A 112193-nucleotide genomic window follows, 5' to 3' on the forward strand; every position below is an offset into this window, starting at 1 on the left:
CGAGCTGAAAAGCCAGCTTGCGGACTACCAGCAGGCGCTGGACGTACAGCAGACGCGTGCGATTCAGTACAACCAGGCGCTGCAGGCGCTACAGCGTGCGAAAGAGCTGTGTCATCTGCCGGATCTGACGCCGGAAAGTGCAGACGAGTGGCTGGACACCTTCCAGGCCAAAGAGCAGGAAGCCACCGAGAAACTGCTCTCGCTTGAACAGAAAATGAGCGTCGCGCAAACGGCGCACAGCCAGTTTGAACAGGCTTATCAGCTGGTAGTTGCGATTAACGGCCCGCTGGCGCGTAGCGAAGCCTGGGACGTTGCCCGTGAACTGCTGCGCGACGGCGTCAACCAGCGCCATCTGGCCGAGCAGGTGCAGCCGCTGCGTATGCGCCTGAACGAGCTGGAACAGCGCCTGCGCGAGCAGCAGGAAGCCGAACGTCTGCTGGCCGAGTTCTGCAAGCGTCAGGGTAAACATTACGATTTCGACGAGCTTGAGGCCCTGCATCAGGAGTTGGAAGCGCGTATTGCGGCCCTGTCCGATACCGTATCAAATGCCAGCGAACAGCGTATGACGCTGCGTCAGGAGCTGGAGCAGCTTCAGTCCCGTTCGAAGGCGCTTTTGCAGCGTGCGCCGGTCTGGCTGGCAGCGCAAAGCAGCCTGAACCAGCTCAGCGAACAGTGCGGCGAACAGTTCGAATCCAGCCAGCAGGTGACCGAATACCTGCAACAGCTGCTGGAGCGCGAGCGCGAAGCCATTGTTGAACGTGACGAAGTGGGTGCCCGCAAGCGTGACGTCGATGAAGAAATCGAGCGCTTAAGCCAGCCGGGCGGGTCAGAAGATCCGCGTCTGAACACGTTAGCCGAGCGTTTTGGCGGCGTACTGCTGTCTGAGATTTACGATGACGTTGGCCTGGACGATGCGCCGTACTTCTCCGCGCTGTACGGTCCATCCCGCAACGCAATTGTGGTGCCGGATCTGTCGCTGATTTCTGAGCAGCTCGCAGGGCTGGAAGATTGCCCGGAAGATCTCTACCTGATCGAAGGGGATCCGCAGTCGTTCGATGACAGCGTTTTCAGCGTTGACGAGCTGGAAAAAGCGGTGGTGGTGAAAATCGCCGATCGCCAGTGGCGTTACTCCCGCTTCCCGGAACTGCCGCTGTTTGGCCGCGCCGCGCGCGAAAGCCGCATCGAAAGCCTCCACGCCGAGCGTGAAACGCTGTCTGAACGCTTTGCCACTCTGTCGTTTGACGTACAGAAAACCCAGCGTCTGCACCAGGCGTTCAGCCGCTTTATCGGCAGCCATCTGGGCGTGGCGTTTGAAGCCGACCCGGAAGCGGAAATCCGCAAGCTCAACACCCGCCGTGGCGAGCTGGAGCGCGCGATTGCCAGTCATGAAAGTGACAACCAGCAGAGCCGCGTCCAGTTCGAACAGGCGAAAGAGGGCGTCGCTGCCCTTAACCGCATTCTGCCGCGCCTGAACCTGCTGGCTGATGACACGCTGGCCGACCGCGTGGATGAGATCCAGGAACGTCTGGATGAAGCCCAGGAAGCCGCGCGCTTCGTGCAGCAGCACGGCAACCAGCTGGCGAAGCTGGAGCCCGTCGTGTCTGTACTGCAGAGCGACCCGGAACAGTTCGAGCAGTTAAAAGAAGATTATGCCTGGTCGCAGCAGGTGCAGCGCGAAGCGCGTCAGCAGGCGTTTGCCCTGACGGAAGTGGTGCAGCGTCGTGCGCACTTCGGCTACTCCGATTCGGCTGAAATGCTGAGCGGTAACAGCGACCTGAATGAAAAACTGCGCCAGCGCCTTGAGCAGGCGGAAGCGGAACGTACCCGCGCTCGCGAAGCGATGCGCAGCCACTCCGCTCAGCTGAACCAGTACAACCAGGTACTGGCTTCGCTGAAAAGCTCCTTCGACACCAAGAAAGAGCTGTTAAACGACCTGCAGAAAGAGCTGCAAGACATTGGCGTTCGTGCCGACAGCGGGGCGGAAGAGCGCGCGCGCATTCGTCGTGATGAGCTGCATAGCCAGCTCAGCAATAACCGCGCGCGTCGTAATCAGCTGGAAAAAGCGCTCACCTTCTGCGAAGCGGAAATGGATAACCTGACCCGCCGCCTGCGCAAGCTGGAGCGCGACTATCATGAAATGCGCGAGCAGGTCGTGACGGCGAAAGCGGGCTGGTGCGCCGTGATGCGGATGGTGAAAGACAACAACGTTGAACGACGCCTGCACCGTCGCGAGCTGGCATACCTTTCTGCCGATGAGCTGCGTTCGATGTCGGATAAGGCGCTGGGTGCGCTGCGTCTGGCGGTGGCGGATAACGAACACCTGCGCGATGTGCTGCGCATGTCAGAGGATCCGAAACGTCCTGAACGTAAAATTCAGTTCTTCGTTGCGGTTTATCAGCACCTGCGCGAGCGTATTCGTCAGGACATTATCCGTACCGACGATCCGGTCGAAGCCATCGAACAGATGGAAATTGAGCTGGGCCGTCTGACGGAAGAGTTGACCTCCCGCGAGCAGAAGCTGGCGATCAGCTCCCGCAGCGTGGCGAATATCATTCGCAAAACCATTCAGCGCGAGCAGAACCGTATCCGCCAGCTGAACCAGGGGCTGCAGAGCGTCTCGTTTGGTCAGGTCAACAGCGTGCGTCTTAACGTCAACGTACGTGAAGCCCACGCGACGCTGCTGGACGTGCTCTCTGAGCAGCACGAGCAGCATCAGGATCTGTTCAACAGCAACCGTCTGACCTTCTCCGAAGCGCTGGCGAAGCTGTATCAGCGCCTGAATCCGCAGATTGATATGGGCCAGCGTACGCCGCAAACCATCGGTGAAGAGCTGCTGGACTATCGTAACTACCTGGAAATGGAAGTTGAGGTAAACCGTGGTTCAGACGGCTGGCTGCGTGCGGAATCCGGAGCGCTGTCGACCGGTGAAGCCATTGGTACCGGGATGTCGATTCTGGTGATGGTGGTGCAGAGCTGGGAAGATGAAGCGCGCCGCCTGCGCGGGAAAGACATCTCCCCATGCCGACTGCTGTTCCTCGATGAAGCGGCGCGTCTTGATGCCCGCTCGATTGCCACGCTGTTTGAGCTTTGCGAACGTCTCGATATGCAGCTCATCATTGCGGCACCGGAAAACATCAGCCCTGAAAAAGGCACCACCTATAAGCTGGTGCGTAAAGTGTTCCAGAACAGCGAACACGTGCACGTTGTCGGGCTGCGTGGCTTTGCGCCGCAGCCGCCGGAATCAATGCCGGAAACCACGGCAGACGCTTCCTGAGGCGTTTTGTTACAAAGAGCGGCGCAGAAGCGCCGCTTTTTTTATTCTCTTAACTTGTGTTCAGGGCTGCGTTATCTTTAAACTTCTTTACATAAGGTAAGGCAACAGAGTTGTCGTCTACCTATAATAAAAGAAAGCCCCACCGTGATGGGCATGTCGTGAAAACAGGGGGCAAGGGATGTTGCTAAAGAAAGAATGTGGTCGTCAGCTGCCAGCACTGAGTTTATGTCTGGCAGTGATGTTTGCTCCACTGTTAACCGCCCAGGCCGACGAGCCTGAAATTGTGCCGACTGACAGCACCGCAACGACAGGCGCGCAGCCGACGTCATTGTCTCAGCCGCTGGAACAGTCTACGGCAACGGCCATCATGGCCGGGATTAAGCCGCTGCCGGAAGGCATCGACGTTGAATCGCTCAGCCAGCAGCTCCAGACAGGCCTGCCTTCTGGCTACACGCCTGCCTATATCAATCAGCTCACGCTGCTTTATGCTGCCCGCGATATGAAACCCATGTGGGAAAATCGTGAAGCCGTGCGCGCCTTCCAGCAACAGCTAGCGGAAGTGGCGATTGCGGGATTCCAGCCGCAGTTTACGAAGTGGGTTGAGCTGTTAACCGATCCTGCCGTCACCGGTCAGGCGCGGGACGTGGTCCTTTCCGATGCCATGATGGGCTACCTGCAGTTTGTGGCGGGTATTCCGGTCAATGGCAACCGCTGGCTGTACAGCGATAGGCCCTATAAGCTGGCGACGCCAGCCCTGTCGGTGATTAACCAGTGGCAATTAGCGCTGGATAACGGCGACCTGCCGCGCTTCATTGCCAGCCTCGCGCCGGCGCATCCACAGTATGCCACGATGCACCAGTCGCTCCTCGCGCTGGTGGGGGACTCGCGTCCATGGCCGCAAATGCGGGGGACCGCAACGCTGCGTCCGGGGCAGTGGAGCAGCGATGTGCCAGCCCTGCGCGAGATCCTTAAACGCTCCGGTATTCTTGATGGCGGGCCGAAGATTGCCCTGCCGGGCGACGATCCGCAAAGCGCGGTGGTCAGCCCGTCAGCGCCCGTAAAAGAGAACAAGGCCACTACCCTGAGCAATAAGCCCGAGGCTTACGATCGCGAGCTGGTCGCCGCGGTTAAACAGTTCCAGGCCGCTCAGGGGCTGGGAGCCGATGGCGTCATTGGACCCTCAACGCGTGACTGGCTTAACGTATCGCCTGCGCAGCGGGCCGGGGTGCTGGCGCTTAATATTCAGCGTCTGCGTTTGCTGCCGGGCACGCTGTCTACCGGCATTATGGTCAATATCCCTGCCTATTCACTGGTTTATTATCAGGATGGTAGCGAGAAGCTGGCCTCGCGCGTGATTGTCGGGCGTCCGGATCGCAAAACGCCGATGATGAGCAGCGCGTTAAATAACGTGGTGGTTAACCCGCCGTGGAACGTGCCGCCGACGCTGGCGCGTAAGGACATTCTACCTAAGGTCTGGAACGATCCGGGTTATCTGGAACGTCACGGCTATACGGTCATGCGTGGCTGGAACAGTAAAGAGGCGATCGATCCTTACATGGTCGACTGGTCGACGATCACGGCCTCCAACCTGCCGTTCCGCTTCCAGCAGGCTCCCGGAGCGCATAACTCGCTGGGGCGCTACAAATTCAACATGCCAAGTTCAGATGCTATCTATCTGCACGATACGCCGAACCACAATCTGTTCCAGAAAGATACCCGGGCACTGAGTTCAGGCTGCGTGCGCGTGAATAAAGCCTCGGAGTTGGCCAACATGCTGCTGCAGGATGCGGGCTGGAACGATACGCGTATTTCTGACGCCCTGAAGCAGGGTGATACGCGCTACGTGAATATTCGCCACAACATTCCGGTTAATCTTTATTATCTGACAGCATTTGTGGGTGAAGACGGTCGCACTCAGTACCGTACAGATATTTACAATTATGATCTCACCGCGCGATCCGGCGCACAAATTTTGCCAAAAGCGGAACAATTAATCAGGTAAATGAAGTAGTTCGGGAAAAATGATTGTCGTAAGTTATGGTGAATCGGGGCCAATATCGCTGTAAGCCGCGTATTCACTGGGGTTGGGCGCCTTGACGTACCCTGTTTTGCCAGTTAAGGTGCCCTTCGTGCGCTAAGCATATTACGATTTCTTTGACCTGTAGACCTGATTATCATGGACAAATTTGACGCTAATCGCCGCAAGCTGCTGGCGTTAGGTGGTGTTGCGCTTGGCGCAGCGGCCATCTTACCGACGCCAGCATTTGCCACCCTCTCGACACCTCGTCCGCGCGTTTTAACGCTCAGCAATCTTCACACCGGTGAGTCGCTAAAAGCGGAGTTTTTCGATGGCAGAGGCTATATTCAGGATGAATTAGCAAGACTCAACCATTTTTTCCGTGATTTCCGCGCGAATAAAGTAAAAGCCATCGACCCAGGACTGTTTGATCAGCTTTTCCGCCTTCAGGGCCTGCTGGGCACCAGCAAGCCGGTGCAGCTTATTTCTGGTTATCGCTCAATTGATACCAACAATGAACTGCGCGCCCATAGCCGTGGGGTAGCGAAAAAAAGCTACCACACGAAGGGACAGGCAATGGATTTCCACATTGAAGGCGTTTCGTTAGCCAATATTCGCAAAGCCGCGTTATCTATGCGCGCGGGTGGTGTAGGATATTACCCACGTAGCAACTTTGTGCATATTGATACCGGGCCGGTTCGGCACTGGTAATAACGAAACACAGGAGCAGTATGAACTATCGTATTATTCCGGTTACCGCGTTCTCCCAGAACTGTTCATTAATCTGGTGCGAGCAAACCAAACTGGCCGCGCTTGTCGATCCCGGCGGTGACGCTGAGAAAATCAAGCAGGACGTTGCCGACAGCGGCGTGGCGCTGATGCAGATTTTACTGACGCATGGTCACCTCGACCACGTAGGCGCAGCGGCTGAACTGGCTAAACACTACGGTGTGCCGATTTTTGGCCCGGAAAAAGAAGATGAGTTCTGGCTGCAGGGGTTACCCGCCCAAAGCCGCATGTTTGGCCTTGATGAGTGTCTGCCATTGACGCCCGATCGCTGGCTGAACGAAGGAGAGCGCGTTAACGTAGGGAATGTGACTTTACAGGTGTTGCATTGTCCTGGGCATACGCCAGGCCATATCGTCTTCTTTGACGACCAGTCCCGTCTGCTGATTTCCGGCGATGTGATTTTCAAAGGTGGCGTAGGACGCAGCGATTTTCCGCGCGGCGATCACGGGCAGCTGATTCAGTCGATCAAACAGAAGTTATTGCCGCTGGGTGATGACGTAACGTTTATCCCTGGACACGGTCCGATGTCGACGCTGGGCTATGAACGGCTCCATAACCCGTTCCTTCAGGATGAAATGCCTGTCTGGTAACCGGCATAAAAAAAGCCTGCTTAACGCAGGCTTTTTTGTGGGCGCAAATTACAGGACGGCGACAATCGCTTCGCACAGTGGCGCCATGTTGTCAGGGGTCATGCCTGCAACGTTTACGCGGCCAGAGGCTACGGCGTATACGCCAAACTCTTCACGCAGACGCAGAACCTGCTCTTTGGTCAGGCCGCTGAACGAGAACATACCGTTCTGTTTGATGATGAAGCTGAAGTCGCGGTCAGCGCCTTTCTCCGCCAGGGTGTTCACAAACAGCAGGCGCATGCGCTGGATACGCTGACGCATATCGTTCAGCTCTTGTTCCCAAATCGCGCGCAGCGCATCGTTGCTCAGAATGGTCGCAACAACAGACGCACCGTGTGCCGGCGGGTTAGAGTAGTTAGCGCGGATAACGGATTTCATCTGGCTAAACGCGCGATCGACGGTCTCATCGTTAGCCGCAACCAGCGTACAGGCACCTACACGCTCATTGTACAGACCAAAGTTCTTGGAGTAGGAACTGGCAACGATCAGTTCCTGATGCATGGCTGCGAACGCGCGCAGGCCTTCGGCATCTTCTTCCAGACCGCGGGCGAAGCCCTGGTAAGCAAAGTCAAACAGCGGCAGCCAGCCTTTCTCAACGGAGAGCTTCGCCAGGTGTTCCCACTGCTCAAGCGTTGGATCGATACCGGTTGGGTTGTGGCAGCAGCCGTGGAACAGCACCACGTCACCCGCCTGCGCTTCGCTCAGGCTTGAGAGCAGGCCGTCAAAGTCGAGAGCGTGGTTTACCGCATCGTAGTAAGCATATTCGCGCACTTCCAGGCCCGCAGAGTTAAAGACGCTCTTGTGGTTCGGCCAGCTTGGATTGCTCACCCATACGCGCTTAACAGAGGTGTTTTTCGCAAGGAAATCCGCCGCCACGCGCAGCGCGCCGGTACCGCCAGGGGTCTGTGCTGTGCGGGCACGTTTGTCACTCACAATTGCGCTGCCTTTACCGAACAGCAGCTCCTGGGTGCAGCGACCAAATTCAGGGATACCATCAATACCGAGGTAGTTTTTGGTGGTTTCATTTTCCAGCAGATACTGCTCAGCTTTCTTAACGCTGGTCAGTACCGGAGTTTTGCCGGTTTCATCTTTATATACACCAATACCCAGGTTGATTTTGCCAGGGCGGTCGTCGGCACGAAACAGATCGGCCAGGCCCAGAATAGGGTCGGCAGGAGCGGCGGTAATGTTCTCAAACATGACGAAGTTCCATTGTGATTACAGAAGTGAAATCCGCTATCAGGTTAACGGGAGATTTACAAAATGCCAACCGTTTGCGACGAAAAGCGTGCGGCTTTTCAAAAGTCGCCATTATTTTCTCTCAGGCATAAAAAAACAGGGCCGAAGCCCTGTTCATTATGCATATAACAAAGTGGTGTTCTGATTAGAACTGGTAGGTTACACCCACAGCAGCCATATCGTCGTTGCCGTTCAGACCGCCAACAGCTTTCGCGTAGTCGGTGTCTTTATCCAGCAGGTTGATGTAGTAGTCAGCCCACACGTTGAAGTTTTTGTTGAAGTAGTAAGTGGTACCAACCTGGATGAATTTAGCCAGGTCTGCATCGCCACCGCTGAAGCCGCCGACGGCAGCCAGGTCTTTACCTTTGGTCTGCACGTAGGAGATTGCTGGACGCAGGCCGAAGTCGAACTGGTACTGAGCAACCACTTCGAAGTTCTGAGTTTTGTTAGCAAAACCTGCATCACCGCTAGAACCGGTACGGGTGGTGTTACGGGTTTCTGCATAGGTAGTTGCCAGGTAGAGGTTGTTAGCGTCGTATTTCAGACCCACGCCCCATGCTTCAGCTTTATCACCCTGGCCATCAGCTTTCTGGTTCAGAGTACGGTTAGCGTTGCTGTAAGATGCGATTGCACCGAAGCCTTCGCCGAAGTCGTAACCCAGGGAGTAACCTACGCCGTCACCGTTAGAGGTTTTAACGTCAGCACGGTCGTTTTTACCCTGGTACTGTACGCCCAGGCTCAGACCGTCAACCAGACCGAAGAAATCGCTGTTACGGTAGGTCAGCAGGCCGGTGCTGCGGCTGGTCATAAAGTTATCAACGTAGTTACCGCCCCAGGTCATACCGGAGAAGGACGGTGCCATATCGGTGTATGACTCAACGTCGTATACGATACCGTAGTTACGACCGTAGTCGATGCTGCCAGCGTCGCCCGCTTTCAGACCAGCAAAGGCCAGACGGTTTTTGTTAGCCTGAGCGGTGTTCTCAGCCTGGTTAGCCATGAAGCGGTATTCCCACTGGCCGTAACCGGTCAGCTGGTCGTTGATCTGAGTTTCGCCTTTGAAACCGATCTGCGCGTAGGTAGCGTCGTTATTGTTGGTGTCATCGCCGGAGGTCACGAAATCGTGCTCGGCGTTAACTTTACCGTAGAAGTCCAGTTTGTTGCCGTTCTTGTTATAGATTTCTGCAGCGTTAGCTGCACCGGCTACCAGCAGGGCAGGGATTACCACTGCCAGAATATTGCGCTTCATCATTATTTATTACCCTCATTGGTTTTTTTATGACACTCGCCACTGCCGTCAATAAATTCTGTCAATAAATATTTCCGGAACTATTGATGAGAGTTTGGTGTCTTTATGTATCTGACAGGCATCTTTCCATTCACCGAAGCGTTTCGCTAGCCTGAAAGTGCTACAATTCTCAAGATTGAGTTACAGAAAGAAAATATGTGTAACTAAATGTGTATTTTTGGGAACTTTGTGAACCATCTCAAATTTCAGAACCCCCTGGCGAATTAAGCATCGGTTTGTTTCCTATATATATGAATTCCTTATGTTTAATTTGGATAAAGGCAATTCCTATAAACGAATGTTAAACGACTCGTTTTTTCTTATGACCCAAAAAAGACTTCTGGATGGCTGAAAAATTGGTTGAAATTTGTGCTATTACTTCAGAATGTAATAATCGCAATAAGAATGAGGTTAATTTTTTGTGGCTGGATATGTCGCGGAAACAAAACGTAACAGGTAGCGGTTGTGACGGGGTAGAGGTTTAAAAACGCTGACTTTACGCTGACAAAAACTGACAGGGCAGAATAAAATAATGGCCAGCAAATGCTGGCCATTGTCTGTTGCGTTGCTTAGAAGCTGGCGTTGCGTGGTGTACGCGGGAACGGAATTACGTCACGCACGTTCTGAACACCAGTAACGTAGGCGATCAGACGCTCGAAGCCCAGACCGAACCCAGCGTGCGGAACGGTGCCATAACGGCGCAGATCGCGATACCAGCTGTAGTCCGCAGGGTTGAGCCCCATCTCTGCCATGCGCGCGTCAAGCACGTCCAGACGCTCTTCACGCTGAGAACCACCAATGATTTCACCGATGCCCGGCGCCAGTACGTCCATCGCTGCCACGGTTTTCCCGTCTTCGTTAAGGCGCATATAGAAGGCCTTAATGTCTTTCGGGTAGTTTTTAACGACAACCGGCGCTTTGAAATGTTTCTCGGCGAGATAGCGTTCGTGCTCAGACGCCAGATCGACGCCCCAGTAAACCGGGTTCTCAAACTTCTCACCGCATTTCTCAAGGATCGCTACCGCATCGGTATAGTCCACCTGCGCAAAGTCGGCAGAGACGAAACGCTCCAGACGCGCTACAGCATCGCTGTCTACGCGTTCGGCGAAGAACTTCATGTCGTCAGGACGCTCTTCCAGCACCGCTTTGAAGACGTATTTCAGCATCGCTTCTGCGAGACCTGCTACGTCATTCAGATCGGCAAACGCCACTTCCGGCTCCAGCATCCAGAACTCCGCCAGGTGGCGGCTGGTGTTGGAGTTTTCGGCGCGGAAGGTTGGGCCGAAGGTATAGATCTTAGACAGCGCACAGGCGTAGGTTTCGCCGTTGAGCTGGCCGGATACCGTCAGGAAGGCTTCTTTACCAAAGAAGTCTTTGTCGTAGTCGACTTTACCTTCCGGCGTGCGCGGCAGGTTTTCCATGTCCAGCGTCGAGACGCGGAACATTTCGCCTGCGCCTTCCGTATCGGACGCGGTGATCAGCGGGGTAGACACCCAGAAATACCCCTGCTCATCGAAGAAGCGATGCAGCGCCTGGGCCAGCGTATGGCGCACGCGAGCCACCGCACCAATCAGGTTGGTACGCGGACGCAGGTGTGCGACTTCACGCAGGTATTCAATGCTGTGACGTTTTGCCGCCATCGGGTAGGTGTCCGGATCTTCAACCCAGCCGGTCACTTCAATGGCAGAGGCCTGGATCTCGAAACTCTGGCCCTGGCCCGGGGATGCCACAACCACACCGGTGACGATAACGGAACAACCCGTCGTCAGGCGCAGAACGTCATCATTGTAATTGGGCAGAGAATTATTAATGACGGCCTGTACAGGATCAAAGCAGGAACCGTCATAGACGGCAAGGAAGGAGATGCCAGCTTTAGAATCTCGGCGAGTACGCACCCATCCGCGCACGGTGACCTCCTGGTCAACGGCGACACGGCCCTGGAGTACGTCGGCTACAGGCACAACGCTCATAATATTCTCTCTGTTAATAGTCGGAAAAAATAAACACTTGTCCACCCCAAGACGGGGGGATATCTATGTTACCTGCCAACCGCTATCAGACAAGTAAATTTCGCAGTCAAAAGAGAAGAATTGAGAAATAAATAAGGGAAGGGAGCCCTGAAGGCTCCCGTAAGCGCTTAACTGGCTTTTTTGATCTGGGGGAGATCGAACGCTTTGCGCAATGCGCGAACAAACGCTTTGTCATGGCAGATGGTTTTACCCGGGCTGTCGGAGAGCTTTGCCACCGGCTTGCCGTTACATTCCACCAGCTTTATCACGATATTCAGAGGTTTTACCTGAGGAATGTCGCAGGTCAACCGGGTACCGATCCCGAAGCCCAGATTAATTCTGGCATTGAAATGACGATACAGTTCGACGGCTTTTGCCAGGTCGAGATTATCGGAGAAGACCAGCACCTTGCTCATCGGGTCAATGCCGAGTTTTTGGTAATGAGCAATCGCCTTTTCGCCCCATTCAACCGGATCCCCTGAGTCGTGGCGTAACCCCTGGTAACGCTCAGCGAACTCGGGACCAAAGTCGCGCAGGAAGGCATCCATCGTAATACAGTCGGTCAGGGCGATCCCGAGTTGATTCGGGTACTCTTCAAGCCACGCAGCCAGCGCCGCACGCTGGCTGTTAGCCAGGTCCGGGCTAATTTGCTGATGCGCCTGGAACCACTCGTGCGCCTGAGTGCCCATTGGCGTCAGGTTGAGGCGACGCGCCAAATCGTAGTTGCTGGTACCCACGAACCACGGCTCCTGCTGCAGACGTTCAACGATAGCCTGCTGAACCTCGCGAGAGAAGCGGCGACGGGTGCCGAAATCCATCAGGCGGAAGCGCGACATATCCAGCCCTTCGGTCAGCGTTGAGAATGCCTCAAGTTTGTTCTCCAGCGAGGCGACCGCCTGTTCGACGCCCGTTTCAGGCGAACGGTAGCGGTGAGCCAGCTCGCTGATGACGGCCAGAAGCGGCACTTCCCACATGATCACTTCCCGCCACGGACCTTCAAGACGAATATCCAGCTTGCCGTTCTCGTTGGTCACGGTGACCTGTTCAGGCTTATAGCGGAAGTCGCGCAGCCAGTTCAGATAGTCCGCTTTAAAGAAAGGCAGGCCAGAAAGCCACTGATATTCGTCATCGGTGAGCGCCAGATGCTGCATCGCATCGACCTGTTCACGAATGGAGTCTGCGTAGATACCGAGCAAGTCGTCACCACGGCAGCGGAATTCCGCCGCGACGTGAACGTCATAGTAATGGTGGAAAACGGCTTGCTGCATATGCAGTTTATACGCGTCGGTATCCAGCAACGTATGCAGAACCGGAGAAGCGAATTGAGTCATAGGTGCGCTGTAGCATCCTCTCACGGGAGCGTTTAGTACAATAAACAACTCCGGAGTATACCTTGTTTAGTGATTTATTGAACCCCGATCACAACATAAGCACACTTTATGGTCGAGAGCATTTCGTGCCCCGTGTTATACAAATGTAGCGAAAAAGGTGTTTAAGCCTGAAAAGATGAACATTCTGCATAGCGCGTTTTACGCAACAGGAATATATTGAAACGTTACTCGACAAACGATGCATAAGGTTTTCTATGACACAACAGCCACAAGCCAAATACCGCCACGACTACCGTGCGCCGGAATACCTGATTAGCGATATCGACCTGACTTTTGACCTGGATGCCACAAAAACCGTTGTGACGGCGGTAAGCCAGGTGACGCGCCACAGCGCGACTGCCGTACCGCTGCGTCTGGATGGCGAAGACCTGACGCTGGTCTCCCTGCACATTAACGATGAAGCCTGGTCAGATTATAAAGAAGAAGGCAACCAGCTGGTCATCGACAACCTGCCGGAACGCTTTACGCTGCGCATCGTGAATGAAATCAGCCCTGCCGCCAACACGGCGCTGGAAGGGCTCTACCAGTCAGGCGTGGCCCTGTGTACCCAGTGTGAAGCCGAAGGTTTCCGCCACATTACCTGGTACCTGGACCGCCCGGACGTGCTGGCGCGCTTTACCACCAAAATCATTGCCGATAAAACCCTCTATCCGTTCCTGCTATCCAACGGTAACCGCGTGGGTGAGGGCGAGCTGGAAAATGGCCGTCACTGGGTTCAGTGGCAGGATCCGTTCCCGAAACCGTGCTACCTGTTTGCGCTGGTGGCGGGTGATTTCGACGTGCTGCGCGATACCTTCAAAACCCGCTCTGGCCGCGAAGTGGCGCTGGAGTTGTTCGTTGACCGCGGCAACCTTGACCGCGCGCCGTGGGCGATGACTTCACTCATTAACTCCATGAAGTGGGATGAAGAGCGTTTCGGCCTTGAATACGATCTCGACATCTATATGATCGTCGCCGTCGACTTCTTCAACATGGGCGCGATGGAGAATAAAGGCCTTAACATCTTTAACTCCAAGTACGTGCTGGCGCGTACCGATACCGCTACCGATAAAGACTACCTCGATATCGAACGCGTTATCGGCCACGAGTATTTCCATAACTGGACCGGTAACCGCGTCACCTGCCGCGACTGGTTCCAGCTGAGCCTGAAAGAGGGGCTGACCGTCTTCCGCGATCAGGAGTTCAGCTCCGATCTGGGCTCGCGGGCGGTCAACCGCATCAACAACGTGCGCACCATGCGCGGCCTGCAGTTTGCGGAAGATGCCAGCCCAATGGCGCACCCGATCCGTCCGGATAAAGTCATTGAGATGAATAACTTTTACACCCTGACGGTGTACGAGAAGGGCGCTGAAATTATCCGCATGATCCACACCCTGCTGGGTGAAGAGAATTTCCAGAAAGGGATGCAGCTTTACTTCGAACGTCACGACGGCAGCGCGGCTACCTGCGACGACTTCGTGCAGGCGATGGAAGACGCGTCCAACGTTGATCTTTCTCACTTCCGCCGCTGGTACAGCCAGGCCGGGACCCCGATTGTCACCGTTAAGGACGACTACAACCCGGAAACCGAGCAGTACACTCTGACCATCAGCCAGCGCACGCCGCCAACCGCCGAGCAGGAAGAAAAATATCCGCTGCACATTCCGTTCAGTATTGAGCTGTACGACAACGAAGGCAACGTCATCCCGCTGCAGAAGGGCGGCCACCCGGTGCACCACGTGCTGAACGTGACCCAGGCAGAGCAGACCTTTATCTTCGATAACGTCTACTTCCAGCCGGTGCCTGCGCTGCTGTGCGAGTTCTCCGCGCCGGTGAAGCTGGAGTACAAGTGGAGCGACCAGCAGCTGACGTTCCTGATGCGTCACGCCCGCAACGATTTCTCCCGCTGGGACGCGGCGCAGAGCCTGCTGGCAACCTACATCAAGCTTAACGTGAACCGCTACCAGCAGGGCCAGCCGCTGACGCTGCCGGTGCATGTGGCAGACGCGTTCCGCGCTATCCTGCTGGACGAGAAGATTGACCCGGCGCTGGCGGCTGAAATTCTGACGCTGCCGTCCGCGACTGAAATTGCGGAGCTGTTCGACATTATCGACCCGATTGCCATCGTGGCGGTGCGCGAAGCGCTGACCCGCACGCTGGCGACCGAACTGGCGGATGAATTCCTGGCGCTCTACAACGCTAACAAGCTTGACGCGTATCGCGTGGAGCATGCGGATATCGGCAAGCGTACCCTGCGCAATACCTGCCTGCGCTATCTTGCGTTTGGTGAGCCCGAACTGGCGAACGCGCTGGTGAGCAAGCAGTATCACGAAGCGGATAACATGACTGATGCGCTTGCGGCCCTGGCAGCAAGCGTTGCCGCTGAACTGCCGTGCCGCGATGCGCTGATGCAGGAGTATGACGACAAGTGGCACCAGGATGGTCTGGTGATGGACAAGTGGTTTATTCTGCAGGCGACCAGCCCGGCAGCCGATGCGCTTAGTAAGGTTCGCAGCCTGCTGAAGCACCGTTCGTTCACCATGAGCAACCCGAACCGCGTTCGCTCGCTGATTGGCGCATTTGCCAGCAGTAACCCGGCCGCGTTCCACGCCGAAGACGGCAGCGGATACCAGTTTATGGTGGAAATGCTGACCGAGCTGAACAGCCGTAACCCGCAGGTTGCATCACGTCTGATTGAGCCGCTGATCCGCCTGAAACGCTATGATGCGCAGCGTCAGGCGAAGATGCGTGCCGCGCTTGAGCAGCTGAAAGGGCTGGAAAATCTGTCTGGCGATCTGTACGAGAAGATAGCTAAGGCGCTGGCCTGATGTAAAAAAGCCTGGTGGCGCTACGCTAACCGGGCCTACGTGGGGGCGCGGGGCATTGGTTTTCTCCCTCTCCCTGTGGGAGAGGGCCGGGGTGAGGGCATCAGGCATTGGCCTTTATCCGCTGAATCTCCGCTTCCCCACGTTTCATCACCCGATCCAGCACTTCGGCTTCCAGCTCCGCCAGTCTCGCCGAGCCCACGCGACGAGGGCGCGGGATGTCCACCGTCAGATCCAAACCGATTTTCCCGTTTTCTATAAGCAATACCCGGTCCGCCATCGCCACGGCTTCGCTCACGTCATGCGTCACCAGCAGTACCGTAAAGCCGTGCGCCTGCCAGAGGGATTCAATCAGATCCTGCATTTCTATCCGCGTCAGGGCATCAAGAGCGCCGAGCGGCTCATCAAGCAGCAGCAGGCCGGGACGGTGAATCAACGCTCGCGCCAGCGCCACGCGCTGCTTCTGGCCGCCCGACAGCGCCGCAGGCCATTCACCTGCACGGTTTTCCAGCCCGACGGCGGCCAGCGCCTGACGGGCTTCATCCCGCCAGTTGCCTTTGAGCCCCAGCCCGACGTTATCAATCACCGTTTTCCACGGCAGCAGGCGCGCGTCCTGAAACATCATGCGCGTATCGTCCTGAATATTGGCCAGCGGCGTGGTTCCTGCCAGAATCTCTCCTCCGTTAGGGGCCTCCAGCCCGGCTAAAAGACGCAGGAGTGTGCTTTTTCCGCCGCCGCTGCGCCCGACTACAGCCACAAACTGGCCGGCGGGAATGTGCAGATCCAGCCCGTTAAGAATGGTGTTTTCGCCGTAGCGTTTGGTTACGCCGTTAAGCAGCAGCGGCGTGCCCTGATTTAGTCGTGCGGTATTCATGCTTTCGCCTCCTGAAGGGTATAGGCCGGGTTCCAGCGCAGCCAGCTGCGCTCCAGCCACTGTGCGCTGACGTCGGCGAGTTTGCCGAGCAGTGCATACAGAATGATGGCGACCACCACCACGTCCGTTTGCAGGAATTCGCGGGCGTTCATCGCCAGGTAGCCAATACCGGAGTTGGCTGAGATAGTTTCCGCCACAATCAGCGTCAGCCACATCAGGCCGAGCGCAAAGCGCACCCCGACCATAATGGAGGGCAGGGCGCCCGGCAGAATCACGTGAGCAAAGAGGGAAAAACCCGATAAGCCGTAGCTGCGCGCCATCTCCACCAGACCGCGATCGATATTGCGGATGCCGTGCCAGGTGTTGATGTATATCGGGAACAGCGTGCCCAGCGCCACGAGGAAGATTTTGGCGCTCTCATCGATCCCAAACCACAAAATGACCAGCGGGATCAGCGCCAGATGCGGCACGTTGCGCAGCATCTGGATGGAGGTATCCAGCAGCCTTTCCCCCCAGCGTGAAAGGCCGCTGATCAGACCCAGCACCAGACCGATGCTGCCGCCGATGGAAAATCCAATCACCGCGCGCCAGGAGCTGATCGCCAGATGTTGCCACAGCTCTCCGCTGACGCTCAGCGACCAGAACGCTTCGATAACGCCCTCCGGAGAGGGCAAAATGCGGCTCGACAGCCAGCCGGTGGTCGACGCGAGCTGCCAGAGCGCCACGATGCCGACGGGCAAAAACCACGGGGCGGCGCGCAGCAGCCATTTTTGTGAGGTGGCAGACATGGTCACTCCTTAGCTCTGTGCGGCTTTGCGCGGAATAAACTCGTTTGCCACGGCTTCGCCCTGCAGCTGGAGCCGCTGCGGCTGCGGAATTTCCGGAACGGCGACATCCAGATGCGGGAATAACAGCTCGCCCACCCTGTAGGCCTCTTCCAGGTGCGGATAGCCGGAGAGAATAAAGCTGTCGATGCCCAGGTCAGCGTATTCATTAATACGTGCAGCCACGGTTGGCCCGTCGCCGACCAGCGCCGTGCCCGCGCCGCCGCGTACCAGACCCACGCCCGCCCACAGGTTCGGGCTGATTTCCAGATTCTCGCGCTTGCCGTTGTGCAGAGAGGCCATGCGGTGCTGCCCGACGGAGTCGGTTTTGGCAAACGCAGCCTGCGCCTTCGCAATGGTCTCATCGTCCAGATGGGAGATCAGACGGTCTGCCGCCTGCCAGGCTTCTTCATTGGTTTCCCGCACAATCACGTGCAGGCGAATCCCGAAGCGCACCTTGCGGCCATGGGCGGCGGCTTTGACGCGGACCTGGGCAATTTTCTCTTTCACCAGCTCGGGCGGCTCGCCCCAGGTCAGATAGAGATCGACCTGCTCGGCGGCCAGATCCTGGGCCACATCCGACGACCCGCCAAAATAGAGCGGAGGGCGCGGCTGCTGCACCGGCGGGAAGTAGAGCTTCGCGTCGCGAACGTGAATATGCTTACCTTCAAAGGTGACGGTTTCGCCTTCCAGCAGGCGTCGCCAGACGCGGGTAAATTCGGCGGAGGCTTCATAGCGCTCGGTATGGTCGAGGAACACGCCGTCACCCGCCAGTTCCTGCGGATCGCTGCCCGTCACCAGGTTAAACAGAGCGCGGCCGTTGGAGAGCCTGTCCAGCGTTGCTGCCTGACGCGCCGCCACGGTGGGTGAAACGACGCTCGGGCGCAATGCAACCAGGAATTTAAGGCGCTGGGTGACCGGGATCATCGACGCGGCCACCAGCCAGGCATCCTCGCACGAGCGTCCGGTCGGGATCAGCACGCCGGTAAAACCGATTCGGTCCGCCGCCTGGGCAATCTGCTGAAGATAGCCATGGTCAACCGGGCGCGAGCCCTCTTCTGTACCAAGATAGTGTCCATCACCGTGGGTGGGTAAAAACCAGAAAAGATTCAGACTCATGATTTAGCTCCTTCTTTGCCAGCGGGCTGCCAGATGCGTTCGCGAATATCGACCTGTTTTGGTACCAGGCGGTTTTGATAGAAGAGGTCAGCAGTCTGTTGCTGAAGCGCGGCGACGTGTGCGTCGACAGGCGCAATGGTGGTGGGCGGACGGTGACTGAGGTAGCTCGCGATCACCGGCTCAGGTAAGCCCATGGTTTTTGCCAGCAGGGCGATGCTCGCCTGACGCTGGCTCTGGGTCAGGGCATCTGCCTGCGTAAAGGTATCCAGTACGCCCTGAATAAACGCGCCGTTTTTTTCGGCGTAAGGGCGTGAGGCGAGGTAGAACGAACCGGTTTGCTTCAGCGTGGTACCGTCTTTCAGCACCCGTACGCCACCCTGCAGTAATGCCGCAGAGTAGTACGGATCCCAGATAGCCCAGGCATCAACGTTCTTCTGCTGGAACGCGGCGCGCGCGTCAGCGGGCGTCAGGTAAACGGGCTGAATGTCGGTGAACTTGAGCCCGGCTTCCTGTAAGGCGCGCAGCAGCAGGTTGTGCGAACTGGAACCTTTCTGGAAAGCGACCTTACGCCCTTTAAGGTCGGAGACGCTTTTAATGTCACTTTTTTCAGGTACCAGGATGACTTCGGCTTTCGGCTTAGCGGGTTCTACACCGACGTATACCAGGTCTGCCCCGGCAGCCTGAGCGAAAATAGGCGGGATGTCGCCCGTACTGCCTAGATCGATACTGCCGACGTTCAGGGCTTCAAGCATCTGCGGCCCTGCCGGGAACTCCACCCATGAGAATTTGGTGTCCGGGAAGCGTTTTTCCAGCAGCTGGTGGCTTTTTGCCAGCACCATACTGACGCTGCCTTTTTGGTAGCCAATCCGTAAACTGTCCGGTGCGGTTTCTGCGGCATGTGCCAGCGCGGTAAACGCCATCAGGCCAGCCAGTCCGAGGCGGGTTAAGGTTTTAAACATGTGCGACTCCCTGCGGCGGATTAAAAGAAGGAACCTGGATATCCCGGCGATGCAGCGCGTGCCAGAAAGTTTCCAGCGAGGCATCAAGGCGCGTTTGCAGATTCGGCGTGAAGTGCGGCTTATGCTGGTAGTCAATGACCTGCGAATCATCCGCGAAAACGCCGTGAAGGATCTCCTGCGCCTTCAGGGCGTTCAGCACCGGCTTCAGGGCGTAATCTACCGCCAGTAAATGTGCCACCGTGCCGCCCGTTGCCAGCGGCAGAACCACTTTGCCGTCCAGTGCGCGCTCGGGGAGAAGATCGAGCAGCGTTTTCAGCGCGCCCGAAAAAGAGGCTTTATAAATCGGGGTCGCAACGATGAGGCCGTCCGCTTCCTTGAGCTGCTCAGTGAGGGTTTTCAACGCGGGGCTGTCGAAGCGGGCATACAGCAAATCTTCAGGTTCGAAGTTATGCAGATTCCAGTGGCACACTTCCACGTCCAGGGCATTGAGCTTGTCGCGGGCATATTCCAGCAGGGCGCTGGAACGCGAAGGGAATCGTGGACTTCCGGCCAGGGTAATGACGCGCATACTTCCTCCTTATAACTAATTGTTTGCTTTTATCTAACATTCATAACAATTTTCAGGAGTGTGACACTGCGCGGTTATTCCACTAAATGATTTATCCGCAATTAAACTGCGAAAAACTGCATAAGAAAGAGAGTGGGAGGTAAACGATTGCGTTTTACGCCGATTTTTTTGCCGCAGGTCAATTCCCTTTCGTGACGGGATCGCCCATAATCCCCTCCCGGTTTGCACACCGGGAATCCAGGAGAGTTCATGTACTACCCCTTCGTTCGTAAAGCCCTTTTCCAGCTCGACCCCGAGCGCGCTCATGAATTTACATTCCAGCAATTACGTCGTATTACAGGAACGCCTCTGGCGGCCTTGGTGCGTCAAAACGTGCCGGAAAAGCCTGTGCAGTGCATGGGGCTGACCTTTAAAAATCCATTGGGTCTGGCGGCCGGTCTGGACAAAAATGGCGAGTGCATTGATGCCCTGGGCGCGATGGGCTTTGGCTCCATCGAAATTGGTACCGTCACGCCGCGCCCGCAGCCGGGAAATGACAAGCCGCGCCTGTTCCGCCTGGTCGAAGCCGAAGGGTTGATCAACCGCATGGGCTTTAATAACCTCGGCGTTGATCATCTGGTAGAGAACGTGAAGAAAGCCCATTTTGATGGGGTGTTAGGCATCAATATTGGCAAAAATAAAGATACGCCGGTTGAGCAGGGTAAAGATGACTACCTGATTTGTATGGAAAAAGTCTACGCCTATGCCGGGTATATCGCGGTGAATATTTCCTCACCCAATACCCCGGGGCTGCGCTCCTTACAATATGGCGAAGCGCTGGACGATCTTCTGAGTGCCATTAAAAATAAACAAAATGAACTCCAGGCGATCCACCATAAATATGTTCCGGTCGCGGTGAAGATCGCGCCGGATCTTTCTGTCGAAGAATTGATCCAGGTTGCCGACAGTTTGGTTCGCCATAATATTGACGGGGTGATTGCAACGAATACCACGCTCGATCGTTCGCTCGTTCAGGGAATGAAAAACTGTGACGAAGCGGGTGGGTTAAGTGGCCGTCCGGTACAATTAAAAAGCACCGAAATTATTCGCGCGCTGTCTGCGGAATTAAAAGGCCGTTTACCGATTATTGGCGTCGGCGGTATCGATTCGGTGATTGCTGCACGCGAGAAGATGGCGGCCGGTGCGTCACTGGTACAAATCTATTCCGGCTTTATTTTTAAAGGCCCGCCTTTGATTAAAGAAATCGTTACGCATATCTAATCTTTTTTCTTAATCAGACAACCAGGGCTTTATTTCCAGCCCTGGTTGTTTTATATTCCGTCACTGTTGCTTATTTAGACATTATCGTCTTTTATTACTAGTGTTATAAACGAAGCGGCGAACAGGACATTTTTAGTACAGGACGTTTGGGGACGGGAGAGACACATGCGAATTAAACCTGACGATAACTGGCGCTGGTATTTTTGCGACGAGCATGACCGTATGATGCTCGATTTAGCCAATGGCATGTTGTTTCGTTCTCGTTTTGCCCGCCGAATGTTAACCCCGGACGCGTTTTCTCCATCGGGTTTTTGCGTTGACGATGCGGCGCTTTATTTCTCCTTTGAAGAAAAATGCCGCGACCTGATGCTCTCTAAAGAGCAGCGTGCCGAACTGGTATTAAATGCGCTGGTGGCCATCCGTTTCCTGAAACCGCAAATGCCGAAAAGCTGGCATTTCCTGCCTCACGGCATGGACTGGACGCCAGCAACGGGCGATGCGGCCAGCGTTAACCTGAGCGATACCGCCGAAGAGGTGAGTTTGTTAGTGGTTGAACCGGGCGAAAATGCCGCACTCTGTCTGCTGGCGCAGCCCGGCGTGACGATTGCCGGGCGCGTAATGCAGTTAGGTGATGCGATCAAAGTCATGAATGACAGGTTGAAGCCACAGCTGCGCGTCGATGCCTTCAGCCTCGAACAAGCGGTTTAAGCTTCCAGTTGTACCGACGTTTTCGGTACGCAGCTACAGCACAGGATTGTGCCGTCATTCCCAATTGCAGATTTTTTCAGCGCACTCACTTCTCCCTCCAGCAGCTTGATGCGGCAGCATCCGCAAATTCCCGCGCGGCAGGAATACGGTACGCGAATACCGGCTTGCTCCAGCTGCTCCAGTAAAACCTGCTGATTGTTGCCACGAATAACCTTGCCCTGCCAGTGAATATCCACCGCAGTGGCGACATTCGTCTCAACCTCGACCATTTCTTCTTCCTGGCCTGAGCCGTACACTCGCGCCGGCCCGCGAGCGAGAATTTCAACTTCATCACCTACGCGGATTGCGCCGCTGGATCGCGGGATCAGGTTCTGGCCGAAATCGACATCGCCGTTATCCTGCGCGGTACGGAACGATTGCAGCGTTTTCAGCGGCTCGCCGGAAGGATGTTTTTGGCCTTTCTCAGGGCTTACCGTGGTGAAAATGCAGCGGCTGCAGGGTTTGACGACATCAAAGATGACGCTGCCGATGCGGATGACTTTCCAGGTGTCTTCATCCCAGGCGTCCGCTCCGGTCACGACCAGATTCGGGCGGAACTGTTCCATCTGTACGCTGGCTTTACAGCGATTCTGTAAATCACGCAGAGACGCTTCGTTGGTGAGCAGGAACGGGAAGCCATCCGCGAAGGAGAGGGGAACGGCGTCGTGGCGCTTTACGCGACGCGTCAGTTCCGGCCCAACCCACCGCAGCTGCACGTCGCGAGAGAAGAAGCCGCTCAGCCAGCGGTTAATTTCATCCGGGGCGATGCGCGCGGTAAAATGGTTGCCCCATACTTCCGTTGGTGCGTCGACAGCCGCAAAATCCGCAAAGCGAATAACCGCGCTGGAACCGTCCGGCGCGGTCAGATGCAAACCGTCGTGAAGCGGGGAAGGGGTAAAGCGAACCATCTGAGGGAACTGGCGTGCGGTGATAAACGTTCCGTCAGGCTCGGTGACCATAAAAATTCGATCGAAGGCGAACCCGCTCATGTCTGCCAGCGCGTGAGTGACGCCGATGCCGCGCATGGATTTCACCGGATGAATAAAAAGCCTGGATAACGTCGCCACTGCACACTCCCTCGAATGAAAATAAGCCTTCAACTTTATGACATACACGCCATATTAGCTATAATGCGCGACAATTTTCTAAGAGTAAAAGTGACGATATGAATTCTCTGTTTGCCAGTACGGCCCGTGGGCTGGAAGAGCTGTTAAAAACTGAACTGGAAGCCCTGGGCGCGCAAGAGTGCCAGGTGGTTCAGGGTGGTGTCCATTTTGAGGGCGACACGCGGCTTATTTACCAGAGCCTGATGTGGAGCCGTCTGGCGTCGCGCATCATGCTGCCGATGAAAGAATGCAAGGTCTATAGCGACCTGGATCTCTACACCGGCGTACAGATGATCGACTGGACAGAGATCTTCACGCCTAACGCCACGTTCGCGGTGCATTTCAACGGCGTGAACGACGAGATCCGCAACAGCCAGTACGGCGCCCTGCGCGTAAAAGACGCCATTGTGGACTGCTTCACGCGTAAAAATAAGGAACGTCCGAACGTCGATCGCGAAAACCCGGACCTGCGTATCAACGTCTGGCTGAACGGCGACACGGCGAGCATCTCCCTCGATCTGAGCGGCGCGGGTCTGCACCTGCGCGGCTACCGCGATCGCACCGGTATGGCACCGATCAAAGAAACCCTGGCCGCCGCCATCGTGATGCGCTCCGGCTGGCAACCGGGCACGCCGCTGCTCGACCCAATGTGTGGCTCCGGTACGCTGCTGATTGAGGCCGCAATGCTGGCAACCGACCGTGCGCCGGGGCTACACCGCGGCCACTGGGGCTTCAAAGGCTGGGCGCAGCACGACGAAGCGCTCTGGAAAGAGGTTAAAGACGACGCGCAGACCCGCGCGCGTAAGGGCCTGGCGGAGTATACCTCTCACTTCTACGGTTCGGATAGCGACCCGCGCGTAATTGAACGCGCGCGCAGCAACGCCCGTCGCGCCGGTATCGGCGAGCTGGTCACCTTCGAGGTGAAAGACGTGGCGAACCTGACCAACCCGCTGCCGAAGGGCCCGTACGGGACCGTAATCAGCAACCCGCCATACGGTGAGCGTCTCGACAGCGAGCCTGCGCTGATTGCCCTGCACAGCCTGCTGGGCCGCAATATGAAGGACTACTTCGGCGGCTGGAACCTGTCTCTGTTCAGCGCCTCGCCGGAGCTGCTGAGCTGCCTGCAGCTGCGTGCCGATCGCCAGTTTAAAGCGAAAAACGGCCCGCTGGACTGCGTGCAGAAAAACTATCATCTGGCAGAGAAAGCGGCGGACAGCAAGCCAACCGGCGTGGCAGAGGATTACGCCAACCGCCTGCGCAAAAACCTGAAGAAATTTGAAAAATGGGCGAAGCAGGAAGGGATCGAGTGTTATCGCCTGTACGATGCCGACCTGCCGGAGTACAACGTGGCGGTTGACCGCTATGCGGACTGGGTGGTGATTCAGGAATATGCTCCACCGAAAACCATCGATGCGCAAAAAGCGCGCCAGCGCATGCTGGACGTCATTGCGGCCACCATTGCCGTGCTGGGGATTGCGCCGAACAAGCTGGTGCTGAAAACCCGCGAGCGTCAGAAGGGTAAAAACCAGTACCAGAAGATGGGCGAAAAGGGCGATTTTATCGAAGTGGGCGAATACAACGCTCGCCTGTGGGTGAACCTGACCGACTATCTTGATACCGGCCTGTTCCTCGACCACCGCATCGCCCGCCGTATGCTCGGCCAGATGAGCAAGGGCAAAGATTTCCTCAACCTGTTCTCCTACACCGGGAGCGCCAGCGTGCATGCCGGTCTCGGCGGCGCGCGCAGCACTACCACGGTGGATATGTCCCGCACCTATCTGGAGTGGGCCGAGCGTAACCTGCGTCTGAACGGCTTAACCGGACGTCAGCATCGCCTGATGCAGGCCGACGTGCTGGGCTGGCTGCGCGATACCGACGAGCAGTTCGACCTGATCTTTATCGATCCGCCGACCTTCTCTAACTCCAAGCGCATGGAGGATAGCTTTGACGTTCAACGCGATCACCTGCGCCTGATGACCGACCTGAAGCGCCTGCTGCGCAAAGGCGGCACCATTATGTTCTCGAACAACAAACGCGGCTTCCGTATGGATCATGACGGCCTGGCAGCCCTGGGACTGAAAGCACAAGAAATCAGTCAAAAAACGCTGTCTCAGGACTTCGCCCGTAACCGTCAAATTCATAACTGCTGGTTGATTACCGCGGTCTGAAAGGAAAAATAAATGTCATTAATTAGTATGCACGGCGCGTGGCTCTCTTTCAGCGACTCACCGCTTCTCGATAATGCAGAGCTGCATATCGAAGATAACGAGCGCGTCTGTCTGGTGGGCCGTAACGGCGCGGGTAAATCCACGCTGATGAAAATCCTCAACCGCGAGCAGGGGCTGGATGACGGCCGCATCGTATACGAGCAGGATCTGATCGTCTCCCGCCTCCAGCAGGATCCGCCGCGTCATGTGACCGGCAGCGTTTACGATTTCGTGGCGGAAGGCATCTCCGAGCAGGCGGAGTACCTGAAGCGCTATCACGAGATTTCGCATCTGGTGATGACCGACCCGAGCGACAAGAATCTTAACGAACTGGCGAAAGTGCAGGAGATGCTCGATCACCACGGTTTGTGGCAGCTGGAAAACCGCATTAACGAGGTGCTGGCGCAGCTCGGGCTGGAACCCGACATGGAGCTGTCGGCGCTCTCCGGCGGCTGGCTGCGTAAAGCGGCGCTGGGGCGCGCGCTGGTCAGCGGCCCTAAGGTACTGCTGCTGGACGAACCAACCAACCACCTGGATATCGAAGCGATTGACTGGCTGGAAGGTTTCCTGAAAACCTTCAGCGGCACCATCATCTTCATCTCGCACGACCGTTCGTTTATTCGCAATATGGCGACGCGCATTGTCGACCTCGACCGCGGCAAGCTGGTCACCTATCCCGGCGATTACGACACCTATCTGCTGGAGAAAGAAGAAAACCTGCGCGTGGAAGAGCTGCAGAACGCCGAGTTCGACCGCAAGCTGGCGCAGGAGGAAGTCTGGATCCGCCAGGGCATCAAAGCCCGCCGTACCCGTAACGAAGGCCGCGTGCGTGCCCTGAAGGCGATGCGTCGCGAGCGCAGCGAGCGCCGCGAAGTCATGGGCAGCGCCAAAATGCAGGTGGAAGAGGCGTCCCGCTCCGGCAAGATTGTCTTCGAAATGGAAAACGTTAACTACCAGGTTGACGGCAAGGTGCTGGTGAAAGATTTCTCTGCGCAGGTTCAGCGCGGGGACAAAATTGCGCTCATCGGCCCGAACGGCTGCGGCAAAACCACGCTGCTGAAGCTGATGCTGGGCCAGCTGCAGGCCGACAGCGGCCGCATTCACTGTGGCACCAAGCTGGAAGTGGCCTACTTCGACCAGCACCGCGCGGAGCTGGATCCGGACCGCACGGTGATGGACAACCTCGCCGAAGGTAAACAGGAAGTGATGGTAAACGGCAAGCCGCGTCACGTTCTGGGCTACCTGCAGGACTTCCTGTTCCACCCGAAACGCGCCATGACACCGGTGCGCGCGCTGTCCGGCGGGGAGCGTAACCGTCTTCTGCTGGCCCGTCTGTTCCTGAAGCCAAGTAATCTGTTGATCCTCGATGAACCGACGAACGATTTGGATGTCGAAACGCTGGAATTACTCGAAGAGCTGATCGATGGGTATCAGGGAACCGTGATGCTGGTTAGCCACGATCGTCAGTTCGTGGATAACACCGTGACCGAGTGCTGGATCTTCGAAGGTGAAGGGCGAATTGGTCAGTACGTGGGCGGTTATCACGACGCAAAAGGGCAGCAGTCGCAGTCTCTGGCGCAGAAACAGTCGAAGTCCAGAACAAGTTCTGAACCTGCTGTAACAAAAGCAGAAACTGTCAAGAAAACCTCGGCTAAACTAAGCTATAACCTGCAGCGCGAACTGGAGGGGCTACCTCAGCGTCTTGAAGAGCTGGAGGCCGCGCTTGAGGGGCTGCAAGTGCAGGTTGCTGATGCCTCATTCTTTACCCAATCGCATGACTATACTCAGAAAGTACTGGCTGAAATGTCCGCGGCTGAAAAAGCCCTGGAAGAAGCATTTGAGCGCTGGGAGTACCTTGAGTCTCTGAAAAACGGCGCATAACAGGGATTAAATATGTGTGACCAGCACCATGCCGACAGGCATATATTATGCTCGCAATGCGATATGCTCGTGGCGTTGCCAGAGCTTGGTCACGGACATAAAGCCCAGTGTCCACGCTGTGGCGCGACGTTGACAACCGAGTGGGACGCGCCGCGGCAGCGTCCCACCGCTTACGCGCTGGCAGCACTGTTCATGCTGCTGCTCTCCAATCTCTTCCCCTTCGTCTATATGAAGGTAGGCGGGATGACAAGCCAGGTGGATCTGCTTGAAATCCCGGGCGTGATGTTCTCGGAAGATTACGCCAGCCTCGGCACCTTTTTTCTGCTATTCGTCCAGATAGTCCCGGCGTTTTGCCTGGTCGTCATCCTGCTGCTGGTTAACCGCGTCAGGATGCCGTCATCGCTGAAAATCCGGCTCGCGCGCATCCTTTTTCAGCTCAAAAGCTGGGGGATGGCCGAGATCTTTCTCGCAGGGATACTGGTCAGTTTCGTGAAGCTGATGGCGTACGGCGACGTGGGGATAGGCAGCAGCTTTATTCCCTGGTGTCTGTACTGTGTCCTGCAGCTGCGTGCTTTTCAGTGCGTGGACAGGCGCTGGGCCTGGGACGATATCGCCCCGGCACCGACGCTCGCGCAGACGGTGAAGGTCGGCGTGCCGGGTATCCGCCAGGGGCTCCGTTCTTGTCCGTGCTGTACCGCCGTGCTGCCCGCCGATCTTGAGGTTTGTCCGCGCTGCGAAACGAAGGGCCATGTTCGCCGTAAAAATAGCCTGCAGTGGACGATGGCACTGCTGGTCACGTCCGTCATGCTGTATCTGCCCGCTAATATTCTGCCGATTATGATCACCGATTTGCTCGGCGATAAAATGCCCTCGACGATCCTCGCCGGGGTCATACTGCTGTGGAGCGAAGGATCCTATCCTGTCGCCGGCGTGATTTTCATCGCCAGTATCATGGTGCCCACTTTAAAAATGATCGCCATTGCCTGGCTCTGTTGGGATGCAAAAGGCCACGGAAAACGCGACAGCGAACGCATGCATCTGATTTACGAAGTGGTCGAATTTGTCGGTCGTTGGTCAATGATCGACGTGTTTGTGATTGCCGTTCTCTCTGCGCTGGTGCGGATGGGCGGTTTGATGAGTATTTATCCCGCGATGGGGGCTTTAATGTTTGCACTGGTGGTGATTATGACCATGTTTGCGGCCATGACCTTCGACCCTCGTTTATCGTGGGATCGTGAGCCTGAATCAAGCCATGAGGAAGAGTAAGAGCATGGAAAATAAGAGTGGAGAGGCGAAAGTGCAGAAGGTCAAAAACTGGTCGCCGGTGTGGATTTTCCCCATCGTGACCGCGCTGATCGGTGCATGGATCCTGTTTTATCACTACAGCCATCAGGGACCGGAAGTGACGCTGATTACCACCAATGCCGAAGGAATTGAGGGCGGTAAAACGACCATTAAAAGCCGCAGCGTGGATGTGGGCGTGGTGGAAAGCGCAACCCTGACCGACGATTTAACCCATGTGGAGATTAAGGCGCGTCTTAATGCCGGCATGGAAAAACTCCTGCACGGCGATTCTGTTTTCTGGGTGGTTAAACCGCAGGTGGGACGTGAAGGGATCAGCGGCTTAGGAACGCTGCTCTCAGGTGCCTACATCGAACTGCAGCCGGGTGCAAAAGGCAGCCAGCCGGCGCAGTACCAGCTTCTGGATTCACCGCCGTTAGCACCGCCTGATGCAAAAGGTATCCGCGTGATCCTCGACAGTAAAAAAGCGGGCCAGCTCACGGCGGGCGACCCGGTACTTTTCCGCGGCTATCGCGTGGGTTCGGTGGAGAAGAGCACCTTCGATCCTCAGAAAAGATCCATCAGCTATCAGCTGTTCATCAATGCGCCTAACGATCGTCTGGTTACCAGCAACGTCCGTTTCTGGAAAGACAGCGGCATCGCGGTGGATCTGACCTCGGCGGGCATGCGTGTAGAAATGGGCTCGCTGACAACACTGTTTGGCGGCGGCGTAAGTTTTGACGTACCCGAAGGTCTGGACCTGGGGCAGCCAGTTGCGGAGAACACCGCTTTCCGCCTGTTCGACGATCAAAAAAGCATTCAGGATGCACTCTATACCGATCACATCGACTACCTGATGTTCTTTAAGGATTCTGTTCGCGGCCTGCAGCCTGGGGCGCCCGTTGAGTTCCGCGGTATTCGTCTGGGGACGGTGGGACAAGTGCCTTACTTTGTTCCAGGCCTTAAGCAGATGCTTGATGATGATTACCGTATTCCGGTGCTGATCCGCATTGAGCCTGAGCGCCTGATCAACCAGATTGGTGAGAATCAGGATATCGGCGAGCACATCACCGACCTGATGAATCGCGGTCTGCGCGGCTCGTTGAAAACCGGTAACCTGGTGACCGGCGCACTGTATGTCGATATGGACTTCTATCCAAAAGCGCCGCCGATTACCGGTATGCGTGAATTTGGTGGTTACAAGATCATCCCAACGGTAAGCAGCGGTCTGGCCCAGATCCAGCAGCGTCTCATGGAAACGCTGGATAAAATTAACAATCTGCCTCTGAACCCAATGATTGAGGCGGCGACAGGTTCGTTACATCAAAGCCAGGCGACAATGCAGCGCCTGCAGACCACGCTGGATAACATCAACAAGATTACTGCAAACCAGAGTATGCAGCAGCTGCCGCAGGATATGCAGAAAACGCTGCGCGAGCTGAATCGCAGTATGCAGGGCTTCCAGCCTGGCTCGGCGGCGTACAACAAGATGGTGGCAGATATGCAGCGTCTCGATCAGGTCTTGCGTGAACTGCAGCCGGTTCTGAAAACGCTCAACGAGAAGAGCAACGCGCTGGTGTTCGAAGCGAAAGATAAAAAGGATCCTGAGCCGAAGAGGGCGAAACAATGAAAAAATGGCTAGCGATTGCAGGAGCGATGGTACTCACGGCCTGCAGCTCCGGGAGCGAAACGAAAAGCTACTACCAACTGCCTCTGGTGACGCAGGCGGTTACGCAAAGTTCCGCCTCGCAGGGCAACCGTCTGCTGTGGGTTGAGCAGGTCGCCGTGCCGGATTACCTGGCCGGCAACGGGGTGGTCTATCAGACCAGCGATGTACAGTACGTTATCGCTAACAACAACCTGTGGGCCAGCCCGCTGGACCAGCAGTTACGCAATACGCTGGTGGCGAATCTGGGCAGCCAGCTTCCGGGCTGGGTTGTTGCCTCCCAGCCTTTGGGAAGCGATCAGGACACACTGAACGTCACGGTAACGGGCTTCCACGGCCGTTATGACGGTGCCGTTGTCATCAGCGGCGAGTGGCTGTTGAATCATCAGGGACAGCTGATTAAGCGTCCTTTCCATCTGGAGCTGAAGCAGCAGAAGGATGGCTATGATGAAATGGTGAAAGTGCTGGCTCAGGGTTGGGCGCAGGAGTCAGCCAGTATCGCCAGGGAAATTTCCCGGCTGCCATAAGTAAAATTCATCGTCCAAAACCGCAATCGGCCTGGTGCTGATTGCGGTTTTTTTTCGTTTTTGCGTCAGGTTGTTACTTGTGCCGGGTCACATTTTTTGTACAAATGATCTTCTGGCTAGCTCACAAATATGACACCCGTATGAATTTTGAACGTTGACGCTGGGACTAATTCGGGGTATTCGTTATCTGTGCCTGCGCATCTGGCGCGGACACTGTTTTCTTTCCACCAGACAAAAGAATGAGGGAAACGAGGCATGAAGAGACAGAAACGAGATCGCCTGGAACGGGCTCATCAACGTGGTTATCAGGCCGGCATCGCTGGACGTTCGAAAGAAATGTGTCCTTATCAGACGATAAATCAAAGGTCACAATGGCTTGGAGGCTGGCGAGAAGCCATCGGCGACAGGGCACTTATAGCCTGATAACGTCTCTTTAAAAAAAGAAACCTCCGCACTGCGGAGGTTTCGCCTTTCCGGGGTCGCTTAAAGCGATATCAGAACGCGGAAGTGTCCTGGAACAGACCCACTTTCAGGTCGTTCGCGGTATAGATCAGACGACCGTCTACCAGCACTTCGCCATCCGCCAGGCCCATAATCAGGCGACGGTTAACGATGCGCTTGAAGTGAATACGATAGGTGACTTTCTTCGCCGTAGGCAGAACCTGACCAGTGAATTTCACTTCGCCCACGCCCAGCGCGCGGCCTTTACCTTCACCACCCAGCCAGCCCAGATAGAAGCCAACCAGCTGCCACATGGCATCCAGGCCCAGGCAGCCAGGCATTACCGGATCGCCAATAAAGTGGCAACCGAAGAACCACAGGTCCGGGTTGATATCGAGTTCTGCTTCTACGTAACCCTTATCGAAGTTGCCGCCGGTTTCGGTCATTTTCACGACACGGTCCATCATCAGCATGTTCGGGGCCGGTAACTGTGGGCCTTTCGCGCCAAACAGTTCTCCGCGACCAGAGGCAAGAAGATCTTCTTTTGTATAGGATTCGCGTTTATCTACCATGTTCTCAGTAAGCCTTATTTTAGTGAAGGACGCAGGATAGCTAACACGTGTACGCTGAACAAGTCCGATCAGTTCGAACTGAACCAGCCCAGCCAGCGTAACGGCCATGGATAACGATGGCGAGCATCCTGCTGCGTCGCCTGAGCAATGCGCTCCTGGATAGTCTGCATCAAAGTTGTCTGACCTTCGCCATCCCAAACCAGGTTTGTCAGTAAGGGTAGTGCATCCTCAATCCCTTCGATGGCCCAGATGGCGAATTGTTCCTGTTCAACCGCGTCCAGAATATCCTGGCACAGGCTGAGATGGCGTACGTTAGGCGCCGGAATAATCACACCCTGTTTGCCGTTTAAACCGCGCTGCTGACAGACAGAGAAGAAGCCTTCAATTTTTTCATTCAGACCGCCAACGGGCTGAGCACGACCAAATTGATCGACCGAACCGGTAATAGCAATGTTCTGGTTGATCGGCACGTCCGCCAGGGCACTGATTAAGGCGCACAGCTCCGCCATTGAGGCACTATCGCCATCCACTTCGCTGTAGGACTGCTCAAACGTCAGCGAGGCGGAGAAGGGGATTTGCTGCTCAAGCTGCAGCTCAGACATCAAAAATGCCTGCATGATCATCATGCCTTTGGCGTGAATGTTGCCGCCCAGTTCGGCCTTGCGTTCAATATCGGTAAACTCGCCGTCGCCAATATGCACAACGCAGCTGATTCGCGAGGGTTCACCGAACGCGCGCGGATGGCCAGGAAACTCGATCACTGAGAGGGCGTTGATCTGCCCAACGCGTTCGCCTTCTGTCTCGACCAGAATTTGTTCCAGCAGAATTTCATCCTGCATGCGGTCAGCAAGATAGCCTTCGCGCCACTCTCGCTGCGCCAGCATCTGCGTGAGCTGTTCGCCAGTAAACGCACCGTTACCGCTGATCGTACCGACTTCACGCAGCTGCTTGCCGATCCAGAGCGGGCAGAGCGGCAAGGTTTCCTGGTCACCGGTATAGCGAACGGCTTCGCGGATTAAACCCGGCCACGCGTCGGCGGCAGGCGCTGGCAATGCAAAACGTTCCGCCACGGCCATCACCCACTGACACCACTGCGCCATATCGTCCGCATCGGCAATCTGAATGTTGTCTTCGTATTCGCTGTAAACTGCCTGTTCGGCCAGTTCCGGCTCCATCTCCTGGAAGTCCGCCAGCGATTCGCGGTCACCCATCAGCACGACGGTCAGCGACAGCGGCATTGACGGCACGGAGACAGGAAGAGGACGAGACTCATCGTAACCGACCCAGTCAAAGCGCTGTTGGGTCACAACGGTTTTCAGACGCATCCACAGCAGCGGCTGCGAGAGCAAAGTGCGCAGAGAGATGATGAGCACGCCGCCGTTTGCGCGATGCACCAGCCCCGGCTGCAGGGAAAGCTCGCCGTTAAACTGGCGCAGACAGCCAAACAGCTGTTCAGCCTCGACCCAATTAGCGGTAATTACCTCGCCGTTAGCAGCAAAACGACCGTCGGCCTGGTCCGCCGGTCCGAAGGTAATATTATGCCCCGCGATACGATACTGGCCGCCAAATACCGCGGTGGTGTCTGGCCGCAGCTGGCGCGTGGCATCCCCAAGCAGCGACAGATATTCCGCTTCTTCCGGGGCTTTCAGCAGCATGAAGGGCGATGTCGCCCACGGGCTTAACGTCTGCTCCAGCGCATAATGTAAGCGTGGTTGCGTATCGCTAAGGATGAATTCGTGTTCTTTTGCGAGATCGGGCTGTGCAAACAGTTCCTGATAGCTCTCGGCATCCGGAACAAGGTCACGCCATGCTAGTTTCGTAATGGTCAAAGTTGATGTTTTTTAGTCAGATGTAAAAGCGTGGAGTATACCGTAAGCGGGGGGCTCTACCCAAGCAGGATTGGTGTTTCAGCAGGCGGATTGGCTGCAGTCACTCACAGGATATGATTTCTTTTCAGCAGATTGCTAAAAAACTGATATTCTGAACAGAGTTACGTGGTAACACTGAGATCGCAATGAAATATCAACAACTGGAAAATCTCGAAAGCGGCTGGAAATGGAAGTACCTGGTCAAAAAGCACCGTGAAGGGGAGCTGATCACCTGCTACATCGAAGCCAGCGCTGCGCAAGAAGCCGTGGATATTTTGCTGACCCTCGAAAATGAACCGGTACAGGTCAATGGCTGGATTGAGAAGCACATTAATCCTGCGTTGTTAAACCGGATGAAGCAAACTATCCGCGCGCGACGTAAACGGCATTTTAATGCTGAGCATCAGCATACCCGGAAAAAATCCATCGATCTGGAGTTCGTGGTCTGGCAGCGTCTGGCCGGGCTGGCACAACGGCGTGGTAAGACCCTGTCGGAAACCATCGTGCAGTTGATTGAGGATGCCGAACATAAAGAGAAGTACGCCAACCAGATGTCGTCGCTGAAAAACGACCTTCAGGCGTTGTTGGGCAAAAAATAGCTTTTAGTTTTCTTCAGACAATAAAAAACCCCGCATGGCGGGGTTTTTTTATAAGACGATAACTTATGCCGCTGGCTGAGTTACAACGTCTTTAACGCCTTTAACTTCGATCTCTACGCGACGATCTGGTGCCAGGCAGTCGATCAGTGCAGCGCGAGCTTTAACGTTGTCACAGGTGTTGCCAGTAACTGGGTTAGATTCGCCCATACCACGTGGGGAGATCTTGTTAGCTGGGATACCTTTAGAGATCAGGTAATCAACAACAGACTGAGCACGTTTCTCAGACAGTTTCTGGTTGTAAGCGTCAGAACCGATGCGGTCGGTGAAGCCCAGAACCACTACAGAACCGTCTTTAGGATCCAGGTTGCTCAGCTGGGTGTACAGCTGATCCAGTGCCTGCTGACCTTCTGGTTTCAGGGTCGCTTTGTTGAAGTTGAACAGAACGTCAGACTTCAGAGTGAAGTGCTTGGTCTGTACTTCTGGAGCTGGAGCCGGCGCTGGAGCAACAACTGGTGCTGCATCTTCCTGCTGGCCGAAACGGTAGGAAACACCTACGCTCAGCATGCCGTTGTCTGGACGAACGCCAACGGTAGCACCGTCACCGATGTTGTTAACCCACTGGTATTCCAGACGGGTAGCGATGTCACGGGTCATAGCCCACTCAACGCCACCAGCGAATACTGGGGAAACGCCAGTGTCATGGTCGTCGCCAGCGATGTTGTTGCTGGAGTCTGCACGCCATACCATGCCGCCCAGACGGGTGTACACGTCCAGATCGTCAGTTACTGGGTAACCCAGTTTAGCGGTCAGCTGAACGCCCTGAGCTTTGAAAGCGCCATTGATGGTGTCGCCTTTGTATGGCATACGACCTAACCAGTCGTAACCCATTTCAAAGCCAACATACGGGTTAACCTGATAGCCACCGAACGCACCTGCACCAAGCTGGCTCTCGTGAGTAGGGCCATCGTTGTTCAGGCTGCTGTTGTACCAGCCAGTGTCATGGAACTGAGACCAGCCCAGTTTACCACCTGCATACCAGGTATTATCTTTCGGAGCGGCCTGCGCTACGGTAGCGAAGCCAGCCAGTGCCACTGCAATCGCGATAGCTGTCTTTTTCATTTTTTGCGCCTCGTTATCATCCAAAATTCGCCATGAAGGTCTCAAGAGAGAATCACGGTTAAATCCTTCACCGGGGGGCGTGGTCAAATATAAATCTACCGATATCTTCGGCTTAGGCCGAGCACCCCTGGCGATGTAAAGTCTACAACGTAGCTGAAAACTTACAAGTGTGAAGTCTGTCAGGCATATGAAAAAAAAAGTTCCGTATACCTATTATTTAACATTTTTAGAACGAATTTTGTGCAATAAAATTAAGGAGAACCGCACCAGACAAGCCTTGCCGCAATTTTGAGGCCGGGAACTAAAACCGCATCCTGCGGTCAAAAAAAATTCCAGGAAAAATCTTAATTTCACTCAATGATACAAATTTGAGTGAATTTTTAGCCCAGAAAGTTGTCCTCTGCGATAAGAATCTGGACGAACCGGGCGCATGATAAACCCGATCGCATTCCCTTCTTCAGCCGCTTCGGTCAGACGAAAATGTTCCTCTTCCGTCAATTCTTCCGGTAACCACCCGATCACCACGCTGTAATTTCCGGTGCGTAACGCGCGAATCATCGATTCGACGGTATCGCAGGGAGAAAGCTGGTTGATCTGCATAACCTTTGCCAGCGGCAGGCCCGCAGACTGCACCCATTGGCGGCTCAGTTTTTGCTGTGGCGTCAGCCAGAGCTGCCAGCGTGATTGCTGACCAAGCTGCTGTAATAACGGAAGCAGCAAGAGTTGGGTCAACAGAGGCTGGTCTTCACGGTAAACCACTTCACTAATAAGCCCCGTCGAAGCACCCTCAACGGTGTTCTGCGCGACAGTGCCCGCGGTTGAGGAGAGAGAAGTTGAGCGATTTGCATAGCCTGAAGTGTACATATTCATTCCAGCCCTGTAGTTACTGTATGGATATACAGTAACCCCTGTATGCATAAAGATCAACCTCATTTTCGGAAAGCGACTCGCAAAATTCATTCAATGTTGATGCCCTTCGAAAAATCATCTTGCTCAACGACGCTAAGTTGCCTATTTTCCTGCTAACGGATCCGCTAGTAAGAAATTTCGTTGTTACTTTATGATTTTGAAGGGAAATATCATGAAAAAGATATCTTATGAACGGATTTATAAATCCCAGGAATACCTGTCACCACTGGGTGAAATTCATCATCGCGCGCTGTTCGGCGGCTATACCCTGGCAGTGGATGATGCGGTTTTTGCCATGGTGTCAGAAGGTGAGCTCTACCTCCGTGCCTGTGAAGAAAGTGCGAAATACTGTGTGAAAAATGCCGCGTCTTTTTTGACCCTGATGAAGCGGGGCCGTCCGGTGCTTCTCAACTATTACCGGGTGGATGACGGACTATGGCAGGACAGGGAGCGTCTGCTTCAGCTCTCCACTTTCGCACTTAATGCGGCAAGAAAAGAGCGTTACCAGCGGCATCAGCGCAATCGACTTAAGGACCTGCCAAACCTGACCTTTCAGCTGGAAGTGTTGCTCTTTGAAGCGGGCATCACCAACGAAGAAACACTGCGGGCGCTTGGCGCAAGGGAGAGCTGGCTGAAGATGCGGGCGAAAAATAAAGCGCTGAGTATCAAAGTGCTATTCGCGCTGGAAGGGGCGATCGAGGGGCTGCATGAGGCGGCACTCCCGGCCGGCATTCGCCGGGAGTTGACGGAGTGGTTTAATGCGCTGCCTGAGCCACAGGAGAATCACTCCTCCAGCTAGCGATTTGCTGTTGCAGCCGGCAAATTTCTGGCAGCAGGGCGATAAGCAGGCCAATCTGCTGCAACACCAGAGGCGCTTTGCTGTCGTTTCCAGGCTCAAGATGCGCAATACGTTGGGTAAGTTCATCCAGCGCCTGTCTCACGCGCGGTTCATCGGCTGGCCGGTGATGCAGTGCATCATCGACATAACAGACCGCGTCATCCAGCAGATTGAGGATGCCCGGGTTGGTGAGTTTTTCGCGGTGGGCGCCCAGCGTGGAAATATAGCTGGTGAAGGTATGGTTCAGGCAGAGCAGCCGGAAAGCCGTCTCACGAATCTCGGCCGTGGCGCGAGGCTCCGTTGACATGTTAGAGACCACCGAGGCCAGTTCCGCATCGCTGTTGTGCGCATCGCGGCGCGCTATCCGGTAAGCCAGGCGGTTATCGCGGCCCTGATGATACTGCTCCAGGATGGCATCCAGGTATCGGCAGTTGGCGTTCATAGCCCTGTCTAACACGCGCGGTAGATTACGGAAACGCCAGTCCGGCCAGATAAAGCTGACGGCGGCCCAGGCGATAGCGCAGCCAATCAGGGTATCGAGTACGCGGGGCAGGGCGACCTCGAACCCTTCACCCAGCAGGTTAAAGCAGAGCAGAACCAGCAGCGTGATGAACATTGTGGCATGGGCGTACTGCACGTTGCGAAACGCGAAGAACAACACGCCGGTGATCACGATCAGGATCAGCTGTCCTTCAATGGACGGCACGAAATAAAGCACCGGAAGGCCAATGGCGACGCCGACCAGGGTGCCGATAATACGCAATGCCAGGCGGTGTCGGGTGGCGTTATAGTTCGGCTGACAGACAAACAGGCTGGTCAGCAGGATCCAGTAGCCGTGGTGCAAACCGGTTATCTGGATAAAAGCATACCCCACGCATAAGACCAGGGACATCCGCACCGCGTGACGAAACAGCGCCGACTCCGGCGTGAAGTTGCGGCTCAGCCTTAGCCACATATCGCTGACGCTGTGCACGCTGTCATCTGCAAGCTGGTTATCCACCTCGCTGCCCGGCAGTGCCATCGCCTGCTCGGACTCAATCGTCGCCAACTGAGCATCAATCGCCCGCAGGTTGTTGAGCAGAAAACCCAGCGCTTTGATCTGTTCCGGTGACGTTCCGCTGGCCTGCACGCGGTCGAGCGCCGCATCAAGATGGCTAAACACGCGTTCGAAGCGGGAGTCGTGCTGATAGGGCGTGCGCAAAAGAATGGAGCGCGCGAGCTGCTGGCATGCCTGTGACTGCATGGACAGCAGGCGCTGAAAGCGGAACATGACGTCGCTGTAGCGGAACTTCTCGCGCAGGGCGGCATACTGAACGTGCGAGGAGCTGGCGCGCTCATGAATGTCCTGAGCGGCAAAATAGTAGTGCAAGGTTCTGCGCGTGCCGCGCTGGCCGCGATCCCCGCGCAGACGGGTAAGCAGCGAGGCTTTCGTCTGGTTAAGGGTGGCGACCAGCTGGCCGTTTGCCAGCGCCAGATCGTAAAGCGGCGCCTGGCTTTCTTCCTCAATATCCGGGTCGAACAGCCGGGATTTCAGTTCCAGATAATGGGCTAGCTGCTCATAGCTGCGGGCAAGGTTATCCTGCAGAGGACGAACCGGGAAGATTAGGTGGCCGGTTAACGTCAGCAGGTTATACCAGATGGCGCCCAACAGCAGCAGCACAGGCTGCTGATACCACTGGTCGTACAGGGAAACGCCCAGCATGGTGTAGATGGCGATCAGCAGGGCCCCAAAGGCGATAGTGGCATAGCGCTGCCCCAGACCGCCCAGCAAAATAAACCCGCTGGTGGAGAGTGTAAGGCCAAGGGCAAACAGCCACGGCCAGGGGAAAAGTAACTCAACGGACGCGGAGGCGATAAAAAAACAGACGAGCGTAATGACCAGATTCCGCAAACGCCCGGCCAGGCGATCGTCCAGATCCGCCAGCGCCCCGGCCACCACCCCCAGCGTGAGCGGGATGGTGAGCTTGACATCATTCAGCCACCACGGCAGGGCAGCCGTGCCGCAAAGCGCGATAAATATCCTGACGTTGTAGAGCCAGGCGCTGTTCCAGGTATAACGGCGAAGCAGTGGACTTAGCATAAACGCGGCCAGTCCTTATTTACTGAAAACGTCGACGTGCGTTCGCTTCACGCGCCGCCTGGGCCACTTCAACCGGAACCACCCTGCGCCCGACGGGCCAAAGGGCGATGGCGGCGATCTTAAAGTTCGCGAGCCCGACCGGAATACCAATTATTGAAATGCACTGCGCAATACCGGCAAAAATATGCATGATGCACAGCCACCAGCCGAAGAAAATCAGCCACAGAATGTTCAGCAAAGTTCCCCCCGTATTCATCAGGGCGCTTTTGCTCTCCGGGTTCAGCTCGTTAACGTGGATAGCTTCGTTACCGTAGGGGATGAACGAGAGTTTCGTGATTTCCCAGCAGGAACGGGTCAGGGGAAGGGTGAAAATCAGGACGATGCTCACCAGCGTGGCAAAAAGCCAGGAAAGGGTGGTGGCAAAACCGCCCAGCACAAAATTCAACACATTCAGAACGGTACGCATAAACCCTCACTTCCTTTCGATAAAATTAACGCCCAATGATTGTAACGTTTTTTTAGGCTGGAGCACCTTAAAACTGGCAGTTAAACTGTCAGGTAAATTATCTCTTCGTGGATTTGGCGGGACATGGAACTGAAAGCAACTTCTTTAGGCAAACGCCTGGCGCAACACCCCTATGACAGAGTTGTTCTGCTCAACGCCGGGGTTAAAGTCTCCGGAGAACGCCACGAATACCTTATTCCGTTTAATCAGCTTCTGGCTATTCACTGCAAGCGCGGGCTGGTGTGGGGCGAGCTCGAGTTCGTTCTGCCTGACGACAAAGTCGTGCGCCTTCACGGTACCGAGTGGGCGGAAACCCAGCGTTTCCACCATCACCTGAACGCGCTCTGGCAGCAGTGGAGCCACGACATGAGCGTGATTGCCGCTCAGGTGCTGCAGCAGGTGCTGGACGATATCGCGCAAAGCAACGCGCAGCAAACGTGGCTGACGCGCCAGCAGACCGCCGGTCTGCAGCAAAAGATTCGACAGGCACTTTCGGCGCTGCCGCTCTCCGTGACGCGTCTTGATGAGTTCGACAATTGTCGCGATGCCTGGCGTCAGTGCCAGGCCTGGCTGAACGATATGGATAAAAGCCGGCTGGCGCATAACCAGGCCTGGACGGACGCCATGCTCACCCAATACGCCGACTTTTTCAGTACGGTGGAGTCTTCACCGCTCAACCCTGCTCAGGCGCGCGCGGTGGTGAACGGCGAGCAGTCGCTGCTGGTGCTGGCGGGGGCCGGAAGCGGTAAAACGTCGGTGCTGGTGGCGCGTGCGGGCTGGCTTCTCACCACCGGAGAGGCCGTTGCCGATCAGATCCTGCTTCTGGCTTTTGGCCGTAAGGCGGCACAGGAGATGGACGAACGCATCCAGGAACGGCTGCACACCCGGGATATTACCGCCAGAACCTTCCATGCCCTCGCGCTGCATATCATTCAGCAGGGCAGTAAAAAAGTGCCTGCCATCAGTAAACTGGAAAACGACGCGCAGGCGCGACAGGCTTTGCTTATTAAAACGTGGCGTCAGCAGTGCAGTGAGAAAAAGGCGCAGGCGAAAGGGTGGCGTCAATGGCTGGAAGAGGAACTCAACTGGGAGGTGCCGGAGGGCAGCTTCTGGCAGGATGAAAAACTGGCGCGTCGGCTCGGCTCGCGTCTTGACCGTTGGGTCAGCCTGATGCGGATGCACGGCGGCTCGCAGGCAGAGATGATTGAAAGCGCGCCGGAGGCGATCCGCGATCTGTTTTCAAAACGGGTCAAGCTGATGGCTCCGCTATTGAAAGCCTGGAAAACCGCGCTGAAAGAGGAAAATGCCGTTGATTTCTCCGGTCTTATCCATCAGGCGATCGTCATTCTGGATAAGGGGCGCTTTGTCAGCCCGTGGAAGCATATTCTGGTGGATGAGTTCCAGGATATCTCACCCCAGCGTGCGGCACTGCTCTCGGCGCTGCGGGCGCAAAACAAACATACCTCGCTGTTCGCGGTGGGTGACGACTGGCAGGCCATCTACCGCTTCAGCGGGGCTCAGCTTTCACTGACGACCGCGTTCCACCACTATTTTGGTGAAGGCGACCGCAGCGATCTGGACACGACATACCGCTTCAATTCACGGATTGGTGAAATCGCCAACCGCTTTATCCAGCAGAATCCGCATCAGCTGGCCAAGCCGCTAAACAGCCTGCGGGCAGGGGATAAAAAAGCGGTCACCCTGCTGGCGGATGACCAGCTGGAGCCGCTGCTGGACAAGCTCAGCGGCTATGCGAAACCCGATGAACGTATCCTGGTGCTGGCGCGTTATCATCACCTTAAGCCTGCTGCGCTGGAAAAAGCCGCTACCCGCTGGCCGAAACTGCAGCTAGAATTTATGACCATTCACGCCAGCAAAGGGCAGCAGGCCGATTATGTGATTGTGGTGGGGCTGAAGGAGGGCAGCGACGGATTCCCGGCTCCGGCCCGCGAGTCGGTCATGGAAGAGGCCCTGCTGCCGGTGCCGGAAGACTTCCCGGATGCCGAAGAACGGCGTTTGCTGTACGTGGCCATCACCCGCGCGCGTCATCGCGTGTGGCTGCTGTTCAATAAAGAGGAGCCATCCGTGTTTGTCGATATTCTGAAGAGTATTGACGTGCCGGTGGCGAGAAAGCCATAACGGCGTCAGGCAAGATTTCCAGGCCGGGTAGACGTAGCCGCCACCCGGCAAAAAAGCTACTTCAGTCTCTCGGAAAGATAGCGCTGATAGTCCGGAATAAGGATCTCAACCGGCGAGTTAAACTGCGGTGATTCAATGATGAAATCCGCCGTTGACAGGTTCGTCGCCACCGGAATATTCCACACCGTTGCCAGACGCAGCAGCGCTTTGACATCCGGATCGTGCGGAACCGCATTCAGCGGATCCCAGAAGAAGATCAGCACATCAATTTTCCCTTCGGAAATCTGCGCCCCGACCTGCTGATCGCCGCCCATCGGGCCGCTCAGCATCGCATTCACCTCCAGACCCGTTTCGCGCTGGATCAGGTTACCGGTAGTGCCGGTCGCCGAGAGGGCATGCTTTTCCAGTAGCGGCTGATGGCGGCGAACCCAGTTAAGCAGCATTTGTTTACAGTGATCGTGCGCCACCAGCGCAATGTGTTTGCGTTCAGGCAGCGTGCGTGTTGTCAGTTCCATAATCATATCCATCAGGTTAACTGACTACACGATGACGGGAACCGTCTGACGCTGCAAGAGAAAGGCGTAAAAAATGTGGCTTAAGATGAAGGTTGTTGCTTTGCCCACTGTAAAAACCGGGCCCGCGTGTCGGGATCGGCCTGCTGGAACCAGAATTTAAGGCGCTGTTCCGTCAGGCTCTGGGACTGCGGCGGAATGACGTCCAGTTCCGAGACACCGGATAGCAGCGTACTGTCGTCCGCCATCATGGTAGCAAACTGCGGAAGGGAGGCGCGTTTGCCGGCTTTGTTATAGACCTGCGTTGCGGCCTCGTAGTCCGGGCTTTTTGTGGCGCTGGTCAACGCCAGAATATCCAGCTTGACCGGGATCGGCATTGCATTCCCGTCCAGCAGCTCAACGCGCGGCGAGGCGTCGAAGGCCGCTGATTCCTTCTCCGTTTCAAGGCGAGGCAGGGTAATGTTCACCTGGCTGATTTGCCGGGTATTAAAGCTGACAATCAGCGGCGGAGAGATGTACATCCGCTGCTCATGGTTAGTCAGGCCGATCGCTTTTTCGACCCGGAACACCAGCTGATGCGGCCCGTTATCTAACTCAATGCTGTCAGCCCCGCGCAATAACGAGCTGGAAACCTTTTTCCCGTCCAGAACCAGAAGATCAATGTCGCCAGAGAGCCGAAGCGTGGTGGCAAAAACGCAAACCGGCATCGCTAACGCAATCAGAGCAGTGGCAAAACCGGTTTTCATAGAAGGCTCCCGTCAGAGATACTGTCGCCGCATTAATGTATCTAAATCTTTCGATAATCACGTTTACTAACATATAGACATATTTTGCCGTTTTGCCCTCATACATCTGTATGGGATGGATGGTTGAGATGTGCGCTTTGGCGTACACTTTTAAAAAAGCCAGGAGAAAAACCATGAAAGAGAATGATATTGCCGAGATTCTGACATCCACGCGTACCATTGCGCTGGTGGGCGCGAGCGATAAACCCGACCGTCCCAGCTATCGGGTGATGAAATACCTTCTCGATCAGGGCTATCACGTCATCCCGGTGTCGCCAAAAGTGGCGGGTAAAACCTTACTGGGCCAACAGGGTTATGCCACGCTCGCTGACGTGCCGGAAAAAATTGATATGGTCGATGTCTTCCGTAATTCCGAGGCGGCGTGGGAAGTAGCGCAGGACGCGATTGCCGTCGGGGCGAAAACATTGTGGATGCAGCTGGGCGTGATTAACGAGCAGGCTGCCGTGCTGGCGCGGGATGCGGGATTGAAGGTGGTTATGGATCGCTGTCCGGCGATCGATATCCCCCGTCTGGGGCTGGCGAAGTAATAAAAAAAAGCCCGTTCATCGGGCTTTTTTTACACGCTTAGTTCCGCAGGCGCGGAGCCTGTAACTGTTTGCGGATAGTCTGAGCAAGTTCATCCATCGTGGGTTGTTCCGGATGCTCTTCCTGCAGCTCGCTACTCAGCTGCGCTTCGGCAAGGTAGGTATGTACGGGTTGTCCGTCGTCACCTTCCATCACCACATGGTACCAGGGTGCAGCGCGAAGCTCTGCGTTCACCGCCAGCTCGTCCGCTGACGGTTCATCAAGAGAATACTCCGGGTCGATATCCACGACCACACCCAAATACCCTAGCAAAGTGTGGCGGACCTGCTGGCCGATACCGAATTTGCTGGCAATCATAGTCACCTCCCGGGAAATACGACTTACACATTAAGTGCGGGCAATATTTCTCTTTTCAAGTTACATGACGCGACAGGCAAACCCTTTCAGATACAGTCCTTCCGGGTAGGTAGCAATCACGGGGTGATCGGCTGCCTGACGGAACTGCTCTATAAATTGTACATCACGACCAGCATCTATTGCGGCATCGGCGATGATTTTTTGGAATAAATCGGTGGTCATCAGCCCGGAGCAGGAGAAGGTGAGCAGCACCCCGCCCGGGTTCAGCAGCTGGATGGCCAGCATGTTGATATCCTTATACCCACGGCAGGCGCCCATCAGCTGGCTTTTGTTTTCCACAAACTTTGGCGGATCCATCACGATGACGTCGAACTTCTCGCCCTGATCGCGATATTTACGCAGCAGCTTGAAGACGTCGTCGCGTATAAATTCGGCTTTGCTCAAGTCCAGTTTGTTCAGCTCGACGTTCTGTTTTGCCACGTCCAGCGCTTCCTGCGAGGTATCCACGCTGACCACCTGGGCACAACCGCCCATCAGCGCCGAAACGGCAAAACCGCCGGTGTAGGAGAAGCAGTTCAGCACGCGTTTGTCGGCAACGTACTGACGCGTAGCCATGCGGCTGTCGCGCTGGTCAAGGTAGTAACCCGTTTTGTGCCCGCCCTGAATATCCACCAGCAGCTTCATACCGTGCTCTTCAATTGGCAGCAGGGCAGGCGGCAGCTCACCCGTGACCGGGCCCTGAGTCAGCTCCATGCCCTCTTTTTTGCGCACCGCCACGTCGCTGCGGTCGTAAATAGCGCATTCCGGGAACAGGGTTTGCAGGGCGCTAATCAGCGCGGCACGCTGGTATTCCGCCCCTGCGCTGAGGAGCTGCAGCACCAGGAAGTTGCCAAAGCGATCGATGGTCACGCCCGGCAGGCCGTCGGACTCACCGGCAATGAGGCGATAGCTGTCCAGCCCGTCGCGCTTTGCCAGCCACTCGCGCCACTGCTGCGCCTGCTGCAGGCGGCGGACGAAGAAGTCAATGTCGATGGTTTCGTCTTTATCGAAGGTCCAGACGCGTGCGCGGATCTGAGACGCTGGCGAGTAAGCGCCTCGCGCTAACCATTTCCCCTGATGGTCAACAATATCAATGGTTTCACCGAGGCTGGCTTTGCCTTCCATACGGGCAACCGCGCCGGAAAAGACCCAGGGATGACGGCGCAGTAATGACTTCTCGCGCCCTTTGGCTAACACTAAACGTACACTCATAATTTGCTGTTCTGTCGATTTCAGGGAAATGGCGCGTAGAGTAGCACATTCAGCCAGACGCAATCATCTGCGGATGTCGTTGAGCGTTTCGGCAGATCGTGGAGGAGGTGAGAATGGCCGTGGCGCTGTCACAGTTACACTCGACTCGCTTACCGATCGGTGAAATCGCATTACAATGTGGGTATCTTTCCAGCTCTCGTTTCACTGCCCGTTTCCGGCAGCACTATGGCTGTTTACCGAAAACGCTACGTTAAGGAGAAGAAAAATGTCAAAAGTCTGCACCATTGCCTGGGTCCACGGCGTTGTTCAGGGCGTCGGGTTCCGCTACAGCACCCAGCGCGAAGCGATGACGCTTGGGCTAACGGGATACGCGCGAAATATGGACGACGGCAGCGTTGAGGTGGTCGCCTGCGGCGACGCGGAGCAGGTTGAAAAACTGATGGCGTGGCTGAAAGCGGGCGGGCCGCGCAGCGCCCGGGTTGATAAGGTCTTAACGGAACCGCATCAACCCGGCAGGGAATATGTGAACTTCGGTATTCGGTATTAAATACACTTCACCGGTTTAGGCAGGCCGGCAATTTTGGTGGCCTGTTTTGCCGGGCCCTTCGGGAACAGGCGATACAGATAGCGGCTGTTGCCTTTTTCTTCGCCAAATTTGTTGGCCATCGCTTTAACCAGCATGCGGATCGCCGGAGAGGTGTTGAATTCGAGATAAAACTCGCGCACAAAACGGACCACCTCCCAGTGTTCGGGGGAGAGGGCGATACCTTCGTTTTCGGCGATTTTCTCCGCCAGCGGCTCGCTCCATAGCGTGGTGTCTTTCAGATAGCCTTCGCTATCGGTCTCAATTTCCTGGCCTGCAAAAATGAACATAGTGCTCTGTCGATAAAGTAAAAAACGCCCCTAGTCTAGCAAATAAGGGGCGGCGTGAGAAACCTCGACCTACAGAAGAAGCTGGAGCAGATTGTTGGCATTAAGCTTTTTTAGCGCGTTGCATTTATACGTCGATACCTGTTTTTCGCTCATCTGCGTCATATGCGCGACATGCCGTACCGATTGTCCGTTCACTAGCCTGTCGAGCACGTTGAACTCCATGCCTGTCAGACAACAATTCAGGGTGCGCACCCGGCGGGGCTCTCTGGCAAGCAGATACGCCGCATCCGCAACGGCAATCCGGTCATCAATGATATATAAGGTCAGCGTGGCAAACCGCTTTCGCAGATGGGTAGCCAGTGCCCAGCCTTTTTCATTGCATACCAGATACACCGTTCCTTCCCAGCGCCTGGCTTCCAGCTCCAGAAGAATGTCGACCAGCGCCAGATGCGTCCCCGCGACGGAAAAGCGGCAGCGAACAACGAGGGTGTCGCAGGCCAGCAGCGAACGGCACCACTTTACCGTACCGCTCTCAACCTGCGTCTGAGCGTTACGGCGCAGAAGGGCGTAGCGCAACCCTTCGGCATAAAAACGATTGTTGTCGAGGATGGCGTAACTCACAATGGCCTCTTTATAAGGTACTGGGCGTATAGATAACGCGTAGGGTGCCGGTGTAATCCCCGGCATTTTTGCTGCTGGCAGCAAACGCGGGCGTTTTCAGAATGATGGGGGCGGGGACACAAAGTACGCTCTCCCGTCCACCCGGCAGCACAACCTGACGCAGATATTGCGGGTCATTAGTGCCCTGCCAGATCAGCGTTTTGCCATTCGCCGCGGTTTCTGCTGCGCCCGTTACCGGGTTGATCACCGTAACCTGATAATCGAGCCGATCCCGTGCTTCGGTCTGGCTTCCACCGCGTCGTCTGACGGAAAACGCTCCCTCAGTACGGCCCGTGGCCGCTAAACCGTCATCCTCAAAGCGCAGATAGACACGCGTGCTGGCGCTGTTTTTACCGTCATACAGGCACATATCCAGCGCGCTCTCGCCCTGGATTTCGCTGCCGCCGGGCCGCCCCGGAAAATTGGTCAGATTGAGGTTAACCAGCGGGGTTGAGTGGGGGAACGCCGGCAGATAAATCTGCTGGTTACCCGGATCGACCACCTCAATGCGTATCGTCGCCTGCCAGCGGGCTATGGTGAGGTAGCCCGGACACCCGACGTTGACATCGTTAAAGTTGCCCCCGCAGTCGGCGCTTCCCCATTCGCGCAGGTTCTGCTTCAGCGTTGCGGTCCAGATGCCCGGCTGGGCGAGCTTATCCAGTTCGCCTTTAACGATGTAAAAATCAAAATAGGGTTCCCGGTTCCAGGCCGAGAGATCGGCGGTACCGCCGCTGACAAAGCTGGCAAAGGTGAAAACTTTGTTGTTGATAAACATATGTTTTTCCCCATAGACCTTCACATCTGCTGTTTTATTTGTCGACGTGTGGGTAAAACGCAGCGTAATGGCGTAGGGGGCGGCCGGGTTCGCGCTAAACCAGACCGGCGCTGTCATACACGCTCCGTTCGTCGGGTCGGTGCGGGACTCGCAGGTCAGGGTGTTGCGTCCCCACTTTTGCGGGTCGATAGTGTCGTAACCGCTCGGTTCATGGACCCAGATATCAAAACGCGCAGGCGGCGCCGCGCGATCGTAGCTAATCCCTACGCTGGAATTTCTTCCGGCAGGGACGCCCGCCAGCGTCTGACAGCTCCACAGCGTCAAAAAAAGTAAAACAAAGAGGTAGTTGTTCACATCATTTCCCTTTGGTGAGGTGCTCTGCATTCATGGCCGTTGGCCCCGTAGGCACGTTCCGCCCGGCGAGCATCAGTTGCGCCTGGTGCTGGACCGAATCCGGCAGGGCGGAGAAAGTGAGTTCCCGACACGGGATCGACCCAACGTAACGCACCACGTCGCGCATGCTTTTCACGCTCAGTTCACACTGATAAAACTGCTGCTGACGCACCAGATAAAGGTTGCGCAGCAGGGCGTCGCTCTGGGCGCTGAAACCGCCATTGCCGAGATCGTTCCAGCCGTTCACGTTCAGCGGTACGCCGCCCACGAACGGCGAATGATGTTCGTCAGTGAGCTGGCCGAGCCAGGTGTAGCGGGTGGTGGTTTGCACGTCCCGGCGAAGCATTTTGCCCGGCACCATAAAGAGCGTCCGGCTCCCGGAACCCTGCGTGATTTCACTGCTTGCGCCTGATGAGACGTTCAGCGACTCATTAACCGTCAGCGTTGTTGGCTGATAACCCGGCACCGCAAAAAGGGCACGGCTGTTGGCCGGGATATCCGCGGTGCCGCCGTTATCCAGCGAGACGGCGACGCGTGAATCCCGGGAATCCTCAGGCGTAGCCACGTTTACCGCAACGGCAGAAGCCGGGCGTCCATCGCCCCAGCGGCCAAGCCACAGCCCTGAGCGCGACAGGGCGAGGGTGGAGCTGTAGTTGCCGCTGCTGCTTAACGTATGGCGCCCATCCTGGCGGTCCCATGCGTCGCTCACCGTCAGGCTGGCGTTACCAAAACGTCCACCCTGGCGCGTATACGCCGAGGCATTGAGCGAATCGCTGTTAATCCCCGACGCGCTCAGCCCGTATTCATTCTCGCCGCGCGCGTCGGCATACCAGTTGTGCGCCACGTTGTAGCTCAGCTGGTTTTTCTGATGCTGCTGGTGCTGCCAGGTTGCACCAAGCGAGGTATAGCCTGACGCATCGCCCTGACGCTTATGCGCCAGTGAGAGGCTAACGCTCAGATAGCCGCCTTTGTCTTTCCCGTCGCGAGAGTGGTCGTTGCGCATAAACAGGTTAATGCTGCTGTTGATGTTCAGACCGCGCGCGCTAAAGGTATTACTCAGCCCGCCCTGCCAGGCCTGCGTGCGGGAGCGGGTCATATACACTGGCTCCCACGGCAGGCCGGCATCGTGACGATCGTCATGGTCAGGCAGTTCCCGGCGCGTAACGTAGCGCCCTTCGTTGCGGTTATCCGAATACCCCAGGTTGGCGTACCACGAGCCGACAGGCACGGAGAACATGATCGAGAGGCTACGATAACAGCCGTTGACGGCGTCAAAACCTGCGCTGCGGGTATCACAATTTTCTGCGGATAACGCGTTGCGGTAGAAGCTCAGCGAAAACCCGTCGTTATAGCTGATTTGCTGAATATTGCCGCGTTGGCCCTTGCTGCCGTAGAGGTAGCTAAAGCGTGTGCTTAATACCCCGTCGATCGGGCCCGCGTTAAAGCCGCGGCTCCAGTCGAGAGCATTTTCCAGGAAGTGCTGCCTTTTCATGACGGTTGCGCCGCTGGTCAGCGCCAGCGTCGGGGTGACGGGCAGGCGTATACCCGCCTGTGCGACCGGGCTGCGTTCATCATTGCGATCGTTATTAGCCGTTTCCCCTGCCTGCATAAACCACTCGACGCGGTCGAATGGCGTAATGCCCGTACGGGTAAACGGAACCTGCTCGGTACGCGTCAGTCGGTTGTTTTCGTAAACTGACAGCGTCACGGTATAGCTTCCATCCGGAAACGCGCGGGTATCCAGAGTTTGTGCCCCGGCATTGAGGTAAAAGCTGGCCAGCAGCTCCTTGCCGCGGCGCGCGTCGATACGCGCATCGTGCGAAAGCAGCACCGTAATGGGCGTGCCCTTCGATTGCTGAACCGGGTTGATCCATGCCCGGGTCGAACCCGTGCGCAGGCCACGAATTTTGCCCAGCGGCAGCTGGCTGAGGTTAATATTCCCCCCGGCGTTGCTGAACAGGTCGCGGGTATCCATCTCGCCTATCTGTAGATAATATTCACGCCATAAATCCTGGCGGAACCAGGCATTGTTAACGGTCATTTCCTGCTGCTGCTGATGACGCGAGCGTTGTCCCAGCCATGTCCAGTCGAGGTTAAGATAGCCGTCCTGGGTCAGCGCCAGCGCCCCGTTGCCCTGAACGGTGGCAGACTGATAATCCCTGTCGGCAACGAAATTGATATTTTGCTGATGAATCAACGCGTTTTCGCTGTCCTGGGTGGGCTGATACCACTGGTTTTCCTCCGAGGGCTTTGGCAAAAAGCGCTTATCAAAAAACAGGTTTATGCGAGCATTGTTTTCGTCATAGATGATGGCCGCACGGCGGGTTTCGAGATAATCACACCCCGTCGCGGAGCCGTTGCTGCTGCAGGCCAGGTTGCCGTTACGGGCAAGCGGAACGGCCAACGCTGCGGAAACGGAGCCGATAAGGGCAGGATCGTCGTTAAACTGACGTTTGATGGCCGCGACCACGGTTTCAGGCGCGACAAAACTGACCGTTTCAAGATTGATATCGGTTTCGAAAAGGCCAAGCGACTCGCCGTATAAGCTCACCTCTGTCCACATGCGCTGCGTTTTCGCCAGGTCCTCGAATCCGGCCGGGACGGCCATCTCAGCGCAGGCGAGGTGGACAGATGCGGGTAATAAAGCAACAAAAAGGAGAGTATTTCTGTGAAACGCCATGAACGAGCCTCGACATCATCCTGACGTCAGAGGGCGGGCGCCCTCTGACGTTATTCCTTAGGTGCTATGGTGTTACGCACCGCCTTCCGTGGTGGTCGCCTGAGTCAGCATCAGGCTTACAACGCCGCTGTACTGGCCGGTTTTCAGAATGCCTTTGGTGGTCTGGGAAATGGTCAGAGGCAGAACCGCAGAACCGTTTTCAATGCTGCCCGGGAACAGTTCGGTTCCGGTAAATTCGGCATCGGTGGTGGACAGAGTTTTATCACCCAGAAGAACCGTCATCGGTACAATCTGCTCCCCATCCGTGTTGGTGAGCTTAGCTGCGCTAACGAGGCGTACTTTGACGTTACTGGTAGCAGAGTTGGACCACACCTTGGTGTTCAGGCGGTAGCTTTCCAGGCCCCGACCCGGCAGATACTGCATGTCGATGCTGGCTGGCAGCGGCGTGTTATCGGCCTGGGTCATATCCAGCTGTGAATCAACGCTGGCGTTGACGGTAATATCTTTCTGGATCGCCAGCGCGCTGGCAGATGTGGTCATCGCGGCAACGATCATCAGAGGTTTAATAAATTTACGCATTGATATCTCCATATTTTACAAATGAGCACCCTGGCTCTTTAAACAAACCACAAGGGTTTTTACAGTGACGTCGTGTTATTGCACGACGGGTAAGTCAGCTTCTTCAGCGGTTTTTTTCATCCAGTTGAAGTAGCGGAATTTGTATTTCTTACCGTTTACCTGATTAAGCGTTTTTAATTTCCGCTCGGTATCCGGATAAATCGTGGCGTCTTCTTTAATCCATTTACAGACGTCGTCTGACTGACAAATACCGATCTCCCTGAGCGGCACGCGCAGGGTGCCGGCGTTGGTGACGGTCCCCCGTGCGGGATCGATATGCAGCGAAACGCGCTCCGTGGCAGGGGCCAGATGTACCAGCGCCCCCCAGATAACATTGACCCCAAGCTTTGCCGTCGCTGCCGTGCTTTCGGGCTGGCCGGGAATAATGCTGTCCGGCTGTTTCACCCCTTCAAAATAGACTCGCCAGGTGGTCTCTTTTTCCGGCGGCGTCAGTGAAACAAGGCGCACCACGCGCATTGCGCCTGCAGCCAGGGCAAATTTATCGGGCGTCACCACGACGCCGCCTTCTTTCCACGAAGCAACGTCAATCTCTTTTTCCTGGGCCGTTCCGGGGTTAAGAATTTTCTTTTGCCTCACCCGAATGAACTGAATATCATCCGTTTTCGATGCCACTTTTATTTGCGCTGCGCCGGCGCTATCCACGTTAAGTTCCATTGGATAGACGCTCATATTGGCCATTGTCATTTCTGAGAAAAATGACAGCGACAGCGCGGCGACATAAAACGCGGTTGTCATATTCACTTTTTGTTTCTGTTTCACATTCAGCCTGCCTGCTCTGAGTTCTTGTGCGGTTTTTAACACCAGGACACCGTCTGCTTTCGTATCGCTTCAGGGCAGGGAAACTTTAACCAGAACAGCAGGTTGTGAAAATTTGTATTAGTTAACCGCTGATATACAGTGATTTATCCTGATTTGCTGGGCTTAAAGTTGTATAGTTAAAAGAAAATGCCGCTACCCAGGATGGGAAGAAAATTCCTGTTGATGAAAAAAGAACCAGCTCAGGAAGCGATTTTCTTGCCGATGTCACAGGGATAAAAAAGCCTGCGGTAATAGCTGAGAGTGAAATATGTTTTTTATATGCAATAATTCGTTGTTATTTGATCCTGAAGCACATGCAATTAGTCTTGTTGGTCAACCGGAGTCTGTATTAACGCTCTCGGCGCCAGCCGTTCGCCTTTTACAGGAGTTTATTCGTCATAAAGGGCACGATCTGAGTCGGGAGGAATTAATTACGCGCGTCTGGGAGGAATATGGCTTTACGCCGTCTGGAAATAACCTCAACAAAGCGGTCAGTGAATTACGCAAAGGCTTCCAGTCTCTTGGGGAACATCATAATTTCATTGTGACGATACCCCGGTATGGATTCCGTTTTGTTGCCGATGTGATTTGCCAGCCTGCGCAAATTGTTCAACCCGCTGAAGCACAGCCGAACTCTTCCGTCGTGCCGTCAGAGGCAAAACGTCAGCGTATTTCCCTTAAATGGGGCGCCGCGGCGGCGGTATTGTTAGCATCAGCACTGGGGTTAGGCTTGCTGTTTAACCAGCAGCAGAAGATCGCTATACCGATGACGCCAAAGCCCGTCGCGCAGAAAATAGCGGGCTGTAGCATCTGGCTTATTAACGATCATGGCCGGCCGCTGGTGCTCTCGAAACTGGCGGGGCTGCTGGAGGCGAATAATGTGGCGTGCGCGCGCGAAGCGTACAATATCTACTATTTCAGCGCCCGCTTTAACCTTGCAGTTGCGGATGAAGTGTTCATTGGTGCATGCCCGGTCAATAAAACCAGCCTGTGCAAAACCATTCGCTATAAAAGCGGGGCAGAAAAATGAAAATGAGACTTCTGTTTGCTGCGGGTGGGGCGCTTGCTGGCGGCGCGCTGGCGCTCTTTATTTATTCCGGGGGCATATATAAGCGTGATGCGCTGGCCTGCAGTACGGAATTTAACTTTACGCGTAACGAGGGAAAAGCGAATGAGGTCCGGGTCAATACCGTGGCCCAGTTCTATTTTCATCGGGACGGCACCGGCTTAACAACGTACAAAGGTGCAGCTATGGCTGAAGGCCGGGGCATGATCGTTGACAGGGATGTGGATTTTACCTGGTCGCGACGGGATGATGATAACGTTATCGTGTTGAGCTACACCAAAACCTGGCGTCGGCATAATGACAATACCCCGGACGAAAAGTGGGGAGGCTTTGCGAGGCCGACAGCCCGCTATTACCTGACGATCTCTGAGCTTGCGCCCGCCGTGTGGCTCATACAGGACCGGCTCTATCCCACCTATATTTGCCGCGGTGACTAGGGCATAAAAAAGGAGAATGCCTGAGGCATTCTCCTTTTTGTTTCAGCAGGTCTGCTTAATCGCGGCTGGCGAAGCCCAGGATGCTCAGCAGGCTGACGAAGATGTTGTACAGCGACACATAGAGGCTCACGGTCGCGCGGATGTAGTTGGTCTCACCGCCGTGAATGATGTTGCTGGTTTCATACAGGATCGCGCCGGATGACAGCAGGATAAACACCGCGCTAATCGCCAGGTGCAGGGCAGGCAGCTGCAGGAAGATGTTTGCCACCATACCAATCAGCACCACTACGATACCCGCCATCAGCATACCGCCGAGGAAGGACATATCCTTGCGCGTGGTCAGCACGTAGGCCGAGCAGCAGAAGAACACCAGCGCGGTACCGCCCAGCGCCATGCCAATCACGTCACCCATACCGGCAGACAGGTACGCGTTCAGGATCGGCCCCAGGATATACCCCAGGAAGCCGGTGAAGGCGAACGCGGAAAGAATACCGACCGGTTTATCAGCGGTTTTGTAGGTCAGGAACATCAGACCGTACATCCCCACCAGCGTCAGGATCAGGCCCGGAGACGGTAGCATCAGCACGGTACTGGCGGTAGCGGTGATCGCTGAAAACGCCAGCGTCAGGCTGAGCATGAAATAGGTATTGCGCAGCACCTTGTGGGTGCTGAGTAGCGATGTGCGGTCGCGTGAGGAAGTAATTATACGATCCATGAGTCACTCTCTTATGACAGATGTAATTAACGGAAAGAATAGGAAACGGCGCGCCAGTCTCAAAGTGGTTTTACCCATCTTTACTCAGCACGTTAGCGCTGAAGGTGGTCATTTCTTCTGCAAAAGCATGTGTAACCAGTATGAACGGCGGTTTAAAAGTATTTACCAGATCAACCTCTTATAGGTTACTGAAAAATATTGCGTTATTGCCTTTCGGGCGCTAAGAGTTATCTCCGGATCGTCATAAAACAGACAATAAGGCGAAGGAAATGAAACCACAAACACGCACGCGCTTTACGCTCTCTTTACTCACCGCCGGGATCCTGTGCGCCAGCACGGCGACCTGGGCGGCTAACGTGCCAGCAGGAACAGCGCTGGCCGAAAAACAGGAACTGGTCAGAAACAATGGCAGCGAACCGGCCTCGCTCGACCCGCATAAAGTCGAAAGCGATGTCGAATTCAATATTATCAGCGATTTATTCGAAGGGCTGGTGAGCGTCTCCCCGTCAGGGGAAATTCAACCCCGGCTGGCTGAAAAATGGGAGAACAAGGACAACACCGTCTGGACGTTCCACTTACGTCCGGGCATTACCTGGAGCGACGGGACGGCCATTACCGCAGAGGATGTGGTCTGGAGCTGGCAGCGCCTGGTTGATCCAAAAACCGTTTCACCGTACGCCAGCTATCCCGGCAACATGCATATCGTCAACGCGGCCGATATCGCTCAGGGGAAAAAATCCCCCGACACGCTGGGCGTAAAAGCAATTAACGATACCACGCTGGAAGTGACGCTCACCCAGCCCAACGCGGCGTTCCTGGCGATGCTGGCGCACCCGTCGCTGGTGCCGGTGGATAAAGTGCTGATTGGCCGCTTCGGTGAAAAGTGGACCAAACCGGAGCATTTCGTCAGCAGCGGAGCGTATAAGCTGTCCCAGTGGGTGGTCAACGAACGCATTGTGGCGGAGCGTAACCCGCGCTACTGGGATAACGCGCATACCGTTATTAACAAAGTCACCTATCTGCCGATCACCTCCGAGGCCTCGGATGTGAACCGCTATAAAGCGGGCGAAATTGATATTGTGTATACGGTACCCATTAACCAGTTTGCTCAGCTGAAGAAAACGCTGGGCAGCCAGCTGGACGTCTCCCCGCAGCTGGCGACCTATTACTACGAATTCAACACCACCCGTCCGCCGTTCAACGATGCCCGCGTGCGCAAGGCGCTGAACATGGCGCTGGATAAAGACATCATCGCTGAGAAGGTGATGGGGCAGGGGCAGCGCCCGGCGTGGCTGATTAGCCAGCCGGACATCGGCGGGGTCAAGCTGCAGAATCCGGATTACGCCAGCTGGCCGCTGGACAAGCGTATTGCTGAGGCGAAAAAACTGCTCAACGAGGCCGGGTATAACGCAAGCCATCCTCTGAGCTTCAACCTGCTCTATAACACCTCTGAATCGCACCAGCGCATCGCGATTGCGGCCAGCTCTATGTGGAAGAAAAACCTCGGCGTAGACGCGAAGCTGCAAAATCAGGAGTGGAAAACTATGCTGGATACCATGCACACCCACAACTTTGACGCGGTGCGCTACGCCTGGATTGCCGACTACGACGACGCGGCGACCTTCCTGAACAACTTCCGTACCGGCGACAGTGAAAACACCAGTCAGTACAGCAACCCGGACTACGATCAAGCCTTGATCAACGCCGCAAAGGCCAAAACGCCGGCAGAGCGGGGTAAGTTCTACCAGCAGGCGGAAGACCTGTTGGGCCGTGATGTGCCTGCCATTCCGGTTTATCACTACGTCCGTACGCACCTGGTGAAACCGTGGGTGGGTGGCTTTACGCCGGATAAGCTGGGGTACTATTTCACAAAAGATATGTACATCAAAAAGCACTAAGCGAGAGGGCTGGATTTTATGCTGATAAAATCGCCGATGTGTTGTCAGTTCAACCGATTAAGCACATTTTGGCTAATTTTAAAGCGAACGATTGCAGCCACTCTTTACAGCATGCGGTGAGGTGTTTATAGTTCGCCTCACTCAGGAAGTGTGGCCGAGCGGTTGAAGGCACCGGTCTTGAAAACCGGCGACCCGAAAGGGTTCCAGAGTTCGAATCTCTGCGCTTCCGCCAGATATAAACCCCAGCTTACTCGTTAAGCTGGGGTTTTTCTTTCGTCTTATCTCAGAGTTGCCTTTTACCAGATTCTGGCCATTCCTTCGCTTGCCGGGCGAACGAGAGTGAAGCCAAATTTAGAATACAGCTCGGGGACATCCGCCATTAAACAAACGTAGGCCCCTCTACAGGCATTGTTATCCAGCCATGCCACAAGCGTTTCCATGATGAGTCTACCGAGCCCCTTTCCCTGATGAAGAGGGTCAACGGCGACGTCGACAATATCAAAATTCAACGCACCGTCTCCCACGATTCGCCCCATACCCACGGGTTTTCCCTCACACAAAATATGCATGCCATAACAACTGCCAGGCAGCGCTTTGCGTGCTGCCTCCAGCGGACGAGGGCTAAGACCCGAGATTTCGCGAAGGCGGCAAAACGCTTCTGCGGAGGGGACGGTTTCAACTACGGTATAGTTTTCATGCATAAAAAGCTCCAGTCAGTATCTCTCGGTGTGTAATCCCCTCGGGCTAAACAGCGTTAGCGCCCGGCGGCGTTTCGCTGGCACAGGCTTACAATGAAACGTGCAACGTATTAATATTATTGCAGAATGTAGGCCGGGTAAGCGTAGCGCCACCCGGCAAGAAAGGCGAGGTTTATGAACGGATAAAGGCCAGAATATCCGCGTTAATGGTATCCGCGTGGGTGGTATGCATCCCGTGCGGGAAGCCCGGATAAATTTTCAGTACGCTGTTCGCCAGCAACTTATCCTGCAGCAGGGCAGCATTCTTATAAGGCACGACCTGATCGTCATCCCCCTGCATCACCAGAACGGGAACCGTAATGGTTTTCAAATCCTCTGTCTGATCGGTTTCTGAAAACGCCTTAATTCCCTCATAGTGGGCCCTGGCGCTGCCGATCATGCCCTGACGCCACCAGTTCTGAATGGTGCCCTGTGAAACCTCGGCCCCCGCCCGGTTAAACCCATAAAAAGGACCGCTGGCGACGTCGAGGTAAAACTGGGCGCGATTCGTGGCCAGCGCTTTACGAAAGCCGTCGAAAACCTCTACAGGTGTCCCGCCAGGGTTGTTTTCTGTTTTCACCATCAACGGTGGAACGGCGCTCACGAGCACCGCTTTGGCAACGCGCCCCTGCGGCTGGCCGTACTTCGCAACATAGCGGGCCACCTGGCCACCGCCGGTAGAGTGGCCGACATGCACCGCATTGTGCAGATCCAGGCTTTCAACCACGGCCGACGCGTCAGCCGCATAATGATCCATATCGTGCCCTTCGCTGACCTGGTCCGAACGCCCGTGACCACGGCGGTCGATTGCGATAACGCGATAGCCTTCCGCAAGGAAGAAGAGCATCTGGTTATCCCAGTCATCGGCACTCAATGGCCAGCCGTGATGGAAAACAATGGGCTGAGCCTCTTTCGGACCCCAGTCTTTGTAGTAAATATTGACGCCGTCTTTCGTTGTTACGAATGCCATACCGCAGACTCCTCTGTTAAAGACGCAACGATCGCTGGCTGAGCGCAGAGCGAACCATTATTGTCTTCATGATGTTGGCTTGTTTTATTTCCCGTACCGACAGTACCCCTAAAGTGTAGGAGAAATAGTAAAACCGGTGGGTTTCATTCGTGTGAATGGTATCCAGAAGGGGAAAGCGAATGATGGACTCTGGAGTGAGTCCCAGAGCCATCAGAGGAGGGGGCGTTAACGGTTCTCTTCAATATAACGGGCGAGATCGGCCGGGGTTTTCAGCACCGTCGCCACGTCGGTAGGCGGGATCATACAGCCGTAAACGTCCTGCACCTCCAGCACCATGTCGACTGCCAGAATGGAGTCGAGAATGTCGGATTCAATCAGCTCATCGTGAAAGCCAACCTTGCGGGATAACACTTTTTCAAAAAGGGCGAGAATATCGTGTTCCATCATTTTTCCTGGGATAATTAATGTGTGCGGGCGTAAGCGTCCAGTAGTTTGCGGTCAATTTTGCCGTTAGGATTCAGCGGCAAAGCGTCTTTTACGATAATTTGTGAAGGCACCATGTAGTGAGGCACCACGTTTGCCAGCGAGGTTTTGATCGCCTCCGGTGCCAGCTCCGTCACGCAGAACGCGGCGATGCGCAGCACGCTGCCGCAGGGTTTCATCAGCGGCATCACCACCGCTTCGCTGATGCCGGACATGGCCAGCAGGCGGTTTTCAATCTCGCCGATCTCGATGCGGTAGCCATTCAGCTTGACCTGGCTGTCGTTGCGGCCCTGGCAGTAGATGAGCCCGTCTTCATAACCCAGATCGCCGGTCCGGTAGCCGCGGAACGCATCATTTTCCCGACGCAGCAGTTTAGCCGCGTTCTCCTGCGGCAGGCCGAGGTAGCCGCGCATGACGTTTTTGCCCCAGATAATCAGCTCGCCCTCGGCGGAAATTTCCATTCTGCTGTCCGGCATCATCACGCCCACCGGCAGCACCGCGCTGTCGCTGTTAAGGATCTCATCCGTGATCTCAACCACGGTTGTCGCAATGGTTGCTTCCGTTGGGCCATAGGAGTTGATGATTTTGGCCTGCGGGAAACGGCGGCGGAGCTGTTTCACCAGCGCTTTATTGAGCACTTCACCAATGAAGATAAAGACGCTGAGTGCAGGCAAATACTCGCTGTTAAAATGCGGAGAAAGCAGTTGCTGGTAGGCAAAAGAGGGGGTGGAAACCCAGGCGGAGACCGCGTTGCTTTGCAGTCGCTCGAGCCAGTTCTCTTTCTGGATATCCTCTTTGGCATTCAGCACGATGTGGCCTCCCATCGCCAGGTTCGCCAGCAGAGGGATCAGGGAGAGGTCAAAGCTGAACACCGCGTGGTTCATCAGCACCGGTTTTTCCGGCAGCGAAAAGTCCTGGCTGACCCACTTCATGAAGTGCCATACGCTTTCACGTCCAATCTGCACGCCTTTCGGTTTTCCGGTGCTGCCTGAGGTAAACATGATATAGGCCAGATCCTGCTCCTCCAGCACCTTGCCCGCCTCGCCGGTGGCGATGAACTGCCGCGTCGCCACGTCGTAGTAGTAAGGGGCGCCGGTCAGGTTGCAGATCTCGCGAAGCCGCTCCTGAGGGTAGATGCAGTCCACCGGGATGTACGGAATGTTGTGCAGCAGGCAGCTATATATGGCCACGGCGAACTCGGCCTGCTGATGGCCGTACAGCACGATCGGCGTACCGTCTGCGGGCTGGCAGCGTCGATAACGCTCTGCCCAGTTCGTCACGGCAGAGGAAAGCTGGAGCCAGCTTAAGGTTTCGTCGCTGCCGCTGATGGCCAGCTGCTGCGGGGAGGCGGGATCGCGCAGTGCCGCACGCAAGAAATCCTGCAGTTCCTGAAGATCGGAGTGATTTTTCATAGAGGTGACATTCCACTGAAGATGTAAAGGGATCCTGCGGCGCTTCCCAGCGTCAGAATTCGTCCCAAAAACGCAACGGCCAGATACTGCAATCCGCGGTGTAACGTTGGGCTGCGTTTGGCTGACCACAGCAGCATGTTGTGCGCGACGGAAATCGCGCCAAACAGCGCGCCGCTGATGACGTAATGGCGTTCCAGGCCATTCCACGCCCCCATGCAGAACAGGGTGCAAAAAATACCGATATTTTGTGCCAGCGTTTTGTTCTGGCGGAAAAAGTTAAACTTCATCAGGTTCATATAGACGGGCATAAAGACCACGTCGCGCAGCCATTCGGACAGGCTGATGTGGAAGCGGCGCCAGAAATCCTGCGGGTTCTTCGCAAGAAGCGGCATGTTGAAGTTTGCCGGAATATTCAGTCCAAACAGCCGACCCGCGCCGATGGCCATATTGCTGTAGCCCGCAAAATCGAAGTACAGATAGGCGCTGTAGGCAATCGACATCACCACGCCCACGGTCAGGGTAAACGGCTTATGGCTCCAGGGCTGCACGACGAGCGAATCGATCAGCATGGCAAACAGGAACTTCTGAATGATGCCGGTAATAATTTGCTCCAGCGCCGTTAAAAACTGCTCGCGGTTCAGGACAAATGCCGGCTTATTCACATCGCTCATCCATGTCCGCCAGCGATACATCGGGCCGGCCAGAATAATAAAGGGCATAAAGAGATAGCAGAAATAGTGCAGGAAATTCTGGCCCTCTTTTTTACTGCGATACAGCAGTACATCCACAGCGCGGAAGGTCATAAAAGAGAGACCGATTGTGCCGAGGTGATAATTAAAATGTAATTTCACCAGAACCAGAGGCAGCAGCGTTAAAACGACCGCCTGCCAGGTTTTTAATCTGCCTTTTTCTTTTAACGTGGCGACAAGATAAAACCAGCAAAAGACGGCCACGGGAACACTGTAATTGCCCTGAAAAATATAACCCCAGCCTAATGCTGTCACCACGGATAAGGAAACTAGCCAGGTCAGACGGTGGCGTAAAACACGATTAACCATCGCAAACACCAGCGCGGATGAAAATAAACAGACAAAAAACATTCCTGAGCTGTACATCATTTCGCCTCAGAATTTTTGATATTCAAAATGCAGCTGCATACTCATGCTGTCATCGACAGCGGTCCATGCAACGACGGTGATCGCCAGCAGTAAATAAAGGCAAAAAAGACGGATCGCGATTTTCATTATTTAAAACTCTGTGCAATAAAGCGAAGCATTGGCACCCAGGCCAGTTCGGTAGGGTGCAGACGATCCCAGTTCCAGCCGTTCTGATACGGCATGGCGTACATATCCAAATACGGGATCTGGTTCTCTTTCAGAATGGTTTGAATCTGCTTATCGAACGGGCGGAAGGTGTCGGTATTGTAAAGCGCCCAGGGGTTAACCGGGTCGACGATAGCAATCACCTGCACGTGATGCGCTTTCAAAAGCTGAACGGTTTTCCTGAACGCGGCGAACTGCCCCGGCACCACCGGCGTGTCATCCCACTGCTGCGGCTTACCGTCCTCGTCGTAAATCGTTTTGTCCATCCACAGCGTGGCCGCGCTCTGATGGCGCTTTTTATTCAACTCGCGGGCATTCGCCAGCGCTTTATCCCAGTCAGGGGAAAGACGGGCGGTTGGCTGCTGAGGCCAGGGCTGCGCCGTCTGTGGCCTGATGTTGAGCAGCGACAGCCAGTCGTTTTTAATCAGGGTGCAGAAGTTTGCAAACTGAAAACTCAGCTCGTCCCACATCAGCGCCGGATGCCAGCCATACACACGCATTTGCCCGAAGGTTAAATGGCTTATCTCTTTCGCATCAATATGCTTCAGGTAATTAACCAGGAACGGGCGCGCCTGCGGATCCTTCATCAGGGGATTAAAAATCGAGCCCGGAAAATTATCCGCATAGATAGCGGGCGGCAGGCCTTTTGAATAAAAGCCGTCAGGCGCCAGAAGCAGCACCACTTTGCTGTTTGCGTTAAGGCTATCTTTAAAACGCGAGAGAAGTAAAAATTGCGTTTCGTCATCGACAAACGCATCGCCATAGGCCACGACGGGCTGGTGCAATTGCTTATTAAAATAATTAAATACGGCGTAATGTTCCTCTTCTGAGGTGGCGACCTCAGACGCACCAAGGAAGAAAATAGCATTCCCTTCTAAAGCATGGGAAATTGTGGCTATTTTTTCCGCCTGTTCTTTTGTCGTCCCTGCCATAGACTTGATCAGCGGCTGGAATTTAAGCGGCGGATCAAAGCTTGTCACCAGCGGGTGAAAACTCAGGACTAAAATGGCCAAAACGGCCATCAGGATATGTAAGCAAAACGTATTTTTGATTTTCATCATCAACCAGTAAGGCGCTATGACAGTAATGCGTTAAAACCCGCATTACCCGGATTTATTACCATTACAAAACACATGGCCGTCTATTTTTTTGGCATTCTATACCACGGTGATTTAAAAGGATGAGCGTTGCTGTGTAACGGTATGTACAAGGGGGGAAGGGGGGAGGGCAGGAAAGCGTCCGGGTGACTTTTTGCGCAGTCAAACGCCTGCAGGCAAAAATAGAAAAATTCCTGCTTTACAAGGCGCTAATAGATGTTTATAGTGCGCCTCACTTTGGAAGCGTGGCCGAGCGGTTGAAGGCACCGGTCTTGAAAACCGGCGACCCGAAAGGGTTCTAGAGTTCGAATCTCTACGCTTCCGCCAAATTCGAAAACCCTGCGATAGCAATATCGCAGGGTTTTTTCGTTTTACAGCGCAATTACCAGCTCCCCGGAGTGACTCCGCGAACAGCAGAGCGCCACCTGCTGGTCAGCCGCGCTTTTTTCTGCCTCCGACTGCACGCTATCCCTGTGGTCCACCACGCCGTCAATCACCGGCGTCAGGCAGGCGCCGCAGATCCCCATTTCGCAGGACAGCGGCACGTCCACGCCGTTTTCCTGTAATACCTGAGCGATGGTCTTATCCGCAGGCACCGGCCAGCGCTCGCCGGTAGAAGCAAGTTTGACCGTAAAGATCTCACCTGCGACGCCGCTTGTGACAGGGGGAGCGGGCTGAAACGCCTCGCTGTGGATATGGGCGTCATTCCATCCCTTCGCCGCCGCCACATCGCGCGCTTTCTCCATAAACCCCGCAGGTCCGCACACCCACGCGTGCAGCCCCGCTTCAGGCGCGGGGAAATGCTCCGCCAGCGTGGTTCGTGGGGTGGTGGTATGAATAATGCAGTCACCGCACTGCGAGAGTTCGCGCGCAAACGCCGCGTTTTCCCGGTTTCTGACGTAATAGTGCAGCGTAAACGGCGTTCCGGTCGCTTTCAGCTGCAATGCCATCGCATACAGCGGCGTAATGCCAATCCCTGCCGCCAGCAGCAATACCCGCTCAGCCTGATGCAGCGGAAACAGATTGCGCGGGGTCGAGATTGAAAGCCTCTGTCCCGGACGCAGCATTTCGTGAACGTAGCGCGACCCGCCGCGCGAGGCGGCTTCTCGCCCCACGCAGATAAGATAGCTCTCGTCGCCACATGCCCCTGTCAGAGAGTACTGGCGGACCACGCCGCAGGGCAGGTGGACATCAATGTGCGCGCCGGGTTGCCACGCCGGTAGCGCGTCGCCGTTTTCGGCCATCAGCCTGACGGCGAGGCTTTTATCCCCCTCGCGCCACAGCCCGTCAACGATCACGTTCAGCATATTGGCCTCCGTCATACCAGGAAAAATTCGCCAAAGCCCATCTTCTTCAGTCCCCGACGGTAGGCAATCGAACTCTTATCTGCCGGAATATGGGCTTCCAGAGTGAGATCCAGCGGCAGACTTTCCGGGCGCTGGGTTTCGACCATCAGGCGATCCTCTTCAAAAATGCGCAGGTTAAAGGCATGCACGTCCTCCACCGGAATATGCAGATCAAAGTTGCGCGCGATGGGCGCGAACATGCGGGTCACCCGTGACGAGACGGGCGAGGCGGCGTTCATAATCACCAGCCTCGATTCACCCGGAAAATGAATCGTCAGGGTGGCGGTAAACGGCAGATGCATTTCAAAATGGCGCAGCCACTGGAACCCTTCTGGCGCCTGCACGGGTGAACTGGCGGGATAGTTGCTCACGGAACTCCAGTAATCGGCCACGAAACCGAAGGGCGTCTCCTGCGGCTGATAGATAGGGACAAGCTGATTATTGGGATCGGCAAAGGTATCGGTATGGATCCACGCAAAGTGGGCAACATCCAGAAACCCCTCCACCTGGCGACCGGCGAAGCCGTTCACCTCAAACGCCGGGCAGTTGATCTGCTGAAATCCGTCGTCGCTCCAGTGCGGCATGGTGGGCAGCGGCACGGGATTGTCCGGGTCAAACGCCAGGCAGGTCCAGATCAGGCCGAAGCGCTCTTCCACCGCGTAGTTAATCAGATTCAGCTTCGCCGGAACGGGCTGGTCGGGGCTGGACGGAATGCGGTTGCAGCGGCCGTCTTCACCAAAGCGTAAGCCGTGGTAGGGGCAGATAATCCCGTGCTCGTCGTGAAAGCCGAGCGTCAGCGGCACGCCGCGGTGCGGACACACGTCCCGGGCAACCACGACCTGGTCGTTAATTCGGTAAATCACCAGCTGTTCATCCAGCAGGGTGGCCTTGACGGGGGCCGGGCCGACGTCGCAGGCGCGCGCAACCGGATGCCAGCATTTCGCCAGGCGCAGCCAGTCCTCTGGCTCAAACGTGCAGTGGGCGGGTGGTGTCGGTTCTCTTTTCATCGTTGTCCCTCTTGTTCAGCCTAACGGGCCGCCCTGAATGGTCTCGCACAGACCGTTGATAATGCGTTCCCCGGTCTCCTCTTTGAGTTCCTGATACCAGGCCTGCGTCAACGCCATATCTTTCCCGTGGGTGACGTCGCAGCGTTTACGCGCTTTCAGCACCAGGTCACGCACCCGGTCGCAGCGCAGGGCTTCGTACTGCCGCAGCGCCAGCGTAATGTTGTGGTTTTCACGCAGGCATTCGCCCAGCACCACGGCGTCCTCCATGGCCGCGCAGCCGCCCTGGCCGATATCCGGCGTGGTGCTGTGCCCGGCATCGCCGAGCAGCGCGACGTTGCCGCGTACCAGGCTGTCGAACGGCTCGATGTCATGGATTTCAATGCGGTTGGTGGTATCGGGATCCAGCGCGGCGATAAGCTTCTGTACCGGCGGTGCCCAGCCGCGGAAGTAGCCCGTGAGATCGGCGCGCAGGGTGGTGCGATCCTCCGCCAGGCCCGCGGGCAGCGGCACGTCAAAAAAGAAATAGAAGCGTCCGTTGGAGACGGGCATCAGCGACACGCGTTTACCCTCGCCAACGAAGGTGGTCCACTGGTGCGCCGGGGCAATCTCTTCATCAATCTTCACCAGCCCGTTCCAGTTCACGTATCCGGCGTAGCGGCGCTCCGGGGTATAGCCCAGCACGTACGGACGAACCGCCGAGTGGCTGCCGTCGGCGGCAATCAGAAAATCGCCTGTTGCCGTGGTGCCATCGGTAAAGGTCACGCTTACGCCCGCGTCGTCTTCGTGGACGTGTTCCACGCGCTTGCCAAACTGCACCTTGTCGCGCCCCCAGAAGTCCAGCATTTCGCGCTGGAGTTCAGCGCGCGAGACGGGGCAGGGACGCCCGCCGGTACGCTCAACCAGCGGGGCGAGGCTGAAGCGGGTCAGGGTGTCGCCGCGCCGGTAATCCTTGTAGGCCATAAAACGCATCGGACCGCCGTAGGTTTCGATAATGTCGCCCATGCCGAGGTGCTGCATACACTTCACGCCGTTAGGCCAGATGGAGATGGCCGCCCCGACGGGCCGGATCTCTTTTACGGCTTCGAACACGGTACAGTCGATGCCCGCTTTCTTTAGCGCGACGGCAGCGCTCAGGCCGCCAATACCCGCGCCAATGACGATTGCTTTCATGCTTCTCTCCTTTTGCAGGGTGTAAAAACATTCAGCAATTTGCGTACCAGGCTGCAGAGTGGCGAAAACGGCGTTGTGGGAGGTGAGTTTGCACTGCTAAGGTGCGCAAACACGGTGAATATGCCTTTTTATGAATCAATAATTTCCTGTCCAGCCATACAGAATCGACTGTTTCACATCGGCGACAAGAGTGGCGTGGTTTGTGCAACAACCCGGAGGAGGACAATAAAGGAGACACTATGATCGCACTGCACGACTTCAATCATCTTCCTGAGAAAGAGGCTCTCGCGCTGCTCACCCCCTGCGTGGCGCTCCCCGGCTGGGCTGAGGCGCTGGTTTGTGGACGGCCTTACCCGAGCCGGAGTGAATTGACGATCGCGGCGCAGGCGCTGATGCAGCGCTGGGATGAGGCGTCGTTAGCGCAAGCCCTGAGCGCGCACCCGCGCATCGGGGAAAAGCCCGCGGGTGCACAGGCGGAGGCGGCGCTGTCGCGTCAGGAGCAGGGCGCGGTGAATGACCGTGACGCGGCGCTTGCGCAGGCGCTGCGCGAGGGTAACGCCCGCTACGAGGCCCGCTTTGGCCGGGTGTTTCTGATCCGCGCGAAGGGCCGGAGCGGCGAGGACATTTTACAGATACTGAATGCGCGGCTGGAGAACAGCGACGCGCAGGAAGTTCAGGCGGCGCTGGAACAGCTGCGGGAAATTACGCTGCTGCGGCTGGAAGGAGTTATCCACGAATGAGCACGCTCAGCACCCATATTCTCGATATTTCAACGGGCAAACCCGCCGCGGGCGTGACGGTTCACCTTGAACGGGAGGGCGAAATCATGGCGACGGGCGTGACCAACGCTAATGGTCGCATCATCGAATTTGTCCCTTTCCTGCCAGCAGGCCGCTATCGGCTGGTGGCGGAGATCGGCGGGTGGTTTCGCGCAACCGGCCGGGAGACGATCTACCCCTGCGCGCAAATTGAGTTTGTGACGGGAGAAGCGGCAGACGAGCACTTCCATCTGCCGTTTGTGATTGCGCCAGGCGGGTGGTCAACCTACCGGGGCAGTTGACCACACCCGCTCGCCGTTGACCCAGGTCTCACTGATGTTGCGCTCGTCGCCCAGGGTCATCAGCACAAATAGCTGCTCGTAGATATCCTGACAGCGGCGATTGCGCAGGCGCTGCAGCGGCGTCACGTCAGGATCGATAACCACGAAATCCGCCTCTTTGCCGGGGGCGAAGTTGCCAATCTTATCGTCCAGCCTGAGGGCGTGCGCGCCGCCCAGCGTGGCGTGATAAAACGCCTCGCTGGCGCGCAGGCGGTAGCTCTGCAGCTGTCCGACCTTGTAGGCTTCTCCCAGGGTGCGCAGCATACTGAAGGTGGTGCCCGCGCCGACGTCGGTGCCGATGCCCATCCGCACCTTGTGCTGCCAGCAGGCGGGCAGGCGAAACAGCCCGCTGCCGAGAAACAGGTTCGAGGTGGGGCAAAACGCCACCGCCGAACCGGTGTCGTGCAGGCACTGCCACTCGCTGTGGTGCAGATGGATCGCGTGGGCAAACACGCTGCGCTCGCCGGTCAGGCCGTAGTGGTGATATACGTCCAGATAGCGCTCGTGCTCCGGCCAGAGATCGTTCACCCAGGCCACTTCGTTTGGGTTTTCGCTGAGATGGGTCTGCAGCCAGGTATCCGGGAACTCCTCTCTGAGCAGGCTGACCGCGGCGAGCAGCTCGGGTGAGGACGTTGGGGCAAAGCGCGGCGTAATGGCATACCCCAGCCGCCCCCGGTGGTGCCAGCGCTGGATCAGCTCCCGCGTCTGCCGGTAGCTCTGCTTTGCATCTTCGCTCAGGTAGTCCGGCGCGTGCCGGTCCATCATCACCTTTCCGGCGATAAGGCGCATGTTCAGGCGCAGGGCTTCGGTAAACAGCGCTTCGACCGATTGCGGATGCAGCGTGCAAAACACCAGCGCGGTGGTGGTGCCGTTGCTCACCAGTTGGTTAATGAAAAATTCGGCGATCTCTTTCGCGTAGGCTTCATCGGCAAACTGGCTCTCCACCGGGAAGGTGTAGGTGGTCAGCCACTCCAGCAGCTGTTCGCCAAAGGCGCCGATCATCTCCGTTTGTGGATAATGAACGTGGGTGTCGACAAAACCGGGCAGCAGCAGCCTGCCGCGCAGGTCCGTGTAGCCTTTGTGGGGGTCGAGATACTGCTCGCCCTCCTGCCACGCCATGTGCGCCAGAATTTTTCCGTTCTGGATAAACAGCAGCCCGTCCTCAAGGTAGCGGGCGTGTTGGGCAATCGCGTCTGCGCTGTCGCAGACCTGGGCGATATCGAAAAATGCACCGCGTATCGCAGTCTGGTATTCCATCGTGGGTCCTGCCTTAGTGTTTGCGTAGCGGGGTGAAAAAGCTCAGCAAGAACGGTGCCAGAATGAACGGGCCGCAGATAAACTGCGGCCGGAGGGAGGGGTTACTCTTTTTGCGTCGCCACGCGGGAGCTGAACGAGGCCGCGCCTGCCGTCTCGCGCTCTTCCCGCGCCAGCCAGCGGTAGGTCACGCCGCCGAGGAAGACGCCGATAAACCAGCTGAAGTTTGCCACTTCATGCAGGGCCGGGATAAAGCCAATCACCAGACCTACGGCAACGGATGGGATCAGCGCGCCAATGGCCTTCGGGTTAAAGCCGTTGCGGTACCAGTATTTGCCCTTTGGCGTATCGTCGAAGAGATCGTCTACCGACACCTTACCGCGCTTAATCAGGTAGAAATCGGCAATCAGAATGCCGAACAGCGGGCCGATAAACGCTCCGAGCACGTCCAGGGTGTAATGGATGAGCTCCGGCGAGTTGAACAAGTTCCACGGGGTGAGCAGAATCGAGCCGACGGCGGCAATCATGCCCCCGGTGCGGAAGCTGATCTTCTGCGGCGAGCAGTTAGAGAAATCAAACGCCGGTGAGACAAAGTTCGCGACGATGTTGATCCCGATGGTGGCGGTGATCATCGTCAGCAGGCCAATCGCCACGGCCAGATCGTTACCTACGCGGCTGACGGTTTCGATCGGGTCGGTGATCATGCGGCCAAACAGCGACTGGGTGCCGGAGACAATCACCACGGTGACGATAGAGAACAGCAGGAAGTTAAACGGTAGCCCCCAGCGGTTGCCGCGGCGGATCTCACCCATGCTTTTGCCGTAGCGGGAGAAGTCGCCAAAGTTGAGCAGCGGGCCGGAGAAGTAGGAGACCACCAGCGCAGTCGCGGTGATCATCTGCCAGGTTTGCTCGCCCGCGCTCAGGGATTTGCTCGCGAGGGTGAAAGAGATCCCGTCAAAACCGGTCTTGTATACAATCCAGCCCGCGAGGGCGAGCATCACCACATAGACCGCCGGACCGGCGATATCAATAAAGCGCTTAATGGCGTTCATGCCGTGCCAGAAGACCATCGCCTGAAGAACCCACATGATGGCAAAGCAGATCCAGCCCAGCGGCGACAGGCCCAGGAAGGCACCGGTGGTAAGGCTCGCCAGAGAAGGCCAGAACTTCAGCACCACCAGCATCAGCGCGTTGGCGGCAAGCCAGGTCTGGATGCCGTACCACGCAAAGGCGATAAGCCCGCGGATCACCGCCGGAATATTGGCCCCGAAGACGCCAAACGCCTGACGGCTGATCACCGCATAGGGCACGCCCGCCATCTGGCTCGGTTTGGCTACCAGGTTGGCGCACAGCTGCACAATGCAGATCCCCACCAGCAGGCAGAGCAGCACCTGCCAGCTTGCCAGCCCGAGCGTAAAGAAGCTCGCGGCAACAACGTAACCCCCCATGCTGTGAACGTCGGACATCCAGAAAGAAAAGATGTTGTACCAGCTCCAGTTCTGGTCACGCGTCGGTGCCAGATCCTCATTGCAAAGACGTGGGCTGTAAACCGCACCGGAATCAGCGGCCGTACTCTGCTGTGCGTTTTGACTGTTTGGCATGAAACCTGCTCCTGTGAATGAAAACCCGTTGAGTGGGAGTGCAAACGGTGTTGCAGGATCCAGGCCAAAATAATAAATCTTGTATGCAATATTTTATTTTTATGTATACGATTCGATAACGGAAAGTAAAACTCGGAGTGGTGAATGAACAACATAAACGCCCTGCAGACCGCGCCAGACCTGCATGACAAAGACGAAACCATCTTCCAGGCGCTGATGACCGCGATTGTGGAACATCAGCTGCTGCCGGGGAGCAAATTGCCGGAAGAGGCGCTGGCCGAGGTGTTTGGCGTGAGCCGCACGGGCATCCGCAAGGTGCTTCAACGACTCGCCGCTGTGCAAATGGTCACCCTGACGCCCAAACGTGGTGCACACGTCGCCAGCCCGACGGTTGAAGAGGCGCGGCACATCTTCCGCACCCGCGCGCTGCTGGAGGTCGCTAACCTGCCGGATGTGCTGGCGCACTGTCAGCCGCCGCACCTTGCCGCGCTGGAGGCCATTATTCGTCAGGAGCAGCAGGCGCACGAGGCGTACGACGGCCCGGCGGCAATCCGACATTCCGCCAGTTTCCACATACAACTGCAGGCCATCTCCGGTAACCAGGTGCTGACGGAGATGGTGACAAGCCTGAGCCAGCGCTCCTCGCTGGTGATTGCCACCTGGGGCGCGCCGTGGCGTCAGGGCTGTCGCTGCAACGATCACGAACAGCTTGTGGATCTGCTGCGCCAGAAGGCGCTCCAGCCGCTAAGCGATGCCCTCATGCACCATTTTGAACACATCGTTGCCAGCCTTTGCTTCGAGCGGGCGGGCGAGTGCCTGCCTGATTTTGCCCGGCTGTTTGCCGGCCACAAGGAGTCGTAATGTCTGTCTGTATACAAGTGATCAATCCCAACACCAGCCTCGCGATGACGGAAACCATCGGCGCGGCGGCCCGCGCGGTGGCGGCGCCGGGAACGGAGATCCTCGCGGTCTGTCCGGGCGCGGGCGTGCCGTCTATAGAAGGCCACTTTGATGAGGCCATCGCCGCCGTCGGTGTCCTGGAACAGATCAAAAAAGGCAGGGAGCAGGGCGTGGACGGTCACGTGATTGCCTGCTTTGGCGATCCGGGCCTGCTGGCGGCGCGCGAGCTGGCGCAGGGGCCGGTTATCGGCATTGCTGAAGCCGCTATGCATATGGCGACGCTGGTGGCGACGCGCTTTTCGGTGGTCACCACGCTGCCGCGCACGCTGATTATTGCCCGCCATCTGTTGCACCAGTATGGCTTTCAGGACCACTGCGCAGCGCTGCACGCCATCGACCTTCCGGTGCTGGCGCTGGAGGACGGCAGCGGTCTGGCGCAGGAGAAGGTACGCGCGCGCTGTATACAGGCGCTGAAAGAGGATGGCTGCGGCGCCATCGTGCTCGGCTGCGGCGGCATGGCGACGCTGGCGCAGGAGCTGACCCGCGAGCTGCGCGTGCCGGTGATCGACGGCGTCAGCGCGGCGGTGAAGATGGTGGAATCGCTGGTGGCGCTGGGGCTCTCGACCAGCAAGCATGGGGATCTGGCCTTCCCGGAGAACAAACCGTTAAGCGGGCATTTTCAGGCATTGAATCCATTTTAACTTTTGGGGGTGGTATGGGGCTTTTCGAACAGGATTATCCGCGGGATCTGCGCGGCTACGCGGGCAACCCGCCACACGCGCGGTGGCCGAATGAGGCGCGCATCGCGGTGCAGTTTGTGCTCAATTATGAAGAAGGGGCGGAAAACCACGTTCTGCACGGCGATGCCGGGTCCGAGCAGTTCCTGTCGGACATCATCGGCGCGGCCAGCTACCCGGACAAACACATGTCGATGGACTCCCTTTACGAATACGGCAGTCGCGCCGGGTTCTGGCGGATCCATAGTGAATTTCAAAAGCGCGGCCTGCCGCTGACGGTCTTTGGCGTGGCGATGGCGCTGGCGCGTCACCCGGAGATTGTTGAGGCGATCAAAGCCGCGGATTACGACGTGGTCAGCCACGGCTGGCGCTGGATCCACTATCAGAACATGGACATCCGCCAGGAGCGCGACCACCTGCATAAGGCGGTGCAGGTTCTTACCGACCTGTTCGGCAAGCCGCCAACCGGCTGGTACACCGGGCGCGACAGCCCCAACACCCGCCAACTGGTGGTGGAGCACGGCGGCTTCGACTACGACAGCGACTACTACGGCGATGATTTGCCCTTCTGGACGGAAGTGGCCTGCGGCGACGGCACTCAAAAACTGCACCTGATCGTGCCCTATACGCTGGATGCGAACGACATGCGCTTCGCGACCGCGCAGGGGTTTAACACCGCCGAGCAGTTTTATACGTACCTGAAGGACAGTTTTGACGTGCTGTACGAGGAGGGGGAGAGCGCGCCAAAGATGATGTCCATCGGCATGCACTGCCGCCTGCTGGGCAGGCCGGGGCGTTTTCGCGCGCTGCAACGGTTTCTGGATTACGTGCAGCAGCACGATCGGGTGTGGGTCTGTACCCGCCAGCAGATTGCTGACCACTGGCGGGAAGTTCATCCGTTTCAGAAGTAATTGTGCGATGTTTTGCCGGGTGGCGGCTGCGCCTTACCCGGTCTACACCATCAAACTCACCTGCGCCGCAACAATGCGCCACCCGTATGCAAACCTTACCCACGTCTGCTGCTGGCGGCCAATCCGCTCCGTACCTTCACGGGTAAACTCGGTGCTGCACACGGCATAATCCTCCCCGAAGGTGGTAATCACGGTGTGGCGCAGCGTCCGCTGAAGCCCAGCAGACGGGCGCGCCGCCCTAAAGGCGCGGATTTCATCGATCCCGTACAGGTTTTCACCCGCCCCCAGACGCACCGTGTTTTTGTCGTGCCAGAACAGCTCGTCCAGCACGGCAATGTTGTTACTCACCAGCGCGTCTTCATAGCGATAAAACGCGGCGGTCACCTCGGCAACCACCCACGGCAGGTTAATGTCATCGTGATTGATCATGCTGCAACCTCCGCCGGGCGGGCATCGGTGATGCCGCTCTCTTCCAGCACGCGCGCGACGCGCAGGCAGGCCTGCTCGTTAAACGGCGCGGCAATCAGCTGCAGGCCAATCGGCGCGCCATGTGCGGTGCGCAGCGGAACGGTGGTCACGGGCAGGCCCAAAAATGAAATCGGCTGGGTCAGCATCCCCATGCTGGCGCGGATGGGGAGCGGCTGACCGTTAATCTCCATGGTTTGCTCGCCGATCCGCGTGGCGCTGCGCGGCGTCGCGGGGGCGATCAGCACGTCGGCCTGGGCAAACAGTGCGTGAAACGCCTGCCGCGCCTGCGCGCGGAACCGCTGGGCCTGAATATACCAGGCGGAGGGGACCATCGCGCCTGCCAGCAGTCGCTCGCGGGAGTGCGGCTCAAAGCGCTCGGGCTCGCGGCGAAGCGCGGGCAGGTACTGATTTCCCCCTTCGGAGGCGCTGATGATAAACGCCGCGGAGCGCGCCAGCTCGGCGTCCGGAAACTGCAGCTCATCCTGCACGTCGAGCGCCTTCGCCACCCGCGCCACGGCGTCTCTGGCCTGTGCGTCGCACCAGGTGGTGAAGTAGCCGCCGAGCACCGCGCAGCGCAGGCCGTCAAGCCCGCGGTCTAGCAGGGGGCGCGTCTGCTCGCGCGAGCTCTCTGCCTGAAAACGGTCGCTGCTGTCCCGGCCCTGCAGCGCGTCGTACACGGACGCCAGGTCGCACACGCGGCGGGCGAAGGGGCCGATATGATCCAGGCTCGCGACAAACGGATGGCTGCCGGATCGTGACAGGCGGCCAAAGGTGGGCTTGAGACCATAGATGCCGCACAGCGAGGCCGGAACGCGAATCGACCCGTTGGTGTCGGTGCCGAGCGAAAAGTGCACCAGCCCGGCGGCCACGGCGGCGGCTGAACCGCCGGAGGATCCGCCCGCAATGCGCGTCAGGTCGTGCGGGTTACGCGTTGCGCCGTAGTGGCTGTTCTCGGTGGTAAAGCCGTAGGCGTAGGCGTCCATATTCACCATGCCGGACAGCAGCCCGCCCGCGCTGCGCAGCTGGCGCACGGCGAAGCTGTCAGCGGCCGCAGCGGGGCGCTGGCTGAACAGCTCGGCGCCCGCGAGGGTGGTGTGTCCGGCAACGTCGAACAGGTTTTTCACCGCGTAGGGCACGCCCGCCAGCGGCGGCAGGGGGCGCTTTTCGCGGCGCAGGGTGTCGATGTTCTCGGCCTCGGCGAGCATGCGTGCTTCCGTCACGGTGGTCCAGGCATTGATCTGCGGATTAACGCGCCCAATCGCCTCCAGCGTCTGGCGGGCAATCTCATGGGCGCTCAGCTCGCCCGCGCTCAGCGCCTGTTGAATGTCGCTGATACTCATCTCGTGTAGCGTCATGCTTTATACACTCCTGCGATCTCCAGACGGTCGTCGAGCGGCAGCGCCATCAGCGGGGCGGCCATGCTGGCAATGCGGCTGAACTGCAATTGCAGCTCGGCGCGGCGGGCATCGTCCAGCGTCACGCCGAGCACGGACTCCATTTGCGCAAGATACGCCTGCCAGTCGGGTTGTTGTGTCGTCATTGTTTTCTCCTCAGTATCCGGCGGCCGCGCCGTTGCTGCGCGGGTCAAACGCCCCTTCAAACAGCCCGTTGGGGTGGCGGACAATTGCGCCCGCGTGGCCCATCGCTTCGCTAAAGTCCGGGAAGCGTTCGACCTCATGCCCCCGCGCCCGCAGTTCAGCGACCGTCTCAGCGCTAAAGCGTCCTTCCAGTTTTAAGGTGTCTGAGGTTTGTCCCCAGGTGCGCCCCAGCAGCCAGCGCGGGCGGGAAATGCTTTCCTGCAAGGGCACGCCCTGAACCACGTAGCGGGTAAAGAGCGCGGCCTGGGTTTGCGGCTGTCCGTCACCGCCCATCGATCCGTAGACCATTACACGCCCGTCCTTAAGACGCGCCGCCGCCGGGTTCAGGGTATGGAAAGGCTGTTTGCCCGGCGCGAGGGCCAGAAGATGAGCGGGGTCGAGGCTGAACGACGCCCCCCGGTTCTGCCAGACGATGCCGGTATCGGGCAGCACCACGCCGCTGCCGAACTCGTGATAAATACTCTGGATAAACGACACGGCAAGCCCGCTGTTATCCATCACCCCCATCCACACGGTATCGCCGGGTCCTTTTCCGGTTCCCCACGGCGCGGCGTGGCCGTCGTCAACCCTGTCGGCAAGCGCCTGCAGGGCGGCGGGATCCAGCAGTTTCTGAATCTCGGTTTTCAGCTCACGCGGGTCGGTAATGTGGGCATCGCGCAGGCCAAAGGCCAGCTTGGTGGCTTCAACGATGCGGTGAATGGTGTCCGCGTCGTCGGCCTCCGCCATATTCAGGCGGTCGGTGATGCCGAGTATCGCCAGCGAGACCAGCCCCTGCGTCGGCGGGGCATGGTTAAAGATCTCCCCCTGCTGATGCTGCAGCTTCAGCGGCGCGGTGCGCCGGGCAACGTGCGCGTTAAGATCGGCCAGCGTCACGGGGAGAGCCAGCGTCTCCATGCCGTGCGCCAGGACTTCCGCCAGCGGGCCGCGATAAAAGCTGTCCAGACCGTCCTCCGCCAGGCGCGTCAACGTCGTGGCCATGGCGGGCTGATAAAAGCGGCTCCCGACCTGCGGCGGCCTGCCGTCCACCAGCCAGGTTTCCGCGAAGCCGGGCATGTCCTTCAGCTCGTCGAACTTGCTGGCCGTGGCGTGGGCCTGAGACGCCGTGACCGGCGTGCCGTGCTGCGCATAGTCAATGGCGTCGGCCAGCAGGCGGGCCAGCGGCAGCGACTTGCCGGTCATCTCGCGGGAGACTTTCAGCGCCTCGTCCCAGCCGCTCACCGTGCCGGCGACGGTCAACGCCGCCTGCGGTCCGCGATGAGGAATGTGCGTGTGCCCGTCGTAGGCGGCAAGCGTCGCGCGCGATCCCGCCGCGCCGCTGGCGTCAATGGCGATGGGGTCACCTTCTGGCGGCACGATAAGCCAGAAGCCATCGCCGCCCAGCCCGTTCATGTGGGGGTAAACCACGGCGATGGTGGCCGCCGCCGCGACCATCGCTTCAATCGCGCTGCCGCCTTCGCGCAGCACCGCCAGCGCGCTCTGGCTGGCAAGATGGTGGGGCGCAACGGCCATGCCGTGCGTGGAGACGTTGCTTTGCATGAGAAGTCCTCGTAACACTGAAAGTCACAAGGCGCTGCAAAAGCTGTTCCAGTTCTGAAAGAAAAGTTTCAGTAAACTGGCACGTATAATGAATACGTATAAAGAAAGGTATAATGTGATGAAACAAAAGTTACAGAGGCGCTATGGAACAACTGGATGAACGTCTGAAAGCACAATACCCGTCGCTGTCGCCGCAGGAGCAGCGGGTGGCAGACTTTATATTCGACCATTTTGACGACCTGATCAGCTACAACAGCGCCGAGCTGGCGCAGCTGAGCGGGGTGTCGAAAGCCACGGTCAGCCGCCTGTTTAAGCGTCTGGGCTATGAGAAATATAAGGATATGCGCGACGAGCTGCGCACCCTGCGCCAGAGCGGGATGCCGCTCACCGATAACCGCGATGCGGTGCAGGGCAACACGCTGCTGGCGCGCCACTACAAGCAGGAGATGGCGAACCTGACCCAGTGGGTTAATGCCCTTGACGCGCAGCAGTTTGCCGACGCGATGGCCTGCATGGTCAAGGCGCGGCGCATCGTCATTATTGGCATGCGTAACGCTTATCCGGCGGCGCTCCACCTGCGCCAGCAGCTGCTGCAGGCGCGCGGTCAGGTGCTGGTGCTGCCGCAGCCGGGGCAGAGCCTGAGCGAGGAGCTGGTGGACCTAACGCCGGACGATCTTGTGGTGATGATGGCTTTCCGCCGCCGCCCGCGCATCATTCGTCCGCTGATGCAGCAGCTTCAGAGTAGCGGTATTCCGGTGCTGCTGATGTGCGAGCCGCAGGCCCATAGCCTGTTTCCGCTGGCGAACTGGCAGCTCTGCGCCCCGCTGGACAGCGTCTCCGCCTATGACAGCTACTCCTCGGTCAACAGCCTGATCAACCTGCTGGCGAACGCCTTCCTGCATGACATTCTCGATAAAGGCCGCCCGCGCATTCACGAGATTGCCTCCCTCTACCAGCAGCTGGACGAACTCGAACAACGATAATGGGGCATCAGACTGGTGCTTTGCATTGAAATGGTGCAATTTAACGGGGCGAAAATAGAGAGTATTTTCGCCCCGTCCGCGTTTTATCAGGCTTTAAGAGAAAATTCCCCGCTTCGCCTTATCTGGCACATTAGTTGCAAAATCACATTCAAAGAATCTTTTGTTTCATGTTAACGTTACGGGGAAGCACCATGAAAAAACTGTTTATTGCACTGGCCGGGGCCGCCTGTCTCTTCACTCAGCTGCCGGCAAAGGCTGACCAGCTTCAGGATATCGAGAAGCGCGGCATCATTCGCATTGCCGTTCCGCAGGACTTCCCGCCGTTTGGCTCGGTAGGGACTGATCTGCAGCCGCAGGGCTACGACATCGATATGGCGCGCTATCTGGCGAAACAGATGAAGCTCAAGCTGCAGCTGGTGCCGGTGACCAGCGCCAACCGCGTGCCGTACCTGCAGACCGATAAGGTGGACCTGGTCATTTCCAGCCTCGGTAAAAACCCGGAGCGCGAGAAGGTGATCGACTTCAGCCGCGCCTACGCGCCGTTCTTCCTCGGCGTGTTTGGCCCGAAAGGGGCCGAGCTGAAGGACGCCGCCGCGCTGAGCGGAAAAACCATCGGCGTGACGCGCGGGGCGGTGGAGGATATGGTGCTGACCGGCCTGGCACCGAAAGACGCCAACGTGAAACGCTACGAAGACAACAACACCACGCTTTCGGCCTACCTCTCCGGTCAGGTGCAGTACGTGGCGACCGGCAACCTCGTGGTGGCGGCCATTTCGCGCCAGAACGCGGATAAAGCCCCGGTGCCGAGCTTTATGCTGAAAGACTCACCGTGCTTTATTGGCCTGAAGAAAAACGAACCGGCCCTGAAGGCAAAAGTGGACGCGCTGATCGAGCAGGGCATCCAGGACGGCACGCTGAACGGCCTGTCCGAGCAATGGCTGAAGGCCCCGCTGCCGGCAAACCTTGGCGCCTGAGCCGATGACGGAGCAACTTGATTTTTCAGCCCTCTGTCCGCACTGGCCGGAGCTGCTGGCCGGGCTGTGGGTCACCATTCAGCTGACGGTAATGGCAACCGTCGGCGGGCTGGCAATCGGGATTTTCGGCGCGGCGATCCGCAGCGGACGCACCACCTGGTACAGCCGGATCTGGGGCGGCTACGTGGAGATCATCCGCAACACGCCGTTTGTGGTGCAGCTGTTTTTCATCGTCTTCGGCCTGCCGAATCTTGGCCTGAAGATGACGGCGGGGGAGGCGGCGCTATTGGCAATGGTGGTGAACCTGGGCGCGTACAGCACCGAAATTATCCGCGCGGGCATTCAGGTCACGCCGAAAGGACAGTGGGAGGCCGGGCGCGTGCTGGGGCTAACCCGTCTGCAGACGTTTATTCGCGTGGTGCTGCCGCCCGCGCTGCAGCGCATTTATCCGGCGCTGGTGAGCCAGTGCATCATCGTGATGCTCGGTTCGTCGGTGGTGTCGCAGGTCTCGTATGAAGAGCTGACCTTCGCCGCTAACCTCATCCAGTCCAGAACGTTTTTGAGCTTTGAGGTCTATCTGGTGACAACCGGGATTTACTTAGCGCTGTCGATTACCCTGCGCCAGCTGATGATGGCGGCAGGACGCAAATGGCTGGGGGTGCAGGCATGATGACCACCTTTACCGACTGGGACATTATTCGCAACCTGCTGCTGGCCGGACGCTGGACGGTACTGCTGTCGCTGGTGGCGTTTGTCGGCGGGGCGGTGGTAACGCTGCCGCTCCTGCTGCTGCGCCTGACGGGCGGACGCACGGTGAAGCGCATTATCCGCGGCTATATCGAGCTGTTTCAGGGCACCCCGCTGCTGATGCAGCTGTTCCTGGCCTTCTTCGGCGTGGCGCTGTTCGGCATCGACGTTTCGCCGTGGACCGCCGCCTCGCTGGCGTTAACCTTTTACACTAGCGCATTTCTGCTCGATATCTGGTACGGCAGCATTCGCGCCCTGCCGAAGGGGCAGTGGGAAGCCTCGCGCTGCCTGGGCCTGACCTTCGGCCAGACCCTGTTTCGCGTGGTCGCTCCGCAGGCGCTGCGCATCGGCATCGCCCCGACGGTGGGCTTTGCGGTGCAGGTGATCAAAGGCACCGCGCTGGCGTCGATTATCGGCTTCATCGAGCTGACCAAGGCTGGCACCATGCTGACCAACGTGACCTATCAGCCGTTTAAGGTCTTTGCGCTGGTGGCGCTGGGCTACTTTATTCTGTGTTATCCGCTGTCGCGCTACAGCCGCTATCTGGAGACCAAATTCAATGCCTCTCATCACCATTAATCAGGTGCAGAAGTACTACGGCGATAACCACGTGCTCAAGGGCGTCGATCTGGATATCGATATGGGCCAGGTGATCTCCATTATCGGGCGCAGCGGATCGGGCAAAAGCACGCTGCTGCGCTGCATCAACGGCCTGGAAGGGTATCAGGACGGGAGCATCAAGCTGGGCGGCATGACCATTACCGACCGGGATTCTCAGGCGCGCGAAATCAGCCGCTCGGTCGGGATGGTGTTCCAGAGCTTCAACCTGTTCCCGCACATGACGGCGCTGGAGAACGTGATGCTCGCCCCGCGTCGGGTGCTGAAGAAAAGCGCCGCCGAATGCCGCGAACTAGCCCAGCGCATGCTGGAGAAAGTGGGGCTTGGCGATCGTCTGGATTACTACCCGTCGAGCCTCTCCGGCGGCCAGCAGCAGCGCGTGGCGATTGCCCGCGCGCTGGCGATGTCGCCGAAAGTTTTACTCTGCGACGAGATCACCTCCGCGCTCGACCCGGAGCTGGTGGGCGAAGTGCTCAAAGTGCTGGAGCAGCTGGCGGCCGAGGGGATGACCCTGATTCTCGTGACCCATGAAATGAATTTTGCCCGCGAAGTGGGCGACCGCGTGGTGTTTATGCACCAGGGGAAAGTCTGGGAGCAGGGCGACAGCAAAACGCTGTTCGCCAACCCGCAGACCACGGAACTGAAGCAGTTCATCTCCTCCGTGCGCGGCCTCAACTGATAAGGACTTAACAATGGATATCGCACACTTTCCGCAAATCAACCCGCCCCAGCGCCTGCTGATGGGGCCGGGGCCGATCAACGCCGACCCGCGCGTGCTGCGCGCCATGTCGAGCCAGCTGATCGGCCAGTACGATCCGGCCATGACCCACTACATGAACGAGGTGATGGCGCTCTATCGCGGTGTGTTTCGCACCGAGAACCGCTGGACGATGCTGGTGGACGGCACCTCCCGGGCGGGGATTGAAGCCATTCTGGTCTCCGCCATCCGCCCCGGAGATAAAGTACTGGTGCCGGTCTTTGGCCGCTTTGGACACCTGCTGTGCGAAATTGCCCGCCGCTGCCGCGCGGAGGTGCATACCATTGAGGTGCCGTGGGGCGAGGTGTTCACCCCGGACCAGGTGGAGGATGCGATTAAGCGTATTCGTCCGCGCCTGCTGCTGACCGTGCAGGGCGACACCTCCACCACCATGCTGCAGCCGCTCGCGGAGCTCGGCGCCATCTGCCGCCGCTACGACGTGCTGTTTTACACCGATGCCACCGCGTCGCTCGGCGGCAACGCGCTGGAGACCGACGCATGGGGGCTGGACGCCGTCTCGGCCGGGATGCAGAAGTGCCTCGGCGGCCCGTCGGGCACGTCGCCGATCACCCTGAGTGCGCGCATGGAGGAGGCGATCCGCCGCCGCAAATGCGTTGAGGAGGGCATTCGCACCGACGCCCACCGAGACGGCGATGAGGAGATGATCTACTCCAACTACTTCGATCTCGGCATGGTGATGGACTACTGGGGGCCGGAGCGCCTCAACCACCACACCGAAGCGACCACCGCGCTGTTTGGCGCCCGCGAGTGCGCGCGTTTGATCCTGCAGGAAGGGCTGGATAACGGCATCGCCCGCCACAGGCTGCACGGCGACGCGCTGCTGAAGGGCATTCAGGCGATGGGGCTGGAGACCTTTGGCGATCTGAAGCACAAGATGAACAATGTGCTGGGCGTGGTCATCCCGCAGGGCATCAACGGCGACCAGGTGCGTAAGCTGATGCTGGAGGATTTCGGGATTGAAATCGGCACCTCGTTTGGCCCGCTGCACGGCAAGGTGTGGCGCATCGGCACCATGGGCTACAACGCGCGCAAGGACTGCGTGATGACTACCCTGAGCGCGTTGGAGTCGGTGCTGAACTACCTGAAATTCACCACCACGCAGGGCGCGGCGATGCAGGCCGCGTGGGACCGCTATCGCCGCGAGACGCCGCAATGAGCCCGGCGGCAGAACGGGTGATGGCCCGCGCCGACGCGCTGGCCGCCATCAGCGAAACCCCGGATGCGCTGACCCGGGTCTATCTCTCGGTGCAGCATCTGCAGGCCAACCAGCTGGTGGGGCAGTGGATGAGCCAGGCGGGCATGACCGTCTGGCAGGACAGCGTGGGCAACATCTGTGGACGCTATGAGGGGGCGCAGGAAGGGGCGCAGGCGGTACTGCTTGGATCGCATCTGGATACCGTGCGCAACGCGGGACGCTACGACGGCATGCTCGGGGTGCTCACGGCCATTGAAGTGGTGGACAGCCTGCATCAGCAGGGTGTGCATCTGGCGCAGGCCATCGAGATTGTCGGCTTTTGCGATGAAGAGGGCACCCGCTTCGGCATTACGCTGTTAGGCAGCCGGGGGCTGACGGGCACCTGGCCGCAGGGCTGGCTGGAAAAAACTGACGCCAGCGGCATCAGCGTGGCGCAGGCGATGACCCAGGCGGGGCTCGATCCTGCCCGCGTGTCGCATGCCGCAAGGCGTCAGGAAGATTTCAGCGCCTATCTCGAACTGCATATTGAGCAGGGGCCGTGCCTTGAGCAGGAGGCGCTCGCGCTTGGCGTGGTGGAAGCCATTAACGGCGCCCGTCGCCTGAACTGTCGCTTCACCGGCGAGGCAGGACATGCGGGAACCGTGCCGATGCTCCACCGCAGAGACGCGCTGGCCGCCGCCGCCGAGTGGATGGTTATCATTGAAAACGCTACCCGACAGCAGGGCGGCAACCTGGTGGCGACGGTCGGGGAATTGCGCTGTCTGCCGGGAGCGGTGAACGTGATCCCCGGTGAGGTTCAGCTCTCGCTCGATATTCGCGGCCCGCAGGATGCACCGCTGGACAGGTTGCTCAACGACCTGCTGGAACATGCCCGGGCGATCGCATCGCGCCGCGGGCTGGCATTTAGCGCCGAGGAGTTTTACCGCATTGCCGCCACGCCGTGCGATCTGCACCTGCAGAACGTGCTGGGGGAGGCCGTCAAATCGGTACAGGGACGCTCGCTGTCGCTGCCCAGCGGCGCGGGCCACGATGCGATTGCCATCGCGGAACGCTGGCCGGTGGGCATGCTGTTCGTGCGCTGCAGGGGCGGAGTCAGCCACCACCCGGCGGAATCGGTGATGGCTGAGGATGTTGCGCTGGCGATTGAGGCGTTTTCGCGTGCGGTGATTCAGCTGGCGGATCGCGTTACTCCAGCCCCAGCGTATACTGCGCGATCTTAAAGTAGATAATCAGCCCGGTACCGTCGATAAGCGTCGCGATAAACGGCGCGGAGACGACCGCCGGGTCAATGCCGCAGCGCTTGAGCACCATCGGGATCACTGACGACACAATCGCGCTCCAGAGCGTAATGCATACCAGCGTCAGGCTGACGATAAGCGTGATTTCCAGCCCGATACCCATCATCCAGGCGCGGATGCACCCGGCAATACCGAGCGTCACGGCAATCATCAGCGAGGTGGTCATCTCTTTGCGCAGCACGCGGCCTACGTCGCGCAGATGCACTTCACCCAGCGCCATGGCGCGCACCAGCGTGGAGGTGATCTGCGTTCCGCTGTTGCCACCCGTGCCGATCAGTAGCGGAATAAAGAACGCCAGCGCGATGGCAGACTCCAGCGCCTCTTCGAAGTGCTGGATCACCGAGCTGGTGTAGGCTTCCGCGACAAACAGCAGCAGCAGCCATACGGAGCGTTTCTTCCACAGGCTGAAGGCGCTGGTTTCCAGATAGGGCTTCTCCAGCGGCAGCGTCGCCCCCTGAAGCTGGGCGTCTTCGGTGACGTCATCTTCCAGCAGATGGGCGATTTCGCGCTCGGTCAGGCAGCCGACGAGCTTGCCGTGGGTCACCACCGGCACGACGTCCGCCTCGCCGTGGGCCAGAAGTCCGGCGACATCGGCTCGTTCATCTTCCGGTTTGACCTGCAAAAACTGTGAAATCATCAGGCTTTTAATTGGCTGCACGGTATCCGTGACCTGCAATAATTTGCGTACCGCAATCATGCCCGCCAGGCGTCCATGGTCTTCAATAAAAATATGCGAGGGAATATCATCGTCTTTTAATTTTTCGAAGAATTGCTCGCGCGCCAGCGCCACGCATAATGAAACGTCGAGGACAATAAAATCGGTATTCATATATTGCGCGACCGCGCGGTCATTGAATGCCTGGTTGTGGTTGTGAATAGCGTAAGACATAGTGAATTCCCTTTGAATAATAAAATCTCTCAGGGGCGAGCAAGACAGGGCATGTCGGAAAGGAGATCCCCACGTCCTGGGTTCAGCACTGTACACCGTATCCCGCAAGGGAAGTTATACTGACAAAGCCTTGATTCGACAGTGCCTGTTTTACCCTGTGCCGGTTCTCTCGAACCCACCAGAGCGATAACGTGTATTTGTACAGGAGCCTCGCCATAACGAGATCGTTGTAAAGCGTGAGGAATAATACGCTTGTTTAAATTTATCGCTCAGGAAATTAAATAATGTTTAAGAAAGGTTTAGGTAAATCTTATTGATAAAATGTTGAGGGTTTATTTAAGGTTATTCCTTTTAAATGGAGGATTAATTAACGGGGGAAGGAAAATGGCGTGGTTTGATAATCTGCTGAATCATTTTGCGCTTTATCCGGCACATCTGTTCGCGCTGTTATTCGTAATGGCGCTGAGCAAGTCGACGGTGCTGATCTCCTCCGTGCTGCCGCCCGCCTCGGTGTTGCTGCTGGCGGGCATCGGCGTCAGCCAGGGGAGCATGCACCCGGCGCTGGCGTGGCTCGCCGTGGTGCTGGGGGCAACGGCGGGATCGGTGCTGAACTACCATATCGGCCAGCTGATGGGGCACACCCAGCTGGTCGCGCGCTTTACGGAGAAGCATGCCGCTACGTTTTTACGGGTTCAGCATCAGCTGCAAAAAAACGGTGTCATCGTACTGTTTACGTCGCGCTTTCTGGCGGTGTTGCGTTATGTCGTGCCGCTGGCGGCAGGGATGCTCAGGCTGAACGCCGTCAAAGTTTACGCCGTCAGCCTGCTTTCCGCCTGTGCATGGGCGGCGCTGTATGTCGGCGCGGTCACCGGCATCAGCGCCTTTTGAGTTACAGACTCCCCATTCCGCCGTCCACCAGCAGCTCCGTTCCTACCGTGTAGCTCGACTCGTCGGACGCCAGATAGAGCGCGGCTTTTGCCAGCTCCGTCGTCGAGCCCATTCTGCCGAGCGGCACCAGCTTGATGATCTCCGCCATCATCGCGTTAAGCGTCTCTTCGCTTAAGCCCGTCTTCGTAAATGCCGGCGTTTCCACCGGACCGGGGCTCAACCCGTTGACGCGGATCCCGCGCGGCAGCAGCTCCGCCGACAGCGTACGCGCCAGCGACAGGAGGGCGGCCTTGCTCGCGGCATACACGCTGCTGGTGGGCAGGCCGATGCGTGCGCTCACGGAGCCGCAGAGGATCACCGACGACGGATTATTCAGCAGCGGCAGCAGCGCCTGAATTAAAAAGAACGGTCCCTTCAGGTTGATGCCCATCAGGCGGTCCCACGCATCCTCCTGCCAGGCTTCCAGCGGCGCGTGCGTCACGTCGCCAGCGTTGAGAAACACTGCGTCCAGGCGTGGCCAGCGGGCGGCGAGGGTTTCCGCCAACGCTTTTTGCGACGCGATATCGCCTGCGTCGGTTGGGATCACCCAGGCCTTATCGCCCAGAATGCGCTCTGCTTCGGCGAGGGTGTCCGGGTTGCGTCCGGTCACGGCGACGCGCGCCCCTTCGGCGATAAACGCCTGCGCGGTGGCAAGACCAATGCCGCTGGTACCGCCGGTAATCAGCGTATATTTATCTGTTAAACGACCCATGTTCTTCTCCTGAAATGTCACTGGAGAAAGCACTATAGAAACGTTAGTATCGAAAGGAAACCAGGTACCAAATGGATACTAACGAGGCAAGAGGTGTGCTATGGCAGAAATGCTGGAGGTGTGCTGCGAAAAAAAATCTGAGGCGTATACCTGCCCGATGACGCAGTTTGTCAACCTGATATCCGGTAAGTGGGCGATCCCCATTCTCTATCGCCTGATTGTGTTCAACACGCCCGTACGCTTTGGCGATCTGCTGCGTGCCGCTGCCCCCATCACGCAGAAAGAGCTGACGAAGCAGCTCCGCCTGTTTGAGCAGCGCGGGCTGGTGACGCGGACGGTCTACCCGGAGATCCCCCCGCGCGTGGAGTATCAAATTACCGAGCTGGGGTTAACCCTGCAGGACGCACTTTCGCCGCTGGCCGCCTGGATGAGCGAGTACGGCGACCAGCTTGAGCGTTAGGCTACTGTTTCACGTAGCGCGGTGCCGGAACCCCGGTGCGCGCGCTGTTAAACAGCTCAAGGCGCGCCGCTTCGTAGCGATCCCACAGGGCGGCGTCATGCATCGGCGGTATAGTTATCTGTTCGCCCTGATCCAGGCCCGCCAGTGACGCATCGACCATATCGTCGGTGGTCATCACCGACCCTTCCGGCAGATCGTTCACCGTAACCCCTGAATGGCTCCAGATCTCCGTCGCCGTCGCGGCGGGCAGCACGGCCTGAATGCGCACGCTGCTATCGGCAAATTCTTCCTGCAGTCCGCGGGTAAAGCTCAGTACCCAGGCTTTGGTGGCGCTGTACAACGCGCTGCCCGCACGGACATGGAGCGATAACACCGAGGCGATATTGATCAGCGTCCCGCGATTGTTCTGCGCCAGGCGGGGCAGGATGGCGTAGGTCAGACGCATCAGCGCCGTGGTGTTGAGGGTGTTGATGGCCTGATGCTGCGCCACATCGCCCGCGAGGAACGGGGCCATCTGCGCGGTGCCCGCGTTGTTTACCAGCGTATCGATGGCGGTATTGTGGCGCAGTTCATTTTCCACGGCGCGGATCCCGGCTTCATCGCTGAGATCGGCCACCAGTATAGCGACGGCCACGCCATAGCGCGCGCGCAGGTCGGCGGCGAGGGTTTTCAGGCGATCCTCGCGCCGGGCGACCAGGACCAGGTTAGCGCCGCGCGCGGCCAGGCGATCGGCATAGACGGCCCCGATCCCGGAAGAGGCGCCGGTAATTAAGGCGGTGGTGATTTGTGTAGTCATTGTGTGTTACCTCAAAGCAAAGTGGGTTATTTGGTTTCAATATGAAACTGAATTAACTCTCTGCTATTTGGTTTTATAATGCAACCATTTTGCCGGGCATTTTGTGCTTTTGCCGTTGGGAACGATCAGGAGGGGAGTTTAGCCACGATCTCTTCAGGCGTCAGCTCGCGCCCATCGTCGGCGATAAGCGCCAGTTTACGCAGGGGTTTGCGCTGTTCGCTATCGACGAGAACGGTGCCGCATTCGTTGTCTGCGAACAAAAATTCATTGCCCCACTGGGAGAGAGCAACCAGCACCGTCTGGAGTGCGCGTCCCTTGTCGGTCAGAACGTATTCCTGCCATGCGCTGCCGTCGGAGGCGGGCTGAAGCCGGAGGATGTCTTCATCGACCAGCAGCTTCAGCCGCGAGGTGAGCATGTTTTTTGCGATACCGAGGCTTTTCTGAAACTCGCCGAAGCGTTTAATCCCGCGCAGCGCGTCGCGAACGATCAGCAGCGACCACCAGTCGCCAATGATATCCAGCGAACGGGCGACGGGGCAGGTGCTCTCTTCAAGGCGGGTGCGTTTCACGGTCAGGTCTCCGGTGGGGTGTGGTTTTATTATAAAACTAATTAGCGCCCACCGTAAGCACGTTAATCATCAGTTTGAGAAATGCTTCCCGAAAAAACTGTCACGAATCTGTCACACTCACTGGAACATTAAAAAAACGTGAGGAACGAGGGATGAGAAAAGCACTACTCGCAGTGGCCGTGGCAGGTACCCTTTCAATGACCTTTGGCGCACAGGCGCAGGAGATGCCGAAAGGCTATCAGCTGGAGCAGGTGTTAATCATGAGCCGTCACAACCTGCGCGCGCCGCTCGCCAACAACGGCAGCGTGCTGGAGCAGTCCACGCCGAAGCAGTGGCCGGAGTGGGACGTGCCGGGCGGTCAGCTCACCACCAAAGGCGGCGTGCTGGAAGTCTATATGGGCCATTACATGCGCGAGTGGCTGGCAGAGCAGGGGATGGTGAAGACGGGAGAGTGTCCGCCAGCGGATAGCGTTTATGCTTACGCCAACAGCCTGCAGCGTACCGTCGCCACCGCGCAGTTCTTTATCACCGGCGCGTTCCCGGGCTGCGACGTTCCTGTGCATCATCAGGAAAAAATGGGCACCATGGACCCGACCTTCAATCCGGTGATTACCGATAACTCGCCGGAATTCCGCGAAAAAGCGCTGAAGGCGATGGAGACCGAGCGGCAGAAAATGCAGCTTGGCGAAAGCTATAAGCTGCTGGAGCAGATGACAAATTACGCCGATTCCCCGTCCTGCAAAGAGAAAAAAGTCTGCTCCCTGGCGGACGCGAAAGATACCTTCAGCGCCGACTATGAAAAAGAGCCTGGCGTTTCCGGGCCGCTGAAGGTGGGTAACTCGCTGGTGGACGCGTTCACGCTGCAGTATTACGAAGGCTTCCCGGCCGACCAGGTGGCCTGGGGTGAAATCAAGACCGACCAGCAGTGGCGCGTGCTGTCGAAGCTGAAGAACGGCTATCAGGACTCGCTGTTTACCTCCACCGAGGTGGCGCAAAACGTGGCGAAGCCGCTGGTGAAATATATCGATAAAACGCTGGTCACCGAACAGGCGAAAGCGCCTAAGATTACTCTGCTGGTAGGGCACGATTCGAACATCGCTTCACTGCTCACCGCGCTGGATTTCAAGCCGTATCAGCTGCATGACCAGCAGGAGCGGACCCCGATTGGCGGCAAGATTGTCTTCCAGCGTTGGCACGACAAAAACAGCAATCAGGAGCTGATGAAAATTGAGTATGTCTACCAGAGCGCGGAGCAGCTGCGCAACGCCAGCGTTCTGTCATTGCAGTCGCCCGCGCAGCGCGTGACGCTGGAGCTGAAGGGCTGTCCGGTGGACGCGAACGGCTTCTGTCCGGTTGATAAATTCAATGCGGTGATGAATAACGCGGCGAAGTAAAAGAGAACCCCCCGCTGCGGCGGGGGGAAACGCTTAGACGTTTTTACGTTCGATGGTTTGCTCGCCCCAGAAGAGCGAGTCTTTGTCCGTTTTTTCGAAGGCGCGAATCAGCACTTCATCGTTGCCTTCTTCCCAAATCTGCTCGGCCAGCTTTTCGTCGTAGTTCGCGACTTCAAAGATGGCTTCGGCAATCTCCGGAGAGGTGTTGCGTAAACTTGCCCATTCGCCCACGTGGTGAGCTTTGGATTCCTGTGTTGGCATACTTTTCCTCCTGTTGGGTTAGCCGTTCAGTTTCTTAGCGAGACCCGCGACGTATTCACCCTGATAGCGGGCGATAGAGAGTTCTTCATTGCTTGGCTGACGTGAGCCATCCCCACCGGCAATGGTGGTTGCGCCGTACGGCGTCCCGCCGCGCACCTGAGAAACGTCAAACAGCTCCTGCGCGCCGTAGCCAATTGGCACAATCACCATTCCATGATGAGCAAGGGTAGTCCAGGTTGAGGTAATCGTCTGCTCCTGGCCGCCGCCGGTGCCGGTAGAGCTGAATACGCTGGCGAGTTTGCCGTACAGCGCCCCGGATGCCCAGAGCCCGCCGGTTTGATCGAGGAAGGTACGCATCTGGCCTGACATATTGCCGAAGCGGGTCGGGGTGCCGAAGATAATGGCATCATACTCCGCCAGCTCCTGCGGGGTCGCGACCGGGGCATTTTGTGTTTTTCCCCCGGCTTTGGCGAACGCTTCCGCCTGCATGGTTTCCGGTACGCGTTTTACCACAACCTCAACGCCGTCCACTCTGTTTGCACCTTCTGCTACCGCGTGAGCCATGGTTTCAATGTGTCCATACATGGAATAATAGAGCACCAGAACTTTTGCCATTTTGCATCACTCCTCGTTGGTTTTTCTGACAGCGGATCGCTGCGTTCATTTAAAGATATGACATCACGGCCAGACTGCAAAAATGAACGGCATTTCTTTGATTTATAACAACATGGTTACAATAAGGTGCTGTAGCAAAATGAAACAACTTTCTGGTCGTCGAATTTTAAAATGATAAGAAAGGCTTATAGATTTCCGTCGCGTTATCTGACCCGAAAGGCGGATATCATGTTGCAGAATATTACCCGTGGCTTGCCGGATAGCCTCAGTCCACTAAGCTTAGTTTCACGCGGCACAGATAAAGGCCCTGTCCTTTAGCCGCGAGGTGAAAGAATCCTCTTTTACTGAATGCAATATGATGTCTAATGTTTCACACTCTGGAGGTTAGAGATGGCAAACCATCGTGGTGGTTCAGGTAATTTCGCTGAAGACCGTGAAAGAGCATCAGAAGCAGGTCGTAAAGGTGGCCAGTCTAGCGGGGGTAACTTCAAGAACGACCCTCAGCGCGCATCAGAGGCTGGTAAAAAAGGGGGTAAAAATAGCCACGGCAGCAATAAGTAGTACGCCGGGTTGACTCCCTGCCGCCGGGTTTCCCGGCGGTTTTTTTATGTCTGCAACATTGAACTGTAACCAAAGGCAACGCACACTACAGAATTGATCTCACTTGTTGGTGTCGCATGTCCGTCTCACGCTTTAAATTCTCCATAAAACCGCAGGAAGCCATCCTTATTCTCATCACCATGTTCTGGGGCGGGACCTTTCTTGCCGTCCAGTACGCGGTGACCCTCAGCGATCCGTTCTTTTTTGTCGGCCTGCGCTTTGCGACGGCGGCGATAGCCGTGGGGCTGATCTCCCTTAAAACGCTGCGGGGTCTGACGCTGAAGGAACTCAAGGCCGGCGTGGCGATTGGGATTGCGATAGCGATGGGCTACAGCCTGCAGACGTGGGGATTGCAGACCATCTCCAGTAGCAAATCCGCTTTTATTACCGCCATGTACGTGCCGCTGGTGCCGCTGCTGCAATGGTTATGCCTCGGGCGGCTACCGGGGCTGATGTCCTGCATTGGCATCGTGCTGGCGTTTATCGGCCTGATTTTATTAGCCGGGCCGGAAAATAACCTGCTGGCGCTGGGGCCGGGCGAGATCATTACCCTCGTCGGGGCCATTGCCATCGCGGCGGAAATTATTCTGATCAGCGCCTGGGCTGGGAAAGTGGACGTCAAGCGCGTGACGGTGGTGCAACTCGCGACGGCGTCGCTGGTGGCCTTCGCGACGATGGTGCCAGCCGGGGAATCCGTGCCGCCGATGTCCACGGGGCTGGTGGTGGTCGCGCTGGGGCTTGGCATCTTCAGCGCCATTATCCAGGTGACCATGAACTGGGCGCAGCGCAGCGTATCGCCAACGCGGGCGACGGTGATCTACACCGGTGAACCGGTCTGGGCGGGGATTTTCGGACGACTGGCCGGCGAGCGTTTGCCGCTGCTGGCGCTGGTGGGCGCGGCGTTTATTGTCGCCGGGGTGCTGGTGAGCGAACTAAAGCTCAGAAAGCGGGGGCGTGAAGCGAGTCATTTGACTGCTGAAAAAGGTTTAGATTGAAAAAAAGCGCAACGTTACTTAGGATATGTACGGATTAAAACCGTACACGGTGATGTAAACCATGCCAGCACTTAAAAAACAGCGTATCGATCTTCGCTTAACGGACGAAGACAAAACAATGATTGAAGAAGCGGCGGCGATGACGAATCAAACGATCACCCAGTTTATGGTGAACAGTGCGTCAGAGCGTGCTGCAGAGGTCATCGAGCAGCACCGTCGTCTCGTGTTAAACGAAGCCTCCTGGAATGCGGTGATGGATGCCATCGACAATCCCCCAGAGCCAAATGAACGCCTCAAGCGAGCGGCAAAACGTCTTCGAAACATGGAGTGAAGCGTCTTGGCAAATCTCACGATTGAAATGTTTTCAGAGGGAACCGACTATGATTTCGGGGATTTTGATTGTGGTGAACCCTCGCTAAATGCCTTCCTGAGAGAACACCTGGTACGCCAGCACAATGGACGTATTCTACGAGCCTACCTGCTTAAAGAGCGCGACCATCCGCGCGTGCTGGGCTATTACACGCTATCGGGAAGTTGCTTTGAGAGAGCGATGCTTCCTTCTAAGACTCAGCAGCGTCGGATCCCTTATCTCAACGTACCCAGCGTGACGCTGGGACGTCTGGCTATTCATAAAGAACTACAGGGAAACGAGTGGGGAACAACGCTTGTTGCACACGCTATGCGGGTGGTTTACCTGGCGTCGCAGGCTGTGGGAGTAAACGGAATATTTGTTGATGCCCTTAGCGAGCAGGCTAAACGATTTTATCTGAAGCTGGGGTTCATCCCGCTGGCAGGCGAAAACAGCCATTCTTTGTTCTTCCCGACAAAAGCTATCGAACGACTGTTTGAGCAGGCGTGATCGCTCTTAAGGAGCATGCAGGTCGGGTAAGGCGTAGCCGTCACCCGACATATCGATTTCACGAATCCTGATGCGCTGCGGCGGCCTGCGGCGCGGCAGCCATCCGGCGGCTCAGCAGGGCGTTAAGCAGGATCGCGCCGAAAGTCGCCGTACCAATCCCGCCAATCGTAAACCCGCCCAGCGTCAGGGCAAAATCGCCCGCGCCCAGCACCAGCGTGACGGCCACCATGATCAGGTTGCTGTTCTGGCTGAGGTCGACCCGATGTTGTACCCAGATGCGCGCCCCGGCCACGGCGATCAGCCCGAACACCACAATCGACGCGCCGCCGATGACCGGTGACGGAATGGTGTGGATCAGCGCGCCGAACTTCGGTGAGAAACCAAGAAGGATCGCCATTACCGCCGCCGCCACGAAGACCAGCGTTGAGTAGACCTTGGTCACCGCCATCACGCCGATGTTTTCCGCGTAGGTGGTCACGCCGCTGCCGCCCACGGAGCCTGAGAGCATGGTCGCCAGCCCGTCGCCGACGAACGCGCGGCCCATGTACGGATCCATGCTGCGCCCGGTCATTCCCGCCACCGCCTTCAGGTGCCCTAAGTTTTCCGCCACCAGGATCACCGCCACCGGGGCGATAAGCATCATCGCCTGCGTGTTAAAGGTGGGCGAGGTCACCTGCGGCAGACCGAACCAGGCGGCCTGATGAAGCAGGGTAAAATCGACCGGCTTGCCCATGCCGAACACGTTCGCCAGCAGGGCGTAGATCAGACAGGCGACAATCAGCCCGACCAGGATCAGCAGACGCTGGATCATGCCCCGGGTAAAGACTGCCACCAGGCCGATGCACAGCACCGTGATCACCGCCATCCAGCTTTCAAACGGCGAAGCGGAGACGCTTTTCACCGCAATCGGCGCGAGGTTCAGGCCTATCGCCATCACCACCGCGCCGGTGACGACGGGGGGCATCATCCGTTCGATCCAGCGCGTGCCGATCTTCATCACAACGAGACCAATCAGGGTATAGACCAGCCCGCAGGCGATGATGCCGCCGAGGGCCACGCTCAGGTTGGGGTTGATCCCCTGGCCGTTAAAACCGGTAGTGGCGATCACCACGCCGACAAAAGCGGCACTGGAGCCCAGGTAGCTGGGCACGCGCCCGCCGGTAACAAAAAAGAACAGCAGGGTGCCGATTCCCGACATCAGAATAGACAGGTTGGGATCGAGCCCCATCAGCATCGGCATCAATACCGTCGCGCCAAACATCGCGACCGCATGCTGGACGCCCATCACCATGGTTTGCCCGAGCGGGAGGCGTTCATCCGGCGCGACCACGCCTGCTTCAGTGGAGGTCGATTTCAACTGCCAGTGGGGAAATCCGAACATGGTCTGTCTCCTTAAAGCGCCTTAGCAGGCGGGTCGCATAAGCGCGTGGTAGCTGCGGTCAAACCACACCAGACCTTGCGGTGCGGGGTGGCGAATAATCGATACGATGTCGCAAAACAGAATGTCGTGGGTACCGACGCTGACCACCTGGCTGATGCGGCAGTCAAAGGAGGCCAGCGCATCCTCCAGACGCGGGCAGCCCGTGTCGCCCGTCTGCCAGCGGGCGGCGGTAAAGCGTTCCGCCATCGGCGTTTTGCCGCCAAACAGATTGGATAAAGGCTCCTGTCCGGCGCTCAGGGTATTCACGCACAGGGTGCGGTTTTCGCTGAACGTGGGCCAGACCGACGCGCCGCGGTTCAGGCACACCAGCAGGGTGGGAGGGGAATCCGTGACGCTGCATACCGCGCTGGCGGTAAAGCCCGCCATCCCCGCCGGGCCGTCGGTGGTGATGATGTTGACCGCCGCGCCGACGCAGGCCATGGCGTCGCGAAAGGTCTGTTTATCGGGTGTCATCACGATCGCTCCTTACGCCAGTCCGCAGGCATCGTCGAAGGTCAGGCGCGGCAGGCGCCCGTAAAGTTTGCGCGTATCGCCATAGCCAATGTTGATCAGCAGGTTGCTTTTAAGCGTTGTGCCGGTGAAAAAGGCCTCGTCGACCTTTTGTCGGTCAAAGCCCGACATCGGGCCGGTGTCCATGCCGAGTGCGCGGCAGGCGAAAATCAGATACGCGGCCTGCATTGAGCTGTTGCGAAAGGCCGTCTCTTCCGCCAGCGCGGGGCTTGCGGTAAACCAGCTTCTGGCATCGCCGTGCGGGAAAAGCTCGGGCAGGCGCTCGTAGAATTCCCCGTCCCAGGCGACAATCGCTGTCACCGGGGCGGTAAGCGTTTTCTCGAGGTTGCCGCTGGAGAGCGCCGGGCGCAGCTTCTCTTTTCCCTCTGCGCTTCGCACAAAGATAATGCGCGCCGGTGAGCAGTTGGCAGACGTTGGGCCCCATTTCATCAGGTCATACATCTCGCGCAGCGTCTCGTCGCTGACCGGCATATCCAGCCAGCCGTTGTGGGTGCGGGCACTGGTGAACAGCGTTTCCAGCGCGGCGGGGGTAATGGCTTCGCTCATTAAAGCTCCTTATAAAGCGGGTTCAGGGCTGTGCAGCAGGCTGGCAAGCCCGTTCAGCAGCAGGGTGTTAAAGGTGTCCGGTTCGGTGACGTTGCAGGCATGTCCGCCCTGGCGCATGACCGTTTTGTGGGCGTGCGGGAGGGCGGCGTGCAGTTCAGCGGAACAGACGGACGGCACCAGCACGTCGTCGGCGGAACAGATAATGTGAACCGGGCAGCGAATGCGTGCGGACTGGCGGCGGAAGTCGGCTTTTTTCAGGGCGCTGAGCCTGCGCAGCAGGTTGGTTTTACCCTGGAAATGGGCCAGCGCCAGCGCTTCTTCGGCCTCCAGACGCGGCGCGCGGGCGGCCATCCAGTCTGCCGGGTATAGAAACAGCGGCTGCGCCTCGACCCACGCCTGCGCGCCGCCGGAATGCAGCAGCCGCTCGCGAACGTCAAAACAGCGGCGGGTGTGGGCATTGAGGGTCAGCCAGCCGTTGACGCACACCAGCGCGGTGAGGGCGTCGGGCCTGTCGAGGGCCAGCTGCAGGCCGACCAGCGCGCCGAGCGCGTGCCCGACGACGCTGTAGCGCGCAATGCCTGCGTCAGCCAGCGCCTGGGCGAGCTCGTCTGCCATCTGCGCAAGGCTGTAACTCTCCGGCAGGGTGTCGGGGTTATTGCCCGTTCCCCGCTGGTCATAGCACACCACCTGATACTCCGGCTCCAGCGCGGCCTGCTGGGGCAGCCAGTAGCTGCCGCTGCCGCCGAGACCGGAAATAAAGACCACCACGGGCGCACCCTCGTACGGCGGCGGCGAGACGGAAAGTTTCATGCCTGCCTCACTTCGCGATGTGCGCAACGGTGGCGATCTCAACCAGCGCGTCCGGTTTTACCAGCCCGCACTGAATGCAGAACCGCGCCGGTTTATCGCCGGGGAAGAACTCGGCGTAGATTTCGTTAATCGCGGCGTAGTTTTTCCAGTCGGTGATAAAGATGCTGTTGAAGGTCACGTCCTCCATGGTGCCACCCGCCGTTTCGATCACGGTTTTGATCGTCTCCAGCACGTGGCGGGTTTGCGCCTTTGGGTCGTTGATAAATACCACGTTGTTGTCTTTATCAAACGGCAGCGTGCCGGAGACATACACCACGCCGTCGGCGAGGGTGCCGGGGACGAACGGGGCGATGGGCGTGCTGGTGCCCGGCGGGATGATTACGGATTTCGGCATCGTGTGTCTCCTCAGGCGATACGGGCGAGCGGAGGATTCAGGGCGTCGCAGAAATCCGCAACGTTACTGACCCAGCCAAAAAAGGTTTCGATATTGAACAAAGCTGCCTTTTGGGCGAATTCCGGCCCGGCCTGATGGGTCGCGTCTTCCAGCACCACGCCGAAATACTCGAGGAAAAAGCCGTCGCGCAGGGTCGATTCCACGCAGACGTTGGTGGCAATGCCGGTGAACACCAGGTGGCGAATGCCCCGGCTGCGCAGCAGGCTGTCGAGCGGGGTGTTGAAAAAGCCGCTGTAGCGCGGTTTCGGCAGGACGATATCGCCCGCCTGCGGGACCAGCTCGTCCACCAGTTGATAATCCCAGCCGCCTTTGGCCAGCAGCTTGCCCTGCAGTTCGGGCCGCTTGCGCATGGTTTTCAGGGCGTTCGACTTGTGGAAGTTGGGCGAGCCGGGGCCGCCGGCCTCGACGTACTGGTCATCCCAGCCGTTCTGGAACCAGATGATGAGCATTCCCGCAGCGCGCGCGGCGTGCACGGCGGTTTTGATGTTCTCGATCACCGGCCTTGTGGCGGAGACGTCAAACCCCGCCAGATCCAGATAACCGCCCTGGCTGGCATAGGCGTTTTGCATGTCCACCACGATCAGCGCGCTCTGCTGCGGCGCAAAGGTGATGGCTTCCGGGCGAGCGTTTAAGGTCGTCATTACGCCACCTCCTTCGTGACGGCAGGGATATGGGCGCGGCACTGCATCAGCGGCTGGATGCGCTCGCCGAAGGTTTCCACGCCGGTGAGGAAATCATCGAAGGTCAGCAGGACGCCTTCCGCCCCGGGCACGGCCGCCACTTCGTCGAGCATCCTGGCAACGCTGGCGTACGAGCCGACCAGCGTGCCCATGTTGATATTGACGGCGGAGGTCGGGTCGGCCATCTGACGCACGTTGGTGTCTGCGCCGGAACGGGTGTCTTTCTGGCTCTGCTCGGTAAGCCAGCTCAGGGCTTCGTCGTCAGCGCCGTCCTTATACCGCTCCCATTTGGCGCGCGCGGCGTCGTCCGTTTCGTCGGCAATGACCATGAACAGCACGTACGAGCCCACGTCGCGCCCGGTTTTGTCGGCGGCCTCCTTCATGCGTGCCGCGGTCGGGGCAAAGGCGGCAGGGGTGTTAACGCCTTTGCCGAAGCAGAAGTTAAAGTCGGCGTATTTCGCGGAGAATTCCATCCCCGCGTCGCTCTGCCCGGCGCAAATCACCTTCATCGGCACCGACGGCTGCGGGCTGACGCGGCAGTCGTTCATGGTAAAGAAGTCGCCTTTGAAGTCGCTTTTGCCGGTGCCCCACAGGTCGCGCAGGACCTGCACGTATTCGGTCAGGTAGTCGTAGCGACGGGAGAAGTAATCGTCGCCCGGCCAGAGTCCCATCTGCTCGTACTCCGGTTTTTGCCAGCCGGTGACCAGGTTAACGCCAAAGCGCCCGCCGGAGATGGAGTCGATGGTGGAGGCCATGCGTGCCACGATCGCGGGCGGAAGGGTGAGTGTGGCCGCGGTGGCGTAGATCTGGATCCGCGAGGTAACCGCTGCCAGCCCGGCCATCAGAGTGAAGGACTCCAGGTTGTGATCCCAGAATTCCGTTTTGCCGCCAAAGCCGCGCAGCTTGATCATCGAAAGCGCAAAGTCGAAATGGTAGTGCTCCGCTTTCTGCACGATGGCTTTGTTCAGCTCAAAGGTCGGCATGTACTGCGGTGCAGTGGTCGAGATAAGCCAGCCGTTGTTGCCGATGGGTACAAATACGCCAATTTTCATCACGAACCTCTCTTCATTACGTCGCAGGTGTAACGGTGGTTTTGCAAAGGCAATGCCAGTTTTGAAAACGTTTGTGTTATTAATGTGTTAATCAAAGGTTGGGGGATTGATGCCGCTAAATGTGGACTAAATGGTCAAAAACATTGCACAGAAAACAGGCACTCATGCGCGATGGGGGTGCAGAAGGTCGTGGCGAGGCGGGGGTTTTGCTATGCTGAGCGCAGGAAAGAAAATGGAGAGCGGAAATGACACAAGGCGCAGTGAAAACACCCGGAAAACGTTCGCAGGCGGTGAGCGCCAAAAAGCAGGCGATCCTCAGCGCCGCGCTGGAGACCTTTTCACAGTTTGGCATTCACGGCACGCGCCTGGAGCAGGTGGCGGAGCAGTCCGGGGTGTCTAAAACCAATCTGCTCTACTATTACCCGTCGAAAGAGGCGCTGTATGTGGCGGTGATGCAGCAGATCCTCGATATCTGGCTGGCGCCGCTCAAGGCATTTCGCGAAGAGCTGGCCCCGCTGGTGGCTATCGAGGAGTACATTCGCCTGAAGCTCGAGGTGTCGCGCGATTACCCGCAGGCGTCAAGGCTGTTTTGTCTTGAGATGCTGCAGGGCGCGCCGCTGCTGCAGGCGGAGCTGACGGGGGATTTAAAGCAGCTGGTGGACGATAAGTCGGCGATTATCGCCGGATGGGTTGCCAGCGGAAAGCTGGCCCCGGTCGACCCGCAGCACCTGATCTTTATGATCTGGGCCGCTACCCAGCATTATGCTGACTTTGCGGCCCAGGTTGAGGCGGTGACCGGTAAAACGCTCCAGGACGAGGCGTTTTTCCAGAGCACCCTCGAAAACGTGCAGCGGATGATTATCGAAGGGATCCGCGTGCGTTAATTGCCCGGCGGGAGAGGGCAGCTTAAGTCGCCCTCTTCACACTGCATCAGCGAGGCCAGAAACGCCTCGCGCTCCACGGTTTTTTCCGCCAGGCACTGGTTAACAATCATTGGCTGGACGCTCCCGCCTTCCGTCCCCGAACCGATAAACGCGCAGTCCGCGTCGCGTAGGGTAATCCACGCCTGTTGCGCTTTTTTCAGCAGGTCGCGCTGGGGGGCCGCCGCGCGTTTGATGGCGGCCTGGTAGGTCTGGTTGAGTTTTTTATCGGCTGCCTGGTACTGCTGCGCGCTACAGGTGTTCAGTTCAAGCTGCGTAGTGGCGTTGTCGCACTCGTTGGCCAGCGCGCTGGTGCTGAGCAGCAGTGCCGCACCGGCGATAAGATATCGTTTCATATACTCCCCAATAAAATAAGGCTCCGTCTCCGGAGCCTTATTAGCACAGCGTTAGCCGATTGTCATCAGGCTGGCGTTACCGCCCGCCGCCGCGGTGTTGACGCTGAGCGAGCGCTCCACGTACAGACGCTCCAGCAGCAGGTTGGTTTCCCCGCGGGCGAAGCCCTGCACGGAAACAATCGCCCCGCTGCGGGCCGCCACCTGCTCGCACAGCTCGCGCAGCTGGTCGGAATCACCGTGGTAGATCACCGCGTCAAACGGCTGGGTCAGCAGGGCATCGGCCTTCGCAAAGCGAATGCGAGCCGAAACCGCTTTCGGCAGCTGTTTGGCGAGATCGCGATGCAGCGCATCGTCCGGCCACAGCACTTCACACCCGGTGGCCATCGCCGCGGCTAGCTGTACCAGCGCGTCCTGCTCGTTATCCGCCACGCACAGAACGTGCTCGCGCGGCATCAGCGTCCAGGTGTTGCGCTCGCCGGTTGGCCCCGGCAGCAAACGCTGGGTACCGGCCTGCGCCAGCTCGCCGTACTGCTGGGCAATCGCACGCAGTTCAGGACGGTTATCAGCCCACTTAATCAGCGCCTCCAGCGGCTGGGTCAGCACGGCTTTCACCTGCGCGTCCACCGGATATTCAGCGTCCTGACGTGCCAGCGTCACGCCCAGCGCATTTTCCGGACGGTTTGCCAGCAGACGGTACAGGTAGAGCGGGCCGCCCGCTTTCGGACCGGTGCCGGAAAGGCCTTCGCCGCCGAACGGCTGCACGCCCACGACCGCACCAACCATGTTGCGGTTGACGTACAGGTTGCCGACTTTGGCCGTGCCGGTGACCTGCGCAATGGTCTCGTCGATACGGGTATGCACGCCGAGCGTCAGGCCGTAGCCGGAGGCGTTGATCTGGTCGATAAGCGCGTTGAGGTTGTTACGGTTGTAACGCACCACGTGCAGCACCGGGCCGAAGACCTCTTTTTTCAGCTCGTCGAAGCTTGCCAGCTCAATCAGCGTAGGCGGCACGAAGGTGCCAGTCTGCCACTCGCGGGCATCTTCGCTGTTCTCGCGCACCGCCTGGAACACCGGGCGGCCTTTGGCGCGCATGGCCTGAATGTGGTTCTCAATGTTGGCTTTGGCTTCCGCGTCGATCACCGGCCCGATGTCGGTGGTGAGACGGCCCGGGTTGCCCATGCGGCATTCCGCCATCGCGCCGCGCAGCATCTTCAGCGTGTGGTCAGCCACGTCATCCTGTAAGCACAGCACGCGCAGGGCGGAGCAGCGCTGACCGGCGCTGTCGAAGGCGGAGGCCAGCACGTCAACAACCACCTGCTCGGTGAGCGCTGAGGAGTCAACAATCATGGCGTTCATGCCGCCAGTTTCGGCGATAAGCGGGGTAGGACGACCCTGCGCATCCAGACGGGTGGCGATGTTGCGTTGCAGCAGGGAGGCCACTTCGGTCGAACCGGTAAACATCACGCCGCGCACGCGGTTATCGGAGGTGAGTTTGGCGCCCACCGTTTCACCGCGCCCAGGCAGCAGTTGCACCACGCCCGCCGGAACGCCTGCTTCCAGAAGAATGTTGATGCCCTGGGCGGCAATCAGCGGGGTTTGCTCTGCCGGTTTCGCCAGCACGCTGTTGCCTGCGGCAAGGGCGGCGGCAATCTGGCCGGTGAAGATGGCCAGCGGGAAGTTCCACGGGCTGATACAGACCACCGGACCGAGCGGACGGTGCGTTTCGTTGTCGAAATCATCGCGCACCTGACCGGCGTAGTAGTGCAGGAAGTCGACCGCCTCACGCACTTCGGCGATGGCGTTGCTGAAGGTTTTCCCCGCCTCACGCACCAGAATGCCGATGAGCTGCTGCATCTGATCTTCCATCAGCACCGCGGCACGTTCCAGAATGGCGGCACGCTCCTGCGGCGGGGTGGCGAACCAGATTGGCGCGTTATTCACCGCGCTCTCCAGCGCCTGGTCCACTTCCGCTTCGGTTGCTTCACGCGCGTAGCCGACGATGTCCTTCGGCTCTGCCGGGTTGATCACCGGCTGCATTTCACCGTCCTCAACGGACTGCTCAAGGATCGGTTTGGCCTGCCATTTCTGCAATGCGCTGTTGAGCAGGGCAGAGGAGAGCGACGCCAGACGGTGTTCGTTCGCCAGATCCAGGCCCGCTGAGTTGACGCGGCCCGCGCCGTACAGCTCGCGCGGCAGGGCAATTTTCGGATGCGGCAGACCAATCTGGCCTTCCTGCGCCGCCAGCTTCTCAACGGCCTGCACCGGATCGGCCACCAGCTCGTCGAGCGGCAGGGTGGTGTCGGCGATACGGTTAACGAAGGAGGTGTTCGCCCCGTTCTCCAGCAGACGACGCACCAGGTACGCCAGCAGGGTTTCGTGGGTGCCCACCGGGGCATAGATGCGGCACGGGCGGTTCAGCTTGCCGTCCGCCACTTTACCGGTGACCTGCTCGTACAGCGGTTCGCCCATGCCGTGCAGGCACTGGAACTCGTACTGGCCCGGATAATAGTTCTGCCCGGCCAGGCTGTAGATCGCCGCCAGGGTATGGGCGTTGTGGGTCGCGAACTGCGGATAAATCAGGTTCGGCACGCCGAGCAGTTTTTTCGCGCACGCGAGGTAAGAGACGTCGGTGTAGACCTTGCGGGTATAAACCGGATAGCCTTCCAGACCTTCCATCTGGGCGCGTTTGATTTCGCTGTCCCAGTAGGCGCCTTTCACCAGGCGGATCATCAGGCGGCGACGGCTGCGGCTGGCCAGGTCAATCAGGTAATCAATGACGAATGGACAGCGTTTCTGGTAGGCCTGAATAACGAAACCAATCCCGTTCCAGCCTGCCAGTTCCGGCTCGAAGCACAATTTTTCCAGCAGATCGAGGGAGATCTCCAGACGGTCAGCCTCTTCGGCGTCGATGTTGATGCCGATATCATACTGGCGCGCCAGCAGGGTCAGGGACTTCAGGCGCGGATAGAGCTCTTCCATCACCCGGTCGTACTGCGCGCGGCTGTAGCGCGGGTGCAGTGCGGAGAGCTTAATAGAGATGCCCGGGCCTTCATAAATACCGCGACCGTTGGACGCTTTACCGATGGCGTGGATCGCCTGCTGGTAAGAGACCATGTAGGCCTGCGCGTCGGCGGCGGTGAGCGCCGCTTCACCCAGCATGTCGTAGGAGTAGCGGAAACCTTTGTCTTCCAGCTTGCGGGCGTTCGCCAGCGCTTCGGCAATGGTTTCCCCGGTGACGAACTGCTCGCCCATCAGGCGCATCGCCATGTCCACGCCCTTGCGGATCAGCGGCTCGCCGCTCTTGCCGATAATGCGGTTCAGAGAGCGTGACAGGTTGGCTTCGTTATGGGTGGAGACCAGCTTGCCGGTAAACAGCAGACCCCAGGTGGCGGCGTTGACGAACAGCGACGGGCTGCGGCCAATGTGGGAGTGCCAGTTGCCGTTGCTGATCTTGTCGCGGATCAGCGCGTCGCGGGTAGCTTTATCCGGAATACGCAGCAGCGCTTCCGCCAGGCACATCAGCGCCACGCCTTCCTGTGAGGAGAGGGAGAACTCCTGCAACAGGCCCTGCACCATCCCGGCGCGGCCGGTGGCGGTTTTCTGGTTGCGCAGCTTGTCGGCTAACTGATACGCCAGGCTGTGCGCCTGGGCGGCAATGGCTTCCGGCAGGCGGGCCTGCTCCAGCAGCATTGGCACGGCGTCGGTTTCGGCGCGGCGGTAAGCCCCGGTAATGGCGGCGCGGCTGACGGACTGCGGCAGGATCTGCTCGGCAAATTCGAGGAACGGCTGGTGGTTTTCTTCCACCGCCGTCGCGGCGTCTTCGCTTTCGTTCGCTGCGCCCGCCAGCAGGGCAGGCAGCTCAGGCAGGCCGTCTTCACTCTCCAGCCTTTCCAGATAGTTAAAAATCGCCTGCTTGATTAACCAGTGCGGTGTGCGATCAATGCGGGTTGCTGCGGTCTTAATCCGTTCGCGGGTCGCGTCATCCAGCTTAACCCCCATGGTGGTCATCCCCATGCCAAAACTCCTGTTGTTCTGTAATAGCGTTCTGTTGATAGCGTGAAATATCCACCATGTTGCAACTTTGTGCAACCGTGTTAAATGTGACCTGGTTTGCAAGCTGGAAAATGAATGGATTGTTAACGAATAGTTAGCTGGAAAAAAGCGCTGGCTTCTGCATGCGAAGCCTGGTTTTATGCGGTGCTTAACACTTTTCAAAGGTACAACCCGTATAAATGTGAGCGAGTGCAACCTATAGGAAAGACGTATAAAACCAGGGATGAAATTCATGTAAATGCAGTGTTAAATCGTTTGTCAGTGGGAAGCGTATACGGCAGGATAGCGCGCCCAACGGAAACACATACACACATCACTACGTTCCGGTGATGACATAACAAGGCAACCCGGACGGTTGTCGCTCGACATTTTGGAGAATTTGAATGGCTATTAGCACACCGATGCTGGTGACATTTCTCGTTTATATTTTTGGCATGATCCTGATAGGGTTTTTGGCATGGCGTTCCACTAAAAACTTTGACGACTACATCCTTGGCGGGCGCAGCTTAGGCCCAATGGTCACCGCGCTCTCTGCGGGCGCATCCGACATGAGCGGCTGGCTGCTGATGGGGCTGCCGGGCGCGATTTTCATCTCTGGTATTTCCGAAAGCTGGATCGCCATCGGCCTGACCGTCGGCGCGTGGATCAACTGGAAGCTGGTGGCAGGCCGTCTGCGCGTGCATACCGAGGCTAACAATAATGCCCTGACGCTGCCGGATTACTTCACCGGACGCTTTGAAGATAACAGCCGCATTCTGCGCATTATCTCCGCGGTGGTGATCCTGCTGTTCTTCACCATCTACTGCGCCTCCGGCATCGTGGCGGGTGCGCGACTGTTCGAAAGCACCTTCGGCATGAGCTATGAAACCGCCCTGTGGGCCGGTGCCGCGGCAACCATCCTCTATACCTTCGTGGGCGGCTTCCTGGCCGTCAGTTGGACCGACACCGTGCAGGCGAGCCTGATGATCTTCGCCCTGATCCTGACCCCGGTGATTGTGATTTTCACCGTTGGCGGCTTTGGCGAATCGCTGGAAGTGATCAAGCAGAAGAGCATTGAAAACGTCGATATGCTGAAAGGGCTGAACTTCGTTGCCATCGTTTCCCTGATGGGCTGGGGCCTGGGCTACTTCGGTCAGCCGCACATTCTGGCGCGCTTTATGGCGGCGGATTCTCACCACACCATCGTTCACGCGCGTCGCATCAGTATGACGTGGATGATTCTGTGTCTGGCGGGCGCGTGTGCGGTCGGCTTCTTCGGTATCGCCTACTTCAGCAATAACCCGGCGCAAGCGGGCGCGGTGAACCAGAACGCCGAGCGCGTGTTCATCGAGCTGGCGCAGATTCTGTTTAACCCGTGGATTGCCGGTATTTTGCTCTCCGCGATCCTGGCGGCGGTGATGTCCACCCTGAGCTGTCAGCTGCTGGTTTGCTCCAGTGCAATCACCGAAGACCTCTACAAGGCCTTCCTGCGTAAAAATGCGAGCCAGAAAGAGCTGGTGTGGGTAGGGCGCTTTATGGTGCTGGTGGTGGCGCTGGTGGCCATTGCGCTGGCGGCCAACCCGGAAAACCGCGTGCTGGGTCTCGTGAGCTACGCGTGGGCGGGCTTCGGTGCCGCGTTTGGGCCGGTGGTGCTGTTCTCCGTCATGTGGTCACGCATGACCCGCAACGGCGCGCTGGCGGGGATGATCATCGGTGCGGTGACCGTCATCGTCTGGAAGCAGTTCGCGTGGCTGGGCCTGTACGAAATCATTCCGGGCTTCATCTTCGGCAGCATCGGTATTGTGGTGTTCAGCCTGCTGGGTAAAGCGCCGTCTGCCTCTATGCAGAAGCGCTTTGCGGAAGCGGATGCGCACTACCACACTGCGCCGCCGACTAAGCTTCAGGCAGAATAATTTTCTCACGCAGTACCGTAGGCCGGGTAAGCGCAAGCGCCACCCGGCTTTTTTCTTGCCAAAATCCGTATTTTCCTGTGATATCCATGTGCTTATAACAATGAGGATAGCGACACATGACAATCAAAACAGGGTTAATGGCGGTGGCAATATTGATGCTGGCGGGTTGTAACGCACCCTCGCAGCGTTCGGCGGTGGAGACCTGCAAAGCGGATAACCAGATGCAGCAGACCACGCTCTATTTTGGCTTGAATCGCCCGGCAGGGGCGCAGATTACCGGCAGCGAGTGGCAGCAGTTTGTTGACCAGGACGTGACGCCGCGTTTTCGCGATGGCTTAACGGTGTTTGATGCGCGCGGGCAGTGGCTGGGCAACGACGGGAAAGTGGCGCGTGAATCCAGCAAAGCGTTAATGCTGATCCACGGTAAAGATGCGCAGAGCGAGAAGAACATCGAAGCATTGCGCGGGATCTATAAGTCTCGTTTCGCGCAGGAATCGGTGATGCGGGTCGACCAGCCGGTGTGCGTACAGTTTTAATAAAAAACGGCGGGATAACCCGCCGTTATTGTTTTGTAGCAAAGCAATTTACAGCACTAATCCCGCAAAGCTCGCCGACAGCAGGCTCACCAGCGTCGCACCGTATACCAGGCGCAGACCAAACCGCGACACCACGTTGCCCTGCTGCTCGTTCAGCCCCTTTATCGCCCCGGCGACGATGCCGATGGAGGCGAAGTTGGCAAACGACACCAGGAAGACGGACAAAATACCCAGCCCGCGCGGTGACATTTCATGAGCAATTTTTTGCAGCTCAATCATCGCTACAAATTCATTCGCCACCAGCTTGGTTGCCATAATGCTGCCCGCGTTTAACGCATCGCTGAGTGGAATCCCGATAAGCCACGCCAGCGGATAAAACACATAGCCCAGGATCTGCTGGAAGCTCATGCCGAATACGCTGGAGAAGAGGGCGTTAACGGCGCTGATGAGGGCGATAAAGCCAATCAGCATCGCCAGAATAATCATCGCCACCTTAAAACCGGCCAGAATATACTCACCCAGCATTTCAAAGAAGCTCTGGGATTCATGCAGTTTTTCCAGCTTGATATCCGGCTCGGCTTCCGGACGTACCGGGTTAATGACCGAGAGAATAATAAAGGTGCTGAACATGTTCAGGATCAGCGCGGCAACGACAAATTTGGCGTCGAGCATGGTCATATAGGCACCGACAATCGACAGGGAGACCGTCGACATGGCCGTGGCCGCCATGGTAAACAGACGACGCGAGGAGAGATCCCCCAGCACGCCTTTATAGGCAATGAAGTTTTCCGACTGGCCGAGGATCAGCGAGCTCACCGCGTTGAACGATTCCAGCTTGCCCATGCCGTTCAGCTTTGACAGCAGCGTCCCGATGATTCGAATAAAAATCGGCAGGATCCGCCAGTGCTGGAGAATACCAATCAGTGCGGAAATAAAAATAATCGGACACAGCACGCCGAGGAAAATAAACGCCAGCCCTTTTTCTCCCATTCCGCCAAAGACGAAATTCGTCCCTTCCGAGGCAAATTTCAGCAGTGACTCAAAGAAGCCGGAAACGTATTTAATCAGGAATAGCCCGCTTTCGGCGTGCAGGAAAAAGAACGCCAAAGCAATTTCAATAACAATCAGCTGTAAAACATAACGAATGCGAATTTTTCGGCGGTCGAAACTCACCAGCCAGGCAAGCGCAAGAATAATCACCAGCGCCAGCAGGAAATGGACAATCTTAAACATGGGATATTTTCGGTTGGTTTTTGAGGCGGATATTTAGCCACAGCACTGGTTAACCGTAAATGGGCATTTTTATTATAACTTATAAACTTAACGGTAACGGCGGCAACTATTAACAGGCTTTGCGTTTACAACTCGTCATCAAATCACCACATATTTCGCTTGTGTTTCCTTTCGCCGTAATGATAATCACTATCACAAGAATTTACCTTTCTTTGCATCAGTTGACCGCGATAAACATTTAAGGTGTCGGCATGTTTGTTCCATTTCTCATTATGTTACGTGAAGGCCTTGAAGCGGCCCTGATTGTCAGCCTTATCGCCAGCTATCTGAAGCGCACCCAGCGTGGGCGCTGGATTGGCGTGATGTGGGTTGGCGTCTTCCTTGCTGCGGCGCTCTGCCTGGGCTTAGGTATTCTCATCAATGAAACCACCGGCGAATTCCCGCAGAAAGAGCAGGAGCTGTTTGAGGGTATCGTCGCCGTGATTGCGGTGTTCATCCTGACGTGGATGGTCTTCTGGATGCGCAAAGTTTCCCGCAACGTGAAGGTGCAGCTGGAGCAGGCGGTGGATAACGCCCTGCAGAAGGGGAATCACCACGGCTGGGCGCTGATCATGATGGTCTTTTTCGCCGTGGCGCGCGAGGGTCTGGAATCGGTTTTCTTCCTGCTGGCGGCATTCCAGCAGGACGTGGGCATCTGGCCGCCGCTGGGCGCCATGCTCGGTCTGGCAACGGCGGTGGTGCTGGGCTTTCTGCTCTACTGGGGCGGCATTCGCCTCAACCTGGGCGCCTTCTTTAAGTGGACCAGCCTGTTCATTCTGCTGGTGGCCGCGGGGCTGGCGGCAGGGGCGATCCGCGCCTTCCACGAGGCGGGCCTGTGGAACCACTTCCAGGACGTAGCGTTCGATCTTAGCAACGTTCTCTCCACCCATTCACTGACCGGCACCCTGCTCGAAGGCATCTTCGGCTACCAGGAAACGCCGAGCGTCAGCGAAGTGGCGATGTACTTTATCTATCTGGTTCCGGCGCTGGTGCTGTTCGCGATGCCGCCGCGTACCGGCTCGCAGGCGTCGCGCGTTGCGCCGTAATTATTGTTTTAGTTACAACATACTTTTTAAGGGAAGAGTCATGGCAATTCAGTTTCGTCGTAGTGCATTGTGCGCAGGCATTGCCGCGCTGTTCGCTTCTGCATTCGCTGCGCAGGCTGCGGATATTCCGCAGGTAAAAGTCACCGTTAACGATAAGCAGTGCGAGCCGATGACCATCACGGTTAACAGCGGTAAAACCCAGTTTATCATTCAGAACCACAGCCAGAAGGCGCTGGAGTGGGAGATCCTCAAAGGCGTGATGGTGGTGGAAGAGCGCGAGAACATCGCGCCGGGCTTCAGCCAGAAGATGACCGCCAACCTGCAGCCGGGTGAATACGACATGACCTGCGGCCTGCTGACCAACCCTAAAGGCAAGCTGATCGTCAAAGGTGCAGCGACGGCGGACGCGGCCAAAGGCACGGCCCTGCTGAGCCTGGGCGACGCCATTACCGCCTATAAAGCCTACGTCACCAAAGAGACGGCGGACCTGGTCACGGGTACCAAAGCCTTCACCGACGCCGTGAAAGCGGGCGATATCGAAAAAGCGAAATCCCTGTACGCGCCAACCCGTCAGCACTACGAGCGTATCGAGCCGATTGCCGAGCTGTTCTCTGACCTCGACGGCAGCATTGATGCCCGCGAAGATGACTACGAGCAGAAGGCCGCCGATCCGAAATTCACCGGCTTCCACCGTCTGGAAAAAGCTCTGTTTGGCGATAACTCCACCAAAGGAATGGAGAAATACGCCGGGCAGCTGAACACCGACGTGCTGGAGCTGCAAAAGCGCATCAGCGAGCTTGCCTTCCCGCCGTCGAAGGTGGTGGGCGGCGCGGCCGGTCTGATTGAAGAAGTGGCCGCGAGCAAAATCAGCGGTGAAGAAGATCGCTACAGCCACACCGACCTGTGGGACTTCCAGGCCAACGTCGACGGTGCGCAGAAGATTGTCGAGCTGCTGCGTCCTCAACTGCAGAAAGAGAACGGCGAACTGCTGGCGAAAGTAGATGCCAACTTCAAAAAGGTCGATACCATCCTGGCGAAGTACCGTACCAAAGACGGGTTCGAAACCTACGACAAGCTGACCGACGCCGACCGTAACGCGCTGAAAGGCCCGATTACGACGCTGGCGGAAGATCTCTCCCTGCTGCGCGGCGTACTGGGTCTGGACTAAGCACGATGAACAAGCACGAAGAATTCGACGTGGCGGAACCTTCCCGACGTCGTTTGCTAAAAGGGGTAGGGGCGCTGGGCGGCGCGTTTGCCCTGGCGGGAGGTTGCCCGGTGGCGCATGCGGCGAAACCGCAGAGCGCGCCCGGTACGCTCTCACCGGATGCCCGCATGGAGACCCAGCCGTTTTATGGCGCGCACCAGGCGGGTATTCTCACGCCGCAGCAGGCTTCCATGATGCTGGTGGCCTTTGATTCGCTGGCCAGCGATAAGGCGGATCTGGAGCGTCTGTTCCGCCTGCTGACGGCGCGCATCGCGTTTCTTACCGCGGGCGGGCCGGCACCGGATACGCCGAACCCGCGCCTGCCGCCGATGGATTCCGGTATCCTCGGGGCGTTTATCGCGCCGGATAACCTGACCATTACCGTGTCGGTAGGGGAGTCGCTGTTTGACGGCCGCTACGGCCTGGCAAAGCAGAAGCCGAACGCGCTGCAGAAGATGACGCGCTTCCCGAATGACTCCCTCGACGCGGCGCTGTGCCACGGCGATCTGCTCCTGCAGATTTGTGCCAATACCCAGGACACGGTGATCCACGCCCTGCGCGATATCATCAAGCACACGCCGGATCTGCTGAGCGTGCGCTGGAAGCGGGAAGGGTTTATCTCTGACCACGCCGCCCGCAGCAAAGGCAAAGAGACGCCGGTTAACCTGCTGGGCTTTAAGGACGGCACGGCCAACCCGGACAGCAGCGATGCGGCGCTGATGAAAGACGTGGTGTGGGTGACGGCAGATCAGGGGGAACCCGCATGGGCTGTGGGCGGCAGCTACCAGGCTGTGCGCATTATTCAGTTCCACGTGGAGTTCTGGGACCGCACGCCGTTGAAAGAGCAGCAGACGATTTTTGGCCGCGACAAGCAGAGCGGGGCGCCGCTGGGCATGAAGCACGAGCATGATGTGCCGGACTACGCGAACGACCCGGATGGCGACGTTATCGCGCTCGACAGCCATATTCGCCTTGCCAACCCGCGCACCAAAGAGACGCAGTCCAGCCTGATGATGCGCCGTGGCTACAGCTATTCGCTGGGCGTGACCAATTCCGGCCAGCTTGATATGGGGCTGCTGTTCGTCTGCTATCAGCACGATCTGGAGAAAGGCTTCCTGACCGTGCAGAAGCGGTTAAACGGCGAAGCGCTGGAAGAGTACATTAAGCCCATCGGCGGCGGCTATTTCTTTGCCCTGCCCGGCGCGCGCGATGCTGGCGCGTATCTCGCACAAGGTCTGATGGAAGCCTGATAATCGTCCCTGCGATAGTTCGCGGGGACATTATTTTTTCATATGACTATCTTATTGTTATATTTCTGTAATCTTCATATATAAGACTGATTCCGCTGCAGGAACAGTCTTAAAAGTTGCATTCAGGTAAAATAAATGTTGCATTTATGATAACTCCTGATGTACTTAAGATAAGACAGCGGTAGTTCCCGGCAGTGATGCTGAATCACTATGGAGATCGCGAATGGTTGCGTCCTGTACTGGACAAGGTAAACATAACAACCGCAGCACCCGGCGCGGAGGCTCAGACTCCGGCAGCGATTTCCTCACCACTAAATTCTCCCCCACACCTCAAGAATCTGATTCGACCGACGTGCAGACCGGTGCGCGTAGCCGTTCTGTATCGTCATCTGATAAAGCAAGCAATGGCTTACAAGGAAGCCAACCCTCTGATGTTCGTGCGCATAATCGTGCCGAAGCTGGCGCGTGTGATGAATACCAACAACTCAAGGTGCTATCCATGGGAAGACAAAAAGCAGTGATCAAAGCTCGTCGCGAAGCAAAACGTGTGCTGAGACGGGACTCACGTAGCCATAAACAGCGTGAAGAAGAATCGGTCACCTCGCTTGTGCAGATGAGTGGCGTAGAAGCAATTGGCATGGCCAGAGACAGCCGTGATAATTCTCCAATTGTGGCGCGCAATGAGGCTCAGGCGCACTACCTGAATGCTATCGAGAGTAAACAGCTCATCTTTGCAACCGGCGAAGCCGGATGCGGGAAAACCTGGATCAGTGCAGCCAAAGCAGCGGAAGCGCTGATCCATAAGGACGTGGAGCGCATTATTGTTACCCGTCCTGTACTGCAAGCTGATGAAGATCTCGGCTTCCTGCCCGGCGATATTTCGGAGAAGTTTGCTCCGTACTTCAGGCCCGTCTATGACGTGCTGGTGAAGCGACTGGGTGCATCCTTTATGCAGTACTGCCTGCGACCAGAGATTGGCAAGGTGGAAATCGCGCCGTTCGCCTATATGCGCGGACGTACATTTGAAAATGCGGTCGTTATTCTCGACGAGGCTCAGAACGTGACCGCTGCGCAAATGAAGATGTTTTTAACGCGCCTCGGGGAGAACGTGACGGTTATCGTCAACGGCGATATTACCCAGTGTGACCTGCCGTCGGGCGTGAAGTCCGGCCTCAGCGACGCCATGTCACGTTTTGAGGAAGATGAGATGATTGGGGTGGTACGCTTCACCAAAGAGGACTGCGTGCGCTCGGCGCTGTGTCAACGGACGCTGCAAGCGTATTACTGAGTTTGCTGTTGCGTTCAAGGCCCGGGAAACCGGGCTTTGTTTTATGTGCATTTTATTCCCTCTCCCCTGGGGAGAGGGTTAGGGTGAGGGTCTCAGGCCGCACCGAGCTGAATATAGCTACGGGGGGGATTGACTCGCTTCGCTCGCCCTGCGGGCAGCCTGTTCGCTTTGCTCACAGTCTGTCCAACTGGCTGCGCCAGTTGTCGAACCCCGGTCGGGGGTTCTCATCCCCCCACAGGCGTGCAATATGCGAAAAAAAAGCCCGCATTTTCATGCGAGCTCTTCTTCAAATATGGCGGTGAGGGGGGGATTGACTCGCTTCGCTCGCCCTTCGGGCAGCCTGTTCGCTTCGCTCTCAGTCTGTCCAACTGGCTGCGCCAGTTGTCGAACCCCGGTCGGGGGTTCTCATCCCCCCGCAGGCGTGCAACATGCGAAAAAAAAGCCCGCATTTTCATGCGAGCTCTTCTTAAAATATGGCGGTGAGGGGGGGATTGACTCGCTTCGCTCGCCCTTCGGGCAGCCTGTTCGCTTCGCTCTCAGTCTGTCCAACTGGCTGCGCCAGTTGTCGAACCCCGGTCGGGGGTTCTCATCCCCCCGCAGGCGTGCAACATGCGAAAAAAAAGCCCGCATTTTCATGCGAGCTCTTCTTAAAATATGGCGGTGAGGGGGGGATTCGAACCCCCGATACGTTGCCGTATACACACTTTCCAGGCGTGCTCCTTCAGCCACTCGGACACCTCACCATATTGTTTTGCTGCCTGACCGCTTGGGGGGCAACGGGGCGCTACTATAGGGAGTTGCGCGAAAGCGGTCAAGCAGATTTTCTGCATTAGTGCTTGTTCGGTTAAGCCTTAATCAGCTTATGACGCACAGCGCAGGATTAACGCTGCGAATCGAGCACTTCGCTGTTTTTCACCACCTCCTGCGCTTTGCCGTAGCTTTCGATCAGCAGCTGGTAGGCCGGGAAAATGTGGGTGTATACCTCAGCCCATTCAGCCGCATCTTCACGGTTCCAGGTTCGCTGGATCTCAGAGGCCACAGCGGCGGTATCCATCGGCACCACGCCTGCCTGGACCACGCGGGCCAGGGTGATCTCCTGCGCCATTTTGCTGTAGGTGCCGGAGGCATCAATCACCGCAAACACTTTATATCCGTCCGCCACCGCGCTGATGGACGGGAAGGCCATGCAGACGCTGGTGATCGTGCCTGCAATAATTAACGTCTTGCGACCGGTAGCTTTTACCGCCGCCACGAATTCCGGGTTATCCCAGGCGTTGATCTCACCTTTGCGGGCCACATACTGCGCATGCGGCGCGTTGGCGTGGATCTCCGGGATAAGCGGGCCGTTCGGTCCCTGTGGAACGGAGGCGGTGGTGATCACCGGGATCTTCGCCAGCGTGGCGATCTTTGCCAGCGCCGCCGCACGGGCGCGCAGCTCCGGCATGGGCATGTCGCCGACGGTCTGGAACAGCCCGCTCTGGTGGTCGATAAGCAGCATGACGGCATCATTTACGTCAATGACGGGACGTGCACCGTTGAAGTTTGCAGGGGTAGACATATTGCGCTCCTTAATTACGTTCAGATCTGGCCAAAGCGGCCGGAGTTGAAATCACGAATGGCTTCCGCGATCTCGGTTTTACTGTTCATC

At 57.4% G+C, this 112193-nt stretch carries 106 protein-coding genes, 3 tRNA genes, 2 other RNA genes, 2 pseudogenes and 1 riboswitch (2 of these 114 running past the window's edge); of the genes and pseudogenes, 50 read left to right on the top strand and 63 right to left on the bottom strand.

Annotated elements, in window-relative coordinates:
- The 4 genes from mukB to ACMGGH_RS13070 form a co-directional block, all read left to right on the top strand.
- Window positions 1-3274, top strand: the 3' portion of a protein-coding gene (mukB, locus tag ACMGGH_RS13055) for a chromosome partition protein MukB (RefSeq protein WP_232948047.1). Its footprint begins 1178 nt before the window's first position; only the last 3274 of its 4452 coding nucleotides appear in the window; its start codon lies off the left edge, out of view; it ends in the stop codon at window positions 3272-3274.
- A gap of 178 nt (window positions 3275-3452) precedes the next feature.
- Entirely contained in the window at window positions 3453-5276 is a 1824-nt protein-coding gene (gene ldtD / locus ACMGGH_RS13060) for a L,D-transpeptidase (RefSeq protein ID WP_232948048.1), read from the top strand.
- 174 nt (window positions 5277-5450) lie between these two features.
- The gene (locus ACMGGH_RS13065) at window positions 5451-6002 is read left to right on the top strand and encodes a YcbK family protein (protein WP_028012580.1); all 552 of its coding nucleotides are present in this window, start codon (window positions 5451-5453) and stop codon (window positions 6000-6002) included.
- A gap of 20 nt (window positions 6003-6022) precedes the next feature.
- Window positions 6023-6670 carry an MBL fold metallo-hydrolase gene (locus ACMGGH_RS13070; protein ID WP_232948049.1) on the top strand — a complete coding sequence of 216 codons (648 nt, stop codon included), beginning with the start codon at window positions 6023-6025 and terminating at the stop codon, window positions 6668-6670.
- 48 nt (window positions 6671-6718) lie between these two features.
- Here ACMGGH_RS13070 and aspC read toward each other — a convergent pair whose 3' ends face one another.
- The 4 genes from aspC to pncB form a co-directional block, all read right to left on the bottom strand.
- Entirely contained in the window at window positions 6719-7909 is a 1191-nt protein-coding gene (gene aspC, locus ACMGGH_RS13075) for an aspartate transaminase (RefSeq protein ID WP_232948050.1), read from the bottom strand.
- Window positions 7910-8093: 184 nt separating this feature from the next.
- Window positions 8094-9200, bottom strand: a complete 1107-nt coding sequence (locus ACMGGH_RS13080; RefSeq protein ID WP_028012583.1) for a porin — start codon at window positions 9198-9200, stop codon at window positions 8094-8096.
- 605 nt (window positions 9201-9805) lie between these two features.
- A complete protein-coding gene (asnS, locus tag ACMGGH_RS13085) occupies window positions 9806-11206 on the bottom strand; it encodes an asparagine--tRNA ligase (protein WP_028012584.1) in 1401 nt (466 codons plus the stop codon).
- 167 nt (window positions 11207-11373) lie between these two features.
- A complete protein-coding gene (pncB, locus tag ACMGGH_RS13090; protein WP_045630030.1) occupies window positions 11374-12576 on the bottom strand; it encodes a nicotinate phosphoribosyltransferase in 1203 nt (400 codons plus the stop codon).
- Window positions 12577-12830: 254 nt separating this feature from the next.
- Between pncB and pepN the strand changes: the two genes are divergently transcribed.
- Window positions 12831-15443: an aminopeptidase N gene (pepN, locus tag ACMGGH_RS13095; protein ID WP_041910613.1), complete on the top strand. Its 2613-nt coding sequence runs from the start codon at window positions 12831-12833 to the stop codon at window positions 15441-15443.
- A 100-nt stretch (window positions 15444-15543) separates the two neighbouring features.
- On the opposite strand, the gene ssuB is transcribed toward pepN, so the two are convergent.
- The 5 genes from ssuB to ssuE are packed head-to-tail and all read right to left on the bottom strand — an operon-like array spanning window position 15544 to window position 19784.
- Window positions 15544-16314 (bottom strand): aliphatic sulfonates ABC transporter ATP-binding protein, encoded by a 771-nt coding sequence (gene ssuB / locus ACMGGH_RS13100; RefSeq protein WP_041910612.1) that lies wholly within the window; start codon window positions 16312-16314, stop codon window positions 15544-15546.
- Window positions 16311-17102, bottom strand: a complete 792-nt coding sequence (gene ssuC, locus ACMGGH_RS13105) for an aliphatic sulfonate ABC transporter permease SsuC (protein WP_028012588.1) — start codon at window positions 17100-17102, stop codon at window positions 16311-16313. The genes ssuB and ssuC overlap by 4 nt, the downstream gene beginning before the upstream one ends.
- A gap of 9 nt (window positions 17103-17111) precedes the next feature.
- The gene (ssuD, locus tag ACMGGH_RS13110; protein ID WP_232948052.1) at window positions 17112-18257 is read right to left on the bottom strand and encodes an FMNH2-dependent alkanesulfonate monooxygenase; all 1146 of its coding nucleotides are present in this window, start codon (window positions 18255-18257) and stop codon (window positions 17112-17114) included.
- On the bottom strand, window positions 18254-19216 hold the full coding sequence (locus tag ACMGGH_RS13115; protein ID WP_232948053.1) for a sulfonate ABC transporter substrate-binding protein: 963 nt from the start codon (window positions 19214-19216) through the stop codon (window positions 18254-18256). The genes ssuD and ACMGGH_RS13115 overlap by 4 nt, the downstream gene beginning before the upstream one ends.
- Window positions 19209-19784, bottom strand: a complete 576-nt coding sequence (ssuE, locus tag ACMGGH_RS13120) for an NADPH-dependent FMN reductase (RefSeq protein ID WP_028012591.1) — start codon at window positions 19782-19784, stop codon at window positions 19209-19211. The genes ACMGGH_RS13115 and ssuE overlap by 8 nt, the downstream gene beginning before the upstream one ends.
- Before the next feature lie 249 nt (window positions 19785-20033).
- Here ssuE and pyrD point away from each other — a divergent pair, with 249 nt between their 5' ends.
- Together pyrD and zapC are read left to right on the top strand one after the other, a co-directional pair.
- Complete coding sequence (pyrD, locus tag ACMGGH_RS13125) at window positions 20034-21044, top strand: quinone-dependent dihydroorotate dehydrogenase (protein WP_045261711.1); 1011 nt, start codon at window positions 20034-20036, stop codon at window positions 21042-21044.
- 165 nt (window positions 21045-21209) lie between these two features.
- Entirely contained in the window at window positions 21210-21752 is a 543-nt protein-coding gene (gene zapC, locus ACMGGH_RS13130) for a cell division protein ZapC (protein ID WP_028012593.1), read from the top strand.
- Here zapC and ACMGGH_RS13135 read toward each other — a convergent pair.
- Window positions 21749-22858, bottom strand: a complete 1110-nt coding sequence (locus tag ACMGGH_RS13135; RefSeq protein WP_045261710.1) for a YcbX family protein — start codon at window positions 22856-22858, stop codon at window positions 21749-21751. The genes zapC and ACMGGH_RS13135 overlap by 4 nt on opposite strands.
- A 98-nt stretch (window positions 22859-22956) precedes the next feature.
- On the opposite strand from ACMGGH_RS13135, the gene rlmKL reads away from it, so the two are divergent.
- From rlmKL to rmf, 6 genes are all read left to right on the top strand, one after another.
- A complete protein-coding gene (gene rlmKL, locus ACMGGH_RS13140) occupies window positions 22957-25065 on the top strand; it encodes a bifunctional 23S rRNA (guanine(2069)-N(7))-methyltransferase RlmK/23S rRNA (guanine(2445)-N(2))-methyltransferase RlmL (protein WP_028012595.1) in 2109 nt (702 codons plus the stop codon).
- 12 nt (window positions 25066-25077) lie between these two features.
- Complete coding sequence (locus tag ACMGGH_RS13145) at window positions 25078-26985, top strand: ABC transporter ATP-binding protein (RefSeq protein WP_232948054.1); 1908 nt, start codon at window positions 25078-25080, stop codon at window positions 26983-26985.
- A 12-nt stretch (window positions 26986-26997) separates the two neighbouring features.
- Window positions 26998-28251: a membrane integrity-associated transporter subunit PqiA gene (pqiA, locus tag ACMGGH_RS13150; RefSeq protein WP_028012597.1), complete on the top strand. Its 1254-nt coding sequence runs from the start codon at window positions 26998-27000 to the stop codon at window positions 28249-28251.
- Window positions 28252-28255: 4 nt separating this feature from the next.
- On the top strand, window positions 28256-29896 hold the full coding sequence (gene pqiB, locus ACMGGH_RS13155) for an intermembrane transport protein PqiB (protein ID WP_028012598.1): 1641 nt from the start codon (window positions 28256-28258) through the stop codon (window positions 29894-29896).
- Window positions 29893-30459 (top strand): membrane integrity-associated transporter subunit PqiC, encoded by a 567-nt coding sequence (pqiC, locus tag ACMGGH_RS13160; protein WP_028012599.1) that lies wholly within the window; start codon window positions 29893-29895, stop codon window positions 30457-30459. Before pqiB ends, pqiC begins: the two co-directional genes overlap by 4 nt.
- A 255-nt stretch (window positions 30460-30714) precedes the next feature.
- A complete protein-coding gene (gene rmf, locus ACMGGH_RS13165; protein WP_013097261.1) occupies window positions 30715-30882 on the top strand; it encodes a ribosome modulation factor in 168 nt (55 codons plus the stop codon).
- A gap of 71 nt (window positions 30883-30953) precedes the next feature.
- Here the strand turns inward: rmf and fabA are convergent, their stop codons facing one another.
- Both fabA and ACMGGH_RS13175 read right to left on the bottom strand, forming a co-directional pair.
- Window positions 30954-31472, bottom strand: a complete 519-nt coding sequence (fabA, locus tag ACMGGH_RS13170) for a bifunctional 3-hydroxydecanoyl-ACP dehydratase/trans-2-decenoyl-ACP isomerase (protein WP_000227926.1) — start codon at window positions 31470-31472, stop codon at window positions 30954-30956.
- Between the two features lie 68 nt (window positions 31473-31540).
- On the bottom strand, window positions 31541-33301 hold the full coding sequence (locus ACMGGH_RS13175; protein ID WP_045261706.1) for an AAA family ATPase: 1761 nt from the start codon (window positions 33299-33301) through the stop codon (window positions 31541-31543).
- A 185-nt stretch (window positions 33302-33486) separates the two neighbouring features.
- On the opposite strand from ACMGGH_RS13175, the gene matP reads away from it, so the two are divergent.
- On the top strand, window positions 33487-33939 hold the full coding sequence (gene matP / locus ACMGGH_RS13180) for a macrodomain Ter protein MatP (protein WP_023332611.1): 453 nt from the start codon (window positions 33487-33489) through the stop codon (window positions 33937-33939).
- Window positions 33940-34002: 63 nt separating this feature from the next.
- On the opposite strand, the gene ompA is transcribed toward matP, so the two are convergent.
- Together ompA and sulA are read right to left on the bottom strand one after the other, a co-directional pair.
- Entirely contained in the window at window positions 34003-35058 is a 1056-nt protein-coding gene (gene ompA / locus ACMGGH_RS13185; protein WP_108780329.1) for a porin OmpA, read from the bottom strand.
- Between the two features lie 354 nt (window positions 35059-35412).
- Window positions 35413-35922, bottom strand: a complete 510-nt coding sequence (sulA, locus tag ACMGGH_RS13190) for an SOS-induced cell division inhibitor SulA (protein ID WP_232948377.1) — start codon at window positions 35920-35922, stop codon at window positions 35413-35415.
- A gap of 217 nt (window positions 35923-36139) precedes the next feature.
- Between sulA and ACMGGH_RS13195 the strand changes: the two genes are divergently transcribed.
- Window positions 36140-36766: a TfoX/Sxy family DNA transformation protein gene (locus ACMGGH_RS13195; protein WP_028012603.1), complete on the top strand. Its 627-nt coding sequence runs from the start codon at window positions 36140-36142 to the stop codon at window positions 36764-36766.
- On the opposite strand, the gene yccS is transcribed toward ACMGGH_RS13195, so the two are convergent.
- Both yccS and ACMGGH_RS13205 read right to left on the bottom strand, forming a co-directional pair.
- Window positions 36723-38885, bottom strand: a complete 2163-nt coding sequence (yccS, locus tag ACMGGH_RS13200; protein WP_232948056.1) for a YccS family putative transporter — start codon at window positions 38883-38885, stop codon at window positions 36723-36725. The two genes, ACMGGH_RS13195 and yccS, sit on opposite strands and share 44 nt — an antisense overlap.
- A 19-nt stretch (window positions 38886-38904) precedes the next feature.
- Window positions 38905-39351, bottom strand: a complete 447-nt coding sequence (locus ACMGGH_RS13205; protein ID WP_041910601.1) for a YccF domain-containing protein — start codon at window positions 39349-39351, stop codon at window positions 38905-38907.
- Window positions 39352-39474: 123 nt separating this feature from the next.
- On the opposite strand from ACMGGH_RS13205, the gene helD reads away from it, so the two are divergent.
- Window positions 39475-41529 (top strand): DNA helicase IV, encoded by a 2055-nt coding sequence (gene helD, locus ACMGGH_RS13210; RefSeq protein ID WP_232948057.1) that lies wholly within the window; start codon window positions 39475-39477, stop codon window positions 41527-41529.
- A 56-nt stretch (window positions 41530-41585) separates the two neighbouring features.
- Here helD and mgsA read toward each other — a convergent pair whose 3' ends face one another.
- Together mgsA and csgI are read right to left on the bottom strand one after the other, a co-directional pair.
- Complete coding sequence (gene mgsA / locus ACMGGH_RS13215) at window positions 41586-42044, bottom strand: methylglyoxal synthase (protein WP_041912035.1); 459 nt, start codon at window positions 42042-42044, stop codon at window positions 41586-41588.
- Between the two features lie 80 nt (window positions 42045-42124).
- A complete protein-coding gene (gene csgI, locus ACMGGH_RS13220; protein WP_041910599.1) occupies window positions 42125-42787 on the bottom strand; it encodes a curli synthesis inhibitor in 663 nt (220 codons plus the stop codon).
- 173 nt (window positions 42788-42960) lie between these two features.
- Between csgI and ACMGGH_RS13225 the strand changes: the two genes are divergently transcribed.
- The gene (locus ACMGGH_RS13225) at window positions 42961-43374 is read left to right on the top strand and encodes a CoA-binding protein (protein ID WP_028012609.1); all 414 of its coding nucleotides are present in this window, start codon (window positions 42961-42963) and stop codon (window positions 43372-43374) included.
- A 37-nt stretch (window positions 43375-43411) separates the two neighbouring features.
- Here the strand turns inward: ACMGGH_RS13225 and hspQ are convergent, their stop codons facing one another.
- On the bottom strand, window positions 43412-43729 hold the full coding sequence (gene hspQ, locus ACMGGH_RS13230; RefSeq protein WP_008499919.1) for a heat shock protein HspQ: 318 nt from the start codon (window positions 43727-43729) through the stop codon (window positions 43412-43414).
- 60 nt (window positions 43730-43789) lie between these two features.
- Window positions 43790-44980, bottom strand: coding sequence for a 23S rRNA (cytosine(1962)-C(5))-methyltransferase RlmI (gene rlmI / locus ACMGGH_RS13235; RefSeq protein ID WP_232948058.1), 1191 nt, complete (start codon window positions 44978-44980; stop codon window positions 43790-43792).
- Window positions 44981-45002: 22 nt separating this feature from the next.
- On the opposite strand from rlmI, the pseudogene ACMGGH_RS13240 reads away from it, so the two are divergent.
- Together ACMGGH_RS13240 and yccX are read left to right on the top strand one after the other, a co-directional pair.
- Window positions 45003-45234 (top strand): annotated as a pseudogene (locus ACMGGH_RS13240) (helix-turn-helix domain-containing protein); the annotation flags it as partial.
- Window positions 45235-45245: 11 nt separating this feature from the next.
- Window positions 45246-45527 carry an acylphosphatase gene (gene yccX, locus ACMGGH_RS13245; RefSeq protein WP_028012610.1) on the top strand — a complete coding sequence of 94 codons (282 nt, stop codon included), beginning with the start codon at window positions 45246-45248 and terminating at the stop codon, window positions 45525-45527.
- On the opposite strand, the gene tusE is transcribed toward yccX, so the two are convergent.
- The 6 genes from tusE to ACMGGH_RS13275 all read right to left on the bottom strand — a co-directional run bounded on the left by tusE (window position 45524) and on the right by ACMGGH_RS13275 (window position 51735).
- Window positions 45524-45853 carry a sulfurtransferase TusE gene (gene tusE / locus ACMGGH_RS13250; RefSeq protein WP_028012611.1) on the bottom strand — a complete coding sequence of 110 codons (330 nt, stop codon included), beginning with the start codon at window positions 45851-45853 and terminating at the stop codon, window positions 45524-45526. The genes yccX and tusE overlap by 4 nt on opposite strands.
- A gap of 69 nt (window positions 45854-45922) precedes the next feature.
- Window positions 45923-46474: a LuxR C-terminal-related transcriptional regulator gene (locus ACMGGH_RS13255; protein WP_100170514.1), complete on the bottom strand. Its 552-nt coding sequence runs from the start codon at window positions 46472-46474 to the stop codon at window positions 45923-45925.
- Between the two features lie 10 nt (window positions 46475-46484).
- The gene (locus tag ACMGGH_RS13260) at window positions 46485-47642 is read right to left on the bottom strand and encodes a CfaE/CblD family pilus tip adhesin (protein ID WP_232948060.1); all 1158 of its coding nucleotides are present in this window, start codon (window positions 47640-47642) and stop codon (window positions 46485-46487) included.
- A gap of 1 nt (window position 47643) precedes the next feature.
- Complete coding sequence (locus ACMGGH_RS13265; RefSeq protein WP_045261699.1) at window positions 47644-50361, bottom strand: TcfC E-set like domain-containing protein; 2718 nt, start codon at window positions 50359-50361, stop codon at window positions 47644-47646.
- Between the two features lie 72 nt (window positions 50362-50433).
- Window positions 50434-50940: a CS1 type fimbrial major subunit gene (locus tag ACMGGH_RS13270; protein ID WP_420299124.1), complete on the bottom strand. Its 507-nt coding sequence runs from the start codon at window positions 50938-50940 to the stop codon at window positions 50434-50436.
- Window positions 50941-51015: 75 nt separating this feature from the next.
- Entirely contained in the window at window positions 51016-51735 is a 720-nt protein-coding gene (locus tag ACMGGH_RS13275) for a fimbrial protein (protein WP_227015620.1), read from the bottom strand.
- Window positions 51736-52066: 331 nt separating this feature from the next.
- Here ACMGGH_RS13275 and ACMGGH_RS13280 point away from each other — a divergent pair, with 331 nt between their 5' ends.
- Together ACMGGH_RS13280 and ACMGGH_RS13285 are read left to right on the top strand one after the other, a co-directional pair.
- On the top strand, window positions 52067-52828 hold the full coding sequence (locus ACMGGH_RS13280; RefSeq protein ID WP_063154537.1) for a winged helix-turn-helix domain-containing protein: 762 nt from the start codon (window positions 52067-52069) through the stop codon (window positions 52826-52828).
- Window positions 52825-53301, top strand: coding sequence for a hypothetical protein (locus tag ACMGGH_RS13285; protein WP_047368236.1), 477 nt, complete (start codon window positions 52825-52827; stop codon window positions 53299-53301). Before ACMGGH_RS13280 ends, ACMGGH_RS13285 begins: the two co-directional genes overlap by 4 nt.
- 55 nt (window positions 53302-53356) lie before the next feature.
- Here ACMGGH_RS13285 and yccA read toward each other — a convergent pair whose 3' ends face one another.
- A complete protein-coding gene (gene yccA / locus ACMGGH_RS13290; RefSeq protein ID WP_013097244.1) occupies window positions 53357-54016 on the bottom strand; it encodes an FtsH protease modulator YccA in 660 nt (219 codons plus the stop codon).
- A 269-nt stretch (window positions 54017-54285) separates the two neighbouring features.
- Between yccA and ACMGGH_RS13295 the strand changes: the two genes are divergently transcribed.
- Both ACMGGH_RS13295 and ACMGGH_RS13300 read left to right on the top strand, forming a co-directional pair.
- Entirely contained in the window at window positions 54286-55914 is a 1629-nt protein-coding gene (locus ACMGGH_RS13295) for an ABC transporter substrate-binding protein (RefSeq protein WP_048961453.1), read from the top strand.
- Window positions 55915-56058: 144 nt separating this feature from the next.
- A tRNA-Ser gene (locus tag ACMGGH_RS13300) sits at window positions 56059-56146 on the top strand.
- 64 nt (window positions 56147-56210) lie between these two features.
- Here ACMGGH_RS13300 and ACMGGH_RS13305 read toward each other — a convergent pair.
- The 6 genes from ACMGGH_RS13305 to ACMGGH_RS13330 form a co-directional block, all read right to left on the bottom strand.
- Window positions 56211-56615: a GNAT family N-acetyltransferase gene (locus tag ACMGGH_RS13305; RefSeq protein ID WP_047368238.1), complete on the bottom strand. Its 405-nt coding sequence runs from the start codon at window positions 56613-56615 to the stop codon at window positions 56211-56213.
- 169 nt (window positions 56616-56784) lie between these two features.
- On the bottom strand, window positions 56785-57621 hold the full coding sequence (locus ACMGGH_RS13310) for an alpha/beta fold hydrolase (RefSeq protein WP_049136538.1): 837 nt from the start codon (window positions 57619-57621) through the stop codon (window positions 56785-56787).
- Window positions 57622-57846: 225 nt separating this feature from the next.
- A complete protein-coding gene (locus tag ACMGGH_RS13315; protein ID WP_028012621.1) occupies window positions 57847-58065 on the bottom strand; it encodes an acyl carrier protein in 219 nt (72 codons plus the stop codon).
- A gap of 17 nt (window positions 58066-58082) precedes the next feature.
- Window positions 58083-59516 (bottom strand): AMP-binding protein, encoded by a 1434-nt coding sequence (locus ACMGGH_RS13320; protein WP_069732523.1) that lies wholly within the window; start codon window positions 59514-59516, stop codon window positions 58083-58085.
- The gene (locus ACMGGH_RS13325) at window positions 59513-60631 is read right to left on the bottom strand and encodes an MBOAT family O-acyltransferase (protein WP_232948378.1); all 1119 of its coding nucleotides are present in this window, start codon (window positions 60629-60631) and stop codon (window positions 59513-59515) included. Before ACMGGH_RS13325 ends, ACMGGH_RS13320 begins: the two co-directional genes overlap by 4 nt.
- Before the next feature lie 128 nt (window positions 60632-60759).
- Window positions 60760-61896, bottom strand: coding sequence for a D-alanyl-lipoteichoic acid biosynthesis protein DltD (locus ACMGGH_RS13330; protein ID WP_045630047.1), 1137 nt, complete (start codon window positions 61894-61896; stop codon window positions 60760-60762).
- 278 nt (window positions 61897-62174) lie between these two features.
- On the opposite strand from ACMGGH_RS13330, the gene ACMGGH_RS13335 reads away from it, so the two are divergent.
- A tRNA-Ser gene (locus ACMGGH_RS13335) sits at window positions 62175-62262 on the top strand.
- A gap of 44 nt (window positions 62263-62306) precedes the next feature.
- Here ACMGGH_RS13335 and ACMGGH_RS13340 read toward each other — a convergent pair.
- From ACMGGH_RS13340 to hpxO, 3 genes are read right to left on the bottom strand one after another with little or no spacing between them, the layout of a single operon-like run.
- On the bottom strand, window positions 62307-63242 hold the full coding sequence (locus ACMGGH_RS13340) for a PDR/VanB family oxidoreductase (RefSeq protein ID WP_232948061.1): 936 nt from the start codon (window positions 63240-63242) through the stop codon (window positions 62307-62309).
- A gap of 11 nt (window positions 63243-63253) precedes the next feature.
- Window positions 63254-64288 carry a molybdenum cofactor-independent xanthine hydroxylase subunit HpxD gene (gene hpxD / locus ACMGGH_RS13345; RefSeq protein WP_059354509.1) on the bottom strand — a complete coding sequence of 345 codons (1035 nt, stop codon included), beginning with the start codon at window positions 64286-64288 and terminating at the stop codon, window positions 63254-63256.
- 15 nt (window positions 64289-64303) lie between these two features.
- Window positions 64304-65458: an FAD-dependent urate hydroxylase HpxO gene (gene hpxO / locus ACMGGH_RS13350; protein ID WP_166720871.1), complete on the bottom strand. Its 1155-nt coding sequence runs from the start codon at window positions 65456-65458 to the stop codon at window positions 64304-64306.
- A 239-nt stretch (window positions 65459-65697) separates the two neighbouring features.
- Between hpxO and uraD the strand changes: the two genes are divergently transcribed.
- The gene (gene uraD / locus ACMGGH_RS13355; RefSeq protein WP_248070022.1) at window positions 65698-66198 is read left to right on the top strand and encodes a 2-oxo-4-hydroxy-4-carboxy-5-ureidoimidazoline decarboxylase; all 501 of its coding nucleotides are present in this window, start codon (window positions 65698-65700) and stop codon (window positions 66196-66198) included.
- A complete protein-coding gene (gene uraH, locus ACMGGH_RS13360) occupies window positions 66195-66518 on the top strand; it encodes a hydroxyisourate hydrolase (RefSeq protein ID WP_193051286.1) in 324 nt (107 codons plus the stop codon). Before uraD ends, uraH begins: the two co-directional genes overlap by 4 nt.
- Here uraH and guaD read toward each other — a convergent pair.
- Both guaD and ACMGGH_RS13370 read right to left on the bottom strand, forming a co-directional pair.
- Window positions 66498-67814, bottom strand: coding sequence for a guanine deaminase (guaD, locus tag ACMGGH_RS13365; protein ID WP_063943665.1), 1317 nt, complete (start codon window positions 67812-67814; stop codon window positions 66498-66500). The two genes, uraH and guaD, sit on opposite strands and share 21 nt — an antisense overlap.
- 101 nt (window positions 67815-67915) lie before the next feature.
- Window positions 67916-69412, bottom strand: a complete 1497-nt coding sequence (locus tag ACMGGH_RS13370) for an NCS1 family nucleobase:cation symporter-1 (RefSeq protein ID WP_047368247.1) — start codon at window positions 69410-69412, stop codon at window positions 67916-67918.
- Window positions 69413-69556: 144 nt separating this feature from the next.
- Here ACMGGH_RS13370 and ACMGGH_RS13375 point away from each other — a divergent pair, with 144 nt between their 5' ends.
- From ACMGGH_RS13375 to puuE, 3 genes and pseudogenes are all read left to right on the top strand, one after another.
- Window positions 69557-70273: a GntR family transcriptional regulator gene (locus tag ACMGGH_RS13375; protein ID WP_045630054.1), complete on the top strand. Its 717-nt coding sequence runs from the start codon at window positions 69557-69559 to the stop codon at window positions 70271-70273.
- A pseudogene (gene hpxA / locus ACMGGH_RS13380) lies at window positions 70273-71107 on the top strand (allantoin racemase). Before ACMGGH_RS13375 ends, hpxA begins: the two are co-directional and overlap by 1 nt.
- Window positions 71061-71960: an allantoinase PuuE gene (puuE, locus tag ACMGGH_RS13385; RefSeq protein ID WP_416172903.1), complete on the top strand. Its 900-nt coding sequence runs from the start codon at window positions 71061-71063 to the stop codon at window positions 71958-71960. Before hpxA ends, puuE begins: the two are co-directional and overlap by 47 nt.
- Before the next feature lie 42 nt (window positions 71961-72002).
- On the opposite strand, the gene hpxZ is transcribed toward puuE, so the two are convergent.
- The 4 genes from hpxZ to hpxW are packed head-to-tail and all read right to left on the bottom strand — an operon-like array spanning window position 72003 to window position 75562.
- Window positions 72003-72389 carry an oxalurate catabolism protein HpxZ gene (gene hpxZ / locus ACMGGH_RS13390; protein WP_048960335.1) on the bottom strand — a complete coding sequence of 129 codons (387 nt, stop codon included), beginning with the start codon at window positions 72387-72389 and terminating at the stop codon, window positions 72003-72005.
- Window positions 72386-73783, bottom strand: a complete 1398-nt coding sequence (locus ACMGGH_RS13395; RefSeq protein WP_232948063.1) for an AtzE family amidohydrolase — start codon at window positions 73781-73783, stop codon at window positions 72386-72388. The genes hpxZ and ACMGGH_RS13395 overlap by 4 nt, the downstream gene beginning before the upstream one ends.
- Window positions 73780-73968 (bottom strand): oxalurate catabolism protein HpxX, encoded by a 189-nt coding sequence (gene hpxX, locus ACMGGH_RS13400; protein WP_028012637.1) that lies wholly within the window; start codon window positions 73966-73968, stop codon window positions 73780-73782. Before hpxX ends, ACMGGH_RS13395 begins: the two co-directional genes overlap by 4 nt.
- A gap of 10 nt (window positions 73969-73978) precedes the next feature.
- Window positions 73979-75562, bottom strand: a complete 1584-nt coding sequence (hpxW, locus tag ACMGGH_RS13405; RefSeq protein ID WP_232948064.1) for an oxamate amidohydrolase — start codon at window positions 75560-75562, stop codon at window positions 73979-73981.
- A gap of 143 nt (window positions 75563-75705) precedes the next feature.
- On the opposite strand from hpxW, the gene hpxU reads away from it, so the two are divergent.
- The 7 genes from hpxU to hpxK all read left to right on the top strand — a co-directional run bounded on the left by hpxU (window position 75706) and on the right by hpxK (window position 82077).
- Window positions 75706-76545, top strand: coding sequence for a MurR/RpiR family transcriptional regulator HpxU (hpxU, locus tag ACMGGH_RS13410; RefSeq protein ID WP_224066466.1), 840 nt, complete (start codon window positions 75706-75708; stop codon window positions 76543-76545).
- Between the two features lie 191 nt (window positions 76546-76736).
- Entirely contained in the window at window positions 76737-77519 is a 783-nt protein-coding gene (locus ACMGGH_RS13415) for a transporter substrate-binding domain-containing protein (RefSeq protein ID WP_232948065.1), read from the top strand.
- A 4-nt stretch (window positions 77520-77523) separates the two neighbouring features.
- The gene (locus ACMGGH_RS13420) at window positions 77524-78189 is read left to right on the top strand and encodes an amino acid ABC transporter permease (RefSeq protein ID WP_420299125.1); all 666 of its coding nucleotides are present in this window, start codon (window positions 77524-77526) and stop codon (window positions 78187-78189) included.
- Window positions 78189-78845, top strand: coding sequence for an amino acid ABC transporter permease (locus ACMGGH_RS13425; RefSeq protein WP_014883296.1), 657 nt, complete (start codon window positions 78189-78191; stop codon window positions 78843-78845). Before ACMGGH_RS13420 ends, ACMGGH_RS13425 begins: the two co-directional genes overlap by 1 nt.
- Entirely contained in the window at window positions 78826-79563 is a 738-nt protein-coding gene (locus ACMGGH_RS13430; protein WP_008499843.1) for an amino acid ABC transporter ATP-binding protein, read from the top strand. Before ACMGGH_RS13425 ends, ACMGGH_RS13430 begins: the two co-directional genes overlap by 20 nt.
- Before the next feature lie 13 nt (window positions 79564-79576).
- Entirely contained in the window at window positions 79577-80818 is a 1242-nt protein-coding gene (locus ACMGGH_RS13435; RefSeq protein ID WP_232948066.1) for a pyridoxal-phosphate-dependent aminotransferase family protein, read from the top strand.
- The gene (gene hpxK / locus ACMGGH_RS13440; RefSeq protein ID WP_224066469.1) at window positions 80815-82077 is read left to right on the top strand and encodes an allantoate amidohydrolase; all 1263 of its coding nucleotides are present in this window, start codon (window positions 80815-80817) and stop codon (window positions 82075-82077) included. Before ACMGGH_RS13435 ends, hpxK begins: the two co-directional genes overlap by 4 nt.
- Here hpxK and ACMGGH_RS13445 read toward each other — a convergent pair.
- Window positions 82043-83044, bottom strand: a complete 1002-nt coding sequence (locus ACMGGH_RS13445; RefSeq protein ID WP_232948068.1) for a magnesium transporter — start codon at window positions 83042-83044, stop codon at window positions 82043-82045. The two genes, hpxK and ACMGGH_RS13445, sit on opposite strands and share 35 nt — an antisense overlap.
- A gap of 60 nt (window positions 83045-83104) precedes the next feature.
- Window positions 83105-83274, bottom strand: a riboswitch (M-box (ykoK) riboswitch).
- Window positions 83275-83428: 154 nt separating this feature from the next.
- Here ACMGGH_RS13445 and ACMGGH_RS13450 point away from each other — a divergent pair.
- A complete protein-coding gene (locus ACMGGH_RS13450) occupies window positions 83429-83932 on the top strand; it encodes a DedA family protein (protein ID WP_232948069.1) in 504 nt (167 codons plus the stop codon).
- A 1-nt stretch (window position 83933) separates the two neighbouring features.
- Here the strand turns inward: ACMGGH_RS13450 and ACMGGH_RS13455 are convergent, their stop codons facing one another.
- The gene (locus tag ACMGGH_RS13455) at window positions 83934-84683 is read right to left on the bottom strand and encodes an SDR family oxidoreductase (RefSeq protein WP_028012645.1); all 750 of its coding nucleotides are present in this window, start codon (window positions 84681-84683) and stop codon (window positions 83934-83936) included.
- Window positions 84684-84783: 100 nt separating this feature from the next.
- Here ACMGGH_RS13455 and ACMGGH_RS13460 point away from each other — a divergent pair, with 100 nt between their 5' ends.
- Entirely contained in the window at window positions 84784-85143 is a 360-nt protein-coding gene (locus ACMGGH_RS13460; protein WP_023335206.1) for a winged helix-turn-helix transcriptional regulator, read from the top strand.
- 1 nt (window position 85144) lies between these two features.
- Here the strand turns inward: ACMGGH_RS13460 and ACMGGH_RS13465 are convergent, their stop codons facing one another.
- Both ACMGGH_RS13465 and ACMGGH_RS13470 read right to left on the bottom strand, forming a co-directional pair.
- Window positions 85145-85939: an SDR family NAD(P)-dependent oxidoreductase gene (locus tag ACMGGH_RS13465; protein ID WP_028012646.1), complete on the bottom strand. Its 795-nt coding sequence runs from the start codon at window positions 85937-85939 to the stop codon at window positions 85145-85147.
- Between the two features lie 125 nt (window positions 85940-86064).
- Window positions 86065-86508: a winged helix-turn-helix transcriptional regulator gene (locus ACMGGH_RS13470; protein WP_232948070.1), complete on the bottom strand. Its 444-nt coding sequence runs from the start codon at window positions 86506-86508 to the stop codon at window positions 86065-86067.
- Between the two features lie 152 nt (window positions 86509-86660).
- Between ACMGGH_RS13470 and agp the strand changes: the two genes are divergently transcribed.
- Complete coding sequence (agp, locus tag ACMGGH_RS13475) at window positions 86661-87902, top strand: bifunctional glucose-1-phosphatase/inositol phosphatase (RefSeq protein WP_232948071.1); 1242 nt, start codon at window positions 86661-86663, stop codon at window positions 87900-87902.
- A 33-nt stretch (window positions 87903-87935) separates the two neighbouring features.
- Here the strand turns inward: agp and ACMGGH_RS13480 are convergent, their stop codons facing one another.
- Both ACMGGH_RS13480 and wrbA read right to left on the bottom strand, forming a co-directional pair.
- Complete coding sequence (locus tag ACMGGH_RS13480; RefSeq protein WP_028012649.1) at window positions 87936-88163, bottom strand: YccJ family protein; 228 nt, start codon at window positions 88161-88163, stop codon at window positions 87936-87938.
- A gap of 18 nt (window positions 88164-88181) precedes the next feature.
- Window positions 88182-88778 carry an NAD(P)H:quinone oxidoreductase gene (wrbA, locus tag ACMGGH_RS13485; protein WP_041910554.1) on the bottom strand — a complete coding sequence of 199 codons (597 nt, stop codon included), beginning with the start codon at window positions 88776-88778 and terminating at the stop codon, window positions 88182-88184.
- Between the two features lie 390 nt (window positions 88779-89168).
- On the opposite strand from wrbA, the gene ACMGGH_RS13490 reads away from it, so the two are divergent.
- From ACMGGH_RS13490 to ACMGGH_RS13505, 4 genes are all read left to right on the top strand, one after another.
- Entirely contained in the window at window positions 89169-89339 is a 171-nt protein-coding gene (locus ACMGGH_RS13490) for a general stress protein (RefSeq protein ID WP_001273664.1), read from the top strand.
- 116 nt (window positions 89340-89455) lie between these two features.
- Entirely contained in the window at window positions 89456-90373 is a 918-nt protein-coding gene (locus ACMGGH_RS13495) for a DMT family transporter (RefSeq protein ID WP_045261672.1), read from the top strand.
- A gap of 61 nt (window positions 90374-90434) precedes the next feature.
- Window positions 90435-90704 carry a DUF1778 domain-containing protein gene (locus ACMGGH_RS13500; RefSeq protein ID WP_008499829.1) on the top strand — a complete coding sequence of 90 codons (270 nt, stop codon included), beginning with the start codon at window positions 90435-90437 and terminating at the stop codon, window positions 90702-90704.
- Between the two features lie 27 nt (window positions 90705-90731).
- Entirely contained in the window at window positions 90732-91232 is a 501-nt protein-coding gene (locus ACMGGH_RS13505) for a GNAT family N-acetyltransferase (RefSeq protein ID WP_192971185.1), read from the top strand.
- A gap of 58 nt (window positions 91233-91290) precedes the next feature.
- Here the strand turns inward: ACMGGH_RS13505 and rutG are convergent, their stop codons facing one another.
- The 7 genes from rutG to rutA are packed head-to-tail and all read right to left on the bottom strand — an operon-like array spanning window position 91291 to window position 96725.
- Window positions 91291-92613 carry a pyrimidine utilization transport protein G gene (rutG, locus tag ACMGGH_RS13510; protein WP_045261670.1) on the bottom strand — a complete coding sequence of 441 codons (1323 nt, stop codon included), beginning with the start codon at window positions 92611-92613 and terminating at the stop codon, window positions 91291-91293.
- A gap of 21 nt (window positions 92614-92634) precedes the next feature.
- The gene (gene rutF / locus ACMGGH_RS13515; protein ID WP_032644856.1) at window positions 92635-93126 is read right to left on the bottom strand and encodes an NADH-dependent FMN reductase RutF; all 492 of its coding nucleotides are present in this window, start codon (window positions 93124-93126) and stop codon (window positions 92635-92637) included.
- 12 nt (window positions 93127-93138) lie between these two features.
- Window positions 93139-93729 (bottom strand): malonic semialdehyde reductase, encoded by a 591-nt coding sequence (locus tag ACMGGH_RS13520; protein ID WP_232948072.1) that lies wholly within the window; start codon window positions 93727-93729, stop codon window positions 93139-93141.
- 9 nt (window positions 93730-93738) lie between these two features.
- On the bottom strand, window positions 93739-94539 hold the full coding sequence (rutD, locus tag ACMGGH_RS13525) for a pyrimidine utilization protein D (protein WP_232948073.1): 801 nt from the start codon (window positions 94537-94539) through the stop codon (window positions 93739-93741).
- A gap of 7 nt (window positions 94540-94546) precedes the next feature.
- Entirely contained in the window at window positions 94547-94933 is a 387-nt protein-coding gene (rutC, locus tag ACMGGH_RS13530; RefSeq protein WP_008499822.1) for a pyrimidine utilization protein C, read from the bottom strand.
- Between the two features lie 11 nt (window positions 94934-94944).
- Window positions 94945-95634 carry a pyrimidine utilization protein B gene (gene rutB / locus ACMGGH_RS13535; RefSeq protein WP_232948074.1) on the bottom strand — a complete coding sequence of 230 codons (690 nt, stop codon included), beginning with the start codon at window positions 95632-95634 and terminating at the stop codon, window positions 94945-94947.
- Window positions 95634-96725, bottom strand: coding sequence for a pyrimidine utilization protein A (rutA, locus tag ACMGGH_RS13540; RefSeq protein ID WP_041910549.1), 1092 nt, complete (start codon window positions 96723-96725; stop codon window positions 95634-95636). Before rutA ends, rutB begins: the two co-directional genes overlap by 1 nt.
- Before the next feature lie 245 nt (window positions 96726-96970).
- Here rutA and rutR point away from each other — a divergent pair, with 245 nt between their 5' ends.
- A complete protein-coding gene (rutR, locus tag ACMGGH_RS13545; RefSeq protein ID WP_028012659.1) occupies window positions 96971-97609 on the top strand; it encodes an HTH-type transcriptional regulator RutR in 639 nt (212 codons plus the stop codon).
- On the opposite strand, the gene ACMGGH_RS13550 is transcribed toward rutR, so the two are convergent.
- Both ACMGGH_RS13550 and putA read right to left on the bottom strand, forming a co-directional pair.
- Window positions 97606-98001 (bottom strand): lysozyme inhibitor LprI family protein, encoded by a 396-nt coding sequence (locus tag ACMGGH_RS13550; RefSeq protein WP_041910548.1) that lies wholly within the window; start codon window positions 97999-98001, stop codon window positions 97606-97608. The two genes, rutR and ACMGGH_RS13550, sit on opposite strands and share 4 nt — an antisense overlap.
- A 51-nt stretch (window positions 98002-98052) precedes the next feature.
- The gene (putA, locus tag ACMGGH_RS13555; RefSeq protein ID WP_232948075.1) at window positions 98053-102015 is read right to left on the bottom strand and encodes a trifunctional transcriptional regulator/proline dehydrogenase/L-glutamate gamma-semialdehyde dehydrogenase; all 3963 of its coding nucleotides are present in this window, start codon (window positions 102013-102015) and stop codon (window positions 98053-98055) included.
- Window positions 102016-102437: 422 nt separating this feature from the next.
- On the opposite strand from putA, the gene putP reads away from it, so the two are divergent.
- Together putP and ACMGGH_RS13565 are read left to right on the top strand one after the other, a co-directional pair.
- The gene (gene putP / locus ACMGGH_RS13560; protein ID WP_041910546.1) at window positions 102438-103946 is read left to right on the top strand and encodes a sodium/proline symporter PutP; all 1509 of its coding nucleotides are present in this window, start codon (window positions 102438-102440) and stop codon (window positions 103944-103946) included.
- 116 nt (window positions 103947-104062) lie between these two features.
- The gene (locus ACMGGH_RS13565; RefSeq protein WP_194386199.1) at window positions 104063-104482 is read left to right on the top strand and encodes a DUF3574 domain-containing protein; all 420 of its coding nucleotides are present in this window, start codon (window positions 104063-104065) and stop codon (window positions 104480-104482) included.
- Between the two features lie 48 nt (window positions 104483-104530).
- On the opposite strand, the gene ACMGGH_RS13570 is transcribed toward ACMGGH_RS13565, so the two are convergent.
- Window positions 104531-105715: a NupC/NupG family nucleoside CNT transporter gene (locus ACMGGH_RS13570; RefSeq protein ID WP_047368266.1), complete on the bottom strand. Its 1185-nt coding sequence runs from the start codon at window positions 105713-105715 to the stop codon at window positions 104531-104533.
- Between the two features lie 251 nt (window positions 105716-105966).
- Here ACMGGH_RS13570 and efeU point away from each other — a divergent pair, with 251 nt between their 5' ends.
- The 4 genes from efeU (at window position 105967) to phoH (ending at window position 110545) form a co-directional block, all read left to right on the top strand.
- Window positions 105967-106800 carry an iron uptake transporter permease EfeU gene (gene efeU, locus ACMGGH_RS13575; RefSeq protein ID WP_028012665.1) on the top strand — a complete coding sequence of 278 codons (834 nt, stop codon included), beginning with the start codon at window positions 105967-105969 and terminating at the stop codon, window positions 106798-106800.
- 40 nt (window positions 106801-106840) lie between these two features.
- Window positions 106841-107968, top strand: coding sequence for an iron uptake system protein EfeO (efeO, locus tag ACMGGH_RS13580; protein ID WP_028012666.1), 1128 nt, complete (start codon window positions 106841-106843; stop codon window positions 107966-107968).
- 5 nt (window positions 107969-107973) lie between these two features.
- Window positions 107974-109257: an iron uptake transporter deferrochelatase/peroxidase subunit gene (efeB, locus tag ACMGGH_RS13585; RefSeq protein ID WP_028012667.1), complete on the top strand. Its 1284-nt coding sequence runs from the start codon at window positions 107974-107976 to the stop codon at window positions 109255-109257.
- A gap of 499 nt (window positions 109258-109756) precedes the next feature.
- Window positions 109757-110545, top strand: coding sequence for a phosphate starvation-inducible protein PhoH (gene phoH, locus ACMGGH_RS13590; RefSeq protein WP_024908976.1), 789 nt, complete (start codon window positions 109757-109759; stop codon window positions 110543-110545).
- Between the two features lie 293 nt (window positions 110546-110838).
- Here the strand turns inward: phoH and ACMGGH_RS13595 are convergent.
- From ACMGGH_RS13595 to ACMGGH_RS13615, 5 genes are all read right to left on the bottom strand, one after another.
- Window positions 110839-110975, bottom strand: a non-coding RNA gene (locus ACMGGH_RS13595) — RtT sRNA.
- A gap of 44 nt (window positions 110976-111019) precedes the next feature.
- A non-coding RNA gene (locus ACMGGH_RS13600) (RtT sRNA) lies at window positions 111020-111156 on the bottom strand.
- A gap of 44 nt (window positions 111157-111200) precedes the next feature.
- Window positions 111201-111288: transfer RNA gene (locus ACMGGH_RS13605), tRNA-Ser, on the bottom strand.
- Window positions 111289-111425: 137 nt separating this feature from the next.
- A complete protein-coding gene (locus ACMGGH_RS13610; RefSeq protein ID WP_025755865.1) occupies window positions 111426-112103 on the bottom strand; it encodes an isochorismatase family protein in 678 nt (225 codons plus the stop codon).
- 20 nt (window positions 112104-112123) lie between these two features.
- A protein-coding gene (locus ACMGGH_RS13615) for a pirin family protein (RefSeq protein ID WP_045261663.1) crosses the window boundary here: on the bottom strand, window positions 112124-112193 show its 3' portion. 791 nt of this gene lie beyond the right edge of the window; only the last 70 of its 861 coding nucleotides appear in the window; its start codon lies off the right edge, out of view; the stop codon is at window positions 112124-112126.

Source organism: Enterobacter sp. BNK-16 (assembly GCF_048684955.1).
Lineage (GTDB): Bacteria > Pseudomonadota > Gammaproteobacteria > Enterobacterales > Enterobacteriaceae > Enterobacter > Enterobacter bugandensis.

What these genes read in the sequence shown, in the direction of transcription:
- ACMGGH_RS13225 (WP_028012609.1), top strand. Translation starts at nt 42,961, where the DNA reads ATGAAAGAGAATGATATTGCCGAGATTCTGACATCCACGCGTACCATT.
- pqiC (WP_028012599.1), top strand. Translation starts at nt 29,893, where the DNA reads ATGAAAAAATGGCTAGCGATTGCAGGAGCGATGGTACTCACGGCCTGC.
- pqiB (WP_028012598.1), top strand. Translation starts at nt 28,256, where the DNA reads ATGGAAAATAAGAGTGGAGAGGCGAAAGTGCAGAAGGTCAAAAACTGG.
- ACMGGH_RS13395 (WP_232948063.1), bottom strand. Translation starts at nt 73,783, where the DNA reads ATGACGCTACACGAGATGAGTATCAGCGACATTCAACAGGCGCTGAGC.
- phoH (WP_024908976.1), top strand. Translation starts at nt 109,757, where the DNA reads ATGGGAAGACAAAAAGCAGTGATCAAAGCTCGTCGCGAAGCAAAACGT.
- rutF (WP_032644856.1), bottom strand. Translation starts at nt 93,126, where the DNA reads ATGACACCCGATAAACAGACCTTTCGCGACGCCATGGCCTGCGTCGGC.
- hpxO (WP_166720871.1), bottom strand. Translation starts at nt 65,458, where the DNA reads ATGAAAGCAATCGTCATTGGCGCGGGTATTGGCGGCCTGAGCGCTGCC.
- tusE (WP_028012611.1), bottom strand. Translation starts at nt 45,853, where the DNA reads ATGTTCATTTTTGCAGGCCAGGAAATTGAGACCGATAGCGAAGGCTAT.
- ACMGGH_RS13370 (WP_047368247.1), bottom strand. Translation starts at nt 69,412, where the DNA reads ATGCCAAACAGTCAAAACGCACAGCAGAGTACGGCCGCTGATTCCGGT.
- ssuB (WP_041910612.1), bottom strand. Translation starts at nt 16,314, where the DNA reads ATGAATACCGCACGACTAAATCAGGGCACGCCGCTGCTGCTTAACGGC.
- uraH (WP_193051286.1), top strand. Translation starts at nt 66,195, where the DNA reads ATGAGCACGCTCAGCACCCATATTCTCGATATTTCAACGGGCAAACCC.
- hspQ (WP_008499919.1), bottom strand. Translation starts at nt 43,729, where the DNA reads ATGATTGCCAGCAAATTCGGTATCGGCCAGCAGGTCCGCCACACTTTG.
- uraD (WP_248070022.1), top strand. Translation starts at nt 65,698, where the DNA reads ATGATCGCACTGCACGACTTCAATCATCTTCCTGAGAAAGAGGCTCTC.
- ACMGGH_RS13305 (WP_047368238.1), bottom strand. Translation starts at nt 56,615, where the DNA reads ATGCATGAAAACTATACCGTAGTTGAAACCGTCCCCTCCGCAGAAGCG.
- helD (WP_232948057.1), top strand. Translation starts at nt 39,475, where the DNA reads ATGGAACTGAAAGCAACTTCTTTAGGCAAACGCCTGGCGCAACACCCC.
- rutD (WP_232948073.1), bottom strand. Translation starts at nt 94,539, where the DNA reads ATGAAACTTTCCGTCTCGCCGCCGCCGTACGAGGGTGCGCCCGTGGTG.
- rutB (WP_232948074.1), bottom strand. Translation starts at nt 95,634, where the DNA reads ATGACGACCTTAAACGCTCGCCCGGAAGCCATCACCTTTGCGCCGCAG.
- rutR (WP_028012659.1), top strand. Translation starts at nt 96,971, where the DNA reads ATGACACAAGGCGCAGTGAAAACACCCGGAAAACGTTCGCAGGCGGTG.
- ACMGGH_RS13495 (WP_045261672.1), top strand. Translation starts at nt 89,456, where the DNA reads ATGTCCGTCTCACGCTTTAAATTCTCCATAAAACCGCAGGAAGCCATC.
- ACMGGH_RS13425 (WP_014883296.1), top strand. Translation starts at nt 78,189, where the DNA reads ATGACCACCTTTACCGACTGGGACATTATTCGCAACCTGCTGCTGGCC.
- agp (WP_232948071.1), top strand. Translation starts at nt 86,661, where the DNA reads ATGAGAAAAGCACTACTCGCAGTGGCCGTGGCAGGTACCCTTTCAATG.
- rutA (WP_041910549.1), bottom strand. Translation starts at nt 96,725, where the DNA reads ATGAAAATTGGCGTATTTGTACCCATCGGCAACAACGGCTGGCTTATC.
- pqiA (WP_028012597.1), top strand. Translation starts at nt 26,998, where the DNA reads ATGTGTGACCAGCACCATGCCGACAGGCATATATTATGCTCGCAATGC.
- rutC (WP_008499822.1), bottom strand. Translation starts at nt 94,933, where the DNA reads ATGCCGAAATCCGTAATCATCCCGCCGGGCACCAGCACGCCCATCGCC.
- ACMGGH_RS13415 (WP_232948065.1), top strand. Translation starts at nt 76,737, where the DNA reads ATGAAAAAACTGTTTATTGCACTGGCCGGGGCCGCCTGTCTCTTCACT.
- ACMGGH_RS13450 (WP_232948069.1), top strand. Translation starts at nt 83,429, where the DNA reads ATGGCGTGGTTTGATAATCTGCTGAATCATTTTGCGCTTTATCCGGCA.
- efeU (WP_028012665.1), top strand. Translation starts at nt 105,967, where the DNA reads ATGTTTGTTCCATTTCTCATTATGTTACGTGAAGGCCTTGAAGCGGCC.
- ACMGGH_RS13115 (WP_232948053.1), bottom strand. Translation starts at nt 19,216, where the DNA reads ATGTTTAAAACCTTAACCCGCCTCGGACTGGCTGGCCTGATGGCGTTT.
- hpxX (WP_028012637.1), bottom strand. Translation starts at nt 73,968, where the DNA reads ATGACGACACAACAACCCGACTGGCAGGCGTATCTTGCGCAAATGGAG.
- ACMGGH_RS13565 (WP_194386199.1), top strand. Translation starts at nt 104,063, where the DNA reads ATGACAATCAAAACAGGGTTAATGGCGGTGGCAATATTGATGCTGGCG.
- ACMGGH_RS13145 (WP_232948054.1), top strand. Translation starts at nt 25,078, where the DNA reads ATGTCATTAATTAGTATGCACGGCGCGTGGCTCTCTTTCAGCGACTCA.
- efeO (WP_028012666.1), top strand. Translation starts at nt 106,841, where the DNA reads ATGGCAATTCAGTTTCGTCGTAGTGCATTGTGCGCAGGCATTGCCGCG.
- ACMGGH_RS13460 (WP_023335206.1), top strand. Translation starts at nt 84,784, where the DNA reads ATGGCAGAAATGCTGGAGGTGTGCTGCGAAAAAAAATCTGAGGCGTAT.
- ACMGGH_RS13310 (WP_049136538.1), bottom strand. Translation starts at nt 57,621, where the DNA reads ATGGCATTCGTAACAACGAAAGACGGCGTCAATATTTACTACAAAGAC.
- ACMGGH_RS13430 (WP_008499843.1), top strand. Translation starts at nt 78,826, where the DNA reads ATGCCTCTCATCACCATTAATCAGGTGCAGAAGTACTACGGCGATAAC.
- yccS (WP_232948056.1), bottom strand. Translation starts at nt 38,885, where the DNA reads ATGCTAAGTCCACTGCTTCGCCGTTATACCTGGAACAGCGCCTGGCTC.
- efeB (WP_028012667.1), top strand. Translation starts at nt 107,974, where the DNA reads ATGAACAAGCACGAAGAATTCGACGTGGCGGAACCTTCCCGACGTCGT.
- ACMGGH_RS13500 (WP_008499829.1), top strand. Translation starts at nt 90,435, where the DNA reads ATGCCAGCACTTAAAAAACAGCGTATCGATCTTCGCTTAACGGACGAA.
- rutG (WP_045261670.1), bottom strand. Translation starts at nt 92,613, where the DNA reads ATGTTCGGATTTCCCCACTGGCAGTTGAAATCGACCTCCACTGAAGCA.
- ACMGGH_RS13490 (WP_001273664.1), top strand. Translation starts at nt 89,169, where the DNA reads ATGGCAAACCATCGTGGTGGTTCAGGTAATTTCGCTGAAGACCGTGAA.
- ACMGGH_RS13570 (WP_047368266.1), bottom strand. Translation starts at nt 105,715, where the DNA reads ATGTTTAAGATTGTCCATTTCCTGCTGGCGCTGGTGATTATTCTTGCG.
- ACMGGH_RS13550 (WP_041910548.1), bottom strand. Translation starts at nt 98,001, where the DNA reads ATGAAACGATATCTTATCGCCGGTGCGGCACTGCTGCTCAGCACCAGC.
- ACMGGH_RS13325 (WP_232948378.1), bottom strand. Translation starts at nt 60,631, where the DNA reads ATGTACAGCTCAGGAATGTTTTTTGTCTGTTTATTTTCATCCGCGCTG.
- hpxK (WP_224066469.1), top strand. Translation starts at nt 80,815, where the DNA reads ATGAGCCCGGCGGCAGAACGGGTGATGGCCCGCGCCGACGCGCTGGCC.
- ACMGGH_RS13330 (WP_045630047.1), bottom strand. Translation starts at nt 61,896, where the DNA reads ATGAAAATCAAAAATACGTTTTGCTTACATATCCTGATGGCCGTTTTG.
- pepN (WP_041910613.1), top strand. Translation starts at nt 12,831, where the DNA reads ATGACACAACAGCCACAAGCCAAATACCGCCACGACTACCGTGCGCCG.
- ACMGGH_RS13435 (WP_232948066.1), top strand. Translation starts at nt 79,577, where the DNA reads ATGGATATCGCACACTTTCCGCAAATCAACCCGCCCCAGCGCCTGCTG.
- ACMGGH_RS13445 (WP_232948068.1), bottom strand. Translation starts at nt 83,044, where the DNA reads ATGTCTTACGCTATTCACAACCACAACCAGGCATTCAATGACCGCGCG.
- ACMGGH_RS13320 (WP_069732523.1), bottom strand. Translation starts at nt 59,516, where the DNA reads ATGAAAAATCACTCCGATCTTCAGGAACTGCAGGATTTCTTGCGTGCG.
- putP (WP_041910546.1), top strand. Translation starts at nt 102,438, where the DNA reads ATGGCTATTAGCACACCGATGCTGGTGACATTTCTCGTTTATATTTTT.
- yccX (WP_028012610.1), top strand. Translation starts at nt 45,246, where the DNA reads ATGTCAAAAGTCTGCACCATTGCCTGGGTCCACGGCGTTGTTCAGGGC.
- hpxD (WP_059354509.1), bottom strand. Translation starts at nt 64,288, where the DNA reads ATGAAAAGAGAACCGACACCACCCGCCCACTGCACGTTTGAGCCAGAG.
- ACMGGH_RS13295 (WP_048961453.1), top strand. Translation starts at nt 54,286, where the DNA reads ATGAAACCACAAACACGCACGCGCTTTACGCTCTCTTTACTCACCGCC.
- rmf (WP_013097261.1), top strand. Translation starts at nt 30,715, where the DNA reads ATGAAGAGACAGAAACGAGATCGCCTGGAACGGGCTCATCAACGTGGT.
- ACMGGH_RS13505 (WP_192971185.1), top strand. Translation starts at nt 90,732, where the DNA reads ATGTTTTCAGAGGGAACCGACTATGATTTCGGGGATTTTGATTGTGGT.
- ACMGGH_RS13340 (WP_232948061.1), bottom strand. Translation starts at nt 63,242, where the DNA reads ATGCTGAACGTGATCGTTGACGGGCTGTGGCGCGAGGGGGATAAAAGC.
- rlmKL (WP_028012595.1), top strand. Translation starts at nt 22,957, where the DNA reads ATGAATTCTCTGTTTGCCAGTACGGCCCGTGGGCTGGAAGAGCTGTTA.
- asnS (WP_028012584.1), bottom strand. Translation starts at nt 11,206, where the DNA reads ATGAGCGTTGTGCCTGTAGCCGACGTACTCCAGGGCCGTGTCGCCGTT.
- ACMGGH_RS13315 (WP_028012621.1), bottom strand. Translation starts at nt 58,065, where the DNA reads ATGGAACACGATATTCTCGCCCTTTTTGAAAAAGTGTTATCCCGCAAG.
- ssuC (WP_028012588.1), bottom strand. Translation starts at nt 17,102, where the DNA reads ATGTCTGCCACCTCACAAAAATGGCTGCTGCGCGCCGCCCCGTGGTTT.
- pncB (WP_045630030.1), bottom strand. Translation starts at nt 12,576, where the DNA reads ATGACTCAATTCGCTTCTCCGGTTCTGCATACGTTGCTGGATACCGAC.
- ssuE (WP_028012591.1), bottom strand. Translation starts at nt 19,784, where the DNA reads ATGCGCGTCATTACCCTGGCCGGAAGTCCACGATTCCCTTCGCGTTCC.
- ompA (WP_108780329.1), bottom strand. Translation starts at nt 35,058, where the DNA reads ATGAAAAAGACAGCTATCGCGATTGCAGTGGCACTGGCTGGCTTCGCT.
- sulA (WP_232948377.1), bottom strand. Translation starts at nt 35,922, where the DNA reads ATGTACACTTCAGGCTATGCAAATCGCTCAACTTCTCTCTCCTCAACC.
- ACMGGH_RS13610 (WP_025755865.1), bottom strand. Translation starts at nt 112,103, where the DNA reads ATGTCTACCCCTGCAAACTTCAACGGTGCACGTCCCGTCATTGACGTA.
- ACMGGH_RS13275 (WP_227015620.1), bottom strand. Translation starts at nt 51,735, where the DNA reads ATGACAACCGCGTTTTATGTCGCCGCGCTGTCGCTGTCATTTTTCTCA.
- ACMGGH_RS13375 (WP_045630054.1), top strand. Translation starts at nt 69,557, where the DNA reads ATGAACAACATAAACGCCCTGCAGACCGCGCCAGACCTGCATGACAAA.
- ACMGGH_RS13455 (WP_028012645.1), bottom strand. Translation starts at nt 84,683, where the DNA reads ATGGGTCGTTTAACAGATAAATATACGCTGATTACCGGCGGTACCAGC.
- ACMGGH_RS13070 (WP_232948049.1), top strand. Translation starts at nt 6,023, where the DNA reads ATGAACTATCGTATTATTCCGGTTACCGCGTTCTCCCAGAACTGTTCA.
- csgI (WP_041910599.1), bottom strand. Translation starts at nt 42,787, where the DNA reads ATGAAAACCGGTTTTGCCACTGCTCTGATTGCGTTAGCGATGCCGGTT.
- ACMGGH_RS13205 (WP_041910601.1), bottom strand. Translation starts at nt 39,351, where the DNA reads ATGCGTACCGTTCTGAATGTGTTGAATTTTGTGCTGGGCGGTTTTGCC.
- matP (WP_023332611.1), top strand. Translation starts at nt 33,487, where the DNA reads ATGAAATATCAACAACTGGAAAATCTCGAAAGCGGCTGGAAATGGAAG.
- wrbA (WP_041910554.1), bottom strand. Translation starts at nt 88,778, where the DNA reads ATGGCAAAAGTTCTGGTGCTCTATTATTCCATGTATGGACACATTGAA.
- ACMGGH_RS13270 (WP_420299124.1), bottom strand. Translation starts at nt 50,940, where the DNA reads ATGCGTAAATTTATTAAACCTCTGATGATCGTTGCCGCGATGACCACA.
- hpxW (WP_232948064.1), bottom strand. Translation starts at nt 75,562, where the DNA reads ATGCAAAGCAACGTCTCCACGCACGGCATGGCCGTTGCGCCCCACCAT.
- ACMGGH_RS13065 (WP_028012580.1), top strand. Translation starts at nt 5,451, where the DNA reads ATGGACAAATTTGACGCTAATCGCCGCAAGCTGCTGGCGTTAGGTGGT.
- ssuD (WP_232948052.1), bottom strand. Translation starts at nt 18,257, where the DNA reads ATGAGTCTGAATCTTTTCTGGTTTTTACCCACCCACGGTGATGGACAC.
- ldtD (WP_232948048.1), top strand. Translation starts at nt 3,453, where the DNA reads ATGTTGCTAAAGAAAGAATGTGGTCGTCAGCTGCCAGCACTGAGTTTA.
- ACMGGH_RS13480 (WP_028012649.1), bottom strand. Translation starts at nt 88,163, where the DNA reads ATGCCAACACAGGAATCCAAAGCTCACCACGTGGGCGAATGGGCAAGT.
- hpxU (WP_224066466.1), top strand. Translation starts at nt 75,706, where the DNA reads ATGGAACAACTGGATGAACGTCTGAAAGCACAATACCCGTCGCTGTCG.
- aspC (WP_232948050.1), bottom strand. Translation starts at nt 7,909, where the DNA reads ATGTTTGAGAACATTACCGCCGCTCCTGCCGACCCTATTCTGGGCCTG.
- mgsA (WP_041912035.1), bottom strand. Translation starts at nt 42,044, where the DNA reads ATGGAACTGACAACACGCACGCTGCCTGAACGCAAACACATTGCGCTG.
- zapC (WP_028012593.1), top strand. Translation starts at nt 21,210, where the DNA reads ATGCGAATTAAACCTGACGATAACTGGCGCTGGTATTTTTGCGACGAG.
- ACMGGH_RS13285 (WP_047368236.1), top strand. Translation starts at nt 52,825, where the DNA reads ATGAAAATGAGACTTCTGTTTGCTGCGGGTGGGGCGCTTGCTGGCGGC.
- putA (WP_232948075.1), bottom strand. Translation starts at nt 102,015, where the DNA reads ATGGGGATGACCACCATGGGGGTTAAGCTGGATGACGCGACCCGCGAA.
- ACMGGH_RS13420 (WP_420299125.1), top strand. Translation starts at nt 77,524, where the DNA reads ATGACGGAGCAACTTGATTTTTCAGCCCTCTGTCCGCACTGGCCGGAG.
- guaD (WP_063943665.1), bottom strand. Translation starts at nt 67,814, where the DNA reads ATGGAATACCAGACTGCGATACGCGGTGCATTTTTCGATATCGCCCAG.
- fabA (WP_000227926.1), bottom strand. Translation starts at nt 31,472, where the DNA reads ATGGTAGATAAACGCGAATCCTATACAAAAGAAGATCTTCTTGCCTCT.
- pyrD (WP_045261711.1), top strand. Translation starts at nt 20,034, where the DNA reads ATGTACTACCCCTTCGTTCGTAAAGCCCTTTTCCAGCTCGACCCCGAG.
- ACMGGH_RS13520 (WP_232948072.1), bottom strand. Translation starts at nt 93,729, where the DNA reads ATGAGCGAAGCCATTACCCCCGCCGCGCTGGAAACGCTGTTCACCAGT.
- ACMGGH_RS13280 (WP_063154537.1), top strand. Translation starts at nt 52,067, where the DNA reads ATGTTTTTTATATGCAATAATTCGTTGTTATTTGATCCTGAAGCACAT.
- ACMGGH_RS13265 (WP_045261699.1), bottom strand. Translation starts at nt 50,361, where the DNA reads ATGGCGTTTCACAGAAATACTCTCCTTTTTGTTGCTTTATTACCCGCA.
- ACMGGH_RS13465 (WP_028012646.1), bottom strand. Translation starts at nt 85,939, where the DNA reads ATGACTACACAAATCACCACCGCCTTAATTACCGGCGCCTCTTCCGGG.
- hpxZ (WP_048960335.1), bottom strand. Translation starts at nt 72,389, where the DNA reads ATGATCAATCACGATGACATTAACCTGCCGTGGGTGGTTGCCGAGGTG.
- rlmI (WP_232948058.1), bottom strand. Translation starts at nt 44,980, where the DNA reads ATGAGTGTACGTTTAGTGTTAGCCAAAGGGCGCGAGAAGTCATTACTG.
- ACMGGH_RS13080 (WP_028012583.1), bottom strand. Translation starts at nt 9,200, where the DNA reads ATGATGAAGCGCAATATTCTGGCAGTGGTAATCCCTGCCCTGCTGGTA.
- ACMGGH_RS13195 (WP_028012603.1), top strand. Translation starts at nt 36,140, where the DNA reads ATGAAAAAGATATCTTATGAACGGATTTATAAATCCCAGGAATACCTG.
- yccA (WP_013097244.1), bottom strand. Translation starts at nt 54,016, where the DNA reads ATGGATCGTATAATTACTTCCTCACGCGACCGCACATCGCTACTCAGC.